General features: G+C 68.1%; 76 protein-coding genes, 1 tRNA gene and 1 pseudogene. 26 read left to right on the top strand and 52 right to left on the bottom strand.

Annotated elements, in window-relative coordinates; genetic code table 11:
• Nucleotides 1-122: pseudogene (locus EV662_RS17190) on the bottom strand (S-(hydroxymethyl)glutathione dehydrogenase); the annotation flags it as partial.
• Nucleotides 123-258: 136 nt separating this feature from the next.
• Between EV662_RS17190 and EV662_RS17185 the strand changes: the two are divergent.
• Nucleotides 259-1,902, top strand: coding sequence for a Y-family DNA polymerase (locus EV662_RS17185; protein WP_132465333.1), 1,644 nt, complete (start codon nt 259-261; stop codon nt 1,900-1,902).
• A 425-nt stretch (nt 1,903-2,327) separates the two neighbouring features.
• On the top strand, nt 2,328-2,672 hold the full coding sequence (locus tag EV662_RS17180) for a DUF2794 domain-containing protein (protein ID WP_132465330.1): 345 nt from the start codon (nt 2,328-2,330) through the stop codon (nt 2,670-2,672).
• A gap of 9 nt (nt 2,673-2,681) precedes the next feature.
• Here EV662_RS17180 and EV662_RS17175 read toward each other — a convergent pair whose 3' ends face one another.
• The 3 genes from EV662_RS17175 to EV662_RS17165 form a co-directional block, all read right to left on the bottom strand.
• Nucleotides 2,682-3,512 carry a C40 family peptidase gene (locus EV662_RS17175; RefSeq protein ID WP_132465327.1) on the bottom strand — a complete coding sequence of 277 codons (831 nt, stop codon included), beginning with the start codon at nt 3,510-3,512 and terminating at the stop codon, nt 2,682-2,684.
• Nucleotides 3,509-4,891, bottom strand: coding sequence for a leucyl aminopeptidase family protein (locus tag EV662_RS17170; protein WP_132465324.1), 1,383 nt, complete (start codon nt 4,889-4,891; stop codon nt 3,509-3,511). The genes EV662_RS17175 and EV662_RS17170 overlap by 4 nt, the downstream gene beginning before the upstream one ends.
• A gap of 70 nt (nt 4,892-4,961) precedes the next feature.
• The gene (locus EV662_RS17165; protein ID WP_132465321.1) at nt 4,962-5,342 is read right to left on the bottom strand and encodes a hypothetical protein; all 381 of its coding nucleotides are present in this window, start codon (nt 5,340-5,342) and stop codon (nt 4,962-4,964) included.
• A 144-nt stretch (nt 5,343-5,486) separates the two neighbouring features.
• On the opposite strand from EV662_RS17165, the gene EV662_RS17160 reads away from it, so the two are divergent.
• Genes EV662_RS17160 through EV662_RS17150 form a run of 3 tightly spaced genes read left to right on the top strand, consistent with a single transcriptional unit; the run spans nt 5,487 to nt 7,489 of the window.
• Nucleotides 5,487-6,137, top strand: coding sequence for a carbonic anhydrase (locus EV662_RS17160; RefSeq protein ID WP_132465318.1), 651 nt, complete (start codon nt 5,487-5,489; stop codon nt 6,135-6,137).
• A gap of 58 nt (nt 6,138-6,195) precedes the next feature.
• Nucleotides 6,196-7,173: a sodium-dependent bicarbonate transport family permease gene (locus EV662_RS17155; RefSeq protein WP_132465315.1), complete on the top strand. Its 978-nt coding sequence runs from the start codon at nt 6,196-6,198 to the stop codon at nt 7,171-7,173.
• A 4-nt stretch (nt 7,174-7,177) separates the two neighbouring features.
• Nucleotides 7,178-7,489 carry a P-II family nitrogen regulator gene (locus EV662_RS17150; RefSeq protein WP_132465312.1) on the top strand — a complete coding sequence of 104 codons (312 nt, stop codon included), beginning with the start codon at nt 7,178-7,180 and terminating at the stop codon, nt 7,487-7,489.
• Nucleotides 7,490-7,703: 214 nt separating this feature from the next.
• On the opposite strand, the gene EV662_RS17145 is transcribed toward EV662_RS17150, so the two are convergent.
• From EV662_RS17145 to EV662_RS17090, 12 genes are all read right to left on the bottom strand, one after another.
• Nucleotides 7,704-9,323, bottom strand: a complete 1,620-nt coding sequence (locus EV662_RS17145; protein WP_132465309.1) for a DUF4139 domain-containing protein — start codon at nt 9,321-9,323, stop codon at nt 7,704-7,706.
• A gap of 192 nt (nt 9,324-9,515) precedes the next feature.
• Complete coding sequence (locus tag EV662_RS17140) at nt 9,516-10,538, bottom strand: aspartate-semialdehyde dehydrogenase (RefSeq protein WP_132465306.1); 1,023 nt, start codon at nt 10,536-10,538, stop codon at nt 9,516-9,518.
• A 75-nt stretch (nt 10,539-10,613) separates the two neighbouring features.
• Entirely contained in the window at nt 10,614-11,801 is a 1,188-nt protein-coding gene (locus EV662_RS17135; RefSeq protein WP_132465303.1) for a capsular polysaccharide export protein, LipB/KpsS family, read from the bottom strand.
• 82 nt (nt 11,802-11,883) lie between these two features.
• Nucleotides 11,884-12,180, bottom strand: coding sequence for a hypothetical protein (locus EV662_RS17130; protein ID WP_132465300.1), 297 nt, complete (start codon nt 12,178-12,180; stop codon nt 11,884-11,886).
• Between the two features lie 263 nt (nt 12,181-12,443).
• Nucleotides 12,444-13,337, bottom strand: coding sequence for a glycoside hydrolase family 26 protein (locus EV662_RS17125; protein ID WP_132465297.1), 894 nt, complete (start codon nt 13,335-13,337; stop codon nt 12,444-12,446).
• Nucleotides 13,338-13,347: 10 nt separating this feature from the next.
• Nucleotides 13,348-15,192, bottom strand: a complete 1,845-nt coding sequence (locus EV662_RS17120; protein ID WP_243695889.1) for a glycosyltransferase family 2 protein — start codon at nt 15,190-15,192, stop codon at nt 13,348-13,350.
• The gene (galE, locus tag EV662_RS17115) at nt 15,176-16,189 is read right to left on the bottom strand and encodes a UDP-glucose 4-epimerase GalE (protein WP_132465291.1); all 1,014 of its coding nucleotides are present in this window, start codon (nt 16,187-16,189) and stop codon (nt 15,176-15,178) included. The genes EV662_RS17120 and galE overlap by 17 nt, the downstream gene beginning before the upstream one ends.
• Nucleotides 16,186-17,151, bottom strand: coding sequence for a UDP-glucuronic acid decarboxylase family protein (locus EV662_RS17110; RefSeq protein WP_132465288.1), 966 nt, complete (start codon nt 17,149-17,151; stop codon nt 16,186-16,188). Before EV662_RS17110 ends, galE begins: the two co-directional genes overlap by 4 nt.
• A gap of 137 nt (nt 17,152-17,288) precedes the next feature.
• Nucleotides 17,289-18,401, bottom strand: a complete 1,113-nt coding sequence (locus tag EV662_RS17105) for an ABC transporter ATP-binding protein (protein WP_132465285.1) — start codon at nt 18,399-18,401, stop codon at nt 17,289-17,291.
• A gap of 3 nt (nt 18,402-18,404) precedes the next feature.
• A complete protein-coding gene (locus tag EV662_RS17100; RefSeq protein ID WP_425057044.1) occupies nt 18,405-19,241 on the bottom strand; it encodes a carbohydrate ABC transporter permease in 837 nt (278 codons plus the stop codon).
• 53 nt (nt 19,242-19,294) lie between these two features.
• On the bottom strand, nt 19,295-20,167 hold the full coding sequence (locus tag EV662_RS17095) for a carbohydrate ABC transporter permease (RefSeq protein WP_207903643.1): 873 nt from the start codon (nt 20,165-20,167) through the stop codon (nt 19,295-19,297).
• Between the two features lie 70 nt (nt 20,168-20,237).
• Nucleotides 20,238-21,491, bottom strand: coding sequence for an ABC transporter substrate-binding protein (locus tag EV662_RS17090; RefSeq protein ID WP_132465279.1), 1,254 nt, complete (start codon nt 21,489-21,491; stop codon nt 20,238-20,240).
• Between the two features lie 236 nt (nt 21,492-21,727).
• Here EV662_RS17090 and EV662_RS17085 point away from each other — a divergent pair, with 236 nt between their 5' ends.
• A complete protein-coding gene (locus tag EV662_RS17085) occupies nt 21,728-24,034 on the top strand; it encodes a Tex family protein (protein ID WP_132465276.1) in 2,307 nt (768 codons plus the stop codon).
• A gap of 267 nt (nt 24,035-24,301) precedes the next feature.
• Here the strand turns inward: EV662_RS17085 and EV662_RS17080 are convergent.
• From EV662_RS17080 to EV662_RS19755, 10 genes are all read right to left on the bottom strand, one after another.
• Nucleotides 24,302-24,378: transfer RNA gene (locus tag EV662_RS17080), tRNA-Pro, on the bottom strand.
• A 44-nt stretch (nt 24,379-24,422) separates the two neighbouring features.
• Complete coding sequence (locus EV662_RS17075) at nt 24,423-25,382, bottom strand: DMT family transporter (protein WP_243695888.1); 960 nt, start codon at nt 25,380-25,382, stop codon at nt 24,423-24,425.
• A gap of 81 nt (nt 25,383-25,463) precedes the next feature.
• Nucleotides 25,464-26,567 carry a 3-isopropylmalate dehydrogenase gene (leuB, locus tag EV662_RS17070; protein ID WP_132465273.1) on the bottom strand — a complete coding sequence of 368 codons (1,104 nt, stop codon included), beginning with the start codon at nt 26,565-26,567 and terminating at the stop codon, nt 25,464-25,466.
• A 59-nt stretch (nt 26,568-26,626) separates the two neighbouring features.
• Nucleotides 26,627-27,670, bottom strand: a complete 1,044-nt coding sequence (locus EV662_RS17065; protein WP_165915638.1) for an endonuclease/exonuclease/phosphatase family protein — start codon at nt 27,668-27,670, stop codon at nt 26,627-26,629.
• A gap of 53 nt (nt 27,671-27,723) precedes the next feature.
• The gene (locus tag EV662_RS17060; RefSeq protein WP_243695887.1) at nt 27,724-28,509 is read right to left on the bottom strand and encodes a hypothetical protein; all 786 of its coding nucleotides are present in this window, start codon (nt 28,507-28,509) and stop codon (nt 27,724-27,726) included.
• 332 nt (nt 28,510-28,841) lie between these two features.
• Entirely contained in the window at nt 28,842-29,447 is a 606-nt protein-coding gene (leuD, locus tag EV662_RS17055; RefSeq protein WP_132465264.1) for a 3-isopropylmalate dehydratase small subunit, read from the bottom strand.
• Between the two features lie 131 nt (nt 29,448-29,578).
• Nucleotides 29,579-30,298: a THxN family PEP-CTERM protein gene (locus EV662_RS17050; RefSeq protein ID WP_165915642.1), complete on the bottom strand. Its 720-nt coding sequence runs from the start codon at nt 30,296-30,298 to the stop codon at nt 29,579-29,581.
• A gap of 297 nt (nt 30,299-30,595) precedes the next feature.
• Nucleotides 30,596-31,456 carry a vWA domain-containing protein gene (locus tag EV662_RS17045; RefSeq protein ID WP_165915641.1) on the bottom strand — a complete coding sequence of 287 codons (861 nt, stop codon included), beginning with the start codon at nt 31,454-31,456 and terminating at the stop codon, nt 30,596-30,598.
• A gap of 251 nt (nt 31,457-31,707) precedes the next feature.
• Nucleotides 31,708-33,114: a 3-isopropylmalate dehydratase large subunit gene (leuC, locus tag EV662_RS17040; protein ID WP_132465255.1), complete on the bottom strand. Its 1,407-nt coding sequence runs from the start codon at nt 33,112-33,114 to the stop codon at nt 31,708-31,710.
• Between the two features lie 55 nt (nt 33,115-33,169).
• Nucleotides 33,170-33,301: an isopropylmalate isomerase gene (locus EV662_RS19755; protein ID WP_207903642.1), complete on the bottom strand. Its 132-nt coding sequence runs from the start codon at nt 33,299-33,301 to the stop codon at nt 33,170-33,172.
• A 60-nt stretch (nt 33,302-33,361) separates the two neighbouring features.
• Here EV662_RS19755 and EV662_RS17030 point away from each other — a divergent pair, with 60 nt between their 5' ends.
• From EV662_RS17030 to EV662_RS16985, 10 genes are all read left to right on the top strand, one after another.
• Nucleotides 33,362-34,690 (top strand): mechanosensitive ion channel family protein, encoded by a 1,329-nt coding sequence (locus tag EV662_RS17030; protein ID WP_132465252.1) that lies wholly within the window; start codon nt 33,362-33,364, stop codon nt 34,688-34,690.
• A gap of 57 nt (nt 34,691-34,747) precedes the next feature.
• A complete protein-coding gene (locus EV662_RS17025; protein ID WP_132465249.1) occupies nt 34,748-35,326 on the top strand; it encodes an SOUL family heme-binding protein in 579 nt (192 codons plus the stop codon).
• A 157-nt stretch (nt 35,327-35,483) separates the two neighbouring features.
• Nucleotides 35,484-35,849: a ribosome silencing factor gene (rsfS, locus tag EV662_RS17020; protein ID WP_132465246.1), complete on the top strand. Its 366-nt coding sequence runs from the start codon at nt 35,484-35,486 to the stop codon at nt 35,847-35,849.
• Entirely contained in the window at nt 35,850-36,320 is a 471-nt protein-coding gene (gene rlmH, locus EV662_RS17015; protein ID WP_132465244.1) for a 23S rRNA (pseudouridine(1915)-N(3))-methyltransferase RlmH, read from the top strand. It begins immediately after the preceding gene.
• Nucleotides 36,321-36,472: 152 nt separating this feature from the next.
• Nucleotides 36,473-37,993 carry a 2,3-bisphosphoglycerate-independent phosphoglycerate mutase gene (gpmI, locus tag EV662_RS17010; protein ID WP_132465242.1) on the top strand — a complete coding sequence of 507 codons (1,521 nt, stop codon included), beginning with the start codon at nt 36,473-36,475 and terminating at the stop codon, nt 37,991-37,993.
• Nucleotides 37,990-39,138 carry a murein hydrolase activator EnvC family protein gene (locus EV662_RS17005; RefSeq protein WP_132465240.1) on the top strand — a complete coding sequence of 383 codons (1,149 nt, stop codon included), beginning with the start codon at nt 37,990-37,992 and terminating at the stop codon, nt 39,136-39,138. Before gpmI ends, EV662_RS17005 begins: the two co-directional genes overlap by 4 nt.
• 7 nt (nt 39,139-39,145) lie before the next feature.
• A complete protein-coding gene (locus EV662_RS17000; RefSeq protein WP_132465238.1) occupies nt 39,146-40,489 on the top strand; it encodes a S41 family peptidase in 1,344 nt (447 codons plus the stop codon).
• 46 nt (nt 40,490-40,535) lie between these two features.
• The gene (locus tag EV662_RS16995) at nt 40,536-41,021 is read left to right on the top strand and encodes an RNA pyrophosphohydrolase (RefSeq protein ID WP_132465342.1); all 486 of its coding nucleotides are present in this window, start codon (nt 40,536-40,538) and stop codon (nt 41,019-41,021) included.
• 63 nt (nt 41,022-41,084) lie between these two features.
• The gene (locus EV662_RS16990) at nt 41,085-41,939 is read left to right on the top strand and encodes a class I SAM-dependent methyltransferase (RefSeq protein ID WP_132465236.1); all 855 of its coding nucleotides are present in this window, start codon (nt 41,085-41,087) and stop codon (nt 41,937-41,939) included.
• A gap of 177 nt (nt 41,940-42,116) precedes the next feature.
• Nucleotides 42,117-45,050, top strand: a complete 2,934-nt coding sequence (locus EV662_RS16985) for an error-prone DNA polymerase (RefSeq protein WP_132465234.1) — start codon at nt 42,117-42,119, stop codon at nt 45,048-45,050.
• A 221-nt stretch (nt 45,051-45,271) separates the two neighbouring features.
• On the opposite strand, the gene EV662_RS16980 is transcribed toward EV662_RS16985, so the two are convergent.
• From EV662_RS16980 to dapD, 5 genes are all read right to left on the bottom strand, one after another.
• Nucleotides 45,272-46,591, bottom strand: coding sequence for a lytic murein transglycosylase (locus tag EV662_RS16980; RefSeq protein ID WP_132465232.1), 1,320 nt, complete (start codon nt 46,589-46,591; stop codon nt 45,272-45,274).
• 98 nt (nt 46,592-46,689) lie between these two features.
• Nucleotides 46,690-48,945, bottom strand: a complete 2,256-nt coding sequence (gene rnr / locus EV662_RS16975) for a ribonuclease R (RefSeq protein ID WP_132465230.1) — start codon at nt 48,943-48,945, stop codon at nt 46,690-46,692.
• An 88-nt stretch (nt 48,946-49,033) separates the two neighbouring features.
• Nucleotides 49,034-50,173 carry a succinyl-diaminopimelate desuccinylase gene (gene dapE, locus EV662_RS16970; RefSeq protein WP_132465228.1) on the bottom strand — a complete coding sequence of 380 codons (1,140 nt, stop codon included), beginning with the start codon at nt 50,171-50,173 and terminating at the stop codon, nt 49,034-49,036.
• 317 nt (nt 50,174-50,490) lie between these two features.
• The gene (locus EV662_RS16965) at nt 50,491-50,841 is read right to left on the bottom strand and encodes a hypothetical protein (protein ID WP_132465226.1); all 351 of its coding nucleotides are present in this window, start codon (nt 50,839-50,841) and stop codon (nt 50,491-50,493) included.
• Entirely contained in the window at nt 50,834-51,661 is an 828-nt protein-coding gene (gene dapD / locus EV662_RS16960) for a 2,3,4,5-tetrahydropyridine-2,6-dicarboxylate N-succinyltransferase (protein ID WP_132465223.1), read from the bottom strand. The genes EV662_RS16965 and dapD overlap by 8 nt, the downstream gene beginning before the upstream one ends.
• Before the next feature lie 94 nt (nt 51,662-51,755).
• Between dapD and EV662_RS16955 the strand changes: the two genes are divergently transcribed.
• On the top strand, nt 51,756-52,574 hold the full coding sequence (locus tag EV662_RS16955) for an LOG family protein (protein WP_132465220.1): 819 nt from the start codon (nt 51,756-51,758) through the stop codon (nt 52,572-52,574).
• Between the two features lie 33 nt (nt 52,575-52,607).
• Here the strand turns inward: EV662_RS16955 and EV662_RS16950 are convergent, their stop codons facing one another.
• The 3 genes from EV662_RS16950 to EV662_RS16940 all read right to left on the bottom strand — a co-directional run bounded on the left by EV662_RS16950 (nt 52,608) and on the right by EV662_RS16940 (nt 55,246).
• Nucleotides 52,608-53,237, bottom strand: coding sequence for a hypothetical protein (locus EV662_RS16950; RefSeq protein ID WP_132465217.1), 630 nt, complete (start codon nt 53,235-53,237; stop codon nt 52,608-52,610).
• A gap of 142 nt (nt 53,238-53,379) precedes the next feature.
• The gene (gene rlmN / locus EV662_RS16945; RefSeq protein ID WP_132465214.1) at nt 53,380-54,609 is read right to left on the bottom strand and encodes a dual-specificity RNA methyltransferase RlmN; all 1,230 of its coding nucleotides are present in this window, start codon (nt 54,607-54,609) and stop codon (nt 53,380-53,382) included.
• A gap of 115 nt (nt 54,610-54,724) precedes the next feature.
• Nucleotides 54,725-55,246, bottom strand: coding sequence for an invasion associated locus B family protein (locus tag EV662_RS16940; protein ID WP_132465211.1), 522 nt, complete (start codon nt 55,244-55,246; stop codon nt 54,725-54,727).
• Nucleotides 55,247-55,433: 187 nt separating this feature from the next.
• On the opposite strand from EV662_RS16940, the gene EV662_RS16935 reads away from it, so the two are divergent.
• The 4 genes from EV662_RS16935 to EV662_RS16920 all read left to right on the top strand — a co-directional run bounded on the left by EV662_RS16935 (nt 55,434) and on the right by EV662_RS16920 (nt 59,226).
• Nucleotides 55,434-56,432, top strand: coding sequence for an asparaginase (locus tag EV662_RS16935; protein ID WP_132465208.1), 999 nt, complete (start codon nt 55,434-55,436; stop codon nt 56,430-56,432).
• 64 nt (nt 56,433-56,496) lie between these two features.
• Nucleotides 56,497-57,771 carry an aspartate aminotransferase family protein gene (locus EV662_RS16930; protein ID WP_132465205.1) on the top strand — a complete coding sequence of 425 codons (1,275 nt, stop codon included), beginning with the start codon at nt 56,497-56,499 and terminating at the stop codon, nt 57,769-57,771.
• Nucleotides 57,768-58,754, top strand: a complete 987-nt coding sequence (locus EV662_RS16925; protein WP_132465202.1) for a phosphotransferase enzyme family protein — start codon at nt 57,768-57,770, stop codon at nt 58,752-58,754. Before EV662_RS16930 ends, EV662_RS16925 begins: the two co-directional genes overlap by 4 nt.
• 205 nt (nt 58,755-58,959) lie before the next feature.
• Nucleotides 58,960-59,226 carry a hypothetical protein gene (locus tag EV662_RS16920; RefSeq protein WP_132465199.1) on the top strand — a complete coding sequence of 89 codons (267 nt, stop codon included), beginning with the start codon at nt 58,960-58,962 and terminating at the stop codon, nt 59,224-59,226.
• Nucleotides 59,227-59,245: 19 nt separating this feature from the next.
• On the opposite strand, the gene pncB is transcribed toward EV662_RS16920, so the two are convergent.
• Both pncB and pncA read right to left on the bottom strand, forming a co-directional pair.
• Nucleotides 59,246-60,538 carry a nicotinate phosphoribosyltransferase gene (gene pncB / locus EV662_RS16915; protein ID WP_132465196.1) on the bottom strand — a complete coding sequence of 431 codons (1,293 nt, stop codon included), beginning with the start codon at nt 60,536-60,538 and terminating at the stop codon, nt 59,246-59,248.
• Nucleotides 60,539-60,540: 2 nt separating this feature from the next.
• Nucleotides 60,541-61,149 (bottom strand): bifunctional nicotinamidase/pyrazinamidase, encoded by a 609-nt coding sequence (pncA, locus tag EV662_RS16910; protein WP_132465193.1) that lies wholly within the window; start codon nt 61,147-61,149, stop codon nt 60,541-60,543.
• A 106-nt stretch (nt 61,150-61,255) separates the two neighbouring features.
• Between pncA and trhO the strand changes: the two genes are divergently transcribed.
• Together trhO and EV662_RS16900 are read left to right on the top strand one after the other, a co-directional pair.
• The gene (trhO, locus tag EV662_RS16905) at nt 61,256-62,182 is read left to right on the top strand and encodes an oxygen-dependent tRNA uridine(34) hydroxylase TrhO (protein WP_132465190.1); all 927 of its coding nucleotides are present in this window, start codon (nt 61,256-61,258) and stop codon (nt 62,180-62,182) included.
• A gap of 35 nt (nt 62,183-62,217) precedes the next feature.
• Nucleotides 62,218-62,904: a hypothetical protein gene (locus EV662_RS16900; RefSeq protein WP_132465187.1), complete on the top strand. Its 687-nt coding sequence runs from the start codon at nt 62,218-62,220 to the stop codon at nt 62,902-62,904.
• Nucleotides 62,905-63,040: 136 nt separating this feature from the next.
• Here the strand turns inward: EV662_RS16900 and EV662_RS16895 are convergent, their stop codons facing one another.
• Both EV662_RS16895 and EV662_RS16890 read right to left on the bottom strand, forming a co-directional pair.
• Nucleotides 63,041-64,405, bottom strand: a complete 1,365-nt coding sequence (locus EV662_RS16895; RefSeq protein WP_243695886.1) for a vWA domain-containing protein — start codon at nt 64,403-64,405, stop codon at nt 63,041-63,043.
• Entirely contained in the window at nt 64,402-65,520 is a 1,119-nt protein-coding gene (locus EV662_RS16890) for an AAA family ATPase (RefSeq protein WP_132465184.1), read from the bottom strand. Before EV662_RS16890 ends, EV662_RS16895 begins: the two co-directional genes overlap by 4 nt.
• Nucleotides 65,521-65,682: 162 nt before the next feature.
• Here EV662_RS16890 and EV662_RS16885 point away from each other — a divergent pair, with 162 nt between their 5' ends.
• Nucleotides 65,683-67,005 (top strand): ABC1 kinase family protein, encoded by a 1,323-nt coding sequence (locus EV662_RS16885; RefSeq protein WP_132465181.1) that lies wholly within the window; start codon nt 65,683-65,685, stop codon nt 67,003-67,005.
• Between the two features lie 54 nt (nt 67,006-67,059).
• Here the strand turns inward: EV662_RS16885 and dxs are convergent, their stop codons facing one another.
• The 14 genes from dxs to EV662_RS16820 all read right to left on the bottom strand — a co-directional run bounded on the left by dxs (nt 67,060) and on the right by EV662_RS16820 (nt 80,146).
• Complete coding sequence (dxs, locus tag EV662_RS16880; RefSeq protein WP_132465179.1) at nt 67,060-68,979, bottom strand: 1-deoxy-D-xylulose-5-phosphate synthase; 1,920 nt, start codon at nt 68,977-68,979, stop codon at nt 67,060-67,062.
• 184 nt (nt 68,980-69,163) lie between these two features.
• Nucleotides 69,164-70,231, bottom strand: a complete 1,068-nt coding sequence (gene pufC / locus EV662_RS16875) for a photosynthetic reaction center cytochrome PufC (protein ID WP_132465177.1) — start codon at nt 70,229-70,231, stop codon at nt 69,164-69,166.
• 2 nt (nt 70,232-70,233) lie between these two features.
• Nucleotides 70,234-71,202 (bottom strand): photosynthetic reaction center subunit M, encoded by a 969-nt coding sequence (gene pufM / locus EV662_RS16870; protein ID WP_132465175.1) that lies wholly within the window; start codon nt 71,200-71,202, stop codon nt 70,234-70,236.
• Nucleotides 71,202-72,062, bottom strand: a complete 861-nt coding sequence (gene pufL, locus EV662_RS16865) for a photosynthetic reaction center subunit L (RefSeq protein WP_132465173.1) — start codon at nt 72,060-72,062, stop codon at nt 71,202-71,204. Before pufL ends, pufM begins: the two co-directional genes overlap by 1 nt.
• A gap of 145 nt (nt 72,063-72,207) precedes the next feature.
• Nucleotides 72,208-72,372: a light-harvesting antenna LH1, alpha subunit gene (gene pufA, locus EV662_RS16860; protein WP_042458393.1), complete on the bottom strand. Its 165-nt coding sequence runs from the start codon at nt 72,370-72,372 to the stop codon at nt 72,208-72,210.
• Nucleotides 72,373-72,386: 14 nt separating this feature from the next.
• On the bottom strand, nt 72,387-72,533 hold the full coding sequence (pufB, locus tag EV662_RS16855) for a light-harvesting antenna LH1, beta subunit (protein ID WP_042458389.1): 147 nt from the start codon (nt 72,531-72,533) through the stop codon (nt 72,387-72,389).
• Nucleotides 72,534-72,660: 127 nt separating this feature from the next.
• Nucleotides 72,661-72,882: a cytochrome PufQ gene (gene pufQ / locus EV662_RS16850; protein ID WP_132465171.1), complete on the bottom strand. Its 222-nt coding sequence runs from the start codon at nt 72,880-72,882 to the stop codon at nt 72,661-72,663.
• Nucleotides 72,879-74,360 carry a chlorophyllide a reductase subunit Z gene (gene bchZ / locus EV662_RS16845; protein ID WP_132465169.1) on the bottom strand — a complete coding sequence of 494 codons (1,482 nt, stop codon included), beginning with the start codon at nt 74,358-74,360 and terminating at the stop codon, nt 72,879-72,881. Before bchZ ends, pufQ begins: the two co-directional genes overlap by 4 nt.
• Entirely contained in the window at nt 74,360-75,943 is a 1,584-nt protein-coding gene (gene bchY, locus EV662_RS16840; RefSeq protein WP_132465166.1) for a chlorophyllide a reductase subunit Y, read from the bottom strand. Before bchY ends, bchZ begins: the two co-directional genes overlap by 1 nt.
• Nucleotides 75,940-76,077 carry a hypothetical protein gene (locus EV662_RS19645; protein ID WP_165915639.1) on the bottom strand — a complete coding sequence of 46 codons (138 nt, stop codon included), beginning with the start codon at nt 76,075-76,077 and terminating at the stop codon, nt 75,940-75,942. The genes bchY and EV662_RS19645 overlap by 4 nt, the downstream gene beginning before the upstream one ends.
• The gene (locus EV662_RS16835; RefSeq protein ID WP_132465163.1) at nt 76,070-77,071 is read right to left on the bottom strand and encodes a chlorophyllide a reductase iron protein subunit X; all 1,002 of its coding nucleotides are present in this window, start codon (nt 77,069-77,071) and stop codon (nt 76,070-76,072) included. The genes EV662_RS19645 and EV662_RS16835 overlap by 8 nt, the downstream gene beginning before the upstream one ends.
• Entirely contained in the window at nt 77,061-78,008 is a 948-nt protein-coding gene (gene bchC, locus EV662_RS16830) for a chlorophyll synthesis pathway protein BchC (RefSeq protein ID WP_132465160.1), read from the bottom strand. The genes EV662_RS16835 and bchC overlap by 11 nt, the downstream gene beginning before the upstream one ends.
• Nucleotides 78,009-78,131: 123 nt before the next feature.
• Complete coding sequence (locus EV662_RS16825; protein ID WP_132465157.1) at nt 78,132-79,280, bottom strand: methyltransferase; 1,149 nt, start codon at nt 79,278-79,280, stop codon at nt 78,132-78,134.
• Nucleotides 79,277-80,146: a polyprenyl synthetase family protein gene (locus tag EV662_RS16820; protein ID WP_132465154.1), complete on the bottom strand. Its 870-nt coding sequence runs from the start codon at nt 80,144-80,146 to the stop codon at nt 79,277-79,279. The genes EV662_RS16825 and EV662_RS16820 overlap by 4 nt, the downstream gene beginning before the upstream one ends.
• Before the next feature lie 128 nt (nt 80,147-80,274).
• Here EV662_RS16820 and crtD point away from each other — a divergent pair, with 128 nt between their 5' ends.
• Nucleotides 80,275-81,810: a 1-hydroxycarotenoid 3,4-desaturase CrtD gene (gene crtD / locus EV662_RS16815; RefSeq protein WP_132465151.1), complete on the top strand. Its 1,536-nt coding sequence runs from the start codon at nt 80,275-80,277 to the stop codon at nt 81,808-81,810.
• Nucleotides 81,807-82,682: a carotenoid 1,2-hydratase gene (gene crtC / locus EV662_RS16810; protein WP_279533257.1), complete on the top strand. Its 876-nt coding sequence runs from the start codon at nt 81,807-81,809 to the stop codon at nt 82,680-82,682. The genes crtD and crtC overlap by 4 nt, the downstream gene beginning before the upstream one ends.
• Nucleotides 82,683-82,856: the final 174 nt, after the last annotated feature.

Below are 82,856 nucleotides of genomic sequence, written 5' to 3'. Positions count from 1 at the left end.
TGGCACAGGCCGGTGGCCTTGATCTCGACCAGGACCTCGCCCGCCTTCGGGCCGGCAAGCTCCACCTCCGTCACCTCAAGAGGCTTCCCCGCCTCATACGCAACCGCCGCACGCGTCCGCATCCCAGATGTCTCCCTGTCGTTCCGTGGCCGGACCCTGCGGGAAAGACCGCGTGGATGCAAGCGGGCGGCGGCGGCCTCGACTCCCCGGCGGGCGGAGGCTAGATTTCGGAACATATCATGAACATTTGCTGCCGCCATGCCCGCCCGCCGCATCCTGTCGCTCTGGTTCCCGCGCCTTGCCGCGGACCGCCTTTTGCGCCGCCAGCGCGGGTTGCCGCCCGCGCCCTTCGCCGTGATCGCCGAGACGGCCGGCGCCCAGGTCATCGCCGCGCTGAACCCCGAGGCCGAGGCCGCGGGCCTGCGCCCGGGCCAGCCGATGCGCGATGCGATGGCGATCTGTCCGGGCCTTGTCACCTGCCCCGCCGATCCGGCCGGCGAGGCCGCGTTCCTGGCAGGGCTGGTGCGCTGGGCCGGCCGGTTCTCGCCCTGGGTCGCGGCCGAACCGCCCGACGCGCTGGTGATCGACATCACCGGCTGCGCGCATCTCTTCGGTGGCGAAGAGGCGCTGATCGCCGAGATACAGGCCGATTGCGACCGGCTGGGCCTTGGCGTGCGGGCCGGGCTGGCCGATACCCGCGGCGCGGCCTGGGCGCTGGCGCGCTTTGCCGGGCAGCGGGCCGCGGCGCACCGCTCGGGCGATGCCATCGCGCAAGAGGCCCGCGCGACCCGCGCGCGCGCCGCGAAACGCCAGCCCTGGCAGCGCCACCCGCCCCTGCCCGACGCCCCCCGCGCGCCCCGGATCGCACCGCCGGGCCAGACCCGCGCGGCCCTTGCCCCCCTGCCGATGGCCGCGCTGCGCCTGCCGCCCGACACGGTCGCGGGGCTGGCCCGGCTGGGGCTGCACCGGGTGGCGGATATCCTGGGGATGCCGCGCGCCCCGCTCGCCCGCCGCTTCGGGCGCGACCTGGTGCGCCGGCTCGACCAGGCGCTGGGGGCCGAACCCGAACCGGTCTCGCCGCTGCGCGCCCAGCCCCATTTCGCCGTGCGCCTGACCCTGCCCGACCCGATCGGGCTCGAGGCGGACATCCTCGCGGGGCTCGACCGGCTGCTGCCCGCGCTGTGCACCCGGCTGGCCCGGGCCGGGCAGGGCGCGCGGCGGGTGCGGCTGCAAGCGTTCCGCTGCGATCACGCGGTGGAAACCGTGGACATCGGCCTGGCCCAGCCCACCGCCGCGCCCGATCGCATCCGCCCGCTGATCGCGCTGAAGCTGGAGGCGATCGACGCCGGCCCCGGCATCGACCGGCTCAGGCTCCAGGCCCCCGAGACCGAACCCGTCCACGCCCGCCAGCACGCGGGCCATGCCGAGGCCGCCCGCGCCGCCACCGCCCCCGGCGGCGCCGAGGCGGCGCTTGCGGATCTCATCGGGCGAATCGGCGCGCGGGTCGGACTCGAGGCGGTCACCCGGGTCGCGCCCGCCGAAAGCCACATCCCCGAAAAGGGCTGGCAGGTGCTGGCCGCCGCCTGGTCGGCCCCGGTGCCGGACTGGCCCGCCCGCGACCGGCCACGCCCGCTGCTGATCTTCCCGCCCGAACCGGTCACCGCGCCCGACACCCCCACGCCCCCGGCGCGGTTCCGCTGGCGGCGCCGGGATTTCGCGACCATCGGCGCCATCGGCCCCGAGCGGATCGCGCCGGAATGGTGGCTGGACGATCCCGCCTGGCGGTCTGGGCCGCGCGACTACTGGCGGATGGACACCGAGGGCGGCCGGCGGCTGTGGCTGTACTATGCCCATGGCAAGGAGACATCCCCGGGCTGGTTCTGCCAGGGGGCGTTCGGGTGAACGGCCGACGGGGCGGCCCAGCCGGTCGCCCCGGCTATCGCCGGGGCGACCGGCTGGGGGGCTTTGCCCCCCAGACCCCCCAGGGTACTTGCACCAAGAAGAAGAACAGATCGTTTCTTCTTCTGGCCGAAAATATCCCGGGGGGAGTCCGCAGGACGGGGGGCAGCGCCCCCCATGCACCGGTCGCACAAGGAACCGCCGCCTGACATCCTCATCGGAAAAAGGGGGGGAAAGCGAAAGTCCCGGTGCCGCGGGCTGGGTGGGGGCTGTTAATCCGCGGCACCGGGGTAGCGTCTTCGCTATGGGGAAAATGTCGCCCCGAATCCCGGCAGCACCGCGGAACGCGCCGGGCCATGCAAAGGTAATTTCGCGGCAAAACCCGGGCAGGTCTTGATTTGCCGCGCGCGCGGCGGCACGCTGGGCGGATGAACGTCGTCCCGCCGACCCCGTTTCCCCGGGCCAGCACGCCCGAGCAAGTGGCCTTCGACCGGGCCGAGATGGGGGTCATCCTCACGCTTTACGGCCGGATGGTCGCCGCGGGCGAGTGGCGCGATTACGGCATTTCCTGCCTGCGCGAGGTGGCGGTCTTCTCGATCTTCCGCCGCACCGCCGAACATCCGCTTTACCGCATCGAGAAACGCCCCCGGCTGCGCAACAGGCAGGGCCAGTACGCGGTGATCGGGATGGACGGGCAGATCCTGAAGCGCGGCCATGACCTGAAAACCGTGCTGCGTGTCCTCGACAAGAAGCTGATCCGCCCGGTCGACTAGCCCCGCCCCCTAGACCCGCCGGTGCGCCGTCACCGGCCCATCGCCCGCCGCCGCGATCCGGGCGATGCCCTCGTCGATGCGTTCATAGGCCACCGACATCGTGTGCCCGTTCGCGTGGATCATCACCCCCGGGTCCACCACGATCGCGACATGCCCCTTCCAGAACAACAGGTCGCCCCGTTCGGGCGGCGTGCCGGGGGCCAGCGCCGTACCCAGCGCGCGTTCCTGCTGGTCGCTGTCGCCGGGGCAGGCGCGGCCAGCGGCCAGCCACGCCGCCTGCACCAGCCCCGAACAGTCGATTCCCCAGATCGCATTGCCGCCCCACAGGTAGGGCGCGCCGAAAAACATCTGCGCCACCGTCACCGGGTCGGCAAAGGGCGCGTTCGCCGGGCGCAGGTGCGGTTTCGGCACGAACCAGCCTTGCGCGGTTTCGAAGAACGCGCCGCTGGCCGACACGACCCGCACCCGCGAGCCGAAGCTGAGGCCGCAGATCTCGGGCCGTTTCAGGTCGGGCGCGGAATAGGCGTGGCTGGCGGGCACGGCGACGATATGGGTGGGCTCGGGCACGGCATCGCACAGCGCCCCGGCCGCGACATAGCCCACGAACCCGTCCCGCGCGGCCCAGCCGAAGGCATGGCCTTCGTGCACCTCCAGCACCTCGAATCCCTCGCCAAGCACCAGCTGGCGTTCGCGCGGCCCGCCGGGGGCGCGCAGCAGGTCGGCCAGCGGGCGGGTCACGCGGTGCAGGACGGGCTGCACGAACCGCGCGGCCTGAACCTGCCCCGCCAGGTGCAGAGCGGCGACCCGGCCGTTGGCGGGCGTCTCGCGCCGGTCGCTCACAGCCCCAGCGCGCCGGGCAGCGCCCCCAGGATCGCCCGCGCGCCCTGGCCGACGCCGCCCTTGGGCCGGGCGGGGGCATCGGCGGGCTGCCAGCCGTAGATGTCGAAATGGGCATAGCGCGCGGCCCCCGCGAACCGGCGCAGGAACAGCGCCGCGGTGATCGAGCCCGCGAACCCGCCCTTGGGCGCGTTGTCCAGGTCGGCGATTCCGGGTTCGATCATCGTTTCGTAGGGCGCGTGGAACGGCATCCGCCAGACCGGGTCGGCGGCGTCGGTGGCGGCCCCCGAAATCGCAGCGGCCAGCGCGTCGTCCTCGGTATAGAACGGCGCGATATCGGGGCCGACGGCCACCCGCGCCGCCCCGGTCAGCGTCGCCATCGAGATCAGCGCCTCGCACTCCTCCTCGGCCGCAAGGGCCAGCGCATCGGCCAGCACAAGCCGCCCCTCGGCATCGGTATTGTTGACCTCGACGGTCAGCCCGTTGCGCGCGGTCAGGATGTCCTGCGGGCGGAAGGACGTGGACGACACCGAATTCTCGACCGCCGGGATCAGCACGCGCAACCGCAGCGGCAGGCCCAGCGCCATGATCGCATGGGCCAGGCCCATCACGGTGGCCGCGCCGCCCATGTCCTTCTTCATCAGGCCCATCGAGGCCGAGGGCTTGATGTCCAGCCCCCCGGTGTCGAAACACACCCCCTTGCCCACCAGCGTCAGCCGCGGCCCGGCATCGCCCCAGCGCAGCTCCAAAAGGCGCGGGGCCTGCGGGCCGGCGCGGCCCACCGCGTGGATCATCGGGAAGTTCCGCGCGATCAGCTCGTAGCCGCGAATGGCGCTGGCGGTGGCGCCGTGGCGGGCGGCCAGCGCGAACAGCGCGTCCTCCAGCGCCTCGGGCCCCATGTCGGCGGCGGGCATGTTGATCAGGTCGCGGGTCAGCACCTCGCCCGCGGCCAGCGCCTCGATCCGCGCGGCATCGACACCGGCGGGCGCCTTGAACCGGGCCTTGAGCGGGGTCTGCGCGCGGTAGCGGTCGAACCGGTAGGCGGCCAGCAACAGGCCCAACGCCTCGGCCTCCAGCGCGGGGCCGGACAGGCCGGTTTCCAGGTGCCAGACACCCTCGGGCAGGCGCGCCGCGATGCCGGCCAGGTGGAACCGCCCGCGCGCCCGGGCGCCCGCAGTGCCAAGGCCCGCAACCGCCCCCGCAACCGCGCCGCCCGCGCCGGGCAGGATCGCCACCTCGCCCAGCCCGGCGGCAAACCCGGTGGCCGTCAGCCAGGCCGCCTCGGCCGCGGGGCGGGCGGCGCGCCAATCCTCCAGCGCGGCCTCCTCGACAACATGAAGCGGCAGCGAAACCTCATCGGGCGCGGCGAAACGGGGCGACATGGGCGGGCAATCCTCCGGCGGGGTGGGAACGCCCCGACCCTACCCGCTTCGCCCGCGCCCGCAAGCGGGTTCAGCCCGACCGGTGCTGCAACTCGGCCGCGATCCGGAACGACCGCAGCGCCAGCCGCCGCAGCCGCGCCATCGTCGCGGCCACCGCCACCGGGTCGCCCGACTGCACCGCGCGGGCCACGCCCCGGGCCGCCACCGACAGGCTGAGCAGCCCCAGCGAATCGCCCAGCGCCCGGATCTGCCCGGCCAGGTCGATGCAATCGCCGGGCCGCACCTGCGCCGTGGCCACGTCCAGGCTTGCCATCAGCGCCTCCAGCCGCTCGACCGAAAGCGCCACCAGATCCGCCGCCCGGGTCTCGCCCAACTCGACGAACATGTCCGCCAGGCGGTCCGAATCCACACTCAGGGGTTCGTCCTGGCGCATTGCAACTACTCGGGACACTCGTTCCCCTCCGAAAAAACCACCGCCACACCTGCGGGCAGAATTCGCCCGGTTGCGTCAAGAAAGCGTTGCGACAAGGGGGCGAAATCTCTCGAATTTCCGGCAAATGCGCATTATGCAGCCGCAGAGAAAACGGAGACCCCGATGCAGAACGCCCGCCCTCTGCCGCAATACCTGGTCCAGCGCTACCAAGGCTGGAAGGCCACGACCCATGCCGAGAACAAGGCCTGGTATCGCCGCCTCGCCGAGGAAGGCCAGCGCCCGCGCGCCATGATCATTTCCTGCTGCGACTCGCGCGTGCACGTCACCTCGATCTTCGGCGCGGACGAGGGCGAATTCTTCATCCACCGCAACATCGCGGGCCTCGTGCCGCCCTACGCGCCCGATGGCGACCATCACGGCACCTCGGCGGCGGTGGAATATGCCGTCACCGTTCTGAAGGTCGCGAACCTGCTGGTGGTGGGCCATTCCCAGTGCGGCGGCGTCCGGGGCTGCCACGACATGTGCGCGGGCCTCGCCCCCCAGCTTGAGGACAAGTCCAGCTTCATCGGCCGCTGGATGGACATCCTGCGCCCCAGCTATGAACGCAAGGCCAACATCGCCGACGAATCCGCCCGGCTGGAGGCGATGGAAAAGGACGCGGTTCTGGTCTCGCTGGAAAACCTGATGTCCTTCCCCTTCGTGCGCGACGCCGTCGAGGCCGAGGAACTGGCGCTGCACGGGCTGTGGAACGATATCGGCGAGGGCGTCGTCGAATGCTACGATCCGGCCAGCGACCGGTTCGTGCCGGTCTGACCTTTCGTCCGGGACCAGCGCGGGCTAGCGTGACCGCAGGACCGGCACGGAGGGGCGCATGGCCGACATCCTGACGCTTGCGGCGGGCAACCTGCTGTCGCCGATCATCCTCAGCTTTGCGTTGGGCGTGGCCGCGGCGCTCGCCCGGTCCGACCTGACCGTGCCCGAGGCCGCGGCCAAGGCGCTGTCGATCTACCTGTTGTTCGCCATCGGCTTCAAGGGCGGCGCGGGGGTCGCGGCGCACGGGCTGGACGCGACCCTGCTGCTGGCGCTCTTGGCGGGGCTGGTGCTGTCGGCGGGAATTCCCTTCGTGGCCTACGCGCTGTTGCGCGCGATGACCCGGCTGGGGCCGGTCGATGCGGGCGCGGTGGCGGGGCATTACGGCTCGATCTCGATCGTCACCTTCGTCGCGGCCAGTTCCGTCCTGGCCAGCCAGGGCATCGCCGCCGAGGGCTTCATGGTCGCCGTCGCCGCCATAATGGAGGCCCCGGCGATCCTGGCCGCCCTGTGGCTGGTGATGCGCCGCGGCGGACAGGCCGAGATGGAACCGGGCCTTTGGCGGGAAATCCTGCTGAACGGGTCCATCGTTCTGCTGCTGGGCGCCTTCGCCATCGGCTGGATCACCGGCCCCGCCGGGCTGGCCGAAATCGAAAGCTTCATCGTCTCGCCGTTCAAGGGCGTGCTGTGCCTGTTCCTGCTGGACATGGGGCTGGTCGCGGGGCGGAACCTGCGCGGCAGCCGGGGCGTCATCACGCCGGGGCTCTTGGCCTTTGGCGTGCTGATGCCGCCCATCGGCGCGGTTTTCGGGCTGATCCTGGGGCTGGGGCTGGGCCTTTCGCTGGGCGGCGTGGTGCTGATGATGACGCTGGCGGCCTCGGCCTCGTATATCGCGGTGCCGGCGGCGATGCGGGTGGCGCTGCCGGATGCGAACCCCTCGATCTACCTGACGCTGTCGTTGGGGATCACCTTCCCGTTCAACCTGACGCTGGGCATCCCGCTGTATCTGGCGGCGGCCCGCCTTGTCACCGGAGGATAGGCCCATGCAGACCCATGCCGCGAAACGGGTGGAAATCATCATCGAGGCGCCGATGGAACGCCGCCTGACCGCCGCGCTGGAGAAGGCGGGCGTCACCGGCTATACCGTGCTGCCGGTCCTGGGCGGCACCGGCCGGTCGGGCACCTGGAGCCGCGAGGGCCAGGTGGGCCGCGCGGGCGGCATGGTGGCCGTCGTCTGCCTGATCCGCGCCGAGCGGCTGGACGGGCTGCTGGACGCGGCCTTTGCCGTGGTCGAGCGCCATATCGGCGTGGTGTCCGTCACCGATTGCCAGGTGCTGCGCGCCGAACGGTTCTAGCGGGTGGATGGGTTTCGGCTTGCGGTGCAAGCCGACCCGGGCCGGGGCTCTGCCCCGTCGCCATTGTCTCTCGGGCCAATGGCGCTCCGATGGCGACCCCCCGGGGGTATTTTCGCCAAGAAGAAGGGGGCGGGCGGTGCGGCGCGAGTCCGAAAAAACTCATATGGGATTCATATGCGATTCATATGGAATTCATATCGCGGAATCCGGCCCGTCAGCGCAGCACCTTGCCCTCGGGCCAGGTCATCCGGTGCGACAGCGCGATGTCCCGGCTTTCGCCCGCGCCCAGCAGGAATCGCCATTCCAGCACCCCCCGCTGGCCGTCCAGGTCGGTCTCGGCCGGTTGCGGATCGGCCTGCCAGGTGATCTCCAGGTCTTCCTGTTCGGAATAGGGCACCCGGTCGACCACCCGCATCGGCCAGGTCTCGCCGGTCAGGTTCTCGACCTCGATCCGCACCTCTTCGACCCGTTCATTCGACTTGCGGATCACGCCCCGGTCGCCCTCGTTGCGGTCCAGAACGGTGCGCGTCAGCCGCAGCCCGTCCACCGGCCCGAAGGCCAGTTCCGCCTCGCCCCCCGCGGGGATCGCGGCGATGCCCTGCTGGCCGACATAACGCCCGTCGAGGTAATACAGCGCCTCGCCCGTGGGCAGGATCACCTCGCCCGTGTCGTTGGTGAACTCGGCCACGACGAAGGCGGTCGCATCCCATAGCGGCGCGGCGCGCGCGGCGACTTCGGCGCGCGCCGACAGCGTGCCCAGTGCCAGCCGCACCCGGTCCGCCCCCGAGGCGATGTCGACCGGGGTGGGATAGGTGTAACTCACCGAAATACCGTCGCTTTCTGCCTTGGCCATCTCGAAGGCGGGCGCCGGGGCGGCCTCGACCGCGACGTTGGGCGCGTCCTCGGCGATCGCCATGCGTGCGCGCGGGAACGGTTCGACCGGGTCGCCGATACGCCGGAGATCGGGCCGGACCACGCTGGGCGCGACCTGTTCGCTGGGCCGCACCGTCGACAGCGTCAGCGCGACGTTGTCCCAGTTCTCGCCGGTCTCCTGCGCGACGAAGGCGCCACGTTCGATGGTCAGCGCGCCCGCCGCCCGGTCCAGCCGCAGGTCGTAGACCGGCGTCCAGCCGGCGTTGGCGATGGGATAGGTGATCGTCACCTGGCCGCTGGCCGCCGCCTCGGACGACACCGCGACGGCCAGGTAGGCCCGCGCCTCGGCCTCGGGGACCAGCGCGGCCAGGGTCTGGCGCGCATCCTTCAGGTCGTCGCGCAGGTCATCCAGCGCGCGGTCGGCGGCCGCGGCGCGCGCTTCGGCCTCGTGCGCCTCGCGCAGGGCGGCGAGCGTGGTGCCCTTGATCATCGCCGACAGGTCCAGCAGCGCCTGCGTGTCCACCGGCACCGGCCCGCCCTCGGCCCCGATCCGGCCCAGGAAATCCGCCCGCGCCTGCGCCGCCGTCACCTCCAGCCGGATCGCCCGCACCTCGGCCTCGCCCTTGCGCAGTTGCTCTTCCAGCTCCTCGACCCGCGCCTCGGCGGCCTCGAGAACGGCGTCTTTCAGGGGCGAGCGTGGCGGCACGAAATCCGACCGCGCGGTGACACTGCCCAGGGTGGCGCCCGCGACCTCGACCCGCACCGCCTGCAGCGGCGTGGTCTGCGGCAGGTCGGCCAGGATCAGCCGGTGACGCCCTGCGGGCATGTCGAACGGCACCTGGCGGGTGATCGTGGCCCCGTCGGGATACAGGGTCACCGCGGCCACCGCGCTGGTCAGCGGAATGTCATCGGCCCAAAGGGCTGACGGGGCCAGGGCCAGGCACAGGACAAGGGCGCGCATGTCGGTCGCTCCGTTGGGACTCGCTGTCCCGCAGGGTGCGGCAGACGGACGCGCGATGGCAAGGCCAAGATTGCGATGCCGCCGGGGCGCGAACGCCCCGCCGCCGGACCGCCTACCCATCGGGGCTCCGCCCGTTCGAGGCTCAAACTCTCCACTGGAGAGTTTGCCGGGCCTTCCGGCCCGGACCGCCTCTCACCCCTTCTTCAGCACCCGTTGGCCCAGAACCTCGGCGATCTGCACCGCATTCAGCGCCGCGCCCTTGCGCAGGTTGTCGGACACCACCCAGATGTTCAGGCCGTTCTCGATGGTGGAATCCTGCCGGATGCGGCTGACGAAGGTGGCGAAATCGCCGACGCATTCCACCGGCGTGACGTAACCGCCATTCTCGCGCTTATCGACCACCATGATGCCCGGGGCTTCCCGCAGGATGTCGCGCGCCTCGTCCTCGTCGAGGAACTCCTCGAACTCGATATTGATCGCCTCGGAATGGCCGACGAAGACCGGCACCCGAACGCAGGTCGCGGTGACCTTGATCTTGGGGTCCACGATCTTCTTGGTCTCGGCGACCATCTTCCATTCTTCCTTGGTCGAGCCATCGTCCAGGAAGACGTCGATATGCGGGATCACGTTGAAGGCGATCTGCTTGGGGTAGACGGACGGTTCCACCTCTTGCCCGGGGACATACATCCCCTTGGTCTGGTTCCACAATTCGTCCATCGCGTCCTTGCCCGAACCGGAAACCGACTGGTAGGTCGACACCACCACGCGCTTGATCTTCGCCCGGTCGTGCAGGGGCTTCAGCGCCACCACCATCTGCGCGGTGGAACAGTTCGGGTTCGCGATGATGTTCTTTTTCGAATAGCCCGTGATCGCGTCGGCGTTCACCTCGGGCACGATCAGCGGCACGTCGGGGTCGTAGCGGTAGAGCGACGAGTTGTCGATCACCACGCAGCCGGCCTTGGCCGCCTTGGGCGCGTATTGCTTGGTCGCGTCCGACCCGATGGCGAACAGCGCGATATCCCAGCCGGTGAAATCGAACGTGTCCAGGTCCAGCGTCTTGAGGGTCTTGTCGCCAAAGCTGCATTCGGTGCCGAGAGAGCGGCGCGAGGCAAGCGCGGCGATCTCGTCGACCGGGAACTGGCGTTCCGCCAGGATGTTCAGCATTTCGCGGCCCACGTTGCCCGTGGCGCCGACGACGGCGACCTTGTAGCCCATCGGTGGCTCCTGTTTGTCTCGGGTGAATTCCCGGGCGCGACCCTTACAGCAAAGGCCCGCGGGGTGAAAGGGTGGTCAGGGCCGCGCGGCGGCCAGTTTGCGCGCCAGCGCCGCGGGGTCGATGGTGACGCGGCCATCGGGGTGGTCCTCGATCCGGGGGTAATAGACCCGGTCGAGATAGGACATGAACGCCCCCCGCAGCGCCGGGTCGAAGGACAGCGCCTCGGGCCGGGCCAGCGCCTCGGCCAGGTCCGGTTCGGACGGGGCGCAGGTGACAAGGCCGGGCATCGCAAAGAACGCCTGTCCCAGCACGATCACCGGCTTGTCGTGGAAAAACGCCTGCAGGCCCATGGACGAATTCACGGTGATCACACCGCGCGACGCGGCCAGCTGGGCGAAACTGTCGGTGGCGTTGTCGATCACCAGCCGCCCGCCGCTGTCGGCCACGGCGCGGGCCAGCGGCCCGGCCAGCGAGGTCCGCGCCGAGGGGTGTTCCTTCACCCGGATATGCCAGCCCTCGGGCAGGTGCCGCGCGCCGCGGGCGAGCGCGGCGATCATCCCCTCGACGCTGCCGACCCAGCCCGAGAACAGCGTGATCTGGCTGTCGTTGGGCACCTGCAACGGCACGAACAGGAAATCCCCCGCATCGGCCAGCGCCTCGGCGCCCGCCTGCCCCACATCGGCCCGGCGCGAGGCGCGCGCCGTGAGGTTCGCCCCGAGTGCTCGCCAGCTCTCGCCGGGCGGAATCGTCTCTGTTCCGGCCCAATCGAGGTAGAACCCCGGCTCGCGCGGCAGACCGTTCAGCGCGTTCACACCCACCGGGTCCAGCGTGATGCGCCCGGGAAACGGGGCCAGTTCCACGTAAAGCCGCCCGGCGCCAGCGTCCCGCGCTCCCTCCATGAAGGCGCAGCGCGACCCGGTCAGCCCGTTCCAGCAGACCGCGATGCGGCCGGGGTGGCGGGTGAAATAACGGCGCGACCAGTTGTATTGCGCGGCGATCAGCGCGCGTTTCAACGCGCGGCCGACCCGCCCCCGGGGCTGGCGTTTCGCCACGGCCAGCGCGGCGGCGGCGCGGTCACGGGTTTCGGGAAAGCCGCGGAAGGACAGCCCGATCAGCGGCAGCCGCACGCCCCTCCCCGCGCCCTGCGCGATGGCGGCGAATATCGCGTCCTTGCGGCGCGTCCAGCCGGCCAGCCAGACGATCGTCTGGGCACCGTGCGGGCCGCCGCGGCCGGACCCGGAAGAACGCTGTTCTGATCCCATGCCTCTGTCCCTGCGGCTGCGGCCGCCGGTCAGGGCATAGCCCATCGCGCCCCCGGCCGCAAAGAGGCCGGGCGGCCGCGCCCTAGCGCGTGAAACAGCTCGGCCGCTTGCCGAAGCCCGAGGCGGTGCAGATGTAGGTGCCACGGCCATGGCGGCTGTCCAGCCGGCCCGCCATCACCTTGCGCTCGCGCTTGGACAGGGCGGCGGCCTTGGGCGCAGGGTTCAGCCAGCGCATGACAGAGGCCCCGACGATCGCCGGCCGCTGGACAAGCTTGCCGTCCCCCGCCGCCGCGGGAACGGCCGTGGCCATCACACCGGCGGTCGCCGCGGCCGCCAGAACCGGGGCCAACGCCCGGGTTGGTCGTTGCAGAATACGCATGGCGAGTGGTCCCTACGCTGCCTGTTCTCTGTCGCCCCGCACAGGGCCGTGCCGGCGACGACCCCTATGGGTCGTCGAGTCGGATCACAAGCCCCCCAGGTATGGTGAGTATCGTCGAGTGGTTAAGCTTTTCTGTGGCAGCGCCATGGCGAAGGCGAGGCAGCACCTCGCCGCCGCCCGATATGGGCGGACAATTGCCGAGGGCCGCCCAGCGGGTGGGCGGCCCTCGGCCGGGATGCGCGATCAGATGGCAGTTTCGGCGGCTATTCGCCGATCACCCGGCCTTCGAACTTCCAGTTCGGCAGACCATAGCCATCGGGCCAGGGATAGACCTCGACCTGGTTGAAATAGACCACGGCGACCAGGTTGGGGAATTGCGGATAAATCTGGCGTACCTCGCCGTTCCACTTGTCGACGTAATCCTGGCTGCCGGAATAGCCCAGTTCGGCCACCACCACCGGCTTGCCGAACACCTCGGCCCGGGCATAGCGCGGCGCGAGGATCGATTCGAAGGTCTGCTCCTCGCCCAGGATCTCGCGCTCCCAGGGTTGCAGGCCGAAAACCGACAGACCGACGATATCGACGTAATCGTCGCCGGGGTAATAATCGGCCAGTTCCTCGTATCCCAGCGGCGACCACATGTAGTTCACCTCGGGCGCCTGCGCGCGGCAGACATCGACCATGCGCCGGTAGGCCGCGATCCAGGTCTCGGGCTCCCAGTCGGCCCAGATGAACTGGCCGCTGGCGTCTTCCATCTCTTGCGCCCAGCGCACGGTGACGGGGCTTTCGAACAGGTTCAGCACCGCGCAGATCGAGGCCATGTAGCGGTCGTACTCGCCCGAGGCGATGCCCTGTTGCAGGATCTCGGGGGTGTTGCGCTCGGACCGGTTCCAGGTCCAGGGCTCGATCGTGGCCAGGATCGACCGGCCGCGTTCCAGCGCATAGCTGTCGGCCTCGATCAGGCTGGGCAGGAACACGTCCTCCCAGGGCAGGAACAGGTGCTCGATCGTCACCTCGGGATCGTCGGCGAACACCCCGTCGGGATCGTAGACGCCGAACGGCATCTCGCCCGGAGGCGCGGATTCGGCATGCGCGGCCGTCGTCAGGCACAGCGACGCCGCCAGACCGGCAAGTACGGATTTCAGAGCGTAGGCCATGGTGCGTTCCTCACTCGGTGGTCGGCCACCGGTCCGACAGGGCAACGGGGCGTTCGAACGAGTAGTGCATGCTCTTTCCTCCCCCCTGCCCGGCCCCGGAGACCAGGAATTCGATCTTGGTGAACTGGTAGGGCCCCAGTCCGGTGGATAGATAATGCAGGCTTTGCATGCCCCTGAGCCATCCCGAAAACACCAGCATCCCCGCCAGCCCCAGCGTGACCGCAAGCTGCGGCGCATCGCGGCGCAGGCGGGCCATCCAGTCAAGACCACTTTGTCGCATATGGTGCGTGATCGCCACGCCGAGAACGGCCAGATACAGCCCTGCGTTGAAAAGACACAGCAGGTAGAAGCCCGCCGCGTCGCCCGCATCCTCGACCAGGATCACCGGCAGGATCGACAGCAGCGCGATCACCACATAGGGCATCAGCACCCGCAGCGGCAGCCTGGCCTCGGCCGAGGCGCCCTTGGGGGTGATGCGGAAATCGACGAACCGGCCCGTCACGCTGTCGCGCACCGCCATCACGCAGCCCCACAGCACCCAGGGCCATTGCGCGCACTGGAACAGCGCCTTTTCCCAGCTGATGACCTTGGCATCGGTCGGCCGGAACAACCCGTCCGCCTTGAGCTGATAGGCGATCAGCACGAAGGCCGCGACCACCGGCACGCTGTGCGCGACGAAGGCGGGATAGGTCACGTCGGCAAAGCGCATGTCGAAGGTGATCGCCGTCACCGGCACCAGCATCGTCATCAGCATGAAGATCGCGAAGGTCGGGTACCACAGCTGCGAGAACAGGAACTGGAACTTCAGCACCGGGCGCAGCCCCGCGAAATAGTCGCGCGTATAGCGCAGGAACAGCGTGACCAGGCTGCGCGACCACTGGAATTCCTGGGTCAGCATGTCGGCGAAGGTCACCGGCCCGTCGCCCACCGCGATCGCGTCGAAGGCATGCACGCCGCGCCAGCCATGGGCGTTCATCATCATCGAGGTGGAATGATCCTCGGCCAGTTCCGGCCCCAGCCCGCCGATTTCCTTCAGCGCGGCGGTGCGCACCGCGTAATGCGACCCGATGCACATCGGCGCCCAGCCGTTCGAATAGCCCGCCTGCAGGATGCCGTGGAACATCCCCTCGTGATGCAGGCGCATCCGCGCGGCCCAGCTTTCGTTCTCGTTCCGGGCACAGATCGAGGGCGCGCTGACATAGCCCACCTCGGGATCGACAAAGGCGCGCAGCACCTCGCGCAGGTAACCGGGCTGGGGCACGTGATCGGCATCCAGCTGCGAGACGAAATCATACGCCTCATAGCCGTACTGGTCGTAGAAGAACGCCAGGTTGCCTTCCTTGCAGCGGGTCCGGCGCGGCCACTCCTTGCGGTGATAGTCGGGCCGGTCCTTGCGGGTCGAGATCTTCACGCCGTGCACCGCGCACCAGACCCGCGTTTCGGGCGACGGGTCCTCGTCGGCCAGCCAAGTGTCGTGCGGCCAGTCCTGCGCCAGCATCCCCTCCAGCGTGCGGCGCACCACCTCGAAGGGTTCCGACGGGCTTTTCGTCACCACCATCGCCACGCGCGCGCCCTTCAGCGCGGCCAGATCGCCCGAGGGACGCACCGCGCGCAGCATCACGTTCAGGAAATAGACCTGCAGGAACATGATCCAGGCCACCGCCAGCGTGATGACCAGGTAGCGCAGCGTGCCGATATTATGTTCGGGCTGGAACCACCAGGCCCAGAACCACAGCGCCGCCGCGGCCCAGATCAGCACCGACAGCCCATAGCGAAGCCGCATCCAGGGGGTGTAGATCGACACAAGGTGGCGTGGGCGGCCGCGGCCCGGGCGTCGGTCAGGGCGTGCCGTCATCACCATGCTTCATTCCGAAGGCGCGCGCGGCATGGGCGACGATCTCGTCCAGGTCGCCATAGCGCGCGGCAAAGCCCAGCACCTCGCGGGCGCGGGACGGATCGGCGACCAGCGCGGGCGGGTCGCCCTCGCGCCGGGCGGCCTCGTTCACCGGCACCGGGCGGCCCAGGACGCGGCCCACCGCCGCCAGCACCTCGCGGTTGGAATGGCCCGTCCCGGTCCCGAGGTTGACCGCCATGCTGTCGCCGCCCCCCTCCAGATAGCGCAGCGCGGCCAGGTGCCCCTCGGCCAGGTCGCAGACATGAATGTAATCGCGGATGCAGGTGCCGTCGGGCGTGGGATAGTCGGTGCCGAACAGATCCAGCCGTGGCCGCCGCCCGTCCGCGGCGAACAGCGCCAGCGGGACAAGGTGCGTCTCGGGGTCGTGGCGTTCGCACAGCGTGCCGTCCGGATCGGCACCGCAGGCGTTGAAATAGCGCGGCGCGACATAGCGGATGCCATGGGCGCGGGCGAAATCGGCCAGCATCCATTCGCCGATCAGCTTGGTCCGGCCATAGGGGTTGATCGGGTTCTGGGGTGTGCTTTCCGTGATCGGCAGGTCGGCCGGCACCCCGTAGGTCGCGCAGCTGGAACTGAAGATGACCTGGCCCAGCCCCTGTTCGGCGCAGGCGGTCAGCAGCCCGCGCATCCCCTCGACATTGTTCGAGTAGTAGAACCCCGGATCGCGCACCGATTCGCCCACATAGGCGGCGGCGGCGAAATGGATCACCGCCACCGGCGCATGGGCGCGGATGGCGTCCGCCACCGCCGCGCTGTCACGCGTGTCGCCCCGGACCAGCGGGCCCCAGCGCACGGCATCCGCGTGCCCGGTGCTGAGATTGTCGAACGCCACCGGCAAATAGCCCGCTTCGGCCAGCCGCTTGCAGGTGTGGCTGCCGATATAGCCGGCGCCACCGGTCACCAGGACCGTTTTCCGCGTGCCCTCGCCCATGGTCATTCCCCGGTTTGTCCCTTGTGGATGAGCTGCGCGAAATAGGGAATGGTGCGGTCAAGCCCCTCGTCCAGCGTGACCTGCGGCGCCCAGCCCAGGACCCGGCCGGCCAGCGCGATGTCGGGGCGCCGCTGGCGCGGGTCGTCGCGGGGCAGCGGCGCAAAGCTGAGCGTCGAGGCCGACCCGGTCTTGGCCAGCACCATGTCGGCCAGTTCCAGCATCGTGAATTCGCCCGGATTCCCGAGGTTGATCGGCCCGGGCACCCGGCCGCTGGCCGCCATCAGCCGCATCAGCCCCTCGACCAGGTCGTCGACATAGCAGAACGAACGGGTCTGCTCGCCGGTGCCATAGACCGTCAGCGGCAGGCCGGTCAGCGCCTGCACGATGAAATTCGACACCACCCGCCCGTCATCGCGCGCCATGCGCGGGCCATAGGTGTTGAAGATCCGCGCGATGCGGGCCTCCACGCCATGTTGCCGGCGGTAGTCGTGGCACAGGGTTTCCGCCCCGCGCTTGCCCTCGTCATAGCAGGATCGCGGGCCGACCGGATTGACATTGCCCCAATAACCCTCGTGCTGCGGGCTGATCGCCGGGTCGCCATACACCTCGGATGTCGAGGCCTGCACCAGCCGCGCACCGGTCGCCCGCGCCAGCTCCAGCAGGTTCATCGTGCCCAGGACACTGGTGCGAAAGGTGTGCACCGGGTCGATGGCGTATTTTATCGGCGAGGCCGGGCAGGCCAGGTTGAAGATCTCGGTCACCGTTTCGCCCGGGTCCAGCGGCTCCGTGGCATCGTGGCGCAGGAACCGAAAGCCCTCGCGCCCGACCAGATGCGCGATGTTGTCCATCGTTCCGGTGACCAGGCTGTCCACGCACAACACGCGCGCGCCTTCGCCGATCAGCCTGTCGCAGAGATGCGAACCCAGGAATCCGGCACCGCCGGCAACCAACGCAACCCTACGACCCATAAACGAACTCCTCGACGTCTCGCGGCGACTATGTCACCGGCGAAAAGCAAAGCCTAGGCTTGCGGCCCCAATCGGGCGCGAAGCGTGGCATTTTATGGACATTCTCGGAATTTCGTTACGACAGGGTGGGCCGGGCGTTACAATGCCTTGCCGGTTTCGGCGTCGAACAGCTTGGCCTTGGTCATGTCCACCTCGAACCGGAACGCCCGGCCCGGTTTCGCGACGTCCTCGGGGCGGACCCGCGCGATCAGGTCCTGCCCGCCGATCTGGAACACGATCATCGTGTCGGGGCCGGTAGGTTCCACCACCTCGACCGGCGCATCGAACACGTAACGGTTCGGCCCCGGCAATTCCGTCCCCGCGGCAAAGATCGTTTCCGGGCGCAGCCCCAGGATCACCTCGTGCCCATCGGGCAGGTCCGCGCCCCGGGCCGCGGGGCCATCCACCGGGAACCGGATCGACTCGCGCGCACCGCGCGGCAGGACGAACACCTTGCCCCCGTCATGCCAGACCCGGCCCGGGATCATGTTCATCGGCGGCGAACCCATGAACCCCGCCACGAACATGTCCACCGGGTTCTCGTAGATCGTGGCGGGGTCGGCGAATTGCCGGATATGGCCATTGTCCATCACCGCGATCCGGGTGGCCAGCGTCATCGCCTCGATCTGGTCATGGGTGACATAGACCACCGTCTTGCCCAGCCTCTGGTGCAGCTTCTTGATCTCGGTGCGCATCTCGATCCGCAGCTTGGCGTCAAGGTTGGACAGCGGTTCGTCGAACAGGAACACTTCGGGTTGGCGCACCAGCGCGCGGCCCATCGCGACCCGCTGGCGCTGCCCGCCCGACAGTTGCCCGGGCTTGCGGTCCAGCAGGTGGTCGATCTGCAAAAGGCGCGCGAATTCCTCCAGCGCGGCCGCCTGGTCGTCCTTCGGAACGCGGCGCGTCTCCATCCCGAAGGTGACGTTGTCGCGCACGGTCTTGGTCGGGTACAGCGCGTAGGACTGGAACACCATCGCGATATCGCGGTCGCGGGGCGGCACCTTGTTGACCTTGTCGCCGCCGATGAAGATGTCGCCCGAGCCGACCGTTTCCAGCCCCGCGATCAGGTTCAGAAGCGTGGATTTCCCACAGCCCGAGGGGCCGACCAGCACCACGAACTCCCCCGGCGCGATGTCCAGGTCGATGCCCTTGATCACCTCGTTGCCGCCGAAGCTCTTGCGCAACTTTTCCAGCCGGATGCCCGATGCCATGCCCTACCCCTTTACCGCCCCGGCCGACAAACCGCGCACGAAATACGCCCCCGCCACGACATAGACCAACAGCGTCGGCAGCCCCGCGATGATCGCGGCGGCCATGTCGACATTGTATTCCTTCACCCCCGTGGACGTGTTCACCACGTTGTTCAGCGCCACCGTGACCGGGTTGGAATCGCCCACGGTGAAGGCCACGCCGAACAGGAAGTCGTTCCAGATCTGGGTGAACTGCCAGATCACCGTCACCACGATCGCGGGCAGCGACATCGGCAGGACGATGCGGAAGAAGATGCCGAAGAACCCCGCCCCGTCCACCTTGGCCGCCTGCACGATGCCATCCGGCACCCCGATGAAGAAGTTGCGGAAGAACAGCGTGGTGAAGGCCAGCCCATAGACCGTGTGGACCAGCACCAGCCCCGGCACCGTGCCCGCCAGCCCCAACTCACCCAGCGTGCGCGCCATCGGCAGCAGCACCACCTGGAACGGGATGAACGCCCCGAACAGCATCAGCGCAAAGATGATGTCGGCACCGGGGAACCGCCATTTCGTCAGGGCATAGCCGTTCAGCGCGCCCAGCGTCGTGGACAGGATCACCGCCGGCACCGCCATCATCACGGAATTCATGAAATAGGGCTGCAACCCGTCGCAGCGCACGCCCACGCAGGCCGAGCCCCAGGCCTTGGCCCAGGCCTCGAACCCGATATCGCGCGGAAAGGCCAGGAAACTGCCCTCGCGGATCTCGGCCAGCGATTTCAGCGAGGTCGAGACCATCACGAACAGCGGGAACAGGTAATACAGGCAGAACAGGCCCAGCACCGCGAACAGCACGACCCGCATCACCACCGCGCCCGGCCCCGATCGCCGCACGATGCCCGAGGTGGACCGCGCCCTCATTTCCGCGCGCCCCTCAGTTCGGAATAAAGATAGGGCACGATGATCGCGCAGATCGTCATCAGCATCATCACCGCGCTCGCCGCCGCCACACCCAGTTCGGACCGTTGGAAGGCGAAGGCATACATGAAGGTCGCGGGCATGTCGGTGGCATAGCCCGGGCCCCCGCCCGTCAGCGCCACGACGAGGTCGAAGCTCTTGATCGCCAGGTGGGCGAGGATGATGACGACCGACAGGAACACCGGCCGCAGCGACGGCAGCACGATGCGGGTATAGACCCGCCACGGCCCCGCCCCGTCGATCGCGGCGGCCTTGAGGATCTCGTCATCGACGGACCTGAGCCCCGCCAGGAACAGTGCCATCGCGTAGCCCGAACTTTGCCAGACCCCCGCGATCACCACCGTGTAGATCGCGAAATCGGGGTTCACCAGCCAGTCGAAGGTGAAATTCTCGAACCCCCAGTCGCGCATCACCTTCTCGATGCCGAGGCCGGGGTTCAGGATCCATTTCCACACCGTGCCCGTGACGATGAAGGACAGCGCCATCGGGTAGAGATAGATCGTGCGGATCGCGCCCTCGACGCGTATCCGCTGGTCCAGCAGGATCGCCAGGAATACGCCCAGCGCCATGCTGATCCCGATGAACAGCCCCGAGAAGACGAACAGGTTCTTCAGCGCCACGTACCAGCGCGGCGTGTCCCACAGCCTTTCGTATTGCAGAAGCCCCGCGAAATCATAGCTGGGCATCATGCGCGAGCCGGTCAGCGAGATGTAACCCGTCCAGGCGATGAACCCGTAGACGAAGAACAGGCTGACCGCGAAAAGCGGTGAAACCACCATCAGCGGCAAGCGCCGCTCGATCGCGCGGGAAATCGCTGTCAGCACGCCACCCCCTGCCGGTGTGACCGGCCGGAACGCGTGCGCGCCCCGGCCGGGGTCTGCCTTACATCGCGCGCTTGACCGCGTCGGCCAGGCGCTGCGCGGCGTCCTCGGAACTCATGTCCGAGTTGAAGAACTCGGTCACCAGGTCCAGGAATTCGCCCCGCACCGACCGCGGAATCGCCATTTCATGCGCCATGGACGGCACCAGCGCGTTGGCCTCGGTCGCCTTCAGCAGATCTTCGTGCGAGCGCTGCGCACAGGCGTCGAACTTGTCGAGGGCCACGTCGGTGCGCGCCGGGATCGACCCCTTGGCCAGGTTGAACGTCTCCTGGAAACCGGGCGACATGATGAGGCTGGCCAACAGCTTCTGCCCGGCGATGTTGTCGTCCCCCGACACCTTGAAGAAGGTAAAGCTGTCCGAGTTCAGAACGAACCCGTTGCCCGGCGTCGGCGCGCACAGGAAATCCTCGCCCGGCACCTTTCCGGCGGCCAGGAATTCACCCTTGGCCCAGTCGCCCATGATCTGGAACGCGGCCTCGCCGTTCATCACCATGGCGGTCGCCAGGTTCCAGTCGCGCCCCGAGAAGTTCGGGTCGACATAGCCGCGCATCCGGCGCAACTGGTCGAAGGCCGCGACCATCGTCGGCGAATTCAGCGCCTCCTGGTCCAGGTCGACCAGCGCCGCGCGAAAGAAATCGGCCCCGCCCACGCCCAGAACCACGTTCTCGAACACGGTGGCGTCCTGCCAGGGCTGGCCGCCATGGGCCAGCGGCGTGATGCCCGCCGCCATCAGCTTGTCGGCGGCGGCGTTGAACTCGTCCCAGGTGGTGGGCATCGCCCCGATCCCGGCCTTGGCCAGAACCTCGGGGTTGGCCCACATCCAGTCGACGCGGTGAATGTTCACCGGGGCGGCGACATACTTGCCGTCATATTTCATGATCTCGGCCAGCACCGGCGGCAGCACGCCGTTCCAGTTCTCGGCCTCGGCCACGTCTTCCACGTCGTTCAGCGCGCCCTGCTCGGCCCATTCCTGGATGCCGGGGCCTTTCAGTTGCACCGCGGTGGGCGGGTTGCCGGCCACCACGCGGGCGCGCAGCGCGGTCATCGCGGCATCCCCGCCGCCGCCCGCGATGGGCGAGTCGATCCATGTGCCGCCCTGGGCCTCGAAACTGTTCTTCAGCTCGCCCACCGCCTTGGCCTCGCCGCCCGAGGTCCACCAGTGCAGGACCTCGGCGGTGGGTTCGGCACCGGCCGGGGCGCCAAAGGCCAGACCGGCCGCCGCGACAAGCGGCACGAACGTCTTGTAACGCAACATGGGAACTCCTCCTCTGCTAGGCGCGGCCCGGCAGGCCGCAAGCGGCGCAATGCCCTCTCTCCCCTTGCGGGAAGTGTCGGGGCGTTCTGTCGCCCGGTCAAGCTAGCACGCGCGGGCGCGCCCGGATTTGACAACCGTCAACCGCCCCGGGCCGGTACGGCGCCCCCGCACAAAGGCTTGGCGGGCTGTGCGGCACCGGCTAACAAGGCAGTCCGCCCAGATCGAGGACCCATCCCGTGACCACCGCCGAAACCCGCATTCACCGCACCATCGCCACCGAGATCGGGGCCGCGCCCGGCCAGGTCGCCGCCGCCGTCGGCCTGCTGGACGAAGGCGCCACGGTGCCCTTCGTCGCCCGCTATCGCAAGGAGGTCACGGGCGGGCTGGACGACACGCAACTGCGGCTTCTGGCGGACCGGCTGGCCTATCTGCGCGAGATGGAGGCCCGGCGCGCCACGATCCTGAACTCGATCAAGGAGCAGGGCAAGCTGACCGACGCGCTGGCCCGCGCCATCGCGGGCGCCGAAACCAAGGCCGCGCTGGAAGACATCTACCTGCCGTTCAAGCCCAAGCGCCGCACCAAGGCGATGATCGCCCGCGAAAACGGGCTGGAACCGCTGCTGCGCGCGATCCTCGACGACCGCGCGGCCGATCCCCAGGCGCTGGCCGCGGGCTATCTGTCCGAGGCGGTGCCCACCGAAAAGGACGCGCTGGCCGGCGCGCGCGATATCCTGGTCGAGGACCTGGCCGAGAACGCCGCCCTGTTGGGCCGGCTGCGCGATTTCATGCGCGCCGAGGCGGTCATCGCCGCCCGCGTGGTGCCCGGCAAGGAAGAGGCCGGCGCCAAGTTCTCGGACTATTTCGACCACCGCGAGAAATGGGCCGACATTCCCGCGCACCGCGCGCTGGCGATCCTGCGCGCCTCCAGGGAAGAGGTGGTGACCATCGAGATCGCCCCCGACGCCGAAACCGGGGTGCCCCGCGCCATCGGTATGATCGCCGCCGAGATCGGCATTTCCGGCGAGGGCCCCGGCGATGCCTGGCTGCGCGAGGCCGCCGGCTGGACCTGGCGCGTCAAGCTCAGCCTGTCGATGTACATGGACCTGCTGGGCGAACTGCGCCGCCGCGCCCACGAAGAGGCGATCCAGGTCTTTGCCCGGAACCTGAAGGATTTGCTGCTGGCCGCGCCCGCCGGGCCGCGGCCCACGCTGGGGCTGGATCCCGGCATCCGCACGGGCGTCAAGGCCGCGGTGGTGGATGCCACCGGCAAGCTGGTCGAAACCGCCACGCTCTACCCCTTTCAGCCGAAAAACGACCTGCGCGGCGCCCAGGCCGCGATCGTCGAGATGATCCGCCGCCACGGCGTCGAGCTGGTCGCCATCGGCAACGGCACCGCCAGCCGCGAAACCGAACGCCTGGTGGCCGACACGCTGGGCCTGTTGCCCGCGGGCTTCGCCCGGCCGACCCGGGTGGTTGTCTCCGAGGCCGGGGCGTCGGTCTATTCGGCCTCGGAACTGGCAGCGCGCGAATTCCCCGATCTCGACGTCAGCCTGCGCGGCGCCGTGTCGATTGCCCGGCGGCTGCAGGACCCGCTGGCCGAACTGGTCAAGATCGAACCGAAATCCATCGGCGTCGGCCAGTACCAGCACGACGTCGACCAGCGCCGCCTGGCCCAGACGCTGGAGGCCGTGGTCGAGGACGCGGTGAACGCCGTGGGCGTCGATCTGAACACCGCCTCGGCACCGCTGCTGGCCCATGTCGCGGGGCTGGGTCCCCGGCTGGCCGAGGCCATCGTGGCGCATCGCGACGCGGCGGGCGCCTTCGCCTCGCGCAAGGCGCTGCTGGATGTGGCGGGCCTTGGCCCCAAGGCGTTCGAACAGGCGGCGGGCTTCCTGCGCATCCGGGACGGGGCCGAGCCGCTGGACGCCTCGTCCGTCCACCCCGAGGCCTATGGCGTGGCGCGCCGGATCGTCGCCGCCTGCGGGCGCGACCTGCGCCAGATCATGGGCAACGGCGCCGCGCTGAAAGGCCTGCGCGCCGAGGATTTCGTCGACGACACCTTTGGCCTGCCCACCGTGCGCGACATCCTGGCCGAACTGGAAAAACCCGGCCGCGACCCGCGCCCCAGCTTCAAGACCGCGGCCTTTGCCGACGGGGTCGAGGACATCAAGGACCTGAAACCCGGCATGCTGCTGGAGGGCACGGTGACCAACGTGGCCGCCTTCGGTGCCTTCGTCGATATCGGCGTGCACCAGGACGGGCTGGTCCATGTCAGCCAGCTGGCCGACCGGTTCGTGAAAGACCCCCACGAGGTGGTCAAGGCGGGCGACGTGGTCAAGGTGCGGGTGGTCGAGGTCGACATCCCCCGCAAGCGCATCGGCCTGTCGATGCGCAAGGACGGCGGCGGCGGCCAGAAGAAACCCGCCACCGGCCCGGCCACGCGCAACGGTCCCGCGCAACGCGGCAAGAAACCCCGCGCCGAGGCCCCCGCCCAGGGCGCGCTGGGGGCGGCCCTGCGGGCGGCCATGACCCGCAAGGAATAGCGCGCCCGGCGCCGGGGGATCGTGGTACAGACACCGCCCAGGCGCCGGCGCCGAATCGACTGGCCCGGCATCGCGCCGCAAATGCCCCGGTCAAACGCCACCGTCGAAAGCGGCGGCGCGGGCGTGCCACACGGGCTTTTGCACGCCCCCCGTTCCCGCCGCAGGCCATGACCCGCGCACAGGCCGCATGCGGCCACGACACGCCCCAAAGGCGCCCGCCATCGGCACGGGCGCTTTCGCAGGGGTCATTCAAGGCGTTGGGAAAATTGGTCGGAGTGAGAGGATTCGAACCTCCGGCCCCTGCCTCCCGAAGACAGTGCTCTACCAGGCTGAGCTACACTCCGACCGTGGCAGGCGGATTACCGTGCGCCGACTGCTTTGGCAAGGGTCAATCCTGCGGTCCGGGGATATCGGGTGCGGCCTCGATCGGCGCGCCCTCGGGGGCCAGTCCGGGGCGGTCCGCGGCATAGAGCGCGGGCTGCGTGGCCGAGACCCGCGGCCGACCCTCGCGCAGGAACACGAACAGCCCGCTGGCCGCGATCACCGCCGACCCCAGAAGCGTCATCGCGTCCGGCACCTCGTCGAACAGGACGACGCCAAGAAGGATCGCCCACAGCATCTGCGAATACTGCATCGGCGCCACGACCACCGCCTCGGCCGCGCGATAGGCCGCGATCATCAACAGCATGCCCCCCAGCGCGCCCAGCGCCACCAGCCCCATGCCGCCCAGGTGTTCCAGCGGCATCGGGCGATAGACGAAGGGCAGCAGACACCCCATCGCCGCGGCATTGGCCAGCATCGGGTACAGCAGCAGAACGGCGCTGCGTTCCTCGTTGCCGATCTTGCGCATGATGACCGCCACCAGCGCGCCCGCCCCGGCGGCCACCAGCGCGGCAAGATGGCCCAGGCCCAGCCCGGCCTCGGCCCCGGGGCGCAGCACGATCAGCACCCCGATCAGCCCCAGAAGCACCGCGCTCCAGCGCCGCGGGCCGACCCGCTCGCCGAGAATCGGCACCGACAGCGCGGTGATGATCAGCGGCGTGGCGAAGATGATCGCATAGGCCTGCGCCAGCGGGATGGTGGAAAAGGCGTAGAACGCGCTCAGCATCGTCGCCATCACCGCCCCCGTGCGCAGCGCGGTCCAGCCGGGGCGGCGCGGGCGCAGGCTGCCGTCGCGCTCGCGGATCAGCATCAGCAGCACCAGCGGAAAGCCCAGCAGAACGCTGAAGAACACGATCTGCACCGCGTCGTAATGGGCGCCCAGCGCCTTGACGACGGCATCGTGGAGCGAGAACACGGCGAAGCCCGCCAGCGCAAGCCCCGCACCCCTGAGATTGGCAGAGATCATGGCACCTGCTCGCGGATGGCGGACGGCTTCAGCCTTTCGGTTTCGCGGCGCGCTGGCAACCCCCGGCGCGCCGCGCCCGGGTCACAGGCTGGCGTCGAGGGCGGCGAGGATCGCGTCGCCCATCTGCGCGGTGCTGGCGGGCGTGGTGCCCTCGGACTGCATCAGGTCGGCGGTGCGCACGCCATCGGCCAGCACCTTTTCCACCGCCTGTTCCAGCCGCGTCGCCTCCTCGCCCTGGTCGAAGGAATAGCGCAGCGCCATGGCGAAGCTCAGGATACAGGCGATCGGGTTGGCCTTGCCCTGCCCCGCGATGTCGGGGGCCGAGCCGTGCACCGGTTCATACAGCGCCTTGGGCCGGCCGTTCGCCATCGGCGCGCCCAGGCTGGCCGAGGGCAGCATCCCCAGCGATCCGGTCAGCATCGCGGCCACGTCCGACAACAGGTCGCCGAACAGGTTGTCGGTCACGATCACGTCGAACTGCTTGGGCCAGCGGCACAGCTGCATGCCGCCCGCATCGGCATACATGTGCGACAGTTCCACGTCCGGGTAATCCGCGTCGTGGACGCGCTGCACCACCTCGCGCCACAGGATGCCCGATTCCATCACGTTGGCCTTCTCCATCGAGCAGACCTTGTTGCCCCGCTTGCGCGCCAGTTCAAAGGCCGACCGCGCCACCCGGTCGATTTCCGATTCGGTATAGCGCTGGGTGTTGATCCCCACCCGCTCGCCGTTCTCTTCGAAAATGCCGCGCGGCTCGCCGAAATAGATACCGCTGGTCAGTTCGCGCACGATCATGATGTCCAGCCCGGCCACCACGTCGCGTTTCAGCGAACTGAAATCGGCCAGCGCGTCGAAACATTGCGCGGGGCGCAGGTTGGCGAACAGGTCCATCTCCTTGCGCAGGCGCAACAGGCCGCGCTCGGGCTTCACGCTGAAATCGAGGTTGTCGTATTTCGGCCCGCCGACCGCACCCAGCAGCACCGCGTCGACCTCTTGCGCCCTGGCCATCGTGGCATCCGCCAGCGGCACGCCGTGGACGTCATAGGCCGCGCCGCCCACCAGGTCCTCGGAAACGTCGAATTTCAGCCCGCGCTTGTCCCCGAACCAGTCGATGATGCGGGAAACCTCGGCCATCACCTCGGGGCCGATGCCGTCGCCGGGCAGGATCAGAAGGGTGTTCGTCATGTCGGGCGGTCCTTGTCCTGAAGGGTCGGCATGGGGCCTAGCCGCTGGCCCCGTCCGGGTCAAGGCAGCCGGAGGTCGACCCACACAAGCCGATGGCGCGAGGCCGCCGCGACGGTGTCGGCCAGCGGCCCCTCGGCGGGCCAAAGGACCCCCGCGCCGGTGACGCGCAGCCCCGCCGAGGGCAGCACGTAATCCACCCGCAGGTTGCCGGGATCGCCCGGTTCGGCGTCGTCCCAGTCGGCGGTATCCAGCCCCGGGTCGCCGCGCTGGGTGGCGTTGGCCCCGCCCTGGGTTTCGGCCGCCACCACGCCGCCCGCCGATCGCGGTGCGGGGTCGGTCAGGCGCGGGTCGGCCAGGAACGCCGCCATCGCCGCGCTGCGCCCATCACCGTCGGCAGGGTCCAGGTTGGCATCGCCCAGCACCACGAACGGGCCGTCGGGGGCCGGCACCCCCGGCAGCGCCCCGTCGAGATACAGCGACCACAACCGCAGCTCGTCCCGGTTCCGCAGCCCGTTGCGATCCTCCGGCCCGTCGAACACCGGCGGCGTCGCGTGAAAGGCCAGCAGCCGGATCACCACCTCGCCCACCTGCACCGGCACCACCCAATGCCCGGTGGTCGACAGCCGCTGCACCGCCTGCGCCTCGGCCGAGGGGAAGGGGCGCCCGTCCACCGCCGGCAGCGTCGCGCCCGGCAGATCGGCCCATAACAGGGCCGAGAAATCGCGCGCCGCGCCCCCCACCACCGGGTAACGCGACAGCACCGCCATGCCGTCCTGCCCGGGGAAATAGCCGAACCCCTGCGCGTCGCGCGGCCCGCCCGTCCGCCCGTCGCCGTCCAGGTCCAGGCCGGTGCGCAGCCCGGTATTCGGCTTCAGCGCGAAAAGATGCGGGTAATCCAGGTCGCGCGCCCGCAACCGGTCGGCCAGCGCCGCCATGGCCAGCCCGCCCATGTCGTAATCCACCCCCTGCAACAGCAGGATATCGGGCCGGGCGGCGGCGATCACCTCGACCACCGCGGCGACCTGCGCATCCTCGCCGCCCGCGATATCGGCCAGCAATAGCCCCGGCCCCTTGCGCGACAGCTCGGCGTTATAGGTGGCCACCCGCAGCTCTGTCGCCGCCGCCGCCCCCGCGGCCAGCGCCAGCAGCAGCGCGATCAGGCCGCCAAAAGACCCGGTTCTTCGTCCGGCTCGGCGCGGCGGCGTTGTTCGCGGATCATCTCGGCGACGCGGCCGATCGCGATGCCGCGCATGAAAAGGCTGGCGGGAAGCAGGGCCCATGCAGAGACCGTCCAGATCAGGGTTTGCGGATGCTCCAGCGAGAACGGATCGAACAGCGTCGTCGACGCCTTGATGATGACAGGTATCAGGAAAGGCAGCACAAAGCCCAGCGCCACGTTGAACCGCGCGTCGCGCGACAGCCGTTCCACCACGTCGCCGCCGGCCGTCGGGTCGAAGGTGGGCAGGTTGACCCAGACGTTGAACGTGCCGTTCCGAAAGGGCCAGTTGTTCACCCGCGTCATCAGCGTGAACACCGCAAGCGCCAGCAGCGAGATCAGATAGGCCATGCCCGCGGCGCTGGACACCAGCTTGATCAGCCAGGGTTCGGCATCGGGCGGCAGCAGCAGCGAGAACAGCCGAACCGGGCTGTAGGGAAAGTCGATCGCCTCCGCGATCACCGCGCCCACGGCCTGGGCGAACTCGGTCAGCGCGGTGGGCCGCAACTCGCCCCGGCAGATCAGTGTCAGAACCAGCACCGTCAGGAACATCGCCGCGAACCGGATCCGGTTGAACGGCGGCGCGTGGCGGAACTCGACAAGGCCCGGATAGGTTGCGGAATATTCGAAGATGGTCAGCCCGGCGGCGAAGATGCACAGCAGCACGACGATCTGGGTCACGTCTCCCGGCACATCGGGCAACAGCAACGATGGCGTCGATATCATCAACACCACTAGACATGCGCGCACCATGGCGCCGGTTACTCGCGCGATCACTGCCCCTGCCCCTCGCATCGTGTGGGCGCGGTAAAGATCCGCGCCTCTTTTACGGTGACTTTCCGCTCATTCCGGCGGCCCGCCATATCTTCGCCCCATTTCTGACCAGATGCGTTTCGTCTGACAAGACATTGTTAACCTTAACGATTCAATTGGGGCATTTTCGTGAAAGAACTGTCGCGACAATGCATCATTCGAGGTACAAAAAAGGGCCGCCCCGAAGGACGGCCCAACATGTTGCGGTTTTTCAGAAACCCGACGCTAAAGCGAGCCCCGCCCGATCAGATCCAGGGACGGGTCTGCGCCATGCGCGACTCGTAATCTGCGATCGCGGGGGCCTTTTCCAGCGTCAGCCCGATATCGTCCAGACCTTCCAGCAGGCAATGCTTGCGGAACGGATCGACGTTAAAGGCGATCTCTTCGCCGTCCGACGTGGTGATGACCTGGTTTTCCAGGTCCACCGTCATCCGCGCGTTCGCGCCCTTCTCGGCATCCTTCATCAGGATGTCGACCTGCTCCTGCGGCAGCACGATCGGCAGGATGCCGTTCTTGAAACAGTTGTTGAAGAAGATGTCGGCAAAGCTGGGCGCGATCACGCAGCGGATGCCGAAATCCTTGATCGCCCAGGGCGCATGTTCGCGCGACGAGCCACAGCCGAAATTGTCGCCCGCCACCAGGATTTCCGCCTCGCGCCAGGCCGGCTGGTTCAGCACGAAATCGGGGTTCTCGTTGCCGTCCTGATCATAGCGCATCTCGTCGAACAGGTTCACGCCCAGCCCCTCGCGCTTGATCGTCTTGAGGAACTGTTTCGGGATGATCATGTCGGTATCGACATTGACCAGCGGCAGCGGCGCGGCGATCCCGGTCAGCTTGGTGAACTTTTCCATCTGGCAACCCTTCGTGCGACAGTCCCTATGTTGATCGCGTTCTGCCCCATCGCCGCGAAAAACACCAGCCCCGGAACGGGTACGGGCGGCCCGTGGGCCGCCCGCCAGGTCCTGGTCCGTCCGCGGCGGGGTCAGCCCGCCTTGCGACGCCGCGCCATCACGCCCAGCCCGCCAAGGCCGGCAATCAGCATCCACGCCGCCGCCGGAAGCGGCACCGGCGCGACCGAATACTTGCCGTAAAGGTTCGCGGTGTTCGGCTGGCCCTCCACCGTGGAGAACGAACTGACGAAACTGCTGCCCCCATCCTGGCTGAAGCCGAGCACGCTGAAGGTGTACACCAGACTGCCCAGCGTGAACGAACCGCCGCCGGAACTGATCGTGGCCGTCACCTCGTCGTTGCAGCAATTGCCGCCGCCGACATTCGGCGTCTCGTTATGCGTGAACGACAGCGTCAGCCCGGCCAGGGGCGAACTGGCCGTGATCGGCGCCACGTCATCCACCTGGAAGGCGAATTCCAGGTCCGCCGAGGTGATCGAGGTTCCGGTGATCGGCTGGTTGTTGTGCGTGAACTGGCCGAAATCGATCAGCGCGCCTTCCGCCCACGGACCGGACGGCGAATTCGCGTTGAAAATATACTGGCTTTGTCCGGTCGCACCCGCCGCCGGGTTGCCCCAGGACAGCGTTGCGGGATCCCCCGAGACATTGTTCAGGTTCGTGGCGCTACCCGGTTGCACATTCGTCCAGGTTCCAACCACGTTGTCCACGTAGAAGCTTGCGGCACTCGCGCCCTGCGCGACAAAGGCGGCTGCCGTGATGGCCGCCGCGGCCGTCGCCGCCTTGAATTTCGACATCATTTTCCGTCCCCTCCTCACAACGGTTGTCTGTGACTCACCAGGGCACTCGTTCAATTCCGGTACAGTACCACGTTTTCGGGAAATCGGATAGGCACGCTTTTCGGTTGCGGAAATCGTAATAAACCAGGGGCCCGACAGATCGCCGCAAGACAGGGCGCGTGCACCTGCGCCCCTTTCCCCAATGAAACCAAACGGTCGGGCCCTTGGGCGGTGCATCAAAAGGCGAATGCCCGGCCGTCATGACGGCCGGGCATCCCTGACAAGTATCTAGCGGTGATGACCCGCGTTGACGGATCAGGCCGTCTTGCGGCGACGCCCCACGACGCCCATACCGCCCAGACCGGCCAGAAGCAGCCAGCCAGCCGCCGGAAGCGGAACCACGTTGCTGCCGCCGGTGGTCGTGCCGCCGGTCGTGATTTCACCCAGCTTGGCCGCCGCGAACTGCGTCAGGAAGGCCGCGGGATCGGCATTCGACCCCGTGAACTGGTTCAGGTCGAACAGCGCCTGGTAGACCGCCGGGTCCGCGTCGAACGGGCGCGACGCCGGCTCGAACGTGCCGAACAGGCCGGTGTTGGTGATGATGTTGTTCAGGTACTGCGCATCGTCCAGCTGCTTGCCGATGGCCGCATAACCCGTCAGGCCGCCATAGCTGTACGAACTCAGGTTGTTGCCGGATTCGTCGGTGATCGTGACGACCGACTTCACCGTGTTGTTGCGCCACCCGGCCGCTTGGAACAGCGCACCGCCCGGCAGAACCGAGCCGATCGCATGCGCCGTGTCCTCGGTGCCACCGAACACGTTGGCCGCCGCGGTGCTGAGCGAGGACTGCAGCGAGGTCAGGTCCGCCGACGTCGAAATCGGGTTCCACAGGCGCAGGCAGGGCTCGTTCGGATCGCTCGAGCAGCCCGCGTTGCCGACGCCCAGCGACGCCTCTTCGTAGGTGACAAGGCCGATGCCGACCGAACTGACATCCGCGCTGCCGGCAAGGCCGTTCACGAAGGTCGAGATATTCGCCGAAAGCGTGCTGAACTCGTTGCTCATCGACCCGCTCTGGTCGATGACGAACATGATGTCCACGTCCACGGGCGCGGCATTTGCCGTAACTGCAGCGCTGGACACCACCAACGCAGCGGCAAACCCCTTGATCTTGTTCATAGTACTTCCCCCAAAAATTAGACCATACACAAATGGCATACATACAGATGGCGATTGGAAATCGAACGCCGTCTGTCGACAGGTTAACAGATCGTTACTGGAATTCAACTATTTCGGCGGCGCATATCCTTTCGGATAGCCCGCCGAAGTCGCGCCAAGAAAGCAGCGGTACCGGGGCCGACACCGTCGCGACGATGTCGGCCCCGGGACCGCAGGCCAATACGTTCAATGAAGGGGGCTGGCGACGCCCCTCAGGTCAGCTCGCGCACATCCGTCAGGTGCCCCGTGACCGCGGCCGCCGCGGCCATCACCGGGCTCATCAGGTGGGTGCGCCCGCCGCGGCCCATGCGGCCCTCGAAGTTGCGATTCGAGGTCGCCGCGCAGCGCTCGCCGGGGGCCAGCTGGTCGGGGTTCATGCCCAAGCACATCGAACAGCCCGCAAGCCGCCATTCGAAACCCGCCTCCTTGAAGATGACGTCCAGCCCCTCTTCCTCGGCCTGCGCCCGCACCAGGCCGGACCCCGGCACCACCATGCCGCGCACGCCCGGCGCCAGTTTCTTGCCCTTCAGGATCGCGGCCGCGGCGCGCAGATCCTCGATCCGGCCATTGGTGCAGGACCCGATGAACACCGCGTCCACCTTGATGTCGGTCAGGGCCATGCCCGGTTCCAGACCCATGTAGTCCAGCGACCGGCGCGCGGCGTCGACCTTGCCGCCGGCGAAATCCTCGGGCGCGGGGACGGTGCCGGTGATCGGCAGCACGTCCTCGGGCGAGGTGCCCCAGGTCACCACGGGCGCGATATCCTCGGCCGCGATCGTCACGACCTTGTCCCAATGGGCATCGTCATCGGAATACAGCGTCTTCCACCACGCCAGCGCCGCTTCCCACTGGGCACCCTTCGGCGCGTGGGGCCGGCCCTTGACGTACTCGAACGTCTTTTCATCCGGCGCGATCAGGCCCGCGCGCGCGCCGCCCTCGATCGCCATGTTGCAGACGGTCATCCGGCCTTCCATGGACAGATCGCGGATCGCCTCGCCGCAATACTCGATCACGTAACCCGTGCCGCCCGCGGTGCCGGTCTTGCCGATCACCGCCAGCGTGATGTCCTTGGCCGTGACGCCGGGGGCCAGCTTGCCGGTGATCTCGACCTTCATGTTCTTCGATTTCTTCTGGATCAGGGTCTGGGTGGCCAGCACATGCTCTACCTCGCTGGTCCCGATCCCGTGCGCCAGTGCGCCGAACGCCCCATGCGTGGCCGTGTGGCTGTCGCCGCAGACCACGGTCATGCCCGGCAGGGTCCAGCCCTGTTCGGGGCCGACGATATGCACGATGCCCTGGCGCACATCCGACACCGGGTAATAGTGAATCCCGAAATCGCGGGCGTTCTTGTCCAGCGCCTGAACCTGGATGCGCGATTCCTCGGTCATGTTCGCCACGTTCTCGCGCCCCTCGGTGGTGGGCACGTTGTGGTCGGGCACGGCGATGGTCTTGTCGGGGGAATGCACCTTGCGCCCCGACATCCGCAGCCCTTCAAAGGCTTGCGGGCTGGTCACCTCGTGCACCAGGTGGCGGTCGATATACAAAAGGCAGGTGCCGTCCTCGGCCTGGTCGACCAGGTGGGCATCCCAGATCTTGTCGTAAAGGGTCTTGCCGGTCATGGAACTCTCCGCGGCTTGTCGTCTGAAAATGGGGAAAACGTCGGGGCGATCCGCCTCATAGGCGGGCCAGCACCGAATGCGCCGCGCCGAAGAACCGCCAGGGCAGGCGCGCACGGTCGTCCATGTCGAAGACGCGTTTCATGGCGGTCACATAACGCCGGACGGGGATTCCATCAAGCCACGCCATGCGCCCGGGGCTTGTATCGTTTCGCATCTGCGCGCAGGCTTCCGCCACGAAGGGAGCGCGATGGAAACCGACCCGACCCCGATCCTCCAGGAGATGCAGGCCCTTGCCGAACAGGCCCGCCTGTTCCTGCTCAGCCTGACCCGGCCGGGCTGGCGGCTGTACCAGATCGGCATCCTTCTGGCACTGGCCGCGATGGTGCAACTGGCCGCGCGGATGCTGCGCCCGCGGCTGCACGACTGGCTGCGGGGCCGCGAGGGCTGGCCGAAATGGCGGCTGCGCGCCTCGCTGATCCTGATGCGCCGGATGCGGCTGATCCTGTTCGTGCTGGCCGCCTGGGCCCTGACCTTCGTGATGCGCGAAATCACCTGGCCCTCGCGCAGCTACCTGATCGGCATCGCCGCGACGCTGGCCACCGCGTGGCTGCTGGTGGGGCTGGCGACCCGGTTCGTCCGCAACCCGCTGTTGCGCCGGCTGGTGTCCTGGGGGCTGTGGGTCTACGTCACCCTCTACATCCTGGGCCTGACCGACCAGGCCGCCTCGATGCTGGACAACCTCGCCGTCACCTTCGGCGAGGTACGCCTGTCCGCCCTGACGCTGCTCAAGGCCGCGGTGGTCACCGGCGTGCTGTTCACCGGCGCGCGGATGATCTCGCGCGGGTCCGCCGCCCGCATCCGCGCCGACGAGGACATCTCGCCCTCGATGCAGGTGCTGATCGTCAAGGTCGTGCAGGTCGCCCTGTACGGCGCGGCGCTGTTCATCGGGCTCAAGGCGGTGGGGGTGGACCTGACCGGCCTCGCATTCCTCTCCGGCGCCATCGGCGTGGGGCTGGGCTTCGGCCTGCAAAAGGTCGTCTCGAACCTCGTGTCGGGCATCATCATCCTGCTGGACAAGTCGATCAAGCCCGGCGACGTCATCAGCCTGGGCGACACCTTCGGCTGGATCAACGCGCTGGGCGCGCGCTACGTCTCGGTCGTCACCCGCGACGGCAAGGAATACCTGATCCCGAACGAGGACCTGATCACCAGCCAGGTGGTCAACTGGTCCCATTCGAACGAGTTCGTCCGGCTGGATATCTATTTCGGCACCTCCTACGGCGACGACCCGCACAAGGTGCGCGAAATCGCGGTAGAGGCGGCGAAAGGCGTCGGCCGGGTGCTGACCTCGCGCCCGCCGGTCTGCCATGTCGTGGGCTTCGGCGACAGTTCGGTGGACTACATCCTGCGGTTCTGGATCACCGACCCGACCGAGGGGCTGACCAATGTGCGCGGCGCGGTCTACCTGGCGCTGTGGGACGCGTTCCGCGACAACGGCATCTCGATCCCCTTCCCCCAGCGCGAGGTCCGCGTGCTGCCCTGCAGCCGGATGCACACCGGCCCCCTGCCCGACTAGGCTTGCACGCAGGTTCCCCCGCCCCCACCTTTCGCGCATCGTTACGGAGACATCGCCATGCGCGCCCTTCTGACCGCCCTTCTCCTCGCCGCCGCGCCCGCCGCGGCGCTGGCCGACACCTACCGCGGCTATTCGCAGGTCCCCTATACCGTCGACCGCGCCGCCGGCGCGATCGAGATCCGCAGCTACCCGCCCCGCACCGTGGCCGAGGTCACCGTCAAGGGCACGCGGAACGTGGCCGCCCAGCGCGGCTTCGGCGAATTGTTCGACTACATCACCGGTGAGAACGCCGCCCGGGGAAAGATCGCGATGACCGTGCCGGTGGACCAGACCGAGACCGACAAGGGCTGGACGATCCGTTTCTTCATGCCCGAGGGCGCCACCCGCGACAGCCTGCCCGCCCCCGACAGCGCCCATGTCGCGCTGCGCCGCCTGCCCGCCGAACGCATGGTGGTGGGCCGGTTCTCGGGCCGCGCCACCGCGGCACGGCTGGCCGAGGCTGAAACGGCCCTCCGCACCTATGCCGCCCAGACCGGCATTGCGATCACCGGCGAACCGCGGCTGATGTTCTACGACGACCCGTTCACCATGCCCTGGAACCGGCGCAACGAAATCGGCTTCGTGCTGGCCCGCTAGGGCCTGCGACATGCGGCGATCATTGAGATTTTACCTTCCCGATGTTACATTGCCGCCATGCCCGGCGCCGTGGCATCGACGGCGCGCAACTTAGGAGGACTATGTCCTGTCTCACCAAGTTGAGGCGGCCAGCGCGACGGCCGCACCGAATCCGGCCATGACAGCCGGCATTCCCGATGTTTCGAACGAGGAACTGCTCGACTTCATCCTCGCCTCCCTCTCCGACGACAAGGCCGAAGACGTGATCACCATCGACCTGCGCGGCAAGTCGAGCATGGCCGATTACATGGTGATCTGCTCGGGCCGATCGACCCGCCAGGTCGCCTCGATCTCGGAAAAGCTCAAGGACCGGCTGAAACAGGATCTCGGCCGCGGCTCCAAGCTGGAAGGCAAGGACCAGGGCGACTGGGTGCTGATCGACGCGGGCGATGTCATCGTCCACGTGTTCCGCCCCGAGGTGCGCGAATTCTACCAGCTCGAAAAGATGTGGCTGCCCGCGGGCGCGGCGTCCTCCCGGGTCTGAATGCGCGTCCATGTCTGCGCCGTGGGCCGGCTGAAACCCGGCCCCGAGCGCGACCTGATCCAGGACTACGCGACCCGGTTCGACCGCACCGGGCGCGCGCTGGGCCTCGGCCCGCTGGCCTTCGCCGAAGTGGACGACCGCAAGAGCGGCGGCCCGGGGGCCGAGGCGCGCCTGCTCGACCGCGCCCTGCCCACCGGCGCCGTGCTCTGCGCGCTCGACGAACGCGGCAAGACCCTCTCCTCGCCCGATTTCGCGGCCCTCCTCGCGCGCTGGCGCGATGCCGGCCGGGCCGAGGCGGCCTTCGTGATCGGCGGCGCCGACGGGCTCGCCCCGGACCTGCGCGCCCGCGCCGATACGCTCTTGTCCTTCGGCCCGATGGTCTGGCCGCACATGCTGGCCCGCGTGATGCTGACCGAACAGCTCTACCGCGCCGCGCAAATCCTCGCCGGCACCCCCTATCACCGCGCCTGATCTTCTTCTGGCCGAAAATATCCCCGCCGGAGGCCGCGCCCCGCCAGGGGCGCCCCTGAAAAGGCTTGGCCCGCAGGGCCGCATCCGGATCGCGCCGGTTGTCCTTCCCCCGGCGTCCGCCTAGAAGGGGCCGAACCCCGAAAGGCACCCCGATGAGCGCACCGAAACCCGTCATCCTCTGCATCCTCGACGGCTGGGGCATCGGCCCGACCCATGCCGACGACGCCCCCGAACTGGCCGCCACCCCGAATTACGACCGGCTGATGGCCAGCTGCCCGCATGCGACCCTGGTCACCTACGGCCCCGATGTCGGCCTGCCGACCGGGCAGATGGGCAATTCCGAGGTCGGGCACACCAATATCGGCGCGGGCCGGGTGGTGGCGATGGATCTCGGCCAGATCGACCTGGCGATCGAGGATGGCAGCTTTTTCCGCAACCCCGCGCTCACGGATTTCATCGCCAGGGTGAAAGACGCCGGCGGCACCGCGCACCTGATGGGCCTTTGCTCCGACGGGGGCGTGCACGGCCACACCCGCCACATCCTCGCCGCCGCGCGCGCGATCACCGAGGCCGGCGTGCCGGTGGCCATCCACGCCATCACCGATGGCCGCGACGTGCCCCCGAAATCCGCGGACCGCTATATCGCCGAGCTGGTCGCCGGCCTGCCCCAAGGCGCCCATGTCGCCAGCGTGATCGGCCGCTACTACGCGATGGACCGCGACAACCGCTGGGCGCGGGTGCAACTGGCCTATCACGCCATGGCCAACGGCCTGGGCGAAGAGGTGGACACCCCCGAACAGGCCGTCACCGCCGCCTATGCGCGCGGCGAAACCGACGAGTTCATCGAACCCTCCGTCATCAATGACCCGCCCGGCATGAAGGATGGCGATGGCCTGTTCTGCCTGAACTTCCGCGCCGACCGCGCGCGCGAGATCCTGCGCGCCTTCGCTCAGCCCGGGTTCGACGATTTCGAAACCGGCAAGCGGCCGAAATTTTCCGCGATCCTCGGCATGGTCGAGTATTCCGCCGACCACAACCAGTGGATGGCGACCGTCTTTCCCAAGCGCAAGCTCGTCAACACCCTTGGCGAATGGGTGGCGAAACAGGGCCTGCGCCAGTTCCGCCTGGCCGAGACCGAGAAATACCCCCATGTCACCTTCTTCCTGAACGGCGGCAAGGAAACCCCCGAACCCGGCGAGGATCGCTGCATGCCCCCCTCGCCCAAGGTCGCCACCTACGACCTGCAACCCGAGATGAGCGCGCCCGCCGTCACCGACGCGCTGGTCCAGGCGATCGGCGCGGGCTATGACCTGATCGTGGTGAACTACGCCAACCCCGACATGGTCGGCCATACCGGCGATCTCCAGGCCGCGATGAAGGCCTGCGAGGCGGTGGATGCCGGGCTGGGCCGTGCGCTAGACGCGCTGGACAAGGCCGGCGGCGCGATGATCGTCACCGCCGACCACGGCAATTGCGAAACCATGGTCGACCCCGAAACCGGCGGCCCGCACACCGCGCACACGCTGAACCCGGTGCCGGTGATCCTGGTGGGCGGGCCCGCGGGCGCCCAGTTGCGCGACGGGCGGCTGGCCGATCTCGCGCCCACGGTGCTGCAGCTGATGGGCCTGCCGAAACCGCCCGAGATGACCGGCGAAAGCCTGATCGAAACGTGAGACCCGCGCGCGCCCTCCTGCTGATCCTTGCGCTGGCGGGCGCGCCGGCCGCCCGGGCCCAGACCGACCCCGCCGAGGCCGCCCGCACCGCTGCCGACGCGCTGCGCGCGGCGGGCCGGTCGCTGGATGCGGCCGAGGGGGCGCGCGACCGGGTGGCGGCGCTGACCGAAACGATCCGCGCCTACGAATCCGGGCTGGCTGCCCTGCGCGAGGGGATGCGCCGCGCGGCGATCCGCGAACAGTCCATCGCCCTCGTGCTCGACGCGCGCCGGGCCGAGATCGCGCAATTGCTGGGCGCGCTGTCGGCCCTGCCGCAATTGCCCGAAACGCTGCTGCTGCACCCGGCCGGGCCGCTGGGCACCGCGCGCGCGGGCATGATGCTGGGCGATGTCACCCCCGCGCTGCAGGCCGAGGCCGACGCGCTGCGCGCCCGGCTGGAAGAGGTCGCGCTGATGCGCGCCCTGCAGGAAAGTGCCGCCGACACCCTGGCCGAGGGGCTGGCCGGGGCCCAGCGCGCGCGCACCGAACTGTCCCAGGCGATGTCCGAACGCCGCGACCTGCCGCGCCGCTTCGCCGCCGATCCCGACAGCCTGCGCGCCCTGGTCGAAAGCAGCGACACGCTGGACGGGTTCGCCGCCGGCCTGGCCGCCACCGCCACGTCCACCGCGCCCGAAGGCACCTTGCCGCAGGATTTCGCCGCGCTTGCGGGCCGCCTGCCGCTGCCGGTGCAGGGCACGGTCCTGCGCGGCTTCGGCGCGGCGGATGCGGCCGGGGTGGCCCGGCCCGGCCTTGTGTTGGCCACCCGCCCGCTGGCGCTGGTCACCACCCCGGTGCCCGCCACGATCCGCTATCGCGGCCCGCTTCTGGACTACGGAAATGTGATCGTCCTGGAACCCGCCGAGGGCTATCTGCTAGTGCTCGCCGGTCTGGCCGAGGTCTATGGTGCCGAGGGCGAGGTCCTGCCGGCGGGCCGCCCGGTGGGCCTGATGGGCGGCGCGGACCCGAAAACCGCGGCGTTTCTCGACGACGCGTCAGATCGTGGTGGCGATTTGAAAACGGAAACGCTTTATATGGAACTGAGACGGGGCGGCAGCCCGGTGGACCCGGAACCGTGGTTCGCGCCGACCGCCCGTGACAAGGATTGAGGACGCCATGAAGAAATTCGCCATGGCCGCGCTGGGCGGCACGATTGCGGGGACGATCTTGGCCACCCAGGTCGCCGGGCCGCTGCTCGCCCAGGAAGCGGGGCGCAAGAGTTCGGTCTACGAACAGCTCGACCTGTTCGGCGACGTGTTCGAACGCATCCGCGCGCAATATGTCGAGGAAGTGGACGAAAGCGAACTGATCGAGGCCGCGATCAACGGCATGCTCACCTCGCTGGACCCGCATTCCAGCTATCTGCCGCCCAAGGATTTCGACGACATGCAGGTGCAGACCCGCGGCGAATTCGGCGGGCTTGGCATCGAGGTCACCCAGGAAGAGGGCTTCGTCAAGGTGGTCTCGCCGATCGACGGCACCCCCGCCGACGAGGCCGGGATCGAGGCGGGCGATTTCATCACCCATGTCGATGGCGAAAGCGTGCTGGGCCTGACGCTGGACCAGGCGGTCGAGATGATGCGCGGCCCCGTGGGCAGCGAGATCGTCATCACCGTCGTCCGCCAGGGCGTGGACGAACCCTTCGACGTGACGATCATCCGCGACACGATCAAGCTGACCGCCGTGCGCTCGCGCATCCAGGGCGACACCGTGGTGCTGCGCGTGACCACCTTCAACGACCAGACCTATACCAACCTCGAGGCCGAGTGGGAAAAGTCGGTCGAGGAACTGGGCGGCATCGAGAACGTGAACGGCGTGGTGCTGGACCTGCGCAACAACCCCGGCGGGCTGCTGCCCCAGGCGATCAAGGTGTCGGATGCGTTCCTGGACGCGGGCGAGATCGTGTCCACCCGCGGCCGCGACCCGCAGGACAGCGACCGCTACAACGCCACCAAGGGCGACCTGACAGGCGGCAAACCACTGGTCGTGCTGATCAACGGCGGCTCGGCCTCGGCCTCTGAAATCGTCGCCGGCGCGCTCAAGGATCACCGCCGCGCCATCGTCGTGGGCACCAGAAGCTTCGGCAAGGGGTCGGTCCAGACCGTGATGCCGCTGAAAGGCGACGGCGCGATGCGGCTGACCACGGCGCGCTATTACACGCCGTCGGGCCGGTCGATCCAGGCCCTCGGCGTGGCGCCCGACATCGTCGTGGAACAGCCCCCCCGCCGCCCCGAGGCCGAAACCGAAGAGGACGAAACGAGCGCGGCCCGCCGGCTCCGGTCCGAGGCCGACCTGCGCGGCGCGCTGGGCAATGACAGCATGACCGAGGACGAGAAGAAGCAGGCCGAGGAAGAGCTGAAAAAGGCCGAAGAGGCCGCCAAGCTGCGCGAAGAGGATTACCAGCTGGCCTATGCCATCGACATCCTCAAGGGCTATGCCGCCCTCGAAACCGAACAGTGACCCCGGATCGGGGCCGGCCCGCCGCCGGCCCCGGGATATGCCCATGCTGAGCGCACAAGAAATCGAGACCCTGCCCTACCGCCCCTGCGTCGGCGTCATGCTGATGAACGACGCCGGCCGCGTCTTCGTCGGCCAGCGCAAGGACTGGCCCGACCCCGCCTGGCAGATGCCCCAGGGCGGGATCGACCCGGGCGAAGACCCCGAACAGGCCGCGCTGCGCGAGCTGTGGGAGGAAACCGGCGTCACCCCCGACCTGGTAAAGGTGGTGGGCCGCACCGCCGACTGGGTCACCTACGACCTGCCACCCGAATTGATGGGCAAGGTCTGGAAGGGCAAGTATCGCGGCCAGAAACAGCTGTGGTTCCTGATGCGGTTCCTCGGCACCGACGACCAGATCGACATCGAAACCGAGCACCCCGAATTCTCGGAATGGGCCTGGCTCGACCCCGGCCACCTGGTGGCCAGCATCGTGCCGTTCAAGCGCGAGGTCTACGAACGCGTGGTGGACGAGTTCGCGGCGCATTTCACCTGACACCCCGGCTTGCCCCGGGCGCGGAAATCGCGCATTGACCCCGCACGCATTTCGGGACGGAACATGGCCGAGAAACTCGACACCCGCGCGGTGGGCCTCGATGTGGGCCTGTCCTTCATCCGCTGGCTGACCGGCACGGAAAACCTGCACTACGGGCTGTGGACCGGGCTGGAGGTGACGGCCGCCAACCTGGGCCCCGCACAGGCCGCCTATACCGACAAGCTGTTTTCCTACCTGCCCGCGGGGCGGCTGCGGATCCTCGATATCGGCGGCGGCGCGGGCGAAACCGCGGCCAAGCTGATCGCGCTGGGCCATGCGGTCGAGATCGTGGTGCCCAGCGCGTTCCTCGCCGCGCGCTGCCGCGAGAACGCGCCCGGCGCCATCGTCCACGAGATGCCGTTCCAGGCCTTCGTGTCCGAGCCGCGCTTCGATCTGTGCCTGTTTTCCGAAAGCTTCCAGTACATCCCGCGCGACCTGGCGCTGGACAAGGCCGCGGCGCTGCTGGTGCCGGGGGGCGAGATCCTGATCGCCGACTGTTTCCGGTCGGACGCCTACCGGCCGGGCCAGGCGATCCGGTCGGCAGGCGGCGGGCACCGGCTGGCGGCGATGCGCGTGTCGCTGGCCGAGCGCGACCTGGAGGTGCTGGCCGAAGAGGACATCACCGCGGCCGTCGCGCCCTCGATCGACCTGGAACAGGCGCTGTTCAACGTGTTCGGCCACGCAATCGAACGGGTCGATTCGGAACTGGCGTCCAAGCGGCCGCGCGGGCGCTGGGTGCTGCACCGCGCGCTGGGCCTGGTGCTGAACGCGCGCCGGCGTGCGCGGCTGTCCGCCCGGCTGATGGGGCGCGAGCGAACGGCCGAGGCGTTCTGCCGGGACAACCGTTACGTGATCTTCCGGCTGCGGCCGCGGGGTTAGACCGGGGGCGTTGGTTGCCGGGTTTCGCCTTGGCTGACGCCAAGGCGACCCGTGGGGGGGGCTCTGCCCCCCGCGACCCCCCGGGATATTTTCGGCCAGAAGAAGAGGGGGCGGCGCGATCGGATCGGCGGGCGGACTCCAAAAAGGAACAAAACGTGAATATAATGCCGACTCACCATGTTCGCCGAACTTTGTGCCTGCTCGAACTTCACCTTCCTGACCGGCGCCTCGCATCCCGAGGAGTACATGCGCCGGGCGGCGCTTTTGGGTATCGAGGCGCTGGCGATTGCCGACGAGAACTCGGTCGCGGGGCTGGTGCGGGCCCATGCGGCGGCGCGCGAGATCGCCCGCGAGGTGCGGCTGCGGCGCGAGGCCGACCCGATCGGCCCGCCGCGGCCCGACCATGTCCCGCCCCCCCCGTCGGCGCCGATCCACACCGTGCCGCGGCTGATCCCGGCGGCGCGGCTGGTGCTGGAGGGCGGGTTCGCGGCGGTCGCCCTGCCCCGCGACCGCGCCGCCTGGGGGCGGCTCTGCCGGATGCTGTCGGCGGGCAAGCTGCGGGCGGGCAAGGGGGCCTGCACCCTGACGCTCGACGATCTGCTGGAATGGGGCGAGGGGCTGGAGATCCTGCTCCACCCGCCACGGGCGCCCGGGGCCCCGGGCGGCGCGGACGGATGGCGGCCACGGGCGGAACGGCTGACGCGCCGCTTCCCCGGGCAGGTATCCTTGCTGATGGCACCGGCCTATGACGGCCAGGATGCGGCGCGGTTCGACCGGCTGACGCGGCTGGCCCGCGGCCTGGGCCTGCCCACCGTCGCCTCGGCCGCGCCGATGATGCACCATGGCCGCCGCCGCCGGCTGGCCGACGTGTTGACCGCGATCCGCACCGGCACCCGGGTCGACGCCTTGGGCCGGGCGGCGCTGGCCAATGCCGAACGGCGCCTGCGCTCCGAGGCCGAGATGCGCCGCCTGTTCCGCGGCCACGAGGAGGCCGTCGAGCGAACCGCCGAGATCGCCGCGCGCTGCACCTTCGGCCTGGACGAGTTGCGCTATGAATACCCCTCGGAACTTCAGGGTGGCGAGACCGCCGCCGACCGGCTGGCCCGGCTGGCCCGCGCGGGTCTGGCCTGGCGCTATCCCCAGGGCGCGCCGGAGCGGGTGCGCGCCCTGCTCGACCACGAGCTCGCCCTGATCGCCAAGCTGCGCTACGAACCCTATTTCCTGACCGTCCACGACATCGTCGCCTTCGCTCGCGACCGCGGCATCCTTTGCCAGGGGCGCGGTTCGGCGGCGAATTCGGTGGTGTGCTATGCCTTGGGCATCACCTCTGTCAGCCCCGAGATCGGCACCATGGTGTTCGAACGCTTCGTGTCCGAGGCCCGCGACGAGCCCCCCGATATCGATGTCGATTTCGAACATGAACGCCGCGAAGAGGTGATCCAGCACATCTATGACCGCTATGGCCGCCACCGGGCGGGGTTGTGCGCCACGGTGATCCATTACCGCGGCAAGCGCGCGGTGCGCGAGGTGGGCCGCGCCATGGGCCTGTCCGAGGACACGCTGGCCGCGCTGTCCAGCCAGATCTGGGGCTGGGGCAACGGCGCCATCGAGGACGCGCGCCTGCGCGAGATCGGGCTCGACCCCGCCGACCCGCGGCTCGCCCGCACGCTGGAGCTGATCGGGGAAATCCAGGGCTTTCCCCGCCACCTGTCCCAGCATGTCGGCGGCTTCGTCATCACCGAGGGCCGGCTGGACGAGCTGGTGCCCGTCGAGAACGCCACGATGGAGGGGCGCACCGTCATCTGCTGGGACAAGGACGACATCGACACGCTGGGCATCCTCAAGGTCGACGTGCTGGCGCTGGGGATGCTGACCTGCCTGCGCAAGGCGTTCGAGCTGATCGAGCGCCATCACGGGCAGCGGCTCGACCTCGCCACGCTGCCGCCCGAGGACCCGGCCACCTACGACATGCTGTGCCGGGCCGACAGCCTGGGCGTGTTCCAGGTGGAAAGCCGGGCGCAGATGAACTTCCTGCCCCGGATGCGCCCGCGCAAGTTCTACGACCTCGTGATCCAGGTCGCGATCATCCGCCCCGGCCCGATCCAGGGCGACATGGTCCACCCCTACCTGCGGCGGCGCAACGGCGAGGAGGAGGTGCGCTTCCCCTCGGACGCGCTGGGGGCCGTGCTGGGCAAGACGCTGGGCGTGCCCTTGTTCCAGGAACAGGCGATGCAGATCGCGATCACCGGGGCGGGCTTCACCCCCGAAGAGGCCGACCGGCTGCGCCGGTCGCTCGCCACCTTCAACAAGCACGGCAACGTCGCCGAGTTCCGCGACAGGTTCCTGGCCGGCATGCGCGCCAACGGCTATGACGGCACCTTCGCCGAACGCTGTTTCAGCCAGATCGAGGGCTTCGGCTCCTACGGCTTTCCCGAAAGCCACGCGGCCAGCTTCGCGCTCCTGGTCTATGCCTCGGCCTGGGTGAAACGCCACCACCCCGCGATCTTCGCCTGCGCGCTCTTGAATTCCCAGCCGATGGGATTCTACGCGCCCGCCCAGATCGTGCGCGACGCGCGTGAACACGGGGTCACGGTGCGCCCCGTCTGCATCAACCACAGCCACTGGGACAACGCGGTGGAACCGGACGGGCGCGGCGGGCTGGCGCTGCGGCTGGGGTTCCGGCAGGTCACGGGGATGCCCGAGGACGAGGCCGCCTGGATCGCCGCGGCGCGCGGCAACGGCTACCGCTCGGTCGAGGATGTCTGGCGCCGCGCCGGGCTGTCTCCCGCGCTGATCCACAGGCTGGCCGAGGCCGACGCCTTCGCAGGGCTGGGACTCACAAGACGCGAGGCGCTGTGGACCGCCCGCGCGCTGACCGCGCCCGCGCCCCTGCCGCTGTTCGCAGCCGACCTGGATGGCGAGGCGATCGTGGAACCCCGGGTCGCGCTGCCCGCCATGGGCGCGGGCGAAGAGGTGGTCGAAGACTACCTCGCACTGCGCCTGACGCTGCGCCGGCACCCCGTGGCCCTGATCCGGCACCGGCTGACCCCCGGCTTCGCGAACGGGCCGCCCCGATCAACCGAGGCGCCGAAGACGACCGCCGCGCACTGAATTTTTTGCCTCCGGCGGGGATATTTTCAGCCAGAAGAAGCAACGAAACATTAACCCTGACGCGCCATCCTGGGCCCACGGTACAGGCGGGGACGCCGATGACCGTGCCAGGAGAAGGCCCCCTGTCCCCCCTTGCCCGCAAGGCCCGGACAGGGGGTCGAACCGTTCCTTCTTCTGGCCCGAAATATCCTCGCCGAAGGCAGCCGACAAAGTCGGCTTCCCTAGCGCAGCCGCTTCAACACTTCCAGGCTGGCATAGCCGTCCGGGATCATCCCCACCGACCGCTGATAGGCGCGCAGGGCCGCTATGGTGTTCGGCCCGATCTTGCCGTCGACACCGTTTGTGTCGAACCCCGCCCGCGTCAGCCGTTCCTGCAATTCCTTGCGCTCGGCCAGAACCAGCGCCCGGTCGCCGCGCGGCCAGTCGGCGCGCATCGGCCCCGCGCCGCGGATCCGGTCCGACAGGTGGCCCACCCCGATCACATAGGCATCGGCCGCGTTGTACCGTTCGATCACCCGGAAGTTGTCGAAGATCATGAAGGCCGCCCCCCGCGCGCCTGCCGGCAGCAGGACCGAGGCACGCCCGTAATCGCGCACCGGCCGGCCGTCCATGTCGCGCACGCCCAGCGCCGCCCAGTCCGACGGCATCCGTTTCACCCCGCGATCGGCCAGCCGGTGGTCGAAACCGCGCGGCAGCCGCACCTCGACGCCCCAGGGCTGCCCCTTGGTCCAGCCGAACCGCGCCAGGTAGGCCGCGGTCGAGGCCAGCGCGTCGGCCGGGTCGTCCGACCAGATGTCGCGCCGCCCGTCGCCGGTGAAATCCACCGCATAGGCCAGGTACGAGGTCGGGATGAACTGGGTATGCCCCATCGCGCCCGCCCAGCTGCCCGTCATGTGCCGCGCGTCGGTATCGCCCGCCTGGATGATCTTCAGCGCCGCGATCAGCTGTTCCTCGAAGAACCGCCCGCGCCGCCCGTCATAGGCCAGCGTGGCCAGCGCCTCGACGATGGGGGTCTTGCCGCGATATTCGCCATAGGCGCTTTCCATGCCCCAGATCGCGACGACCACCTCCTTGTCGACGCCGTAACGCGCCTCGATCCGGTCCAGCAGGCGCGCGTGCCGACGCAGCGCGTCGCGCCCGTTCTGCACCCGCGTGTCGGACGCCGCGCTGTCCAGGTAGTCCCAGATCGGTTTGACGAATTCCGACTGGTTGCGGTCGCGCTGGATCACGTCGGTGTTATAGCGCACGTCGCGGAACGCCGCGTCGAAGGTGCGCCCCGAAATGCCGTTGGCCTGTGCCCGGCCACGGAACCCATCGATCCAGCGCTGGAACCCGCGATTCGCGGTCGAAACCTGCATCCGGGTCAAGGGTTCCTCCGTGGCCGCGGCGGGGCGGGGTTCGGGGCGGGGGCTGGTCGCCACCTCGGCCGCCGGGCGCACCACCGGGCGCGGCGACCGGTCAAGCGCCGTCGCCCCCGCGACAAGCGGCAACACGACAAGTCCGGCCGCGACAGCCCCGGCCATGGTTCTTCTGGAAAACATCTGCTCGCACCTTTCCGGCTTTCCCCAAGTGTAGCCGGAAGGCGCGTTTTCGCAAAGCGGTCTGGCGCAGGCGTGATCGGGCGGCTGCCGGTTTCCGCCTATTTGCGCTTGCGGATCACCTTGCGCCGGGTCTTGGCCGCTTTCGCCTTGGCCCGCGCGGGGGCGCGGCGCGGCGGCTTGCCCCGTTTGCGCGGCCCGGACCGGGGCAACGCCTTGTCGTCGATCGACAACAGTTCCAGCGTCAGCCCGCCGGTGACCGGCACCGCCTCGGACAGGCGCACCGTGACGCGCTGGCCGATGCCGATTTCCAGCCCCGTATCGGCGCCCATCAGGGTCTGCGCCTCGCGGTCGTGGTGGAAATACTCGTTGCCCAGCTCGCGGATCGGGATCAGCCCGTCGGCCCCGGTTTCGTCCAGCTTCACGAACACCCCGAACCGCGCGATCCCCGAGATGCGGCCCGTGAACTCGTTGCCCACCCGTTCCGACAGGTAGGCGGCAAGATAGCGGTCGGTGGTGTCGCGTTCCGCCTCCATCGAGCGGCGCTCGGTCTGGGAAATATGCTCGGCGGTGGCTTCCAGCTCGTCGATTTCCTGGGGCGACAGCCCGTCCTTGCCCCAGCCATGCGCGGTGATCAGCGCGCGGTGCACGATCAGGTCGGCGTAACGCCGGATCGGCGAGGTGAAATGCGCGTAGGACCGCAGCGCCAGCCCGAAATGGCCGAAATGTTCCGGCGTGTAATAGGCCTGGGTCATCGAGCGCAGGGTCGACAGGTTGATCAGCTCGGAAAACTCCGTCCCCATCGCCTGGTCCAGCAGGTCGTTCAGGTGGCGGGTCTGCAAGACCTGCCCCTTGGCCAGCGTGAAGCCCGAGGCCGCGGCCACCTCGCGCAGCGCGTCCAGTTTCTCGGGCGACGGTTCCTCGTGCACGCGAAAGATCAGCGGGCGGCGCAGGCGGGTCAGTTCCTCGGCGGCGGCGACATTGGCCAGCACCATGAATTCCTCGATCAGCCGGTGCGCGTCCAGCCGGTCGCGGAATTTGACCGAGGTCACATGCCCGTCCTCGGACAGTTCGATCCGCCGTTCCGGCAGGTCCAGGTCCAGCGGCTGGCGCGCCGCACGGGCCTTGGTCAACGCGCCATAGGCCGCGTAAAGCGGCGCGATCACGTCCTCCATCAACGCCGCCGTCTTGTCGTTCGGCCGCCCGTCGCGCGCGTCCTGCACCTCCGCATAGGCCAGCGCGCCCGCCGATGCCATCAGCCCGCGGGTGAAGCGGTGGGAAATCTTGTTGCCCTGGGCGTCGATCACCATGCGCACCGCGATGCAGGCCCGCGGCACGCCCTCGTGCAGGGAACACAGATCGCCCGACAGCCGGTCGGGCAGCATCGGCACCACGCGGTCGGGGAAATAGGTGGAATTGCCGCGCTTGCGCGCCTCGCGGTCCAGCGCCGATCCGGGGCGCACGTAATGGGCCACGTCCGCGATGGCGACCCAGAGGATGTGGCCGCCCGCGTTTTTCGGGTCGTCATCGGGCATGGCCAGCACCGCGTCGTCACGGTCGCGCGCGTCGGGCGGGTCGATCGTCACCAGCGGCAGGTCGCGCAGATCCTCGCGGTCGCCCAGGCCCGCGGGTTTCGCGCGGTCGGCCTCGGCCACCGCATCGTCGGGAAACGCGTCGGGAATGCCATGCTGGTGAATCGCGATCAGGCTGACCGCCCTGGGCGCGCCGGGGTCGCCCAGCCGTTCCACCACGCGCGCGCGCGGCAGGCCCATGCGCCCGCGCGGCCCCGCCTGTTCGGCCTGGACCAGTTCGCCGTCCTTCGCGCCGTGGGTGGCGTCGGGGGCGACCATCCATTCCTTGTCCGCGCCCTTGTCGATGGGCACGATCCGCCCGCCCTCGGCCCCCTTGCGGAAGATGCCCAGCACCCGCGCCGGGTTCGCGCCGATCTTGCGGATCAGGCGGGCCTCGTACTGGTGATCCTCGCCGCGCACCTCTTGCAGGCGGGCGAGAATCCGGTCGCCCTCGCCCAGCGCGGGCTCGGCCTTGCGGGCGATGAACAGCACGCGGGGTTCCGCCCCCTCGCCATGCCATTCCAGCGGCTTGGCGAACAGGTCGCCATCGGCATTGGGCGCCAGCACCTGCAACACCGTCACCGGGGGCAGGCGGTCGGGGTCGCGATAGGTCTTGCGCCGCTTTTCCAGGTGGCCCTCGTCCTCCAGCTCCTTGAGCACGCGTTTCAGGTCGATCCGGTCCGCGCCCTTGATGCCGAACGCCTTGGCGATATCGCGCTTGGACGTCTGGCCGGGGTGGTCGGCGATCCAGTCGAGGATCTCGGTTTTCGAGGGGATGCGGGTCATGGGGCGAGAGGTAGCACGCGCAACCCTGCCCGTCAGCCGGAAAGCGCGCGGGAAACGCCGAAGCGCAGGCGAGGGCCGCGCCCGGGCCTCAGCCGAAATAATCCGTCAGGATGCGCGCATAGATCCGCTTCAGCGCCTCGATCTGGGCGACCTCCACCCGCTCGTCGACCTGGTGCATGGTCTTGCCGACCAGGCCGAACTCGACCACCGGGCAGAAATCCTTGACGAAGCGCGCATCCGACGTGCCCCCCGAGGTGGACATCTCGGGCCGCATGCCGGTTTCCGCCTCGACCGCGCCGGCGACCAGGTCGGACAGCGGCCCCGGCGGCGTCACGAAGCTTTCGCCCGAAACCTTGACCTCCATCCCGATGCGGATGCCGGTCTCGTCGGTGACCTTGTCGGCCTCGGCGCGCAGCCAGTCGGCCAGGCTGTCCGAGGAATGCGCCTCGTTGAAGCGGATGTTGACCGTGGCCCGGCACAGCCCCGGGATCACGTTGTTGGCCGGGTTGCCGGTGTCGAAGGTCGTCACCGCCAGCGTCGAGGGGTCGAAATGGCGCGTGCCCTCGTCCAGCGGATAGGCGGCGAGGCGTTCGACAAGGCGGGCCAGCGCCGGAATGGGGTTCTGCGCCCGGTGCGGATAGGCGGAATGGCCCTGCACGCCATGGGCGGTGAAATAGGCCGTCATCGACCCGCGGCGGCCGATCTTCATCATGTCGCCCAGGGTTTCGCGGCTGGTCGGTTCGCCCACCAGGCAGACATCCATATGCTCGCCCTCGGTCGCCATCCAGTCCAGCAGCGCGGCGGTCCCATCGATGGCGTCGCCCTCCTCGTCGCCGGTGATGGTCAGGATCAGCGCACCGTCGGGGGGCGTGTCGGTGACAAGGTCGATGGCGGCGGCGACAAAGGCCGCGACGCCCGATTTCATGTCGGTCGCGCCCCGCCCCCACAGCATGCCCTCGCGCTGGTCGGCGCCGAACGGGTCGTGGGTCCAGGCCGCGGTGTCGCCCGCGGGCACCACGTCGGTATGGCCGTTGAACCCGAAGGTCCGCCGGTGCCCCCGCGCCCCCCAGCGGGCGAACAGGTTGGCCACGCCGCCCCGGTCGACCCGGTGACACTCGAACCCCGCGGCGGCCAGCCGGGTTTCCAACAGGCGCAGCGCGCCACCCTCGCTGGGCGTGACCGAGGGGCAGCGGATCAGCTCGGCGGTCAGGGCGACGGGATCGGTCATCTGGGGCTCCTGTGCGGGACGGGTTCAGCGATAGCCCGCGGGGGGACGGGCCGCAATGGGGCGGCGGAGGGGTTTCGCCCCGGCTGGCGCCGGGGCGACCGGCTGGGGGCTCTGCCCCGTCGCCATTGTCACTCGGAGTTGCCATTGGAGCGCCATTGGTCCGAGCGACAATGGCGACGGCGCTCCAATGACGACCCCCGGAGTATTTGGACCAAGAAAAAGGAAACGGGCTGCACAGATGCCGGTTTTTCCTATCGGAGTCATATGCGATTCATATGGAATTCATATGCGATTCATATCGCGGATTCCGGGCTGTCTCAGCCCTCGGGCGGGGTGTCCTCGTCGCCGAAGAACGGCTCCATCTGCGCCACGATCACCGCGTTCTCGGCCAGCGCGCGGGCCATCAGCGACTCCTCCTCGGGGTCGATCTCGTGGCCCTGCGCACGGCGTTCCTCGACCGTGCCATAGCCCGTGACATCCAGCGGCGCGAGGCCCGCCTGCTTCAGCACGGCCACGGTTTCACGCACCGCCTCGGCCTCGTCCACACCGCTGGCATAGCACATCAGCCCCGCGCCCGTGGCGCCCTCGGGCAGGCCGTCCTCCGCCTTGCGGCCGACCTCGACCAGGAGGGTGTAAACCTCTTGAGATCGCTTGGGTTTTTCAGTCACGCAACAGCTCGTTGATGCCGGTTTTGGAACGCGTTTTCGCGTCCACCCGTTTCACGATCACCGCGCAATAGAGGTTCACGCCGCCCTTGGACGGCATCGAGCCCGAGACCACCACCGAGTAGGGCGGCACCTCGCCATACATGACCTCGCCGGTCTCGCGGTCGACGATCTTGGTGGACTGGCCGATATAGACGCCCATGCCCAGAACCGAGCCTTCGCGGATGATGCAGCCCTCGACCACCTCGGAGCGGGCACCGATGAAGCAGTTGTCCTCGATGATGGTGGGGCCGGCCTGCATGGGTTCCAGCACGCCGCCGATACCCACCCCGCCCGACAGGTGCACGTTCTTGCCGATCTGCGCGCAGGAGCCGACGGTGGCCCAGGTGTCGACCATCGTTCCCTCGTCCACATAGGCGCCGAGATTGACGAAGGAAGGCATCAGCACCACGCCGGGCGCGATATAGGCCGATTTGCGGACGATGCAGTTGGGCACCGCGCGGAACCCGGCGGCCTTCCACTCGTTGTCGCCCCAGCCTTTGAATTTCGAGTCGACCTTGTCCCACCAGTGGCCGCCCTGCGGGCCGCCGTCCTGCTGTTCCATGTCCTTGATCCGAAAGCCCAGCAGGACCGCCTTTTTCGCCCACTGGTTCACGTGCCAGTCGCCGTTGTCCCGCCGTTCGGCCACGCGCAGGCTGCCGCTGTCCAGCGCGGCCAGCGTGGCCTCGATCGCCTCGCGGGTTTCGCCGCCGGTGGAGGGGGTGATCGTGTCGCGCGCCTCCCAGGCGGCTTCGATGGCGGCTTCGAGCTGGGCGTTGGACATGGGCATTCCCCCCGGAAAAGGTGACTGGTCTCGTTGGGCGTCAGGCTATAGACGCAAGAGGTGCCCGGCGCAATCCAAGCCCTGCGAGAGGTCCATGAACGACGAGATCCGACGCCCGTTCCGTGACGCCCAGAAGGATGTCGAAACCGTCCGCGAGGTGCCCGACACCCCGCAGACCCGGGCCCCGGCCTACCGGCTTGCCTTTGCCGACCCGGAATTCCTGTGGCGCGACGAGTTGCGGCCCGTGCGGCTGCAGCTGGAGCTGATGAAGCCGGAACTGCTGATGAAGGAATACGGCATCGAAAGCACCATCGTGCTGTTCGGTTCGGCCCGTATCCCCGAACCCGCGCGCGCGGGCGAGGCGGCGACGAAGACGCTGGCCGATTACACGCGTTATTACGACGAGGCGCGCGAATTCGCCCGCCTGATCACCGAGAAAAGCCAGACCAACGGCAAGCACCACGTGATCGTCACCGGCGGCGGCCCCGGTATCATGGAGGCCGGCAACCGCGGCGCGGCCGATGCAGGCGGCGTGTCCATCGGGCTGAACATCGTGCTGCCGCACGAGCAGGCGCCGAACGAATACGTGACGCCCGATTTGTGCTTCAACTTCCACTATTTCGGCATCCGCAAGATGCACTTCCTGCTGCGGGCGGCGGCCATCGCGATCTTCCCCGGCGGGTTCGGCACCCTGGACGAGATGTTCGAGGCGCTGACCCTGATCCAGACCGAGCGGATGGACCCGGTGCCGTTCCTGTTGTTCGGCCGCGACTTCTGGGAGAGCGTCATCAACTGGGACGCGCTGGCCGATGCGGGCACCATCGCGCGCGAGGACCTGGACCTGTTCACCTATGTCGAAACCGCCGAAGAGGCGATGCGGGTGATCGAGACCTGGCAACCCCGCCAGGCCTAGCGGGGCCGAACTTGGTCGCGACCGCGCCTGGACCTAAGCGGCGATGGCATGCATCGCCGGCAGCACCGGCGTGTCGAACTCCAGCAATTTCAACAGACACCCGGCCTCGGCGTACAACACCTCGAGCCGTTCCGACACCACGTCCGGCGAACCGGGATGCTCCGCCAGAAGGCGGACATTCCCGGCCAGCGCGGCCGAGATCGGTTGCCCTTCGCCCATGCGCACGCCCACGCCCGTCTGCCAGTCGACGGCCCGCAACATGTGCACATGCGCACCCAGCACCAGTTCCAGCGTCCGGCTCGCTTCGCCGGGCGCGCGCAGGGCCGCCGCGTGAGGGGCGAGCGCCCCGAAGGCGAGGTAGCCGGGGCGCAGGATCAATTCCTCGAGCCGCCGCAACTCGTGCCGGCCCTCGGTGCCCAACGCGTCGCCGGTCAGATAGACGGGCTGTCCGCCATAGCCCATGATGATCATCGCCGTCGCCGAACGCCCGGTCAGCGAGCGCCGGCCGAAGGCGACGAACTGTTTCACGATGCCGATGCATTCGCCGGGTTCCGCGTCGCGCGCGCGGGGGAAGAGATCCGCCATCAAACCGGCGGCGCGCCCACTGACCATTCCGCGCGTCCACGCGAACGGGACCGGCGCGATTGCCGCAATATCCTTCATGGTGATTGTCCTGCTCGACTATTTTTATGTGAAGTCAGCGTAGAATCAGTCGAGAGATTCCCGCAAGCGCGCAATTCGAGGTTGTTCTTTTTCTTGGGCAACCTGTTGCAGGCCGATAGTCCGGCGGCCGCGCAAGGGGCCGCTAATGCACGTCGGGCGCGTTCGGGCGGCGGACGATGCGCTCGGGCTGGGGCAGGCCGGCCTCGGCGGCGATCTCGAAGCGGTTCTTGCGGGCGCGTTCGGTGGCTGATTTCAACTGCCCGCAGGCGGCCATGATGTCCTCGCCGCGGGGGGTGCGGATCGGGCTGGCATAGCCGGCCTTGTGCACGATATCGGCAAAGGCCTCGATCCGGTCCCAGTCGGACCGTTCATAGGGCACGCCTGGCCATTCGTTGAACGGGATCAGGTTGATCTTGGCCGGGATGCCGGCGATCAGCTTGACCAGGCGGCGGGCGTCCTCGTCGGAATCGTTCACGCCCTTCAGCATCACGTATTCGAAGGTGATCCGTTCGGAATTCGACAGTTTCGGATAGGCGCGCAGCGCCTCCAGCAGCTGGGCCAGCGGGTATTTCCGGTTGATCGGCACCAGCTGGTTACGCAGTTCGTCGGTGGTGGCGTGCAGGCTGATGGCCAGCATGCAGCCGATTTCGGCGCCGGTGCGCGGAATCTCGGGCACGACCCCCGAGGTGGACAGGGTGATCCGGCGGCGGCTGAGCGAGATGCCCTCGCCATCCATGGTGATCAGCATGGCGTCGCGCACCGCGTCGAAATTGTAGAGCGGTTCGCCCATGCCCATCAGCACGACGTTGGAAATCAGCCGGGTTTCGTCCTTGGGCGCGCGGCCCGGTTCGGGCCATTCGCCCAGATCGTCGCGCGCCAGCATGATCTGGCCGACAATTTCGCCCGCCGTCAGGTTGCGCACCAGCCGCTGGGTGCCGGTGTGGCAAAAGGTGCAGGTCAGCGTGCAGCCCACCTGGGACGAGATGCACAGCGTGCCGCGCCCGTCCTCGGGGATATAGACGACCTCGACCTCGTGACCGCCGGCGATGCGCACCAGGTATTTGCGCGTGCCATCGGCCGACACCGTGCGCGCCACGACCTCGGGCACCTCGATGGTGAAATGTTCCTTCAGGCGCGCGCGGTAATCCTTGGCGAGGTTGGTCATCTGGTCGAAGTCGCGCACGCCCTTCTGGTAGAGCCATTGCCAGACCTGCGTCTCGCGCATCTTGGCCTGTTTCTCGGGCGTGCCCGCCTCGATCAGGGCGGCGCGCAGCTGGGGCCGGGTCAGGCCCACGAGATTCCGGCGCGCAGGCGCAGGGGCCTTGCGCGGGATCGGCATCGCCTCGGGGGTGATCGGCGGGCTCGCGGTCATCTGGCGCGTCTCCATGAATTAAGTGGCACCCGTTACAGGATTCGGGCGCGAAAATAAACATCCCGCAGGCGGCCGGGCCGCATGCGGGATGTGCCGTTGGGCCCTGGGGGCCCGATCAGTTGCCGGCGCAGCGGCGCTCGGCCTCCTCCATCGCGGCGGTGAAGCCCATCAGCGAGAAGGTGTCCTTGGTCTGGGTGCCGCGCGAGGACCGCGCGGTCACCACCGCCTCGGCGCCCCGCTTCATCGCGGCCAGCAGTTGCGCGTCATCGGATTTCGACGCGGGCCAGGCCCATTCGCCATCGGTGAACAGATCGAACTTGTCGTCACCGATTTCGACCGTCACGGTCGACCCGTCCGCGAAGGGATAGCCGCCGGTGAAGGACACCTCGCCTGCCGCACCCGCGCCGGGCCGGAACGTGACGAACAGCAGGATCTCGCCCCGGCGCACCGACACGACGCGCCCGTCGCGGGTGTTCACCGTTTCCTTGGGTGGCGAGACGCCCCAGCATTCGGTCGGGTCGGTCTCGACGAAGACGTTCCAGTCGGTCTTGACCGCGACATTGTTGGTGGATGCCTCCTGCGCCTGGGCGGTCAACGCGCACAGGGCGATCATCCCGCCCGCAAGGGCCGTTCGCATCAGGGAAGTCATCGTCGATAAGCCTCCAGCCGTGCTTGCCTCTCTGCCCGCCGATCGGCCCTTGGCCGGGCCGCTTTTCCGGTGGCGTGGCGGTTTGCAACTCGATATGCGCAACTTAACGTAGGCAGGCGCGAATGTGAAAGCCTTGATGGCACAAAATCGCGCGGGCTTGAAGAGGAGGCGGATCATGGCCGGGGCGGTGCCGATGGTCGAGGTCTGGCGCGGCGGCATGGCCGAGTCGCGCCATCGCGGACATGCGGTGATCTGCGACGCGACCGGCGCGGTGGTTCGGGCCTGGGGCGAACCGGACGCCGTGATCCTGCCGCGGTCCTCGGTCAAGATGATCCAGGCGCTGCCGCTGGTCGAAAGCGGCGCGGCCGATGCGGCCGGTCTGGGCAGCGAGGAATTGGCGCTAGCCTGCGCCTCGCACGAGGGGGCGCCGATGCATGTCGCCCGCGTGGCCGCCTGGCTGGACCGGCTGGGCCTGGCCGAGGCCGATCTGCGCTGTGGCGCGCAGCCGACGCGCGACCGGGCGGAACGCAAGCGGATGCTGATCGCGGGCGAGGTGCCGTGCCAGTTGCACAACAATTGTTCGGGCAAGCATGCGGGGTTCCTGACCCTGTCCCGGCACCTGGGCGGCGGCCCCGATTACAACGACACCGCCCACCCGGTGCAGCGCGCCGTGCGCGCCGCCTTCGAGGACGTGACCGGGATGAACAGCCCGCGTTACGGCGTCGACGGCTGTTCGGCGCCGAACTTCGCCACGACGATGCACGGGCTGGCCCGCGCGATGGCCTTTTTCGCGGTGGCCCGCCCCGATGCGCCCGACGCCCGCCCCCGCGCCGCCGCGCGGCTGGTCGCGGCGATGCTGGCCCATCCCGACCTGGTCGCGGGCGAGGGGCGGGCCTGCACCGAACTGATGCGCGCGATGGACGGCAAGGTCGCGGTCAAGACCGGCGCCGAGGGCGTGTTCGTCGCCATCCTGCCCGCCCGGAGGCTGGGCGTCGCGGTCAAGATCGAGGACGGCGCGACGCGGGCCTCCGAGGCCGCCATCGTGGGCCTCTTGGCGCATCTGGGCGTGCTGGACCGCGACCACCCCGCCGCGCGCAAGCGGCTGGGCGACCCGATCCGCAACTGGCGCGGGATCGAGACGGGGGAAATCCGGCTGGCTGAAGGCTTCGCCTGAAGTCGCACTTGCCATCGGGCGGGCGTCAGTCCCAGACTGGGACACCTTCCGGGCGAGGACCGCGATGACCGACCCCCTTTTGCAGCGCCGCGCCCGGCTGATGGGGCCGAACGTGCCCACCTTCTATGCCGAGCCGGTGCATGTCGTGCGTGGACAGGGCGTCTGGCTGTGGGATGCGGACGGCCGGCGGTACCTGGACTGCTACAACAACGTGCCCCATGTGGGCCATTGCCACCCCAAGGTGGTCGAGGCCATCGCCCGGCAGGCCGCCACGCTGAACACCCATACGCGCTATCTGCACGGGGCCGTTCTGGACTATATCGAACGGCTGACCGCCACGATGGGGCACGGGCTGTCCCAGGCGATCATGGTCTGCACCGGGTCCGAGGCGAACGACGTGGCGCTGCGCATGGCGCAGGCGGCGACCGGGGCGACCGGGCTGATCGCGACCGACAACACCTATCACGGCAACACCTCTGCCGTCAGCCAGCTGTCGACCCGCCGCCCGCCGATCGGCGGCTACCCGTCCCATGTGCGCCTTGTGCCCGCACCCGAAAGCCTGGCGCCGCTGGGCGGCAGCCCCGAGGCGCAGGCCGGGGCCTTCGCCGCCAATGTCGCGCGTGCCATTGCCGAGCTGGACGAGGCCGGGCACGGCTTTGCAGGCTTCATGCTGTGCCCGTTCTTCGCGAACGAGGGCTTTCCGACGCTGGAGCGCGGGTTCCTGGACCCGACCGTGGCGGTGATCCGGCGCGCGGGCGGGCTGATCCTGGCCGACGAGGTGCAGCCGGGGTTCGGGCGGCTGGGCGATGCGTTCTGGGGCTATCAAAGGCTGGGGTTCGTGCCCGACGTGGTGACACTGGGCAAACCCATGGCGAACGGCCATCCGGTGGGTGCGGTGGTGACCCGGCCCGACATCATGGCCGAGTTCCGCACCGCCTTTGGCTATTTCAACACCTTCGGCGGCAACCCGGTGGCCGCCGCCGCGGCGTTGGCCACGCTGGACGTGCTGGAAGAGGAAGGGCTGGTCGGGAACGCATGCGAGGTGGGCGCCTACCTGCTGGACCGGATGCGCGCCCTGGCCCACCCGATGCTGGCCGAGGTGCGCGGCGCCGGGCTGTTCCTGGGGGCCGAGTTCACCCATGATGACGGCACCCCCGCGACCGCCTTTGCCGATCGGCTGGTCGAGGGGTTGCGCCAGCGCGGCATCCTCGCGGGCCGGATCGGGCGGGCGATGAACACGCTGAAGATCCGCCCGCCGATGCCGTTCTCGCGGGAAAACGCCGATTTCCTTGTCGACGCGCTCGACGAGGTGCTGGCCCAGACGGAGGAACCCGCATGACCGAGGCCGAAGCCCTGACGCTGGCCGGGGAGGCCGTGCGCCACTGGGCGGGCTGCGCCACGCCGCGCCCGATTTCGCATCGCGAGAACGCGGTCTTCGCGGTCACCCTGCCGCGGGCGGGCAAGGGCGTGCTGCGTCTGCACCGCACCGGCTATCAAAGCGAGGAGGCGATCCGGTCCGAGCTGTGGTGGATGGAGGCGCTGGCCGAAGCCGGCCTTTCGGTGCCCCGGCCGCAACGCACCGCCGACGGCGCGCTGTTGGCGCAACTGGCGGACGGGCGGTTCGCCTCGGTGCTGACCTGGGTCGATGGGGCGCCGCTGGGCGTGGGTGGCGAACCGCTGGTGGGCACGCCCGACGACCAGATGCGCCATTATGCCAGCGTCGGCCGGGCCGTGGCGCAACTGCACGTGACCACCGACCGGCTGCACCTGCCGCCGGGGTTCACCCGCCCGCACTGGGATATCGAGGGGCTGTTGGGCGCCGCGCCGTTCTGGGGCCGGTTCTGGGACCACCCCGCGGCCAGCGAGCCCGAGGCCATCCTGATGCAGGAGGCGCGCCGCTTCGCCCGCGAGCGGCTGTCGGATTATGCCGCGCGGGGCGCCGACCAGGGGCTGATCCACGCGGACCTGTTGCGCGAGAACATCCTGCATGACGGCCACCATGCCCACCTGATCGACTTCGACGATTGCGGGTTCGGGTTCCGGCTGTACGACCTGGGCACGGCACTGGCGCAGAACGTCGAGGAACCGGCGCTGGATCTGATCGCGACGGGGTTGATCGAAGGCTATGCCACGCTGCGCCCGCTGACCGACGAAGACCTGGCGATGCTGCCCGTCATGGTGATGCTGCGCACGCTGGCCTCGGTCGGCTGGACCATGCCACGGCTAGCGCCGGACGACCCGCGCATCCGCACCTATCTGAACCGGGCGGTGCGCACGGCACATGCGGTGCTGGAGGGGCAACGCCTGTTCCGCCTGGGCTGAGGCGCGCGCTTGGGCCCCAAGCGGTGCAGCCGCAGGCCCGCGGCGGTGACCCAGGCGCCAGCACCGGCGAACATCGCAACGCGCAAACTTGCGCGCCCCCTCCGCACCGGCCGAAGACCGCATGAAGGCATGGTCAAGCGCCTGATCGGGCTTATGTTCTGCGCGACGCCCCGGAAGCCCCGGGCCGAGACGACCGGAGACAGCCATGCCGAAGACCCTGTTCACCCTGAGGATTCCCGAGCGACGGCGCACCCTGCCCGTCTTTCTTTGCCTGCGCCTGTCGGACGAGTGGGCAGAGCCGCGGCCCTGGACCCACGGCAACCAGACGCTGCCCTATGTCGGATGGCATGTCACACGGCGCGAAAACGGCCGGCTGCTGACGGTGTTGCTGGGCCCACTTGCCCTGCTGGCCGCCGCGCCGCCCGCACCCAAGGAAACCACGGGGCCGGGCACGGTCCAGCGGGGGGTGTAAGGGGCGCGGCGAACGTGCCTTACACCATGACCTCGAGTGCCTGCTGCTCGCCCACGCCGAAGACGCGTTTGTAACGCTCGATCTCGGACGCCGGACCCATCGCCTTGTTGGGGTTGTCCGACAGCTTGACCGTGGGCCGGCCGTTCGCACTTATGGCCTTGCAGACCAGGCTGAAGGGCGCGAGCGCGTCATCCGGCACCAGCCCGCGGAAATCGTTGGTCAGCAGCGTGCCCCAACCGAAACTGACCTTGGCGCGGCCGGCAAAGCGCTGGGCAAGGTCGGTGATGACATCCACGTCCAGCCCGTCGGAAAAGATGATCAGCTTTTTCCGCGGATCCTCGCCGCGCTCTTTCCACCAGGCGATGGCGGTCTCGGCGCCCTCGGCCGGGTCGCCCGAATCGATCCGGATCCCGGTCCAGCCGGCCAGCCAGTCGGGCGCGTTCTTCAGGAACCCCTTGGTGCCGTAGGTATCGGGCAGGATGATCCGCAGGTTGCCCTCGTGTTCCTCGTGCCAGTCGGCCAGCACCTTGTAGGGGGCCTGGCGCAGCTCTTCGTCGGTTTCGGCCAGGGCGGCATAGACCATGGGCAGTTCATGCGCGTTGGTGCCGATCGCTTCGATATCGTGGCGCATCGCGATCAGGCAGTTCGAGGTGCCCACGAATTTCTCGCCCAGACCTTCCATCATCGCCTGCACGCACCAGTCCTGCCACAGGAAGGAATGCCGCCGCCGCGTGCCGAAATCGGCCACCCGCAGGTTTTCCAGCGGGCGCAGGCGCTGGATCTTTTCCCACAGCTTGGTCATGGCGCGGGCGTACAGCACCTGAAGCTCGAACTTGCCCATATGCGCCAGGACCGCGCGCCCGCGCAGTTCCATCAGCACGGCCAGCGCGGGAATCTCCCACATCATCACCTCGGGCCAACGCCCCTCGAAGGTCAGTTCGTACTGGCCGTCACGCTTTTCCAGCGTGTAGGGCGGCAATTGCAGGTTCTCGTACCACTCCATGAAATCGGGGCGGAACATCTGGCGCTTGCCATAGAAGGTGTTGCCCCGCAGCCAGGTGCTTTCGCCGCGGGTCAGGCGCAGCGTGCGGATATGGTCCAGCTGTTCGCGCAGCTCGCCCTCGTCGATCAGGTCGGCCAGGCGAATGTCGGTGGTGCGGTTGATCAGCGAAAAGGTGACTTGGGTGTCGGGCCTGTTGCGGAAAACCGACTGGCACATCAACAGCTTGTAGAAATCGGTGTCGATCAGGGACCGGACGATCGGGTCGATCTTCCATTTGTGGTTGTAGACCCGCGTGGCGATGTCGACCATCGTCAGGGTTCCAGCACGATATTGGCGTTCAGCATCGCCTGGCGGGCATCCTCGAGCGACCCGTTCAGATCGATGCCCCGCGTCGCGCCCTCGACCACGGTGACGGCATAGCCCAGCCGGTTCGCATCCAGGGCCGAGTAAAGCACACAGAAATCGGTCGCGAGGCCCACCAGGGTCAGGTGGTCGATGCCCTTGGCCGACAGGTAATCGTCCAGCCCCGTGGGCGTCTCGTGGTCGTTCTCGAAAAAGGCGGAGTAGCTGTCGATTTCGGGGCGAAACCCCTTTTGCACGACGTGATGCGCCTTGGCGGCATCCAGTTCGGGGTGGAATTCGGCCCCTGCCGTTCCCTGCACGCAATGGACCGGCCACAGGATCTGCGGACCATAGGGCATGTCAATGACCTCGTGGGGTTTCTTGCCCTCGTGGTTGTCGGCGAAGGAGCTGTGGTCGGCCGGGTGCCAGTCCTGGGTGAAGACGCGGGTCTGGAATTCGTCCAGCAGCGCGTTGATCCGGGGAACGATCTCTTCGCCGCCGGGCACGGCAAGGGCGCCGCCGGTGCAGAAATCGTTCTGAACGTCGATCACGATCAGGGCTTCGTTGGCGGGTCGCATGGGCCTTCCTCCGGTCTCTGTCGGTGTTTGGGGTTAAGGGGCCGCCCCGGACAGGTCAATGCCCCGCTCTTGCCGCACCCCGGGCGGCCATCGTATCGGTTTACCCATGTACACGGTGGCTGCGCTCTATCACTTCACCCGGTTCGACGACCCCGCGGCGCTGCGCGCGCCGCTTTTGTCGGCCTGCGAAGGGGCGGGGCTTTGCGGAACGCTTCTCCTCGCACGAGAAGGGATCAACGGAACGATAGCAGGCAAGCGGGACGGCGTCGAATCCGTGCTGGCGCATATCCGCGCGCTGCCCGGATGCGCGGGGCTTGAGTGGAAGGAAAGCACCGCGCGGGACCGCCCCTTCGGCCGGATGAAGGTGCGGCTGAAACGCGAGATCGTCACCATGGGCCAGCCCGATGTCGACCCGCGTGCGGCGGTCGGCCATTACGTCGAGCCCCGTGACTGGAACGCCCTGATCGCCGCGCCCGACGTCGCGGTGATCGACACACGCAACGCCTACGAGGTGGCGATCGGCAGCTTCGAAGGGGCGATCGATCCCGGCACGGACAGCTTCCGCGACTTTCCCGCCTGGTGGGAGGCCAACCGGCACCGCTTTCACAACAAGCGGATCGCGATGTTCTGCACCGGCGGCATCCGCTGCGAGAAATCCACGAACTACCTGCTGGGCCAGGGAGTCGAAGAGGTGTTTCACCTGAAGGGCGGTATCCTCAGCTACCTGGAACAGGTGCCCGAGCCCGACAGCCTGTGGCGAGGCGCATGTTTCGTCTTCGACGGGCGGGTGTCGGTGGAACACGGGCTGCGCGAGGGGCCGCACGTGTTGTGCCATGCCTGCCGGCGGCCACTGGCGCCCGCGGACCTGGAACGGCCGGACTACGAGGAAGGCGCGCGCTGTCACCACTGCGCGGACGAGTATTCCGAGGCGCAGCGCGCCCGGTTCCGCGAACGCCACCGGCAGGTGCGGCTGGCCGAGGCGCGCGGCACCGCGCATCTGGGCCGGGCTGGACGGCACACGCAACAAGGCTAGACTTAGACAACCTACAGGTTGCAGAGGCCCAGCCCATGCTGCATGTCGTCACGCCATCGACGGTGTCCAACCGTTCGACCATGAAAATCCGCAAGGTCCCGCGCAAGCTGATCGGCCACGGGTTCGGGATATTGCCTCGGGGGTCGCTGGGCAGTTCGCTTTACTGGCGGATGATCATGGAGGTATCGTTCCTGCGCTACCTTCTGGCGCTAAGCCCGTTCCCGGTGCTGATCCTGATGTTTCCGGACCTTGCCCTGCCGATCGGACAAGCGCCGGCATTGATGTTTCTGATGGTCTACCTGGTGGAATCGCGGGTGCTGTCGGTCGACAACCCCGAGCGGCGCCGCCGCCTGATGCCCGAGGAAGAGGCCGAGCGGGGCGCCGATATCGCGACGGTGCGGGGGCGGGAGATCCTGACGCGGATCGCCGCCAAGCGCGGGTTGAAGGCCGGCGAGTTGCACATGGTGATCGAGCAATCGGCGCTGGCGCGCATCCCGCCGATGACCTTCGTCTCGGTCCAGACCGACACGCCCGAACCGCAGGTGCTGGATCTCGACGAGGAGGAACGGCAGATGATCCAGGACGGGTTGTTCGATGCCGAATTCACCGAGGAGCGGATGCATGTCACCAGCCTTGCGCTGGGCCGGTTCATGCATGACGTGACGCTGGAAACCAGAAGCGTGTCGGCCCATGCACGGCTGGAGGCGCTGGCGACGGCGTGAGCGGCTTTTCGTGGATCGGCGCACGCTGCGCGCCGGCCTCTGGCGGGGGGCGCTGCCCCCCGCACCCCCCGGGATATTTGGAGCCAGAAGAAGAACTCGGGCAGTCGACAGGGCGCGAGGGCCCGGATTGCAGTGCCTAACGCGCGAGGCTGAGAACGCGACCGAAGGGGGCGCCCGCGGATGGCGGCTCTCCGGGTACGGCCCAGATCACCGGCAGGCCCTTTGGCGGCATCGGGCCAAAGGGGCCTTCGAGATCGGTGAGGATCACCACGGCGGATGGATCGAGCGCCAGCGCCTCGTCCATCACCTGGATGAACGATGTGCCGCCGTCGCGGCTGAACAGGATGTCGGTGATACGTTTTTCCCAGGCCGCGCCGCCCATGACGGCGCGCCCGCGCACCTGCTGATCGAAGACGAGAACATGCGTTTCGGCCCCGGTGCGCTTGGCGATGGCGGCCAGTTCGGCGGCAAATTTCGCCAGCAGGGTGCCGTCGACAGACCCCGAGCTGTCGACACCGACGACAATGCGCGGGATGTCCTGGTCGCGCAGCATGCCGGGTTCGAAGGCGGGGTCGGGGGCGCCCCGTTGTCGCGCATCTGCATCGCGGGCCAGCCAGCGGCGGGCGGGGCGGGTGCCTTGCGGGCGCGGGTTCTGCATCACCGCGCGGCTGACCAGTCCGCGCAACACGACTTCCCACGGGGTGTGCACCTCGGGCAGGTCGGCCAGGCGATGGCCCAGCATGCCGATGCCGTGCCCGGCCAGGCGCCCGGCCTCCATCGCGCGGGCGACGCGCTGGCGCCATTCTGCATCTTCCTCGCGGCCCGCGCCGTCATCCCTGTCGTCACGCCCGGTTTCGATGTCGGGGGCAAAGGCCTGCTGTTCGGCATAGGCGCGGGCGGCCTCGGCCAGTGCGCCGCCGGGGCGGGGCCGGTCGCCGCCCTGGCTGCCCTGCCCTTCGCCGTCGCCCTTGCCGCCGCCGCCCGCCGCCCCCTTGTCGCCGGGGCGCGTGCTGCGCGGGGACGCGCCGTCCTGCATCAGGGCGACATACAGCCGTTCGGCATCGTATTTCGTCACCGCCTCTTCGCCGCGGATATCCTCGCGCAGCGTGGCCTTGAGAAGGCCGGTCAGCCGCACCGCGGGCCGGGGCAGGATGAAGCCCGTCAGCATCAGCGTTTCGTTCACGATGGCGTCGGTGGCGAGGTTGAACAGGGCTTCGTCATAGCGGTCGCCGAAGCGGACATGCATCGCGTGCGACCGTGGCGCATGGCGGAAGGCGATGTGCAGGATGTGGTGCGCGGCAAGGCCGATCTGCTCGGGCAGGCTGAGGGGCTCGAAGGCGGGGCCGTAATGGATCGCGCGGCCATCGGTCCAGGCCGGGCCTTCGCGCCCGTCGCTGTCGACATGGGTGCACCACAATGCCAGCGCGGCAAAGGCCGGGTCCTGTTCGGCCAGCTTGGTCAGCGCGCGCCGCGCCCGGGTCGAATGGCGCTGCAGGATCACGCGAGCCCGGCCTCCTTCCGCTCCGCGGCGTAGGTGCGATAGGCATCATGGCCGAGGAAGCGTTCTCCCAGGCCAAGATCGAGGCCCTTTCGAATCAGCCCCTCGAATCCGTAGGTGGTGAGTTCACCCAGCGGCATGCGCTTGAATTCCTCTTCCTCGCGCAGGCGGGAGAGCTGGCGGATATCAGCCATGATGTCGATCACGCCGTTCACGTTGCGCGAATCCAGAATGCCGATCAGCCCGTAGATCAGCGCGTTCAACCCGTGCATCGAGGCAGGATAGAGACTGATCCTGGCCTTGCGGTCGGCCTCCAGCATGTCCTGCACCTGCACCGTGGCCGAGATGTCGTCGGCGATCATCGCGAACTCGGCGGCGACCGCCTCGCCCACGGTGCCCGCGACAAGGACGTTGCGCATGCGCCGGTCGGGCACGGCGGTCAGGATCTGGCTGACGCGTTCCCAACTGCGGGGCGTGGTGGCGATCAGCTGGCCCTCGGCCACGGTGCGTTCGGTGGTGTCCAGCAGGTCGGGCCGGGTCTTGATAAAGGCGACGACGGTGGGGTGCAGGCCGCGCGGCACCGCGTAATTGTCCAGCCAGTCGGCGGCGGCGGCCTGCACGTGCAGATGGATCAGCCGGTCGGAAAGCGCGGTGTTCATCTGGTAGGCGATGGCGCCGTCCTCGACGGTGTTTCCGGCGGCCACGATGAACACGTTGTCGGGCAGGCAGTGGCGGCCGACCCGGCGTTCCTGCAAGAGACCGTAGACCGTGGGCTGCAGCATCGGCGAGGCGGCGGTCAGCTCGTCGAGGAACAGGATCGACGGATGATCCACGTCGTCGGGCAGATCCTCGGGGCGATACCACTTGGTCTTTTGCGTCTCGTGGTCGTAATAGGGCAACCCACGCAGGTCCTGCGGCTCGATCGTGGTCAGGCGCAAATCGAACAGCCGGGCGCCGATCTCGCCGGCCAGTTGCTCGACCACCTGCGTCTTTCCCACCCCGGGCCGCCCGTGCATCATGTAGGAGGCCAGCATATGCCCCGCCCGCTGCGCCTGCCAGCCGGCGCGGAGGACGTCCAGCGCCTCGCCGGCCGACACGATCATCGCGTTCACACTCATGACCTGACCCGTTTTCCTGCCTTTTCGTCCCTGCCTACCTAGTGCTTTGCGCGCCGGGATCACGCCCCACGCGTTGCACGTTCGGGTTTTGTGCCTATGTCACAGCGAAACCGGCTGCGGCGGGATAGGGTCGCGGCTTCACACCCCCCAAAGGATTCCGCCATGGCCGACCCGAAACCCGATTCCCGTGCCCTTGCCGTTCCCAGTGGCCGGCTGAACCGGTTGGCGCGCTTTGGCGCGCTGACCTCGAACATCGCGGGCAACATGGCGCTGCACGGGGCGCGGCAGGTGGCGCAGGGCAAACGGCCCAAGGCGTCGGACCTGCTGCTGACGCCAGCCAACGCGCGCAAGGTGGCCGACCAGTTGGCCCATATGCGAGGCGCCGCGATGAAGGTGGGGCAGCTGATCTCGATGGATGCGGGCGACATGCTGCCGCCCGAACTGGCCGATATCATGGCCCGGCTGCGGGCGGATGCCCATTACATGCCGGGCGGGCAGTTGAAAAAGGTGCTGAACGATGCCTGGGGCGAGGGCTGGCTGAAACGGTTCGACAAGTTCCAGGTGCGACCCATCGCGGCGGCCTCGATCGGACAGGTGCACCGGGCACATACGAAGGATGGGCGCGACCTGGCGATCAAGGTGCAGTACCCTGGCGTGCGCCGGTCGATCGACAGCGATGTGAACAACGTGGCCGCACTTATGCGGTTCTCGGGCGTGATGCCCAAGGAGCTGGACATCGCGCCGATGCTGGACGAGGCCAAGCGCCAGCTGCACGAAGAGGCCGATTACGAACGCGAGGGCCGCTATATGCGCCGGTTCGGCGAGTTGCTGGCCGACGCACCCGATTTCGTCGTGCCGAAACTGCAAGAAGACCTGACCACGCGCGACGTCCTTGCGATGGATTTCGTCGAGGGCGCTGCGATCGAGTCGCTGACGGACGCCCCGCAAGAGGAGCGCGACCGGGTGATGGCGCTGTTGATCGGCCTGCTGTTCCGCGAACTGTTCGAGTTCCGCCTGATGCAGACCGACCCGAATTTTGCCAATTACCGCTATCAGCCCGAAACCGGGCGCGTGATCCTGCTGGATTTCGGCGCCTCACGCGATTTCTCGCCCGAGATGGCCGACCAGTTCCGGGCGCTGATGCGGGCGGGGCTGTCGGGCGACCGCGACGCGGTGCGCCGCGCGATCCTGGATATCGGGTTCTTCGCCGAGGATACGGCAGCGCATCACCAGGACACGATGCTGAACATGTTCGAGATGTCCATGGAACCGCTGCGCCAGCCCGGCGCGTTCGATTTCGCGCAGAACGACCTGGCGATGCGGATGCGCGATGCTGGCATGGAACTGGGTGCGGACCGCGATTTCTGGCACATCCCGCCGATGGACACGCTGTTCATGCAGCGCAAGTTCGGCGGCATCTACCTGCTGGCCAGCCGGCTGAAGGCGCGGGTGGACCTGCGCGCGATCATCGAACCGTATCTCTGAAACGGCGCAAGGCCCCGTCCGCGGACGGGGCCTTGTCGTTTTCGGCCCGGCCGGTCAGGCGCTGGCGGCGCCGAACCGTGCCGCCGCGATGCCCAGCGCCTCGAGCCCGGTATTGGCGATGTCCCGCGCGGTCAGACCCGCCTCGGCATACATCGCCTCGGGGCTGGCCTGTTCGATGAAGGTATCAGGCAGGGTCATCGTGCGGATCGACAGCCCGCGATCCAGCCGCCCGGTCCGCGCCAGCCAGTGCAACACCAGCGCGCCGAAACCGCCCTCGGCGCCGTGTTCCACGGTCACCAACGCCTCGTGCTCTTTCACGAGACGCGCCACCAGGTCGGTGTCGAAGGGCTTGGCGAACCGGGCATCGGCCACGGTGACCGACACGCCGCGCGCCTCCAGCTCTTCGGCGGCCCTCAGACAATCGACCAGCGGTGCACCCAGGGACAGAAGCGCCAGCTTGGTGCCCTCCTTGACGATGCGGCCTTTGCCGATTTCGAGGATTTGGCCGCGTTCGGGCATTTCGACGCCGACGCCCTCGCCCCGCGGATAACGGAAGGCGATGGGACCCTCGTCATAAGCGGCCGCGGTAGCAACCATATGCACCAGTTCGGCCTCGTCACCCGCGGCCATCACGGTCATCCCCGGCAGGTTCGACAGGAAGGCCACGTCGAAGGCGCCAGCATGGGTCGAGCCGTCCGCGCCCACGAGACCCGCCCGGTCGATGCAGAACCGCACCGGTAGGTTTTGCAGCACCACGTCATGCACGATCTGGTCATAGCCGCGCTGCAGGAAGGTCGAGTAGATCGCACAGAACGGGCGCAGCCCCGCCGCGGCCATGCCACCGGCGAAGGTCACCGCGTGCTGTTCGGCAATGCCCACGTCAAAGACGCGCTGCGGGAACCGGTCCTGCATGATGTTCAGCCCGGTGCCCGAGGGCATCGCGGCGGTGATCGCCACCACGCGCGGGTCGCGCGCGGCCTCGGCCGTCAGAGTCTTGCCGAAGACCGAGGTGTAGCTGGGCGCGTTGGGCTGGCTTTTCGCCTGCGCGCCGGACGCCACGTCGAATTTCGACACGCCGTGGCCCCGGTCGGCCGAGGTTTCGGCCGGCTTGTAGCCCTTGCCCTTGACCGTGCAGACATGGATCAGCGTCGGCCCCGAGGCCCGCGCGCGCGCCGCGCGCAGCACGGTCAACAGTTGGTCCATGTCATGGCCGTCGATCGGGCCGATATAATCGAATCCCAGTTCCTCGAACAGCGTGCCGCCGCCGGGGAAACCGGTGACCAGCTGACGGGCGCGGCGCGCGCCCTCGCGGATCGGTCCGGGCAGGACGGCCTCGAAATCCTCGGCCATGTCCTTGAGCTTGCCCAGCGGCGTATCGCCGTAAAGGCCCGAGAGATATTTCGACATCGCGCCCACGGGCGGTGCGATCGACATCTCGTTGTCGTTCAGGATGACGAACATCCGCCGCTTTTCATGGCCGGCATTGTTCAGCGCCTCGTAGGCCATGCCCGCCGAGATCGAGCCATCACCGATCACCGCGATGGCATCGCCCGTGGGCTGGCCCATGTCGCGCCCGACGGTAAAGCCCAGCGCCGCCGAGATCGAGGTGGACGAGTGGCCCGCCCCGAAGGCGTCATATTCGCTTTCGGACCGCTTGCAGAACCCGGCCAGCCCGCCACCCTGGCGCAGCGTGTGCATGCGGTCGCGGCGGCCGGTCAGGATCTTGTGGGGATAGCACTGGTGGCTGACATCCCAGACCAGCTTGTCGAAGGGGGTGTTGAAGACCGCGTGCAGCGCGACCGTCAGTTCCACCACGCCCAGCGACGAACCCAGGTGCCCGCCGGTCTGCGCCACGACCGAGATCACCTCTTGGCGCACATCGCGCGCAAGCTGGGTCAGCTCGGACTTGGTCATGCCCTTCAGGTCGGCCGGGCCGGCGACGCGGTCCAGCATAGGTGTCGGGGCCTTGTTCATTGGTCTTCTCCCGCGCGTTTCTCATTAAAAAAGCGCCGTGTGGACACGTCTCCACACGGCGCCAGTGTCCTGTGTCTGACAGGAAGGGAACCGGGGTGTGGAGGCCCCGAATACCGGGCCCCGCAAGGGACCCGATCCCGTTCGGGCGGCCGGCGCGCCTGGCGCCGCCCGCCCGTAAGTCCGTTTACTCGACCGGGGCGGCCAGTTCCGGCCACTCGGCGACCATGTCGCGCCCGTTCAGCGGGCTGACGACGCCCATGTGGCAGGTCATGCAGTTCACCTTGCCCGACTCGCGGCCCAGGACCTCGGAGCGGGGCTCGTAGAAGGTCTGGTTGATGTCGATGGTCATCTGCTGCGCGAGCGTGGTGATCGACCACTGCGGCGTCACCTGGGTCGGATCGTAGAACGCCCGGGTGTTGTGGCAGTAGACGCAGTTCACGTTGAGCGCGTTCGACTGATGGTTCATCAGGCTGAAGGTGCGCTCGGCGTCCTGCCAGGTCGGATCGCCAGGCTGCTGGGCGACGCGGCTTTCAAGGTCGTGGACCTTGATCGAGTTGCCGTCCAGCAGGAACTTTTCGACCGCGTCCACCGGCAGCGAGGTGAAGTTGCTCTGGGTGTAGGTGTTGCCCACCATCACCCGGTTCTGCACCGCCGCCCAGCCGGCCGCGGCCGAGTTGACCGCGCCCGCCTTGAACCATGCGCCCGGAGGCGTGGGTTCGCCACGGTGGCAGGTATAGCAGTTCACCCCACGGCCATCGGAGGCCAGGTTGTGGGTATCCCAGGAGTCGTTGAGATACTGGGTGGCCTCGACGCAGTTCTTGGTGATCGCCAGCGTGGTCTCGTCGACCTCGCCATCGTCATAAAGAACCACCTTGGTGCCAACCCAGGCGCTCATCGCTTCCTGGAGCCGGTCGAAATTGGCCTGGTCCATGTCGCCGAACGCCACGACACTGTCCCCGTAGGCCTCGGCCGCGGTCGGGGTGCCTTCCGGCGCCTCGACCCGCGGGAAGGCCACGTAGCTTTCCTCGTAGGGATCGTACTGGGGGTTGTCGCGCACGAACTTCGTCACGTCCATGCCGATGCCACGCGGGCCGGTCTGCTGGTCCGTGGTCCGGTTCGGGTTGTCGTAGACCACGATGATCGTCGCGATCGCCACGGCCGAGGCCACCGTCCCGGCGAGGATCCCGGGCCCCTTGAGGTCCGTGGGGTTGTCATCGCTCCACTTGTAGAACCATTTCGGGAACTTCAGCATGCTCAGCCTCCTTGACCGGTATAGGCTTCATAGCCGTACGGTTCCATGTAGGTCGGAGCGAAGTTGTGCTCCTGGGCCCAGATGAACCAGTTGTCGACGACCGTGCCGGTGAGCAGGATGCCGATCCCGCCGGTCAGCGGGGTCAGAACCGCGAACCACCAGGCCCAGCGGTGGATGCCTTCCATCGTGGCGTTGAAGCCCATGGTCCAGCGCCAGAACAGCGCCGCACGCTCGGCCGCGGTACCGCGGTCGTAGATCTGCTCCAGCTCGCGGTCGCCGCCGAAGCGGGTGACGGCGAGAATGGTGCCGCCATGCATCGCGAAGAGCAGGGCAGAGCCATAGAGGAACGCGATCGAAAGCGCGTGGAAGGGGTTGTAGTAGAGGTTGCCGTACCGGATCGAGAAGGCCGTCGTCCAGTCAAGGTGCGGGAAGATACCGTAAGGCACCATTTCCGACCAGGACCCCATCAGGAGCGGGCGGAAGAAGCCCAGCACCATGAAGAGCCAGATCGCGGCAAGGAACGCCCAGGCGATGTGCTTGCCCATCTTGTGTTCGACGGCAAGCGAGTAGGTCCGCCACCACCAGGCCCAGACCGAGATCAGCAGGAAGAAGCTGGCGATCATGTACCAGCCGCCATCCTGAAGCGGCGGAATGCGCAGCCCGTATTCGGGGCTGGGCGGTTCAAGCGCCAGCCAGAAGCCCTGGCGCAGGAACTGGACGATCGACCAGTCCACCTGGGCCAGCATGTTGAGGCCGATGATGAGGAAGGCCCAGGCCCCGGCGAAGATCGAGATCACGCCCGCATAACCGAGATAGATGGGACCAAGCTGGGCGTTGCCGAACCAGCCGAGGATCGGGAAGTTGCCGATGCCGCCGACCCGCTCCTCCATCATGTTGTTGGCGTTGTCCATGCCCCAGTCGCCAGGTCCCTTGACCTGCACCTGGGTGAAGATGTTCTGATACTCAGCCATTATTGGAAAACTCCCCCTTCGAGGGCCGGGGTCGCTTCCGGCCAGATGGGCAGGTTGCTCCACCACGTCCACCATTCGGGCCAGCCTTCAGTCCAGAGCGGGCCAGAGATGATGATGCAGACAGCAGAGAAGAAGACCGCGTTGATGGCCAGCAGCCAGCCGATGCGGTGAATGCCCAGCGTGCCGATCGAGTAGCCGATGAAGTCACGGAAGAAGGTGTCTTCGTGGTCCGGCGTCTTGGCCTCTTCGCCCTTTTCGGGGTTACAGGCCGACAGGATCAGGCCACCATGCAGCGCCAGTGCCAGACAGGTGCCGAAGAACAGCGACACGGCAAGCATGTGGGCAGGGTTGTAGTGGAAGTGCAGATAGGCGTAGCCGGTGTTCGACACCCAGTCCAGGTGACTGAAGATGCCATAGGGGAAACCGTAGCCCCAGGCGCCCAGCAGAAGCGGGCGGAACACCACCAGCGTCACATAGGCCAGGATCGCGAACGCGAACGCGATCGGGACGTGATAGCCCATGCCGAGCTTGCGGGAGATTTCCACCTCTCGGAGCGCCCAGCTCACGAAGGCGCCAATGGCGCACAGCGTGATGAATTGCCAAAGCCCGCCCTCTGCGAGGGGCGCGATGCTAAGGCCGTAACTGATGTCGGGCGGCGCGATATGGATGGTCCACGGGTTGAACGTGCCCTGCAGGGCCGCCCCCCAGAAGATCATCGCCGTTCCCAGGGCGGCGAAGAAGACTGTCGTCACTCCGAAGAAGCCTACGTAGAAAGGCCCCACCCAAAAGTCGAACAGATCGCCACCGATGAGCGTCCCTCCACGGACGCGATACTTTCTCTCAAAACTGAGCAGTGCCATCGTCTGTCTCCGCAAATGGCGGCCGTGTCCGTCCGGGCCTCAGCCGTCCTTTTTTCTTCGTGGTCGCCGCGGGCGGGAGATCGGGGCTCCCGCCCGCAGCTGATGGTGTCACTTCCGACTGCTCACATCCGGAAGGCACGGTCGCTTACGCGCCAGCGGCCTTCTCGGCGGCGATCGTCAGCCAGTTGAAGTAGTCCGTGCTGAGCAGGACGAGGTGAATCATCACAGCCAGCAGGAACAGGAAGACGCCCTGCGCAACGAGCACGCGACGGGGGTCGAAGATCATCCAGATCTTGTAGAATTTTGCCATTTCTCAGGTCCTCCTCAGAGCCACGGGCGCCAGATGTACACTGCCAGGTGAGCCAGGACAGCAACGGCCGAGAACAGCCAAAGTCCGCTCATGTAGACAGCGTGGATTTCTTGCGCCTGCTCGTCGGTGAGGCCCGTGAACGACACGTCAGATTCAGCCATAAACTTTCCTCCGGATCGTCAGACTGATGCCGCGCACCCCGGCGGCCGGGTTCCGGCAGGGCATCGTGCCCGGCCAGTTACTCGCCCAACCGGGGGGGTGGGCGAATTCTGGAAACTGCCTGACCATTCAGGCAGAAAAGATCATGGGCGTGATGATCCGCGCCTGGCTCCAGGCGCGGGCGATCGGGCCCTTGGTTTTCAGATCACCGTTCCGCAGCACAGACAGCAGCGTGGCGATCAACGCCAGCGGCAGCGCCGCAAGGAAGATGATGCTGAAGTAGACCGCGAACTCCGCTTTCGGCGGCCGATGCGCGCGCGTCACATGGACGTCGGAAGTCTGGTCGGTCATGCGTTCTCTCCTTTGACAAGGCGTTCGAAACCGGCGGGCGCAAGCGCCTCGACGGTCTCCCGCACCACCCGCTCGGCCCCCTGCTCAAGCGCAGCCTTCTCGGCGGCATCGCGCAGGGATTTCGCGGCGGAAATGCGGGTAAGCACCGGGTGTTCGGCCACGATCCGGTCGAGAAGCGCCTGCGCGTCCTCGTCCCAGGGAAAATCGCGGCGAAGCCGGGTCGGGGTTGCCGCGGCCGAGTCCATCTCGGTGCCCAGCGGCAGGATGTGGAAGAGCGCATCGAAAAGGCCGTTGCACACTTCCTGAACCAGGTAGGTCGCGCCGGCATAGCCCATGAAAGGCGTGCCAGTGGCGCGCCGGATGGCGGCGCCCGGGAACCCGGCGGGGATGAAGGCCGGGCGCGGCCCGTGCCCGGCGCCAAGTTCGGCGAGGTACATCTTTTCGTTGATCGAACCCATTACGACCAGCGGCCGGTTCCGCGCCATCAACGCGCGGACCTCGTCGTTGTCGGTCTTGGCGCCCGGCTTGCGGGCCACCGCAAAGGCGCAGGGAAAACCGAGATCGGTTTCCATGAAGTGGCGCACACCCCGGGCATAGGTTTCGTTCGCGACGATGGCGAAACTGGCCGTGGCGAAAAAGTCCTGCGTCACCGAGCGCCACAGGTCCCAGACCGGCTTGATCGTCGAATGCTTTTCGCGCGCGATGAAGGGCTCGGGGTCGAGGCCCAGCATCTCGCCCAGCTTGCGCAGGAATTTCGTCGTCGAATCGATGCCGATCGGGGCCTGCAGATAGGGCTTGCCCAGCACCTCGGCCAGGCCGCGGCCAAACTCGCGATACATCACGATATTGGCGTCCGCGTTCACCAAGTTGCGCATCTCGGCGAGGTGCGCGCCCAGCGGCATCACCATGTTGACCTCGGCGCCGATGCCTTCGACCAGGCGGCGAATCTCGGCCAGGTCGGACGGCATGTTGAACACGCCGTACATCGGACCCAGGATGTTAACCCGCGGTTTCGCACCTTCTTCGCGCTTTTTCTCCGGGGGCATCCGGCCCTTGGTCATGCCGAACTCGGTGAAGATCCAGGTCATGGCGCGATCCGCGGCTTCCCATTGATCCTCGTCGATGGTGCGCGGCAGGAAACGCTGGATGTTGGTCCCCATCGGCGTCACGCCGCCGCCGATCATCTCGGCGATGGAGCCGGTGACGACCACCGCCGGCAGCGCCGGATCAAGCGTGCCCCAGGCGCGCTTCATCGCGCCTTCGGTACCGTCGCGGCCCAGCTCTTCTTCGCCCAGGCCGGTGACGACGATGGGCAGTTCATGCGGCGGCAGCGCGTCGGTGTAGTGCAGGACCGAGGTGACCGGCAGATTTTCGCATCCGACGGGCCCGTCGATGACGACCTGCAAGCCCTTGACGGCACAGAAGGCATAAACCGCCCCCCAGTACCCTCCGGCTCTGTCGTGATCCTGGACCAACATCAGATCATCTCCTGCGCCTTCTCGGCGCGCAATTTTTTCTCAAGCTTCTTCTGGTGGGCTGCCCTGAACTCCGGATGGAGATTCGGTTCACCTTCCCAGACGCCAGAGGTGTCTCCCTCGCCGACACCTTCGAAGAATTCTTTCATCGACGCCATGCGTCCCTTGTTCGCAATCGCCGCATTCACGACTTGCGCAAGGCTGCCCGCCCCGGCAGGGCCCATCAGCGGACGGGCCGAGATCAGGTTGGTGAAGTAGAGGGCGGGAATCGCCAGTTCCTTGGCGTGCTGCACGACCGGCGTGGTGCCGATGGCGAGATCCGGCTTGATCGCATCCACGGCGGCCTTGTCGTCCTCGAGCGAGGCGCGGAACTGCACCTTCACACCCTTGGATTCCAGCCAGTCGCGATCGGCTTCGGACTGCTTTGTTTTCGGGCAAGCCGTTCCAACATAAGGAACTTTTGCGCCCGACTCGATCAGCAGACGGGCCACCAGAAGTTCGGAACCCTCATAGCCCGACAGCGTGATGGTGCCGTCGATGGGCGCACCGGCAAGCGCACCCTTGATGGCCGGCAGGAAGGCGTTCTGGGCTGCCGCGACCTTGTCGGCGGAAAGGCCGAACGCGTCCCCGATATTGGCGAGCCAGGCCGCCGTTCCGTCGTGCCCGACAGGCGCCGAGCCCACGATCGGGCGACCAGCCGCGTCGAATTCACGCATGGCGGCCGTATAGAACGGATGGATCGCGGCGACCGCCCCGCAGTCGAGTGCGGCATAAAGCTCGCGCCACTCACGACAGGGGACGACAGGGCCGCAAGCCAGGCCCAGCGGGTCCAGCATCTGGCCGATCACGATCGGATCGGCGGGGAACATCTCGCCCAGAAGCGTGACGGTCGGCCGGTCGGATACGCCACCCTCGGGGGCGGCGACGGGGCCGGCCTCGGCCTCCTTGCGGGCGTAGTTCAACATGGCACCGGCAAGGACGTCCTTGGCCTCGGCATGGGTCGGGATACCGAATCCCGGCACGTCGATCCCGACGATCCGCACGCCGTTGATTTCATCGGGCAAAAGCCGCAGCGGCACGCCCGAGGCGGTCGGCACGCAGAGATTCGTAACCACCACCGCGTCATAGCGGTCGGGGTCCGCCAGTTCGTGGACCGCATCGCGGATGTCCTCGAACAGCTTGCCGGTGACCAGCGTTTCAGAGCTGAACGGCACGTAGCCCACCGAGCGGCGGGCGCCGTAGAAGTGGCTGACGAAAGTCAGGCCGTAGACGCAGCAGGCAGAGCCCGAAAGCACGGTCGCCACGCGCCGCATGCGCAGCCCGACGCGCAGGCTGCCGAAGGCCGGGCACATGCTTTGCGGCTTGTCGTGCGGGCCGTGCGGATAGTCTTTTGCATACTGGTCGAGAATGTCGGACTTGCCCGCCATGCGGGCCGCCTTGTCCATCTCGGCCGCTCCGGCATGGCACCCCATGCCGTCGCCCAACGCCGGGTCGGCGCCCGCTGCGGGAGGGTTTCCGGCCTCCCGCGGCGTGCCCTCGATCACCTCGGCGGTGTGGGCCTCGTCGTATTTGACCTCTTCGGTCATGCGTCCTCCAGTTCGCGCTGGGGCGCCGCCTCCCGGACGGGCGCCCCTTGGAGTTCGTCGGTTTCGGGGTGATCGTGGTGCTCGAGCGCGTGCAGCGCGTCGTCCCAGCGGGCAAGCTCGTCGAGATCAAACATCGTCGTACACCACTTCGAGGGACTTCTTGGGCTTGGCGTCCTTGCCGCGCATGTCGGCATCGGTCGCCGGAACCAATTCGAAATCGGCCCCCACGTCCTCGGGCGCGAAAAGGCCCAGAAGCCCATCGTTATCCAAGGGCTTCGGCCGGATCGGCGGCGCCACGGCCACGGCTTCGGCCAGCGCGCCGAACAACTCGCCCCAGGGACCGGCCTTGGTGCCGACGATCTGGTAGTTCGCGGATTTGCGGCGCAGTTCCTCGTCCTGCGGGATCGCCGCCAGAACCGGAATGTCGACAGCCTTGGCAAAGGCCTGCGCCTCGCCGGTGCCGTCATCCTTGTTGATGACCAGGCCCGCGACACCCACGTTACCGCCCAGCTTGCGGAAATATTCCACCGCCGAACAGACGTTGTTGGCGACATAGAGCGACTGCAGGTCGTTCGAGCCGACCAGGATCACTTTCTGCGCCATATCGCGGGCGATCGGCAGGCCGAAGCCGCCGCAGACCACGTCGCCCAGGAAGTCGAGCAGGACATAGTCGAAATCCCAGTCGTGAAAGCCCAGTTTCTCCAGCAGCTCGAAACCGTGGATGATGCCGCGCCCGCCGCAGCCGCGACCGACCTCGGGGCCGCCCAGTTCCATCGCGAAGACGCCGTTCCGCTTGAAGCAGACATCGCCGATCTGGACCTCTTCGCCGGCCAGCTTCTTCTTGGTCGAGGTCTCGATGATCGTGGGGCAGGCCTTGCCGCCGAACAGCAGGCTGGTCGTATCCGATTTCGGGTCGCAACCGATCAGCAGTACACGCTTGCCCTGCTCGGCCATCATGTTGGACAGGTTGGCCAGCGTGAAGGACTTGCCGATGCCGCCCTTGCCATAGATCGCGATGATCTGGGTCTTCTTGGTGGGTTCGGTCACGGGGATTTCATCCAGCGGCTCGTTCGCCTCGTCGCGCAGGCGCTGGTCGATGTCTTTGATATTCGGGACGTCAAGCGTCATGAACGGCTCCCCAGTTCAGGATCATTTTCAGACAGGCAGGATCGTTGAAGGCGGTTTCATAGGCTTCTGCGGCCTTTTCCGCCGGCACGCTGTGGGTAATCAGCCCCCCCAGCGACAATGCTCCGGCTTCCACAAGCTGGCGCGTTGCAATCAGGTCGTCGCGTTCCCATTCGGCGGCGATGCGCAGCCGGGCCTCTTTCATGAAGGCGGGCGGGAAGGCGAAGGAAAGCGGCGCGGTGTAGAACCCCGCCAGGACCACCTCGCCGCCCTTGGCGATGCGGGTGATCAACATGTCGAGCAACGAGCCGACGCCCGAGGCGTCGTAGATCGTGCGATAATCGCGGCGCGGATCCTCGTCGGGATGAATGACCTCATAGCCCTCGGCCCCGCCGGTGCGCGCCGGGTTGATTTCCCACACGGTCGGCGCGGGGGCACCCGCGGCGATGGTCAGCCGGGCCAGCAGCCGGCCCAGAACGCCATGACCCACGATCAGTTCGGGCATCTTCTTGTCGACCCCGGCCAACGCGTGGCGCGCGGTCGCCGCCAGCGCCAAGAGCGCGCCCTCGGCACCCAGCGCCGGGTCGATGCGGGTGACGCGGCTGGCGTCGGTGACCAACCGGCGGGCCGACCCGCCGAACAGGCCGAACGCCCCGTCATAGCAGTTGGCCCCGGGCACGAAGACCCGTTCGCCAACCTTGAAATTCGTCTCGGACCCGGCCTCTACCACCTCGCCCGCGGCCTCGTAGCCGGGGACCAGCGGATAGCCCATGCCCGGGAAGGGCGGCATTTCGCCGGTGTAGAACAGTTTTTCCGTGCCGGTGGAGATGCCGGAATGGGAAATCTCGACCACCAGGTCGCGACTGCCCGGATCCGTCAGCGCCAGCCTGCCAAGCCCAAGCTCCTTGGGGCCTCGAAGGATGACGGCAGTCGTTTCCATGGGCGCTCCCTTCCCGTCCTTATTTCCCCGAGAGACTCGGGACTCACTCATCGGTGATCGGTGTTTGTCAGTTTAAATGGACAGTCCCAAGTGTCAACTTTTTTAGACAGGTTGACAGGGCCATTATGTCGCTCCGGGTTTACGCCCCGTAACGACCGAGGTGACAAAGGCGCGGCGGGTGCGGGGGGTCTCAATCCCTTGAAATCCCGCCTCTTTCATCAGCTCGGCGATCCGCGCCTGCGAACGCGCCTTCCCGGTCTGCATGGCCATGCAGTAGAACGCGAAATAGGCGTCGCCCGCCCGATCGGGGGTAACGCCCCCCGACATCGGTTCGGAAACGATCAACCTCCCCCCCGGGGGCAGCGTCGCGAAAATCTTGGCCATCAGGGCGCGCACGGTCTCGTCGGCATGGTCATAGCAAACCCGGATCAGCGAGATCGCATCGGCGCCCTCGGGCAGCGGATCGTCGCGGAAACTGCCGCCCGTGACGCTGACGCGGCCGGCCATCCCCGCCTCGCGGAACCGCGCCTCGGCGGCGGGCACCACGGCGGGCAGGTCGAACAGCGTCATCTTCAGCGACGGACAAGCCCGCCCCACGGCCGCAAGAAACGCCCCCGTGCCGCCACCCACGTCCAGAAGGTGTGAAATCCCGTCAAAGGAAATCGTGCGGAGCGTCTCCTCGGCCACGAGTGTCTGGCTGTCGGCCATCAGTTTCGAATAGCGCTCGGCCACCTCGGGGTTCTCGGCCGCACCGGCGCCGAAGACATAGGGCCAGAACCGGGCAAGTTCGGTTTCCTTCTCGCCGCGCAGCACGGCGATCGGGTCTTCCATGTCGCGGTAGAACACGTCGTGGTGACGGATCATCCCGATCACGCCCGGAACGCCCAGCAACGCCGCCCCCATGGAGGCAAGCTGATAGCCGCCGCCGACCCGCTCGAACAACCCCAGCGCCGCGGCGGCCTGGCACAGCGCCTCCATCCGGTCGGGCGGAATGCGGCAGCGATTGGCCAGAGCCGCAACCGTCTGCGGCGCATCCCGCATCACCTCGAGCAGGTCGAGTTCGACAACCGCGTACAGCACCTGCGAATAGACGAAGCCCGAGACCAGATCGAACAGCCGCTCGCCCTCGCGCCGGGCATGGCCGCGGGTCAGGGGAAAACGGCTCGCCCAGCTTTGGAACGCGGGCGAGGCGATCTTGCGGTTGCGCCAGCGGCGCCAACTGAACCCGCGCGGGCTGCGCGCGGGCCGGGTATCCGGAACGCTGTCGGTCATTCCGCGGCTTGTCTTGCAGGTGCGGGAATAAGACGTTCGGCCATCATGCGCACCATCTGCGCCAACTGCGCCTCGCCTGGGCAGGACGGGATCGAGGCTATGGCACCGGACAGGATATCCTTGAAGCGCTGCACTGCACCGTCGACGCCCAGTTCGGTCACGGCACTCGGGCGCGCGTTGGCGACGTCCTGGCCTGCGGGCTTGCCCATCTCTTCGGCATCCAGCAGCGCGTCTTTCAGGTCATCGGCAACCTGGAACGCCTCGCCGATGCGGTCGCCCAGCTCTTCCCAGGGCTCGGCCTCGTGGCCCGCCGCGACAGCGCCCATCGACGTGGCCGCGATGAACAGCGCGCCGGTCTTGGCCCGGTGATAGGCGGACAGGTCGATCTTTTCCTCGCTTTCCCAGCCCTGTCCCGCGCAGATGCCAAAGGGCATGCCCGTCCGTTGGCCGAGTATTCGGATCAGTTCGATCGCGCGTTCGCAATCGTGATGCGCGGCCCGCGCCAGCACCTCGAAGCCCGCAACGATCAGGCTGTCGCCGGTCAAAAGCGCCAACGGCTCGCCATAGGCCTTGTGCAGGGCGGGTTTTCCGCGGCGGATGTCCGCGTCGTCAAAACAGGGCATGTCATCATGCACCAGGCTGGCGCAATGGATCAGCTCGATCGAGATCGCGGCCGCATCGGCAAGCCCCGGCTTGTCGTCACCGCAGGCGCGCGCGACGTTCAGGCAGATGGTGGGGCGAATGCGCGCACCGCCCGGCGTGAGGGCATATTCCAGCGCCGAGGCCAGTTTCGGCGGGGCCGCGCCCGCCTGCCCCTCTGCGATCGCACGGCTGATGGCAGTTTCGATCCGCGCCGAGATGTCCATGGATGGCTCCCACTTTCCGGTCTGTCCCGCCGCACCCCTCGCAGGTGTCAGGCTGGCGAGACATTCAAGATTGTAAATCAGGATGGACACTCTATGGTTCCGAGTCAACATTCCTTGAGGTGGATCAAATGGCCGAACCGACAGGGAAAGTCGTGGTGATCGGCGCCGGAATGGGGGGCCTTTCCACCGCGATCCGGCTGGCCCATGCGGGGCTGGATGTCCACGTGGTGGACCGCGCGCCGGTGCCCGGCGGCAAGATGCGCACCATGGCGACGGATGCCGGGCCGGTGGATGCTGGACCTACGGTGATGACCCTGCGCCCGGTCTTTGAAGAGCTGTTCGAAAGCACCGGCGCGCGTTTGACCGATTACGTGACGCTGCACCGCGAAACGGTGCTGGCGCGGCACTGGTGGCATGACGGGTCGTCGCTGGACCTGTTCGCCGACGCGCAGGCCAGCGCCGAGGCCGTCGGCGCCTTTGCCGGCGCCAAGGCGATGCGGGAATTCAGGGCCTTCTGCGCCCGCGCGCAGCGGCTGTACGAAGCGTTCGAAGGGCCGATGATGAAGGCGATCACGCCGTCCCAGGGCGCGCTGACCCGCCACGTTCTGACCCATCCCCGGCTGATCCTGGACATGGCGCCGCACCGCACGCTGGCGCAATCGCTGGGCGCGCAGTTCTCCGACCCCCGGCTGGCCCAGCTGTTCGGACGCTATGCCACCTATGTCGGCGGCTCGCCCTTCCGCAGCCCGGCGATCCTGGGGCTGATCTGGCATGCCGAGGCGCAGGGCGTCTGGCGGGTCGAGGGGGGCATGCACAAGCTGGCCCGCGCGCTGGAGCGCCTCGCCCGCGACAAGGGGGCCGCGTTCACCTTCGGCAATGGCGCCGCGCGGATCGAGACCCGGGACGGCAAGGCCCGCGCCGTGCACCTGGAGGACGGCACCCGCCTGCCCGCCGATATCGTGGTGTTCAACGGCGATCCGGCGGCACTCGGCGCGGGGCTGTTGGGCGAGGCGATGCGCGACACCCTGCCGCGCGATGCCACGCACCCGCGCAGCCTGTCGGCCTATGTCTGGTCTTACGCCGCGCGGCCCAAGGGGCCGGAACTGGTGCATCACAACGTGTTCTTCTGTGACGATCCGCATACCGAGTTCGACCCGATTGCCCGGGGCCATATGCCCGAGGACGGCACGCTCTATATCTGTGCCCAGGACCGGGGCAGCGGGAAGATGCCGCAGGGCCTGGAACGGTTCGAAATCATAATGAATGGCCCACCGATGGCCGACGGAACGCAGGCGACAGACGAGGAGAAAGAGACGTGCCAGACACGCACCTTCGAGACGCTGGCCCGGTTCGGGCTGACCTTCGATCCCAGCCCGGGGACCGAGTGGCTGACGACGCCGCGGCACTTCGCCCGGCTGTTCCCGGCATCGGAAGGTTCCCTTTACGGGCGGAGCCCGCACGGCCTGACAGCCTCGCTGAAGAAACCGACGGCGCGGACCAGGGTGGCGGGGCTGTACCTGGCAGGGGGCGGGGCGCATCCGGGGGCGGGCATCCCCATGGCAACCCTCTCCGGCAGGCACGCGGCCGAGGCGATCTTGATGGACCTTGCTTCGACCTCGAGGTCCCGCCCGACGGCTATGCCTGGTGGTATGTCGACGGTATAAGCCAGGACGGCAGCCAGCAGATTTCCATCATCTCGTTCATCGGGTCGGTGTTTTCGCCCTGGTATCGCTGGTCGGGGCGGAAAAACCCGGAAAACCACTGCTGCATCAACGTCGCGACCTATGGCAAGGGCGGGCGCTGGACGATGACCGACCGGGGCCAGGCGGCGCTCCGGCAGACGCGGAACACGTTCGAGGTTGGGCCGTCCAGGCTGACATGGGCGGGCGGCAAGCTGATCATCGACATCGACGAGCTGGCCTGGCCCCGGATGCACCGGTTGAAGGGGCGTGTAACGGTCACGCCGTCCGCCGTCACCGATGTCGAACTGCCGCTGAAACAGGATGGCAGCCATGTCTGGCGGCCCTTCGCGCCCTCGTCCGAGATCGAGGTCGACCTGAACCAGCCCGGCTGGCAATGGACGGGGCATGGCTATTTCGACGCGAATTTCGGCATCCACGCGTTGGAGGACGATTTCAGCTATTGGACCTGGGGGCGGTTTCCGACCGCCGATAACGGCGCCTATTGCTTTTACGACGCGCATGTGCGCGACGGATCCGACCTGGCGGTGGGGCTGCATTTCGGCGCGGACGGGTCGGCCGAGGTGATCGACGCGCCGCCGCGGACGCGGTTTGCCCGGTCGAAATGGCTGGTCCGACGCGAAACCCGGGCCGATCCGGGCTATACGCCGCGGCAGGTCGCCGACATGCTGGACGCGCCGTTCTACTGCCGCTCGGCGGTTCGAACGCAGGTTTTCGGCGAGGAGATGGTGGGCGTGCACGAGGCCCTGGACCTTGACCGGTTTGCAAGCCCGCTGCTGAAGCCGATGCTGGCGGTCAGGGTGCCGCGACGGGCGGGTTGGACGTTCCAGGACTGAGGGCGCGCGATCCTGTTTCGCCTTGGCTTCGCCAAGGCGACCGAGGGGGGGGGGGGGGGCCCCCCCCCCCCCCCCCAAGAAAAAAAAAAAAAAAAAAAAAAAAAAAAAAAAAAAAATAACAAAAAAAATGTCGGGGCACTCGAGAAAGGGGAAGGGCCCACGACAAGACAAGCA

Source organism: Rhodovulum marinum (assembly GCF_004343075.1).
GTDB classification, from domain to species: domain Bacteria; phylum Pseudomonadota; class Alphaproteobacteria; order Rhodobacterales; family Rhodobacteraceae; genus Rhodovulum; species Rhodovulum marinum.
This window is presented reverse-complemented; position numbering and strand designations above follow the sequence as displayed.

Coding starts and splice junctions, on each gene's coding strand:
- EV662_RS17185 (WP_132465333.1), top strand. CDS start 259: ATGCCCGCCCGCCGCATCCTGTCGCTCTGGTTCCCGCGCCTTGCCGCG.
- EV662_RS17180 (WP_132465330.1), top strand. CDS start 2,328: ATGAACGTCGTCCCGCCGACCCCGTTTCCCCGGGCCAGCACGCCCGAG.
- EV662_RS17170 (WP_132465324.1), bottom strand. CDS start 4,891: ATGTCGCCCCGTTTCGCCGCGCCCGATGAGGTTTCGCTGCCGCTTCAT.
- EV662_RS17160 (WP_132465318.1), top strand. CDS start 5,487: ATGCAGAACGCCCGCCCTCTGCCGCAATACCTGGTCCAGCGCTACCAA.
- EV662_RS17155 (WP_132465315.1), top strand. CDS start 6,196: ATGGCCGACATCCTGACGCTTGCGGCGGGCAACCTGCTGTCGCCGATC.
- EV662_RS17150 (WP_132465312.1), top strand. CDS start 7,178: ATGCAGACCCATGCCGCGAAACGGGTGGAAATCATCATCGAGGCGCCG.
- EV662_RS17145 (WP_132465309.1), bottom strand. CDS start 9,323: ATGCGCGCCCTTGTCCTGTGCCTGGCCCTGGCCCCGTCAGCCCTTTGG.
- EV662_RS17140 (WP_132465306.1), bottom strand. CDS start 10,538: ATGGGCTACAAGGTCGCCGTCGTCGGCGCCACGGGCAACGTGGGCCGC.
- EV662_RS17135 (WP_132465303.1), bottom strand. CDS start 11,801: ATGGGATCAGAACAGCGTTCTTCCGGGTCCGGCCGCGGCGGCCCGCAC.
- EV662_RS17130 (WP_132465300.1), bottom strand. CDS start 12,180: ATGCGTATTCTGCAACGACCAACCCGGGCGTTGGCCCCGGTTCTGGCG.
- EV662_RS17125 (WP_132465297.1), bottom strand. CDS start 13,337: ATGGCCTACGCTCTGAAATCCGTACTTGCCGGTCTGGCGGCGTCGCTG.
- EV662_RS17120 (WP_243695889.1), bottom strand. CDS start 15,192: ATGACGGCACGCCCTGACCGACGCCCGGGCCGCGGCCGCCCACGCCAC.
- galE (WP_132465291.1), bottom strand. CDS start 16,189: ATGACCATGGGCGAGGGCACGCGGAAAACGGTCCTGGTGACCGGTGGC.
- EV662_RS17110 (WP_132465288.1), bottom strand. CDS start 17,151: ATGGGTCGTAGGGTTGCGTTGGTTGCCGGCGGTGCCGGATTCCTGGGT.
- EV662_RS17105 (WP_132465285.1), bottom strand. CDS start 18,401: ATGGCATCGGGCATCCGGCTGGAAAAGTTGCGCAAGAGCTTCGGCGGC.
- EV662_RS17100 (WP_425057044.1), bottom strand. CDS start 19,241: ATGCGGGTCGTGCTGTTCGCGGTGCTGGGCCTGTTCTGCCTGTATTAC.
- EV662_RS17090 (WP_132465279.1), bottom strand. CDS start 21,491: ATGTTGCGTTACAAGACGTTCGTGCCGCTTGTCGCGGCGGCCGGTCTG.
- EV662_RS17075 (WP_243695888.1), bottom strand. CDS start 25,382: ATGATCTCTGCCAATCTCAGGGGTGCGGGGCTTGCGCTGGCGGGCTTC.
- leuB (WP_132465273.1), bottom strand. CDS start 26,567: ATGACGAACACCCTTCTGATCCTGCCCGGCGACGGCATCGGCCCCGAG.
- EV662_RS17060 (WP_243695887.1), bottom strand. CDS start 28,509: ATGATATCGACGCCATCGTTGCTGTTGCCCGATGTGCCGGGAGACGTG.
- leuD (WP_132465264.1), bottom strand. CDS start 29,447: ATGGAAAAGTTCACCAAGCTGACCGGGATCGCCGCGCCGCTGCCGCTG.
- EV662_RS17050 (WP_165915642.1), bottom strand. CDS start 30,298: ATGTCGAAATTCAAGGCGGCGACGGCCGCGGCGGCCATCACGGCAGCC.
- EV662_RS17045 (WP_165915641.1), bottom strand. CDS start 31,456: ATGAACAAGATCAAGGGGTTTGCCGCTGCGTTGGTGGTGTCCAGCGCT.
- leuC (WP_132465255.1), bottom strand. CDS start 33,114: ATGACCGGCAAGACCCTTTACGACAAGATCTGGGATGCCCACCTGGTC.
- EV662_RS19755 (WP_207903642.1), bottom strand. CDS start 33,301: ATGGCGTGGCTTGATGGAATCCCCGTCCGGCGTTATGTGACCGCCATG.
- EV662_RS17030 (WP_132465252.1), top strand. CDS start 33,362: ATGGAAACCGACCCGACCCCGATCCTCCAGGAGATGCAGGCCCTTGCC.
- EV662_RS17025 (WP_132465249.1), top strand. CDS start 34,748: ATGCGCGCCCTTCTGACCGCCCTTCTCCTCGCCGCCGCGCCCGCCGCG.
- rsfS (WP_132465246.1), top strand. CDS start 35,484: ATGACAGCCGGCATTCCCGATGTTTCGAACGAGGAACTGCTCGACTTC.
- rlmH (WP_132465244.1), top strand. CDS start 35,850: ATGCGCGTCCATGTCTGCGCCGTGGGCCGGCTGAAACCCGGCCCCGAG.
- gpmI (WP_132465242.1), top strand. CDS start 36,473: ATGAGCGCACCGAAACCCGTCATCCTCTGCATCCTCGACGGCTGGGGC.
- EV662_RS17000 (WP_132465238.1), top strand. CDS start 39,146: ATGAAGAAATTCGCCATGGCCGCGCTGGGCGGCACGATTGCGGGGACG.
- EV662_RS16990 (WP_132465236.1), top strand. CDS start 41,085: ATGGCCGAGAAACTCGACACCCGCGCGGTGGGCCTCGATGTGGGCCTG.
- EV662_RS16985 (WP_132465234.1), top strand. CDS start 42,117: ATGTTCGCCGAACTTTGTGCCTGCTCGAACTTCACCTTCCTGACCGGC.
- EV662_RS16980 (WP_132465232.1), bottom strand. CDS start 46,591: ATGTTTTCCAGAAGAACCATGGCCGGGGCTGTCGCGGCCGGACTTGTC.
- rnr (WP_132465230.1), bottom strand. CDS start 48,945: ATGACCCGCATCCCCTCGAAAACCGAGATCCTCGACTGGATCGCCGAC.
- dapE (WP_132465228.1), bottom strand. CDS start 50,173: ATGACCGATCCCGTCGCCCTGACCGCCGAGCTGATCCGCTGCCCCTCG.
- dapD (WP_132465223.1), bottom strand. CDS start 51,661: ATGTCCAACGCCCAGCTCGAAGCCGCCATCGAAGCCGCCTGGGAGGCG.
- EV662_RS16955 (WP_132465220.1), top strand. CDS start 51,756: ATGAACGACGAGATCCGACGCCCGTTCCGTGACGCCCAGAAGGATGTC.
- EV662_RS16950 (WP_132465217.1), bottom strand. CDS start 53,237: ATGAAGGATATTGCGGCAATCGCGCCGGTCCCGTTCGCGTGGACGCGC.
- rlmN (WP_132465214.1), bottom strand. CDS start 54,609: ATGACCGCGAGCCCGCCGATCACCCCCGAGGCGATGCCGATCCCGCGC.
- EV662_RS16940 (WP_132465211.1), bottom strand. CDS start 55,246: ATGCGAACGGCCCTTGCGGGCGGGATGATCGCCCTGTGCGCGTTGACC.
- EV662_RS16935 (WP_132465208.1), top strand. CDS start 55,434: ATGGCCGGGGCGGTGCCGATGGTCGAGGTCTGGCGCGGCGGCATGGCC.
- EV662_RS16930 (WP_132465205.1), top strand. CDS start 56,497: ATGACCGACCCCCTTTTGCAGCGCCGCGCCCGGCTGATGGGGCCGAAC.
- EV662_RS16925 (WP_132465202.1), top strand. CDS start 57,768: ATGACCGAGGCCGAAGCCCTGACGCTGGCCGGGGAGGCCGTGCGCCAC.
- EV662_RS16920 (WP_132465199.1), top strand. CDS start 58,960: ATGCCGAAGACCCTGTTCACCCTGAGGATTCCCGAGCGACGGCGCACC.
- pncB (WP_132465196.1), bottom strand. CDS start 60,538: ATGGTCGACATCGCCACGCGGGTCTACAACCACAAATGGAAGATCGAC.
- pncA (WP_132465193.1), bottom strand. CDS start 61,149: ATGCGACCCGCCAACGAAGCCCTGATCGTGATCGACGTTCAGAACGAT.
- trhO (WP_132465190.1), top strand. CDS start 61,256: ATGTACACGGTGGCTGCGCTCTATCACTTCACCCGGTTCGACGACCCC.
- EV662_RS16900 (WP_132465187.1), top strand. CDS start 62,218: ATGCTGCATGTCGTCACGCCATCGACGGTGTCCAACCGTTCGACCATG.
- EV662_RS16890 (WP_132465184.1), bottom strand. CDS start 65,520: ATGAGTGTGAACGCGATGATCGTGTCGGCCGGCGAGGCGCTGGACGTC.
- EV662_RS16885 (WP_132465181.1), top strand. CDS start 65,683: ATGGCCGACCCGAAACCCGATTCCCGTGCCCTTGCCGTTCCCAGTGGC.
- dxs (WP_132465179.1), bottom strand. CDS start 68,979: ATGAACAAGGCCCCGACACCTATGCTGGACCGCGTCGCCGGCCCGGCC.
- pufC (WP_132465177.1), bottom strand. CDS start 70,231: ATGCTGAAGTTCCCGAAATGGTTCTACAAGTGGAGCGATGACAACCCC.
- pufM (WP_132465175.1), bottom strand. CDS start 71,202: ATGGCTGAGTATCAGAACATCTTCACCCAGGTGCAGGTCAAGGGACCT.
- pufL (WP_132465173.1), bottom strand. CDS start 72,062: ATGGCACTGCTCAGTTTTGAGAGAAAGTATCGCGTCCGTGGAGGGACG.
- pufA (WP_042458393.1), bottom strand. CDS start 72,372: ATGGCAAAATTCTACAAGATCTGGATGATCTTCGACCCCCGTCGCGTG.
- pufB (WP_042458389.1), bottom strand. CDS start 72,533: ATGGCTGAATCTGACGTGTCGTTCACGGGCCTCACCGACGAGCAGGCG.
- pufQ (WP_132465171.1), bottom strand. CDS start 72,882: ATGACCGACCAGACTTCCGACGTCCATGTGACGCGCGCGCATCGGCCG.
- bchZ (WP_132465169.1), bottom strand. CDS start 74,360: ATGTTGGTCCAGGATCACGACAGAGCCGGAGGGTACTGGGGGGCGGTT.
- bchY (WP_132465166.1), bottom strand. CDS start 75,943: ATGACCGAAGAGGTCAAATACGACGAGGCCCACACCGCCGAGGTGATC.
- EV662_RS19645 (WP_165915639.1), bottom strand. CDS start 76,077: ATGTTTGATCTCGACGAGCTTGCCCGCTGGGACGACGCGCTGCACGCG.
- EV662_RS16835 (WP_132465163.1), bottom strand. CDS start 77,071: ATGACGCTTGACGTCCCGAATATCAAAGACATCGACCAGCGCCTGCGC.
- bchC (WP_132465160.1), bottom strand. CDS start 78,008: ATGGAAACGACTGCCGTCATCCTTCGAGGCCCCAAGGAGCTTGGGCTT.
- EV662_RS16825 (WP_132465157.1), bottom strand. CDS start 79,280: ATGACCGACAGCGTTCCGGATACCCGGCCCGCGCGCAGCCCGCGCGGG.
- EV662_RS16820 (WP_132465154.1), bottom strand. CDS start 80,146: ATGGACATCTCGGCGCGGATCGAAACTGCCATCAGCCGTGCGATCGCA.
- crtD (WP_132465151.1), top strand. CDS start 80,275: ATGGCCGAACCGACAGGGAAAGTCGTGGTGATCGGCGCCGGAATGGGG.